This window comes from Polynucleobacter parvulilacunae (assembly GCF_018881715.1).
Lineage (GTDB): Bacteria > Pseudomonadota > Gammaproteobacteria > Burkholderiales > Burkholderiaceae > Polynucleobacter > Polynucleobacter parvulilacunae.
On sequence record NZ_JACVPW010000003.1, the window covers coordinates 1 to 112,166 of the forward strand.

123 protein-coding genes (1 of these 123 running past the window's edge) are annotated in these 112,166 nt (G+C 45.9%); 69 read left to right on the forward strand and 54 right to left on the reverse strand.

Annotation, left to right across the window (positions count from 1 at the left end; translation table 11 throughout):
• Nucleotides 1-123 precede the first annotated feature (123 nt).
• Nucleotides 124-951, reverse strand: a complete 828-nt coding sequence (ppsR, locus tag ICN18_RS07415) for a posphoenolpyruvate synthetase regulatory kinase/phosphorylase PpsR (RefSeq protein ID WP_216189882.1) — start codon at nt 949-951, stop codon at nt 124-126.
• 106 nt (nt 952-1,057) lie between these two features.
• On the opposite strand from ppsR, the gene ppsA reads away from it, so the two are divergent.
• A complete protein-coding gene (ppsA, locus tag ICN18_RS07420; protein ID WP_216189883.1) occupies nt 1,058-3,463 on the forward strand; it encodes a phosphoenolpyruvate synthase in 2,406 nt (801 codons plus the stop codon).
• A gap of 74 nt (nt 3,464-3,537) precedes the next feature.
• On the opposite strand, the gene ICN18_RS07425 is transcribed toward ppsA, so the two are convergent.
• From ICN18_RS07425 to smpB, 5 genes are all read right to left on the reverse strand, one after another.
• Complete coding sequence (locus tag ICN18_RS07425; protein WP_216189884.1) at nt 3,538-4,416, reverse strand: proteasome-type protease; 879 nt, start codon at nt 4,414-4,416, stop codon at nt 3,538-3,540.
• A gap of 55 nt (nt 4,417-4,471) precedes the next feature.
• Nucleotides 4,472-5,269, reverse strand: a complete 798-nt coding sequence (locus ICN18_RS07430) for a transglutaminase family protein (protein WP_216189885.1) — start codon at nt 5,267-5,269, stop codon at nt 4,472-4,474.
• Between the two features lie 17 nt (nt 5,270-5,286).
• A complete protein-coding gene (locus tag ICN18_RS07435; protein ID WP_216189886.1) occupies nt 5,287-6,264 on the reverse strand; it encodes an alpha-E domain-containing protein in 978 nt (325 codons plus the stop codon).
• 26 nt (nt 6,265-6,290) lie between these two features.
• The gene (locus tag ICN18_RS07440) at nt 6,291-7,703 is read right to left on the reverse strand and encodes a circularly permuted type 2 ATP-grasp protein (RefSeq protein ID WP_215384881.1); all 1,413 of its coding nucleotides are present in this window, start codon (nt 7,701-7,703) and stop codon (nt 6,291-6,293) included.
• A gap of 143 nt (nt 7,704-7,846) precedes the next feature.
• The gene (gene smpB, locus ICN18_RS07445; protein ID WP_216189887.1) at nt 7,847-8,299 is read right to left on the reverse strand and encodes an SsrA-binding protein SmpB; all 453 of its coding nucleotides are present in this window, start codon (nt 8,297-8,299) and stop codon (nt 7,847-7,849) included.
• Between the two features lie 25 nt (nt 8,300-8,324).
• On the opposite strand from smpB, the gene ICN18_RS07450 reads away from it, so the two are divergent.
• The 13 genes from ICN18_RS07450 (at nt 8,325) to ICN18_RS07510 (ending at nt 19,696) form a co-directional block, all read left to right on the forward strand.
• Nucleotides 8,325-8,756: a type II toxin-antitoxin system RatA family toxin gene (locus tag ICN18_RS07450; protein ID WP_216189888.1), complete on the forward strand. Its 432-nt coding sequence runs from the start codon at nt 8,325-8,327 to the stop codon at nt 8,754-8,756.
• Nucleotides 8,749-9,099, forward strand: a complete 351-nt coding sequence (locus tag ICN18_RS07455; RefSeq protein ID WP_216189889.1) for an RnfH family protein — start codon at nt 8,749-8,751, stop codon at nt 9,097-9,099. The genes ICN18_RS07450 and ICN18_RS07455 overlap by 8 nt, the downstream gene beginning before the upstream one ends.
• 26 nt (nt 9,100-9,125) lie before the next feature.
• On the forward strand, nt 9,126-10,589 hold the full coding sequence (gene guaB, locus ICN18_RS07460; protein WP_216189890.1) for an IMP dehydrogenase: 1,464 nt from the start codon (nt 9,126-9,128) through the stop codon (nt 10,587-10,589).
• 24 nt (nt 10,590-10,613) lie between these two features.
• Complete coding sequence (gene guaA, locus ICN18_RS07465) at nt 10,614-12,221, forward strand: glutamine-hydrolyzing GMP synthase (protein WP_216189891.1); 1,608 nt, start codon at nt 10,614-10,616, stop codon at nt 12,219-12,221.
• Between the two features lie 30 nt (nt 12,222-12,251).
• Nucleotides 12,252-13,049 carry a ferritin-like domain-containing protein gene (locus ICN18_RS07470; protein ID WP_216189892.1) on the forward strand — a complete coding sequence of 266 codons (798 nt, stop codon included), beginning with the start codon at nt 12,252-12,254 and terminating at the stop codon, nt 13,047-13,049.
• An 8-nt stretch (nt 13,050-13,057) separates the two neighbouring features.
• Nucleotides 13,058-14,959: a B12-binding domain-containing radical SAM protein gene (locus ICN18_RS07475; protein WP_216189893.1), complete on the forward strand. Its 1,902-nt coding sequence runs from the start codon at nt 13,058-13,060 to the stop codon at nt 14,957-14,959.
• Between the two features lie 92 nt (nt 14,960-15,051).
• Nucleotides 15,052-15,753: a hypothetical protein gene (locus ICN18_RS07480; RefSeq protein ID WP_216189894.1), complete on the forward strand. Its 702-nt coding sequence runs from the start codon at nt 15,052-15,054 to the stop codon at nt 15,751-15,753.
• Entirely contained in the window at nt 15,750-16,457 is a 708-nt protein-coding gene (locus tag ICN18_RS07485) for a hypothetical protein (RefSeq protein ID WP_216189895.1), read from the forward strand. Before ICN18_RS07480 ends, ICN18_RS07485 begins: the two co-directional genes overlap by 4 nt.
• A gap of 28 nt (nt 16,458-16,485) precedes the next feature.
• The gene (queE, locus tag ICN18_RS07490) at nt 16,486-17,139 is read left to right on the forward strand and encodes a 7-carboxy-7-deazaguanine synthase (RefSeq protein ID WP_216189896.1); all 654 of its coding nucleotides are present in this window, start codon (nt 16,486-16,488) and stop codon (nt 17,137-17,139) included.
• Between the two features lie 45 nt (nt 17,140-17,184).
• Nucleotides 17,185-17,649, forward strand: a complete 465-nt coding sequence (queD, locus tag ICN18_RS07495; RefSeq protein WP_216189897.1) for a 6-carboxytetrahydropterin synthase QueD — start codon at nt 17,185-17,187, stop codon at nt 17,647-17,649.
• Nucleotides 17,650-18,108 (forward strand): tRNA adenosine(34) deaminase TadA, encoded by a 459-nt coding sequence (gene tadA, locus ICN18_RS07500; RefSeq protein ID WP_216189898.1) that lies wholly within the window; start codon nt 17,650-17,652, stop codon nt 18,106-18,108. It begins immediately after the preceding gene.
• Nucleotides 18,105-19,049, forward strand: coding sequence for an LD-carboxypeptidase (locus tag ICN18_RS07505; protein ID WP_216189899.1), 945 nt, complete (start codon nt 18,105-18,107; stop codon nt 19,047-19,049). Before tadA ends, ICN18_RS07505 begins: the two co-directional genes overlap by 4 nt.
• An 80-nt stretch (nt 19,050-19,129) precedes the next feature.
• Nucleotides 19,130-19,696, forward strand: coding sequence for an SOUL family heme-binding protein (locus ICN18_RS07510; protein ID WP_216189900.1), 567 nt, complete (start codon nt 19,130-19,132; stop codon nt 19,694-19,696).
• 16 nt (nt 19,697-19,712) lie between these two features.
• Here ICN18_RS07510 and ICN18_RS07515 read toward each other — a convergent pair whose 3' ends face one another.
• The 5 genes from ICN18_RS07515 to ICN18_RS07535 are packed head-to-tail and all read right to left on the reverse strand — an operon-like array spanning nt 19,713 to nt 25,271.
• On the reverse strand, nt 19,713-20,600 hold the full coding sequence (locus ICN18_RS07515) for a 23S rRNA (adenine(2030)-N(6))-methyltransferase RlmJ (RefSeq protein ID WP_216189901.1): 888 nt from the start codon (nt 20,598-20,600) through the stop codon (nt 19,713-19,715).
• 7 nt (nt 20,601-20,607) lie between these two features.
• Nucleotides 20,608-21,399 carry a phosphatase PAP2 family protein gene (locus tag ICN18_RS07520; RefSeq protein WP_216189902.1) on the reverse strand — a complete coding sequence of 264 codons (792 nt, stop codon included), beginning with the start codon at nt 21,397-21,399 and terminating at the stop codon, nt 20,608-20,610.
• Between the two features lie 5 nt (nt 21,400-21,404).
• Nucleotides 21,405-22,664 (reverse strand): glycosyltransferase family 9 protein, encoded by a 1,260-nt coding sequence (locus tag ICN18_RS07525; protein ID WP_216189903.1) that lies wholly within the window; start codon nt 22,662-22,664, stop codon nt 21,405-21,407.
• 17 nt (nt 22,665-22,681) lie between these two features.
• Nucleotides 22,682-23,725: a lysylphosphatidylglycerol synthase transmembrane domain-containing protein gene (locus tag ICN18_RS07530; protein ID WP_216189904.1), complete on the reverse strand. Its 1,044-nt coding sequence runs from the start codon at nt 23,723-23,725 to the stop codon at nt 22,682-22,684.
• A gap of 49 nt (nt 23,726-23,774) precedes the next feature.
• Nucleotides 23,775-25,271 carry a glycosyltransferase family 39 protein gene (locus tag ICN18_RS07535; protein WP_216189905.1) on the reverse strand — a complete coding sequence of 499 codons (1,497 nt, stop codon included), beginning with the start codon at nt 25,269-25,271 and terminating at the stop codon, nt 23,775-23,777.
• A 47-nt stretch (nt 25,272-25,318) separates the two neighbouring features.
• Between ICN18_RS07535 and ICN18_RS07540 the strand changes: the two genes are divergently transcribed.
• Nucleotides 25,319-26,116 carry a DUF3047 domain-containing protein gene (locus tag ICN18_RS07540; RefSeq protein ID WP_216189906.1) on the forward strand — a complete coding sequence of 266 codons (798 nt, stop codon included), beginning with the start codon at nt 25,319-25,321 and terminating at the stop codon, nt 26,114-26,116.
• Between the two features lie 26 nt (nt 26,117-26,142).
• Here the strand turns inward: ICN18_RS07540 and ICN18_RS07545 are convergent, their stop codons facing one another.
• A complete protein-coding gene (locus tag ICN18_RS07545; protein WP_216189907.1) occupies nt 26,143-28,413 on the reverse strand; it encodes a heavy metal translocating P-type ATPase in 2,271 nt (756 codons plus the stop codon).
• 51 nt (nt 28,414-28,464) lie between these two features.
• On the opposite strand from ICN18_RS07545, the gene ICN18_RS07550 reads away from it, so the two are divergent.
• The 14 genes from ICN18_RS07550 to ICN18_RS07615 all read left to right on the forward strand — a co-directional run bounded on the left by ICN18_RS07550 (nt 28,465) and on the right by ICN18_RS07615 (nt 41,182).
• Entirely contained in the window at nt 28,465-28,659 is a 195-nt protein-coding gene (locus ICN18_RS07550; RefSeq protein ID WP_216189908.1) for a heavy-metal-associated domain-containing protein, read from the forward strand.
• A gap of 66 nt (nt 28,660-28,725) precedes the next feature.
• Complete coding sequence (locus tag ICN18_RS07555; protein WP_216189909.1) at nt 28,726-29,373, forward strand: DUF47 domain-containing protein; 648 nt, start codon at nt 28,726-28,728, stop codon at nt 29,371-29,373.
• 80 nt (nt 29,374-29,453) lie between these two features.
• A complete protein-coding gene (locus ICN18_RS07560) occupies nt 29,454-30,395 on the forward strand; it encodes an inorganic phosphate transporter (protein ID WP_439650821.1) in 942 nt (313 codons plus the stop codon).
• Nucleotides 30,396-30,534: 139 nt separating this feature from the next.
• Entirely contained in the window at nt 30,535-31,623 is a 1,089-nt protein-coding gene (gene apbC / locus ICN18_RS07565; RefSeq protein ID WP_216189911.1) for an iron-sulfur cluster carrier protein ApbC, read from the forward strand.
• A 14-nt stretch (nt 31,624-31,637) separates the two neighbouring features.
• On the forward strand, nt 31,638-32,171 hold the full coding sequence (locus ICN18_RS07570; protein ID WP_216189912.1) for a DUF3305 domain-containing protein: 534 nt from the start codon (nt 31,638-31,640) through the stop codon (nt 32,169-32,171).
• Nucleotides 32,171-32,728, forward strand: a complete 558-nt coding sequence (locus ICN18_RS07575) for a DUF3306 domain-containing protein (protein ID WP_216189913.1) — start codon at nt 32,171-32,173, stop codon at nt 32,726-32,728. Before ICN18_RS07570 ends, ICN18_RS07575 begins: the two co-directional genes overlap by 1 nt.
• Before the next feature lie 11 nt (nt 32,729-32,739).
• The gene (locus ICN18_RS07580) at nt 32,740-34,830 is read left to right on the forward strand and encodes a 4Fe-4S binding protein (RefSeq protein WP_216189914.1); all 2,091 of its coding nucleotides are present in this window, start codon (nt 32,740-32,742) and stop codon (nt 34,828-34,830) included.
• Nucleotides 34,827-35,477 carry a TorD/DmsD family molecular chaperone gene (locus tag ICN18_RS07585; RefSeq protein WP_216189915.1) on the forward strand — a complete coding sequence of 217 codons (651 nt, stop codon included), beginning with the start codon at nt 34,827-34,829 and terminating at the stop codon, nt 35,475-35,477. Before ICN18_RS07580 ends, ICN18_RS07585 begins: the two co-directional genes overlap by 4 nt.
• A gap of 115 nt (nt 35,478-35,592) precedes the next feature.
• Nucleotides 35,593-35,814 carry a formate dehydrogenase gene (locus ICN18_RS07590; RefSeq protein WP_216189916.1) on the forward strand — a complete coding sequence of 74 codons (222 nt, stop codon included), beginning with the start codon at nt 35,593-35,595 and terminating at the stop codon, nt 35,812-35,814.
• A 60-nt stretch (nt 35,815-35,874) separates the two neighbouring features.
• The gene (locus ICN18_RS07595; RefSeq protein ID WP_216189917.1) at nt 35,875-38,853 is read left to right on the forward strand and encodes a formate dehydrogenase subunit alpha; all 2,979 of its coding nucleotides are present in this window, start codon (nt 35,875-35,877) and stop codon (nt 38,851-38,853) included.
• A 27-nt stretch (nt 38,854-38,880) separates the two neighbouring features.
• A complete protein-coding gene (gene fdh3B / locus ICN18_RS07600; RefSeq protein WP_216189918.1) occupies nt 38,881-39,537 on the forward strand; it encodes a formate dehydrogenase FDH3 subunit beta in 657 nt (218 codons plus the stop codon).
• The gene (locus ICN18_RS07605; protein ID WP_216189919.1) at nt 39,537-39,773 is read left to right on the forward strand and encodes a hypothetical protein; all 237 of its coding nucleotides are present in this window, start codon (nt 39,537-39,539) and stop codon (nt 39,771-39,773) included. The genes fdh3B and ICN18_RS07605 overlap by 1 nt, the downstream gene beginning before the upstream one ends.
• 47 nt (nt 39,774-39,820) lie before the next feature.
• Nucleotides 39,821-40,882 (forward strand): formate dehydrogenase subunit gamma, encoded by a 1,062-nt coding sequence (locus ICN18_RS07610; RefSeq protein WP_216189920.1) that lies wholly within the window; start codon nt 39,821-39,823, stop codon nt 40,880-40,882.
• 3 nt (nt 40,883-40,885) lie between these two features.
• Nucleotides 40,886-41,182 (forward strand): hypothetical protein, encoded by a 297-nt coding sequence (locus tag ICN18_RS07615; RefSeq protein WP_216189921.1) that lies wholly within the window; start codon nt 40,886-40,888, stop codon nt 41,180-41,182.
• Here ICN18_RS07615 and ICN18_RS07620 read toward each other — a convergent pair whose 3' ends face one another.
• Both ICN18_RS07620 and ICN18_RS07625 read right to left on the reverse strand, forming a co-directional pair.
• Entirely contained in the window at nt 41,183-41,899 is a 717-nt protein-coding gene (locus ICN18_RS07620; protein WP_216189922.1) for an ATP-binding cassette domain-containing protein, read from the reverse strand. It abuts the gene before it with no gap.
• Nucleotides 41,892-42,587, reverse strand: coding sequence for an ABC transporter permease (locus ICN18_RS07625; RefSeq protein WP_216189923.1), 696 nt, complete (start codon nt 42,585-42,587; stop codon nt 41,892-41,894). The genes ICN18_RS07620 and ICN18_RS07625 overlap by 8 nt, the downstream gene beginning before the upstream one ends.
• 66 nt (nt 42,588-42,653) lie before the next feature.
• Between ICN18_RS07625 and ICN18_RS07630 the strand changes: the two genes are divergently transcribed.
• The 3 genes from ICN18_RS07630 to cls are packed head-to-tail and all read left to right on the forward strand — an operon-like array spanning nt 42,654 to nt 45,078.
• On the forward strand, nt 42,654-42,854 hold the full coding sequence (locus ICN18_RS07630) for a (2Fe-2S)-binding protein (protein ID WP_216189924.1): 201 nt from the start codon (nt 42,654-42,656) through the stop codon (nt 42,852-42,854).
• Nucleotides 42,854-43,606, forward strand: coding sequence for an endonuclease/exonuclease/phosphatase family protein (locus ICN18_RS07635; RefSeq protein WP_216189925.1), 753 nt, complete (start codon nt 42,854-42,856; stop codon nt 43,604-43,606). The genes ICN18_RS07630 and ICN18_RS07635 overlap by 1 nt, the downstream gene beginning before the upstream one ends.
• Nucleotides 43,603-45,078 (forward strand): cardiolipin synthase, encoded by a 1,476-nt coding sequence (gene cls / locus ICN18_RS07640; protein ID WP_216189926.1) that lies wholly within the window; start codon nt 43,603-43,605, stop codon nt 45,076-45,078. Before ICN18_RS07635 ends, cls begins: the two co-directional genes overlap by 4 nt.
• Here cls and ICN18_RS07645 read toward each other — a convergent pair.
• Nucleotides 45,075-46,259 (reverse strand): CaiB/BaiF CoA transferase family protein, encoded by a 1,185-nt coding sequence (locus ICN18_RS07645; protein ID WP_216189927.1) that lies wholly within the window; start codon nt 46,257-46,259, stop codon nt 45,075-45,077. The two genes, cls and ICN18_RS07645, sit on opposite strands and share 4 nt — an antisense overlap.
• A gap of 12 nt (nt 46,260-46,271) precedes the next feature.
• Nucleotides 46,272-47,441: an acyl-CoA dehydrogenase family protein gene (locus ICN18_RS07650; protein ID WP_216189928.1), complete on the reverse strand. Its 1,170-nt coding sequence runs from the start codon at nt 47,439-47,441 to the stop codon at nt 46,272-46,274.
• Nucleotides 47,442-47,588: 147 nt separating this feature from the next.
• On the opposite strand from ICN18_RS07650, the gene ICN18_RS07655 reads away from it, so the two are divergent.
• The 4 genes from ICN18_RS07655 to ICN18_RS07670 all read left to right on the forward strand — a co-directional run bounded on the left by ICN18_RS07655 (nt 47,589) and on the right by ICN18_RS07670 (nt 50,453).
• Nucleotides 47,589-48,083 carry a YqaA family protein gene (locus ICN18_RS07655; protein ID WP_439650820.1) on the forward strand — a complete coding sequence of 165 codons (495 nt, stop codon included), beginning with the start codon at nt 47,589-47,591 and terminating at the stop codon, nt 48,081-48,083.
• A gap of 254 nt (nt 48,084-48,337) precedes the next feature.
• A complete protein-coding gene (locus tag ICN18_RS07660) occupies nt 48,338-49,114 on the forward strand; it encodes a 3-hydroxybutyrate dehydrogenase (RefSeq protein WP_216189930.1) in 777 nt (258 codons plus the stop codon).
• A 138-nt stretch (nt 49,115-49,252) separates the two neighbouring features.
• Nucleotides 49,253-49,831, forward strand: coding sequence for a superoxide dismutase (gene sodB / locus ICN18_RS07665; RefSeq protein ID WP_216189931.1), 579 nt, complete (start codon nt 49,253-49,255; stop codon nt 49,829-49,831).
• A 28-nt stretch (nt 49,832-49,859) separates the two neighbouring features.
• Nucleotides 49,860-50,453 carry a urate hydroxylase PuuD gene (locus ICN18_RS07670; protein ID WP_216189932.1) on the forward strand — a complete coding sequence of 198 codons (594 nt, stop codon included), beginning with the start codon at nt 49,860-49,862 and terminating at the stop codon, nt 50,451-50,453.
• Nucleotides 50,454-50,530: 77 nt separating this feature from the next.
• On the opposite strand, the gene ICN18_RS07675 is transcribed toward ICN18_RS07670, so the two are convergent.
• The 3 genes from ICN18_RS07675 to ICN18_RS07685 form a co-directional block, all read right to left on the reverse strand.
• Nucleotides 50,531-51,700, reverse strand: a complete 1,170-nt coding sequence (locus ICN18_RS07675; RefSeq protein ID WP_216189933.1) for an NAD(P)/FAD-dependent oxidoreductase — start codon at nt 51,698-51,700, stop codon at nt 50,531-50,533.
• 68 nt (nt 51,701-51,768) lie between these two features.
• Nucleotides 51,769-51,936: a rubredoxin gene (locus ICN18_RS07680; protein WP_216231545.1), complete on the reverse strand. Its 168-nt coding sequence runs from the start codon at nt 51,934-51,936 to the stop codon at nt 51,769-51,771.
• Nucleotides 51,937-51,997: 61 nt separating this feature from the next.
• Complete coding sequence (locus ICN18_RS07685; RefSeq protein WP_216189934.1) at nt 51,998-52,483, reverse strand: rubrerythrin family protein; 486 nt, start codon at nt 52,481-52,483, stop codon at nt 51,998-52,000.
• A gap of 144 nt (nt 52,484-52,627) precedes the next feature.
• On the opposite strand from ICN18_RS07685, the gene ICN18_RS07690 reads away from it, so the two are divergent.
• Together ICN18_RS07690 and ICN18_RS07695 are read left to right on the forward strand one after the other, a co-directional pair.
• Nucleotides 52,628-53,533: a hydrogen peroxide-inducible genes activator gene (locus tag ICN18_RS07690; RefSeq protein ID WP_216189935.1), complete on the forward strand. Its 906-nt coding sequence runs from the start codon at nt 52,628-52,630 to the stop codon at nt 53,531-53,533.
• A gap of 84 nt (nt 53,534-53,617) precedes the next feature.
• On the forward strand, nt 53,618-54,724 hold the full coding sequence (locus ICN18_RS07695; RefSeq protein ID WP_216189936.1) for an alkene reductase: 1,107 nt from the start codon (nt 53,618-53,620) through the stop codon (nt 54,722-54,724).
• A gap of 62 nt (nt 54,725-54,786) precedes the next feature.
• Here ICN18_RS07695 and ICN18_RS07700 read toward each other — a convergent pair whose 3' ends face one another.
• The 5 genes from ICN18_RS07700 to ICN18_RS07720 form a co-directional block, all read right to left on the reverse strand.
• Entirely contained in the window at nt 54,787-54,963 is a 177-nt protein-coding gene (locus tag ICN18_RS07700; protein WP_216189937.1) for a hypothetical protein, read from the reverse strand.
• A gap of 23 nt (nt 54,964-54,986) precedes the next feature.
• On the reverse strand, nt 54,987-55,523 hold the full coding sequence (locus ICN18_RS07705) for a cytochrome b (protein WP_216189938.1): 537 nt from the start codon (nt 55,521-55,523) through the stop codon (nt 54,987-54,989).
• Nucleotides 55,524-55,618: 95 nt separating this feature from the next.
• Nucleotides 55,619-55,810: a hypothetical protein gene (locus tag ICN18_RS07710; protein WP_216189939.1), complete on the reverse strand. Its 192-nt coding sequence runs from the start codon at nt 55,808-55,810 to the stop codon at nt 55,619-55,621.
• Nucleotides 55,811-55,833: 23 nt separating this feature from the next.
• Nucleotides 55,834-56,634 (reverse strand): bestrophin-like domain, encoded by an 801-nt coding sequence (locus ICN18_RS07715; RefSeq protein ID WP_216190036.1) that lies wholly within the window; start codon nt 56,632-56,634, stop codon nt 55,834-55,836.
• Entirely contained in the window at nt 56,635-57,780 is a 1,146-nt protein-coding gene (locus tag ICN18_RS07720) for an alpha-hydroxy acid oxidase (RefSeq protein ID WP_216189940.1), read from the reverse strand. It abuts the gene before it with no gap.
• A 144-nt stretch (nt 57,781-57,924) separates the two neighbouring features.
• On the opposite strand from ICN18_RS07720, the gene ICN18_RS07725 reads away from it, so the two are divergent.
• Together ICN18_RS07725 and ICN18_RS07730 are read left to right on the forward strand one after the other, a co-directional pair.
• Nucleotides 57,925-58,827 carry a DMT family transporter gene (locus ICN18_RS07725; RefSeq protein ID WP_216189941.1) on the forward strand — a complete coding sequence of 301 codons (903 nt, stop codon included), beginning with the start codon at nt 57,925-57,927 and terminating at the stop codon, nt 58,825-58,827.
• Between the two features lie 115 nt (nt 58,828-58,942).
• Complete coding sequence (locus tag ICN18_RS07730) at nt 58,943-60,091, forward strand: aminotransferase class V-fold PLP-dependent enzyme (protein WP_216189942.1); 1,149 nt, start codon at nt 58,943-58,945, stop codon at nt 60,089-60,091.
• A gap of 93 nt (nt 60,092-60,184) precedes the next feature.
• Here ICN18_RS07730 and ICN18_RS07735 read toward each other — a convergent pair whose 3' ends face one another.
• Nucleotides 60,185-60,814: an FABP family protein gene (locus tag ICN18_RS07735; RefSeq protein WP_216189943.1), complete on the reverse strand. Its 630-nt coding sequence runs from the start codon at nt 60,812-60,814 to the stop codon at nt 60,185-60,187.
• 81 nt (nt 60,815-60,895) lie between these two features.
• On the opposite strand from ICN18_RS07735, the gene ICN18_RS07740 reads away from it, so the two are divergent.
• Nucleotides 60,896-61,186 (forward strand): protein tyrosine phosphatase, encoded by a 291-nt coding sequence (locus ICN18_RS07740; protein ID WP_216189944.1) that lies wholly within the window; start codon nt 60,896-60,898, stop codon nt 61,184-61,186.
• Between the two features lie 21 nt (nt 61,187-61,207).
• Here the strand turns inward: ICN18_RS07740 and ICN18_RS07745 are convergent, their stop codons facing one another.
• Both ICN18_RS07745 and ICN18_RS07750 read right to left on the reverse strand, forming a co-directional pair.
• Nucleotides 61,208-62,185 carry a DMT family transporter gene (locus ICN18_RS07745; RefSeq protein WP_216189945.1) on the reverse strand — a complete coding sequence of 326 codons (978 nt, stop codon included), beginning with the start codon at nt 62,183-62,185 and terminating at the stop codon, nt 61,208-61,210.
• A 6-nt stretch (nt 62,186-62,191) separates the two neighbouring features.
• Nucleotides 62,192-63,076, reverse strand: coding sequence for an NAD(P)H-hydrate dehydratase (locus ICN18_RS07750; RefSeq protein WP_216189946.1), 885 nt, complete (start codon nt 63,074-63,076; stop codon nt 62,192-62,194).
• A gap of 64 nt (nt 63,077-63,140) precedes the next feature.
• Here ICN18_RS07750 and ICN18_RS07755 point away from each other — a divergent pair, with 64 nt between their 5' ends.
• Entirely contained in the window at nt 63,141-64,556 is a 1,416-nt protein-coding gene (locus ICN18_RS07755; protein WP_216189947.1) for an MBL fold metallo-hydrolase RNA specificity domain-containing protein, read from the forward strand.
• Nucleotides 64,557-64,568: 12 nt separating this feature from the next.
• On the opposite strand, the gene ICN18_RS07760 is transcribed toward ICN18_RS07755, so the two are convergent.
• Nucleotides 64,569-65,306, reverse strand: coding sequence for an ABC transporter substrate-binding protein (locus ICN18_RS07760; RefSeq protein ID WP_216189948.1), 738 nt, complete (start codon nt 65,304-65,306; stop codon nt 64,569-64,571).
• A 138-nt stretch (nt 65,307-65,444) separates the two neighbouring features.
• A complete protein-coding gene (locus tag ICN18_RS07765) occupies nt 65,445-65,645 on the reverse strand; it encodes a hypothetical protein (RefSeq protein ID WP_216189949.1) in 201 nt (66 codons plus the stop codon).
• Between the two features lie 165 nt (nt 65,646-65,810).
• Here ICN18_RS07765 and ICN18_RS07770 point away from each other — a divergent pair, with 165 nt between their 5' ends.
• From ICN18_RS07770 to ICN18_RS07780, 3 genes are read left to right on the forward strand one after another with little or no spacing between them, the layout of a single operon-like run.
• Nucleotides 65,811-66,668 (forward strand): LOG family protein, encoded by an 858-nt coding sequence (locus ICN18_RS07770; protein WP_216189950.1) that lies wholly within the window; start codon nt 65,811-65,813, stop codon nt 66,666-66,668.
• A gap of 28 nt (nt 66,669-66,696) precedes the next feature.
• Entirely contained in the window at nt 66,697-67,209 is a 513-nt protein-coding gene (locus ICN18_RS07775) for a hypothetical protein (RefSeq protein ID WP_216189951.1), read from the forward strand.
• Between the two features lie 3 nt (nt 67,210-67,212).
• Entirely contained in the window at nt 67,213-68,430 is a 1,218-nt protein-coding gene (locus ICN18_RS07780; protein ID WP_216189952.1) for a BaiN/RdsA family NAD(P)/FAD-dependent oxidoreductase, read from the forward strand.
• Nucleotides 68,431-68,451: 21 nt separating this feature from the next.
• Here ICN18_RS07780 and ICN18_RS07785 read toward each other — a convergent pair whose 3' ends face one another.
• The gene (locus ICN18_RS07785) at nt 68,452-69,213 is read right to left on the reverse strand and encodes a TerC family protein (protein ID WP_216189953.1); all 762 of its coding nucleotides are present in this window, start codon (nt 69,211-69,213) and stop codon (nt 68,452-68,454) included.
• A gap of 75 nt (nt 69,214-69,288) precedes the next feature.
• Between ICN18_RS07785 and ICN18_RS07790 the strand changes: the two genes are divergently transcribed.
• Nucleotides 69,289-70,266, forward strand: coding sequence for a Bug family tripartite tricarboxylate transporter substrate binding protein (locus ICN18_RS07790; RefSeq protein WP_216189954.1), 978 nt, complete (start codon nt 69,289-69,291; stop codon nt 70,264-70,266).
• An 11-nt stretch (nt 70,267-70,277) separates the two neighbouring features.
• Here ICN18_RS07790 and ICN18_RS07795 read toward each other — a convergent pair whose 3' ends face one another.
• Entirely contained in the window at nt 70,278-70,667 is a 390-nt protein-coding gene (locus ICN18_RS07795) for a group II truncated hemoglobin (protein ID WP_216189955.1), read from the reverse strand.
• A 103-nt stretch (nt 70,668-70,770) separates the two neighbouring features.
• Here ICN18_RS07795 and ICN18_RS07800 point away from each other — a divergent pair, with 103 nt between their 5' ends.
• Nucleotides 70,771-71,295 (forward strand): hypothetical protein, encoded by a 525-nt coding sequence (locus tag ICN18_RS07800; protein WP_216189956.1) that lies wholly within the window; start codon nt 70,771-70,773, stop codon nt 71,293-71,295.
• A gap of 51 nt (nt 71,296-71,346) precedes the next feature.
• On the opposite strand, the gene ICN18_RS07805 is transcribed toward ICN18_RS07800, so the two are convergent.
• A complete protein-coding gene (locus ICN18_RS07805; RefSeq protein WP_216190037.1) occupies nt 71,347-71,568 on the reverse strand; it encodes a TIGR02450 family Trp-rich protein in 222 nt (73 codons plus the stop codon).
• A 21-nt stretch (nt 71,569-71,589) separates the two neighbouring features.
• Nucleotides 71,590-71,907 (reverse strand): hypothetical protein, encoded by a 318-nt coding sequence (locus ICN18_RS07810; protein ID WP_216189957.1) that lies wholly within the window; start codon nt 71,905-71,907, stop codon nt 71,590-71,592.
• A gap of 127 nt (nt 71,908-72,034) precedes the next feature.
• Here ICN18_RS07810 and ICN18_RS07815 point away from each other — a divergent pair, with 127 nt between their 5' ends.
• Nucleotides 72,035-73,084, forward strand: coding sequence for a fumarylacetoacetate hydrolase family protein (locus tag ICN18_RS07815; protein ID WP_216189958.1), 1,050 nt, complete (start codon nt 72,035-72,037; stop codon nt 73,082-73,084).
• Between the two features lie 59 nt (nt 73,085-73,143).
• Here the strand turns inward: ICN18_RS07815 and ICN18_RS07820 are convergent, their stop codons facing one another.
• Together ICN18_RS07820 and ICN18_RS07825 are read right to left on the reverse strand one after the other, a co-directional pair.
• A complete protein-coding gene (locus ICN18_RS07820; protein ID WP_216189959.1) occupies nt 73,144-74,733 on the reverse strand; it encodes a rhodanese homology domain-containing protein in 1,590 nt (529 codons plus the stop codon).
• Between the two features lie 22 nt (nt 74,734-74,755).
• Nucleotides 74,756-75,730, reverse strand: coding sequence for a Bug family tripartite tricarboxylate transporter substrate binding protein (locus tag ICN18_RS07825; protein ID WP_216189960.1), 975 nt, complete (start codon nt 75,728-75,730; stop codon nt 74,756-74,758).
• A 160-nt stretch (nt 75,731-75,890) separates the two neighbouring features.
• Here ICN18_RS07825 and ICN18_RS07830 point away from each other — a divergent pair, with 160 nt between their 5' ends.
• Nucleotides 75,891-76,079, forward strand: coding sequence for an Hc1-related histone H1-like protein (locus tag ICN18_RS07830; protein WP_072582937.1), 189 nt, complete (start codon nt 75,891-75,893; stop codon nt 76,077-76,079).
• A 77-nt stretch (nt 76,080-76,156) separates the two neighbouring features.
• On the opposite strand, the gene ICN18_RS07835 is transcribed toward ICN18_RS07830, so the two are convergent.
• On the reverse strand, nt 76,157-76,447 hold the full coding sequence (locus ICN18_RS07835) for a DUF1330 domain-containing protein (RefSeq protein ID WP_216189961.1): 291 nt from the start codon (nt 76,445-76,447) through the stop codon (nt 76,157-76,159).
• Between the two features lie 60 nt (nt 76,448-76,507).
• Here ICN18_RS07835 and ICN18_RS07840 point away from each other — a divergent pair, with 60 nt between their 5' ends.
• Nucleotides 76,508-76,777 carry a cupin domain-containing protein gene (locus tag ICN18_RS07840; protein WP_216189962.1) on the forward strand — a complete coding sequence of 90 codons (270 nt, stop codon included), beginning with the start codon at nt 76,508-76,510 and terminating at the stop codon, nt 76,775-76,777.
• Between the two features lie 25 nt (nt 76,778-76,802).
• Entirely contained in the window at nt 76,803-77,681 is an 879-nt protein-coding gene (gene mmsB / locus ICN18_RS07845) for a 3-hydroxyisobutyrate dehydrogenase (protein WP_216189963.1), read from the forward strand.
• Between the two features lie 14 nt (nt 77,682-77,695).
• Here the strand turns inward: mmsB and selD are convergent, their stop codons facing one another.
• The 7 genes from selD to ICN18_RS07880 all read right to left on the reverse strand — a co-directional run bounded on the left by selD (nt 77,696) and on the right by ICN18_RS07880 (nt 83,447).
• Nucleotides 77,696-78,766 carry a selenide, water dikinase SelD gene (gene selD / locus ICN18_RS07850; RefSeq protein WP_216189964.1) on the reverse strand — a complete coding sequence of 357 codons (1,071 nt, stop codon included), beginning with the start codon at nt 78,764-78,766 and terminating at the stop codon, nt 77,696-77,698.
• A 34-nt stretch (nt 78,767-78,800) separates the two neighbouring features.
• Nucleotides 78,801-79,418, reverse strand: a complete 618-nt coding sequence (locus ICN18_RS07855; RefSeq protein WP_255532156.1) for a TlpA family protein disulfide reductase — start codon at nt 79,416-79,418, stop codon at nt 78,801-78,803.
• A complete protein-coding gene (locus ICN18_RS07860; protein WP_216189966.1) occupies nt 79,369-80,478 on the reverse strand; it encodes a transglutaminase-like domain-containing protein in 1,110 nt (369 codons plus the stop codon). The genes ICN18_RS07855 and ICN18_RS07860 overlap by 50 nt, the downstream gene beginning before the upstream one ends.
• 70 nt (nt 80,479-80,548) lie before the next feature.
• Nucleotides 80,549-81,829 (reverse strand): DEAD/DEAH box helicase, encoded by a 1,281-nt coding sequence (locus tag ICN18_RS07865; protein WP_216189967.1) that lies wholly within the window; start codon nt 81,827-81,829, stop codon nt 80,549-80,551.
• Between the two features lie 143 nt (nt 81,830-81,972).
• Nucleotides 81,973-82,551, reverse strand: coding sequence for a cysteine dioxygenase family protein (locus tag ICN18_RS07870; protein WP_216189968.1), 579 nt, complete (start codon nt 82,549-82,551; stop codon nt 81,973-81,975).
• Nucleotides 82,552-82,571: 20 nt separating this feature from the next.
• A complete protein-coding gene (locus ICN18_RS07875; RefSeq protein WP_216189969.1) occupies nt 82,572-83,003 on the reverse strand; it encodes a YbgC/FadM family acyl-CoA thioesterase in 432 nt (143 codons plus the stop codon).
• A 6-nt stretch (nt 83,004-83,009) separates the two neighbouring features.
• Nucleotides 83,010-83,447 (reverse strand): GNAT family N-acetyltransferase, encoded by a 438-nt coding sequence (locus tag ICN18_RS07880; protein WP_216189970.1) that lies wholly within the window; start codon nt 83,445-83,447, stop codon nt 83,010-83,012.
• Nucleotides 83,448-83,617: 170 nt separating this feature from the next.
• Between ICN18_RS07880 and ICN18_RS07885 the strand changes: the two genes are divergently transcribed.
• A complete protein-coding gene (locus ICN18_RS07885) occupies nt 83,618-84,199 on the forward strand; it encodes a hypothetical protein (RefSeq protein WP_255532157.1) in 582 nt (193 codons plus the stop codon).
• Between the two features lie 85 nt (nt 84,200-84,284).
• Here the strand turns inward: ICN18_RS07885 and ICN18_RS07890 are convergent, their stop codons facing one another.
• Nucleotides 84,285-85,100, reverse strand: a complete 816-nt coding sequence (locus tag ICN18_RS07890; protein ID WP_439650822.1) for an ABC transporter substrate-binding protein — start codon at nt 85,098-85,100, stop codon at nt 84,285-84,287.
• Nucleotides 85,101-85,185: 85 nt separating this feature from the next.
• Here ICN18_RS07890 and ICN18_RS07895 point away from each other — a divergent pair, with 85 nt between their 5' ends.
• On the forward strand, nt 85,186-86,208 hold the full coding sequence (locus ICN18_RS07895) for a substrate-binding domain-containing protein (RefSeq protein ID WP_216189972.1): 1,023 nt from the start codon (nt 85,186-85,188) through the stop codon (nt 86,206-86,208).
• 55 nt (nt 86,209-86,263) lie between these two features.
• On the forward strand, nt 86,264-87,013 hold the full coding sequence (gene modA, locus ICN18_RS07900) for a molybdate ABC transporter substrate-binding protein (RefSeq protein ID WP_255532158.1): 750 nt from the start codon (nt 86,264-86,266) through the stop codon (nt 87,011-87,013).
• Between the two features lie 36 nt (nt 87,014-87,049).
• Here the strand turns inward: modA and ICN18_RS07905 are convergent, their stop codons facing one another.
• The 3 genes from ICN18_RS07905 to ICN18_RS07915 all read right to left on the reverse strand — a co-directional run bounded on the left by ICN18_RS07905 (nt 87,050) and on the right by ICN18_RS07915 (nt 88,850).
• Nucleotides 87,050-87,676 carry an FMN-binding negative transcriptional regulator gene (locus ICN18_RS07905; RefSeq protein ID WP_216189974.1) on the reverse strand — a complete coding sequence of 209 codons (627 nt, stop codon included), beginning with the start codon at nt 87,674-87,676 and terminating at the stop codon, nt 87,050-87,052.
• Between the two features lie 71 nt (nt 87,677-87,747).
• Entirely contained in the window at nt 87,748-88,512 is a 765-nt protein-coding gene (locus ICN18_RS07910) for a hypothetical protein (protein WP_216189975.1), read from the reverse strand.
• Complete coding sequence (locus tag ICN18_RS07915) at nt 88,509-88,850, reverse strand: cupredoxin domain-containing protein (RefSeq protein WP_216189976.1); 342 nt, start codon at nt 88,848-88,850, stop codon at nt 88,509-88,511. Before ICN18_RS07915 ends, ICN18_RS07910 begins: the two co-directional genes overlap by 4 nt.
• A gap of 91 nt (nt 88,851-88,941) precedes the next feature.
• Between ICN18_RS07915 and ICN18_RS07920 the strand changes: the two genes are divergently transcribed.
• The 3 genes from ICN18_RS07920 to ICN18_RS07930 all read left to right on the forward strand — a co-directional run bounded on the left by ICN18_RS07920 (nt 88,942) and on the right by ICN18_RS07930 (nt 92,005).
• Entirely contained in the window at nt 88,942-89,187 is a 246-nt protein-coding gene (locus ICN18_RS07920) for a FeoA family protein (RefSeq protein ID WP_216189977.1), read from the forward strand.
• Nucleotides 89,180-91,093: a ferrous iron transporter B gene (gene feoB / locus ICN18_RS07925; protein WP_216189978.1), complete on the forward strand. Its 1,914-nt coding sequence runs from the start codon at nt 89,180-89,182 to the stop codon at nt 91,091-91,093. The genes ICN18_RS07920 and feoB overlap by 8 nt, the downstream gene beginning before the upstream one ends.
• A gap of 114 nt (nt 91,094-91,207) precedes the next feature.
• Entirely contained in the window at nt 91,208-92,005 is a 798-nt protein-coding gene (locus ICN18_RS07930) for a transporter (protein WP_216189979.1), read from the forward strand.
• A gap of 12 nt (nt 92,006-92,017) precedes the next feature.
• Here ICN18_RS07930 and ICN18_RS07935 read toward each other — a convergent pair whose 3' ends face one another.
• Nucleotides 92,018-93,019, reverse strand: coding sequence for a Bug family tripartite tricarboxylate transporter substrate binding protein (locus ICN18_RS07935; protein WP_216189980.1), 1,002 nt, complete (start codon nt 93,017-93,019; stop codon nt 92,018-92,020).
• A gap of 106 nt (nt 93,020-93,125) precedes the next feature.
• Here ICN18_RS07935 and ICN18_RS07940 point away from each other — a divergent pair, with 106 nt between their 5' ends.
• Genes ICN18_RS07940 through ICN18_RS07950 form a run of 3 tightly spaced genes read left to right on the forward strand, consistent with a single transcriptional unit; the run spans nt 93,126 to nt 95,206 of the window.
• Nucleotides 93,126-93,398: a SemiSWEET transporter gene (locus ICN18_RS07940; RefSeq protein WP_216189981.1), complete on the forward strand. Its 273-nt coding sequence runs from the start codon at nt 93,126-93,128 to the stop codon at nt 93,396-93,398.
• Nucleotides 93,399-93,442: 44 nt separating this feature from the next.
• Nucleotides 93,443-94,135, forward strand: coding sequence for a fumarylacetoacetate hydrolase family protein (locus ICN18_RS07945; RefSeq protein WP_216189982.1), 693 nt, complete (start codon nt 93,443-93,445; stop codon nt 94,133-94,135).
• The gene (locus tag ICN18_RS07950; protein WP_255532159.1) at nt 94,136-95,206 is read left to right on the forward strand and encodes an alpha/beta fold hydrolase; all 1,071 of its coding nucleotides are present in this window, start codon (nt 94,136-94,138) and stop codon (nt 95,204-95,206) included.
• Nucleotides 95,207-95,228: 22 nt separating this feature from the next.
• Here the strand turns inward: ICN18_RS07950 and ICN18_RS07955 are convergent, their stop codons facing one another.
• Nucleotides 95,229-96,008, reverse strand: a complete 780-nt coding sequence (locus ICN18_RS07955; RefSeq protein ID WP_216189983.1) for an enoyl-CoA hydratase/isomerase family protein — start codon at nt 96,006-96,008, stop codon at nt 95,229-95,231.
• Between the two features lie 87 nt (nt 96,009-96,095).
• Here ICN18_RS07955 and ICN18_RS07960 point away from each other — a divergent pair, with 87 nt between their 5' ends.
• From ICN18_RS07960 to ICN18_RS07990, 7 genes are all read left to right on the forward strand, one after another.
• On the forward strand, nt 96,096-96,254 hold the full coding sequence (locus ICN18_RS07960) for a DUF5993 family protein (RefSeq protein ID WP_158009030.1): 159 nt from the start codon (nt 96,096-96,098) through the stop codon (nt 96,252-96,254).
• 6 nt (nt 96,255-96,260) lie between these two features.
• Nucleotides 96,261-96,824, forward strand: a complete 564-nt coding sequence (locus tag ICN18_RS07965; protein ID WP_216189984.1) for a disulfide bond formation protein B — start codon at nt 96,261-96,263, stop codon at nt 96,822-96,824.
• 36 nt (nt 96,825-96,860) lie between these two features.
• Nucleotides 96,861-97,859, forward strand: coding sequence for a Bug family tripartite tricarboxylate transporter substrate binding protein (locus ICN18_RS07970; protein ID WP_216189985.1), 999 nt, complete (start codon nt 96,861-96,863; stop codon nt 97,857-97,859).
• 212 nt (nt 97,860-98,071) lie between these two features.
• Nucleotides 98,072-99,796 carry a COG3014 family protein gene (locus tag ICN18_RS07975; protein WP_255532160.1) on the forward strand — a complete coding sequence of 575 codons (1,725 nt, stop codon included), beginning with the start codon at nt 98,072-98,074 and terminating at the stop codon, nt 99,794-99,796.
• A 10-nt stretch (nt 99,797-99,806) separates the two neighbouring features.
• Nucleotides 99,807-100,172: a YcfL family putative periplasmic lipoprotein gene (locus ICN18_RS07980; RefSeq protein ID WP_216189986.1), complete on the forward strand. Its 366-nt coding sequence runs from the start codon at nt 99,807-99,809 to the stop codon at nt 100,170-100,172.
• A 61-nt stretch (nt 100,173-100,233) separates the two neighbouring features.
• Nucleotides 100,234-100,824, forward strand: coding sequence for a penicillin-binding protein activator LpoB (gene lpoB, locus ICN18_RS07985; protein WP_216189987.1), 591 nt, complete (start codon nt 100,234-100,236; stop codon nt 100,822-100,824).
• Nucleotides 100,825-100,859: 35 nt separating this feature from the next.
• Entirely contained in the window at nt 100,860-101,906 is a 1,047-nt protein-coding gene (locus ICN18_RS07990) for a hypothetical protein (protein ID WP_216189988.1), read from the forward strand.
• Between the two features lie 7 nt (nt 101,907-101,913).
• Here the strand turns inward: ICN18_RS07990 and ICN18_RS07995 are convergent, their stop codons facing one another.
• The 5 genes from ICN18_RS07995 to trxA form a co-directional block, all read right to left on the reverse strand.
• Nucleotides 101,914-103,305, reverse strand: coding sequence for an MATE family efflux transporter (locus ICN18_RS07995; RefSeq protein ID WP_216189989.1), 1,392 nt, complete (start codon nt 103,303-103,305; stop codon nt 101,914-101,916).
• Between the two features lie 3 nt (nt 103,306-103,308).
• A complete protein-coding gene (locus tag ICN18_RS08000; RefSeq protein ID WP_216189990.1) occupies nt 103,309-105,027 on the reverse strand; it encodes an ArnT family glycosyltransferase in 1,719 nt (572 codons plus the stop codon).
• An 89-nt stretch (nt 105,028-105,116) separates the two neighbouring features.
• Nucleotides 105,117-105,464: a type B 50S ribosomal protein L31 gene (locus ICN18_RS08005; protein WP_068948267.1), complete on the reverse strand. Its 348-nt coding sequence runs from the start codon at nt 105,462-105,464 to the stop codon at nt 105,117-105,119.
• A 169-nt stretch (nt 105,465-105,633) separates the two neighbouring features.
• Nucleotides 105,634-106,896 carry a transcription termination factor Rho gene (gene rho, locus ICN18_RS08010; RefSeq protein ID WP_011903147.1) on the reverse strand — a complete coding sequence of 421 codons (1,263 nt, stop codon included), beginning with the start codon at nt 106,894-106,896 and terminating at the stop codon, nt 105,634-105,636.
• A gap of 257 nt (nt 106,897-107,153) precedes the next feature.
• Complete coding sequence (trxA, locus tag ICN18_RS08015) at nt 107,154-107,480, reverse strand: thioredoxin TrxA (RefSeq protein WP_068321063.1); 327 nt, start codon at nt 107,478-107,480, stop codon at nt 107,154-107,156.
• A 110-nt stretch (nt 107,481-107,590) separates the two neighbouring features.
• On the opposite strand from trxA, the gene ICN18_RS08020 reads away from it, so the two are divergent.
• Entirely contained in the window at nt 107,591-110,596 is a 3,006-nt protein-coding gene (locus ICN18_RS08020) for a PD-(D/E)XK nuclease family protein (protein WP_216189991.1), read from the forward strand.
• Nucleotides 110,593-112,166 carry the 5' end (the start) of a UvrD-helicase domain-containing protein gene (locus ICN18_RS10530; RefSeq protein WP_369411879.1) on the forward strand. It continues 1,942 nt past the right edge of the window, so only the first 1,574 of its 3,516 coding nucleotides appear in the window; it begins with the start codon at nt 110,593-110,595; its stop codon lies off the right edge, out of view. The genes ICN18_RS08020 and ICN18_RS10530 overlap by 4 nt, the downstream gene beginning before the upstream one ends.

Below are 112,166 nucleotides of genomic sequence, written 5' to 3' on the forward strand. Positions count from 1 at the left end.
AGCTGTGTAATAGATTCGAGGTCGTTGTTTCATGAGCAACACTCCTTGCGCTTACGCAGTTTGTAGTGTGTTGCATCGACGGGTTGAAATCAAGGTCGAAAGCAGGCATTACGCAATATTTCTTTACCCTAGTATCGTTTTATCTGACTTAATTGCCTGCAGTACGGTGGTAGCAATTTCTTCAATGGACTTACTGGTCGTCAGCACCCATGGGATCGATTGTTTTTTCATCATTGCCGTTGCTTCATTAATTTCATAGCGGCAGTTTTCTAGCTTGGCATAGTTGCTGCCCGGTCTACGTTCATTGCGAATTTCTGAGAGCCGCTCAGCATCAATCATGAGGCCAAAGATCTTTTGACGGTAAGGCACCAAGTCCTTGGGGAGTTGTCCCCGTTCAAAATCTTCCGGAATGAGTGGATAGTTTGCGGCTTTTAATCCATATTGCATTGCAAGATAGAGGCTGGTTGGGGTTTTGCCAACCCGGGAAATGCCAATCAGAATGACGTCAGCCTCGGCCAAGTTCTGGTTGGACTGACCATCATCATGAGCTAATGAATAGTTAATCGCCTCAATCCGGTTCTTGTAAGCCTCGGTATCTGCATTGTGGTGGAGGCGATTCATGGCATGGGTGGATTTCATGCCTAGGGCTGCCTCCAAAGGTGCCACAAAAGTCTGAAACATATCCAAAATTAGGCCATTTGCCTTGCCAACAATCGCATTAAGCTCAGAGTTCACTAAAGTGGTGAAAACGATGGGTTGCACCCCGTATTTAGTAGCCGCCTGATTGACGCTGCTAACGGCATCGTGGGCCTTATCCACGCTATCCACAAAAGGCACCCGAATATGCTTAAAAGTGGCCTCAAATTGGGCCAAAATCGACTGGCTGAAGTTCTCGGCAGTAATGCCGGTACCGTCAGAGACAATAAAAACAATACGGGTTTCGTTAGACATGGATTTGGCTCAAAAGTCAGGGTCAGCACTACAATAGAATCATATTAAAGCATGCCCCATTTAAGGTGGCCGCTACACCAGTTTCCTTATCCTTAGAGAGTATTTTATGTCCAACCAACAGCAACAAAATAGCAATATGGCCGATGCCTACGTTTTGCCTTTTGAACAACTTCGCATGACCGATGTCGAATCAGTCGGCGGTAAGAATGCTTCATTAGGGGAGATGATTTCTCAGTTAGCTTCAACAGGTGTTCGTGTTCCTACCGGTTTTGCTACTACCGCATTGGCATTCCGCGATTTTCTAAAGCACAACAATCTCACCGAGCGCATTCAACAGCGTTTAGAAGGTTTAAATATTGATGATGTGCGTGCATTGGCTCAAGCTGGTGCAGAGATTCGTAATTGGATCGAGACAGCGCCATTCCAACCTAAGCTTGATGAAGAAATTCGTAAAGCATTTGCGGTATTGGATGATTCAGGTAAAGGCTCATTCGCTGTGCGCTCTTCAGCTACTGCAGAAGACTTGCCTGATGCCTCATTTGCAGGTCAGCAAGAAACATTCTTGAACGTCGAAGGTATTGACGATGTTCTTAAGAAGATTCGTGAAGTATTTGCCTCCCTATATAACGACCGCGCTATCTCCTACCGTGTTCACAAAGGCTTTGCCCATGCTGAAGTAGCTCTATCGGCTGGTATTCAGCGCATGGTGCGTTCTGACTTAGGTGCTGCCGGCGTGATGTTTACTCTGGATACTGAGTCTGGATTTGAAGATGTTGTTTTCATTACCTCAAGCTACGGCTTGGGTGAAACTGTTGTGCAGGGCGCAGTTAACCCTGACGAGTTTTATGTATTCAAAACCACCTTAGCCCAAGACAAGAAGGCAATCATTCGCCGCTCTTTAGGGTCCAAGTTAATTCAGATGCAATTTGCTCCTAAAGGTTCCGCTGAAAAAGTACAGACAGTGGATGTAACTCCAGAAAAACGCAATCGCTTTTCTTTGGAAGACGCAGATATCACTGAGTTGGCTAAATATGCAGTGATCATTGAGAAGCACTATGGTCGTCCAATGGATATCGAGTGGGGTAAAGACGGTCAAGATGGCCGCATCTATATTCTCCAGGCGCGCCCTGAGACTGTGAAGAGCCAAGCGGCTGGTCAAGTGGAGATGCGCTATAAGTTGAAGGGCAGCTCTAAGGTATTGGCAAAAGGTCGTGCGATCGGTCAAAAGATTGGTGCAGGTCCAGTCCGTATTATTCGTGACCCAAGCGAGATGGATCGTGTTCAGCCAGGTGACGTGTTGGTTGCTGATATGACTGATCCAAACTGGGAGCCAGTGATGAAGCGTGCCTCAGCGATTGTGACCAATCGTGGTGGGCGTACTTGCCATGCAGCGATTATTGCTCGCGAACTGGGTGTGCCTGCGGTAGTTGGTTGCGGTGATGCCACTGAGCATTTGCAAGACGGCATGATGGTGACAGTTTCTTGTGCCGAAGGTGACGAGGGTCATATCTATGACGGCTTAATCGAAACTGAAGTGACTGAAGTATCTCGCGGTGTATTGCCAGAGATTCCAGTCAAGATCACCATGAATATTGGTAATCCTCAATTGGCATTTGATTTCTGCCAAATCCCAAATGCGGGTGTTGGCTTGGCTCGTCTCGAGTTCATTATCAACAACTACATTGGTGTTCATCCACGTGCTGTATTGGAGTATCCAAACATTGATCCTGATCTCAAGCGTGCTGTAGAGAGCGTTGCTCGTGGCTACGCTAGCCCACGTCAGTTCTATGAAGATAAATTGGTTGAAGGCGTAGCAACGATTGCTGCTGCTTTCTATCCAAAACCGGTGATCGTACGTTTGTCAGACTTTAAATCCAATGAGTACAAGAAGTTGATTGGTGGCTCACGTTACGAGCCGGATGAAGAAAACCCAATGCTAGGCTTCCGTGGTGCATCACGTTATGTTTCAGAGGATTTCGGCGAGGCTTTTGCTCTTGAGTGCGCGGCGATGAAGCGTGTACGTGAAGACATGGGTCTAGATAACGTAGAGATCATGGTTCCATTCGTGCGAACTATCAATCAAGCTAAGCGCGTGATCGACATGATGGAGAAGTTTGGCCTCAAGCGTGGTGTAAATGGCTTACGCCTCATCATGATGTGCGAGATTCCATCAAATGCGATTTTGGCTGATCAGTTCCTCGAATACTTCGATGGCTTCTCTATCGGTTCAAACGATATGACTCAGTTAACGCTTGGTCTGGATCGTGACTCTGGTATGGAATTGTTAGCTATTGACTTTGACGAGCGTGATCCAGCGGTTGAGTTCATGATTGCCCGTTCAATTGATGCTTGCCGTAAGCAAAATAAGTACGTTGGTATTTGCGGCCAAGGTCCTTCTGATCATCCAGACTTTGCCCGTTGGTTGGTTGAGAAAGGCATTACCTCAATCTCATTAAACCCGGATAGCGTAGTAGCTACTTGGGAAATGTTAGGTAAGAACTTAAAAGCCTAATCAACGTCGTAAGAACCAAAGCAAAAGGCCTAGAAGAATCTAGGCCTTTTTGTTTGTTGAGCGTAAAAAACGAATTATTTAGCTTTTGCTTTAGTTTTGGTGCTGGTGCGGTTCATAGGCTTCTTTGCAGGCGCCGCAGCTATTTTTACTTTTGCTTTTGCAGGTTGTCGATTGACGGGAACTGCCCCCATTTTTTTTGCGGGGGTAGAAATATCGCTCGATTTATGGGCGCCGCTCCAGCTGGGTTCCGCTATGGAGTTAAATGCCTCTCGTAGCTTCTCGCCCCACGCTTGATGAATCATCGCAAAATAAGGGTTTGCATCGTCTAAGGTAACTAGCTTAGTGGCTTTCAGAGAATTTTTTTCGTAAACCAACATGTCCAGAGGTAGTCCCACCGAGATATTACTTTTCAGCGTCGAATCCATGGAGATGAGGGCGCACTTAGTTGCCAGATTAAGTGGTGTATTGAAATTAAGCACTCGATCTAAAATCGGTTTACCGTATTTGGATTCTCCGATTTGGAAGTAGCAAGTCTCTGGAGTGGCTTCGATAAAGTTTCCAGCTGAATAAATATTGAATAGGCGCGGAATCTCACCTTTAACTTGACCGCCAAAAATCATATTGCAATTAAAGTCGAGCCCAGCCTTTTCAAGCGCTTCATGATCTCGTTCGTATACCTGTTTGATGGCGCTACCCACAACAACTGCAGCTTCATAGGAGTTTTTAGCGTTCCAGAGATTCTTACTCTTAAAAAGCTGTCCTTGAAGCAGAATTTCTTTCACGGATTGTGTAATTGCGAGATTACCAGCGCTCATGATTGCAAAGAAACGATCCTTTTCTTGGAATAAGGTCATCTTTCGGAATGTGCCGATCTGGTCTACACCCGCATTCGTCCGGGTGTCGGATAAAAATACGAGACCATCTTTTAGGCATAACCCAACGCAATACGTCATACAGGAATCCTCTTAATAATTTCCTAGAATTATCTCTTAAATAGACAAAGGACTGCTATGACAACTGTTGAATAGAAATATTCGCAGTGAGCTCTTCGCCTCCACCGCCAGAGCGGACCCCTTTTACGGGAGCGGCAGAGTAATAATCCCGACCAATAGCAAGGCGAATATGGCGTGAATCTATTAGGCAGGCGTGCGTAATATCTACGCTAGTCCAAATGCCTTTCTCAATGTCACTGCAAAAGTCGATCCAGGCGTGGCTCGCAAGGTTTGGAGACTCTTCTGCGAAGAAATAACCGCTGACATAGCGAGCTGGAATTCCAGTAGCACGGCATAGACTCAACATAATGTGGGCATGGTCTTGGCAAACACCAGATTTCATGGCGAAGGATTGTGCGGCAGTTGTAGCAAAGTTAGTCTGCCCTGGTGTGTAAACAATCAAACCTTGAACAGCCTCAGCGAGTTTGAGTACCTGGTCAACAGAATTTTTCTTTGGCAGGCTGTAAGAGAAGTATTCCAGCATCCCTTCTGTTGACTCAGTTAAATTGGTTTGCTGCAAAAGATAGTAGGGTGAAACCGCCTTGGCATCATCGATAAACTCAAAGGCATCTTGTGTATGAACCTCGCCCTCAGCTTCAATCATCATTGAGGTATAGGGGCTCTCCTGAACGAAAACGCTACAGAGATTTCCAAATGTGTCGACTGAGTTTGAGGCCTTGATTGGAGTGCTAATTTTCCACTTATCTACCTGTTGGCCTGAGACTGTCGGCGGTGTTAACCGAAGCTCTTGAATGGAGTAGCGTACTGGCGCCTCATAGCGATATTCAGTACGGTGGCGAATCTTTAAGTGCATATAGTTTTCGTGATCTCTTAGGCTACAGCCAATGGTATGAGGTAAGCACTACTGAACTCATCAGCCACATGGTTGACGCGCTCTAAGAAGCTTTCAATAAATTCTTCTAGGCCTTGCTCAAATACTTCATCAATATCAGAATAATCCAAGCTTGCCTTTAACTTTCCAAGCAGGCGTTCAATTTCTTTGGATTGCTGATTTTTCACCTCAGAAATTAAAGGAATCAGCTCATTCACGCAACACACTAAGGAGCGTGGCATTTGCTTATTAAATATCAGTAATTGAGCAACTTGTTTTGGAGTTACCTGATCGGAATAGATTTGACGATAGATCTCAAATGCAGAGACGGATCGGAGTAGGGCCGCCCAGTGATAGAAATCAAAGAAATCACCATCAGTACCATCATCAGACTTCTTATTGGGATTTAATACCTTGATCGCTGCCTGATCTTCATATTTGGTTTGCAGAATACGGGCCGTATTATCAGCGCGCTCGAGCAGTGTTCCTACGCTTATAAAGTAAAAGGCTTCGTTCTTGAGCATCGTGCCATAAAGAACACCTCTAAATAGATGGCAGCGGTGCTTTACCCATTCTAAGAGACGACTAGGATCGGCTTGATGTCTTGCTTCTAGAATGCGCTGCAGCTCAAGCCAGGTAGTGTTTTGAGTTTCCCAAACTTCGGAGGTAATCTTGCCACGTATCACGCGGGCATTCTCACGAGCAGCAAACAGGCAGGAAACAATGCTGGATGGATTGCTGGTTTCATAAATCATGAAATCTAAAACGTTTTCACGATTGACTACATCATATTTACTGAGAAAAGCGTCTTCCAGCTTAGAAATCGTCAACAACTTTTTCCAGCTTTGCTCTAAAAACTCAGCAGGCTGTGGAAGTAGCGAAGTTTGATGGTTTACGTCGAGCATACGGGCAGTATTCTCCGCACGCTCTGTATAACGGGCCATCCAATAAAGGCAATCAGCGGTACGACTTAGCATTTTCTCTAGTTCCTCTTACTCTTCTCTCACTCTTCCAGAACCCAGGTATCTTTGGTTCCGCCACCTTGGGAGGAGTTCACTACTAAAGAACCTTCTTTGAGGGCAACCCTGGTTAATCCGCCAGGAACCATCTTGATGGTTTTGCCTGAGAGGACGAATGGTCTTAAATCGATATGTCTTGGCGCAACGCCCGACTCTACAAAGGTAGGGCAGGTGGATAGCGCTAATGTCGGTTGAGCAATGTATTTATCTGGATTGGCAATAAGGTGAGTTCTAAATTCTTCAATCTCTGCTTTGGTGGAGGCGGGGCCAACTAGCATGCCATAGCCACCAGCACCATGTGTTAGTTTTACAACCAACTTATCTAAATTGGCTAATGTGTATGCCAAGTCATCTGTCTTGCGACACTGAAAGGTCGGTACGTTATTGAGAATTGGTTTCTCACCAAGGTAAAACTCAATCATCTCGGGAACATATGGGTAGATCGATTTGTCATCGGCGATCCCGGTACCAATTGCATTTGCTAAAGTCACATTGCCAGCGCGATGCGCGGACAGCAGTCCTGCAACACCAAGTGTTGAGTCTGAGCGAAATGCCAACGGATCCAAGAAGTCATCATCAACACGTCGATAAATTACATCAACCCTCTCAGGTCCTTGGGTAGTGCGCATAAAGACTTGTTCATTCTTTACAAATAAGTCCTTACCTTCAACCAACTCAACGCCCATCTGCTGTGCAAGGTAGCTGTGCTCAAAGTAAGCGGAGTTATACATGCCAGGAGTCAGCACAACCACGTTCGGTTTTTTGACATCATCTGGTTTAACAGACTTGAGGCATTCTAATAACAGATCTGGGTAGTGCTCTACAGGGGCGATGCGATATTTTTGGAAGAGGTCGGGGAAGAGCCGCATCATCATCTTGCGATCTTCAACCATATAAGACACACCAGACGGAACACGTAAGTTATCTTCTAATACGTAGAATTCGCCTTCACCTGCACGTACGATATCAATACCGGCAATTTGTGCATAGATGTCACGTGGCACGCTGACGTTGCGCATCTCAGGGCGGTATTGCGCATTGTTATAAATTTGCTCTGCAGGAACGATGCCCGCTTTAATAATTTCTTCGTCGTGATATACGTCGTAGATGAAGCGATTCAGTGCTTTTACTCGTTGACGCAATCCTGCCTCAAGCTGCTCCCATTCCTTGGCCGTAAAGATGCGAGGCACTTGATCAAAAGGAATAGTTCTTTCTGAACCTAAGTCATCCCCATAGACGGCGAAGGTAATGCCGACTCGTCTAAAGATCAGGTCGGCTTCAGCGCGTTTGAGACCCATGAGGGTGTCACTTTGCTGTTTTAACCAGTTGTGAAAGATTTGGTAGTGGGGACGCGCTTTGCCTGCGGCGTCGAGCATTTCGTCAAAAGGCAATTTCATAGTTATAAAACTAAAGCCTTTATAAAAGCTGGGATAAATAGTTTGAAGCGGCTTGGTGCTCTTATGCACCATAAAAGTGCAAAAATGCTTCAGTACTAGCTCTGAGGGCAGTCTACCCGAGTTTTTTGGGCTTAGGCGGGAAGTTAGGCGTTTAAATCGCCTCTAGCAATACGGCCTTTTTGAACTTCCCACTCCCGCTCTTTAGTCGCTGCCCGCTTGTCATGCTGCTTTTTACCTCTGGCGAGGCCAATCTCGCACTTCACATTGCCTTTGGAGAAATGCAGGTTCAGAGGCACCAGGGTATAACCCTTTTGCTCTACTTTGCCGATGAGTTTTTTAATTTCGATCGCATTCAGAAGTAGTTTGCGAGTACGAGTGCTGTCTGGAACGATATGGGTAGAGGCTGATAGCAGGGGGGTGATATGGCAGCCGATCAAAAATAGCTCCGCCTTGCGAATGACGACATACGCTTCTTTGATGTGCACGCGACCTGCGCGGATGGCCTTCACTTCCCAGCCTTCCAGTACAAGCCCTGCCTCAAAACGTTCCTCGATAAAATAATCAAAGAAGGCTTTTTTGTTATCGACGATACTCATATTTATTTAGCTCTCAAGAACGATTATGGCAGACGTCTACAAGACCGTTTTAATTGGCCAATCAGCCGACCGCATGTATGGCTTAGTGACCGACGTCGCCCGTTATTCTGAGTTCCTGCCTTGGTGTGGCGGGGTAGAAATCTTTGAGCAGACCGAGACTGTCCTGGATGCCAAAATCAATATCAATTTCAAAGGCATTACTCAGTACTTTCATACCCGCAACGTAAATCACCGCCCAGAAACGATTGATATGGTGTTTGTAGATGGCCCGTTTAAGCATTTTTCTGGGCAGTGGAACTTTATCCCTTTGCGAGAGGATGCTTGCAAAGTGGAGTTCAAGCTGCATTGGGAGTTCAAGAGCGCCATTCTGGATAAGATTATTGGCCCAGTCTTCGGGCATATTGCCGGGACCTTTGTGGATTGCTTTGTAAAACGCGCTGAGGACCTCTATGGCTGAGCGCTTGCTCAATCTGTTGCTCTGTGATGCCAGGCAGGGCGAGCCAAATCTAAAGCCATACAAGCTGATTTTGGCGGCAGATGAGTTGCCTACGGTTGGCCTAGCCCTGATTAGGGCTGGATTCGCGACCGGTCCAGACGACCCTATTTTGTCCAGAAAAGGCTGCTTTGGGGTGTTTGGTAAGCGTAAGGACTGGGATAGCCCAATTTATGACGGTGACCGTCTAGAGCTCTACTCTCCGTTGTTAATTGACCCTAAGACGGTTCGGCGCAAAAAGGCCAATCAGAACCAGGATGCCAAATTCCAGGCTGCCGCAGCTAAAAGAAAGGCTAGGAGGCTATAATCGATTTTTGCGACTAGGGGTTTTGCATGCGACTCATTCAAAAAGCACTCACTTTTGACGATGTGCTCCTCGTACCGGCCTATTCATCGGTACTTCCTCGAGATGCCAGCTTGGCAAGTAAGTTAACTCGAGATATTTCACTCAATACACCATTGGTGTCCGCAGCTATGGATACCGTGACCGAAGGTCGCTTGGCAATTGCCATGGCCAGCGAAGGTGGCATTGGTATTGTTCATAAAAACTTAAAGCCTGCTGAGCAAGCGCGTGAAGTGGCTAAAGTAAAACGTTACGAATCTGGTGTTCTGCGTGATCCGATCACCATTAGTCCAGACGTCACTTTGCGTCAAGTCATTCAACTTTCTCGCGAACATGGTTTCTCAGGATTTCCGGTTCTCGTTGGTAAAGAAGTTGTCGGAATTATTACGAACCGCGATTTGCGTTTCGAAGAAGATTTAGATGCACCAGTAAAAACCAAAATGACTTCACGTGAGCGTTTGATTACTGTGAAAGAAGGCTGTTCATTAGAAGAAGCAAAACGTTTAATGAGCCAGCATCGTTTAGAGCGTGTGCTCGTTGTTAATGACAAGTTTGAGCTGCGTGGTCTGATTACTGTTAAAGATATTCTCAAGGCAACTGAGCACCCTAATGCCTGTAAAGATAGTGAAGGCAAGTTGCGTGTGGGCGCGGCGGTTGGCGTAGGTCCTGATAATGACGAACGCATTGAGTTATTGGTGCGTGCTGGTGTTGACGTGATCGTTGTGGATACTGCTCACGGCCATAGTCAAGGCGTATTGGATCGTGTGAAGTGGGTTAAGAAAAACTACCCTCATGTGCAAGTGATCGGCGGCAATATTGCTACTGGTGATGCTGCTAAGGCATTGGCAGACCATGGCGCTGATGGTGTAAAAGTTGGTATTGGCCCAGGTTCAATTTGCACTACTCGTATTGTTGCTGGTGTTGGCGTTCCACAAATCACTGCGATTGTGAATGTAGCTACTGCACTTAAGGGCACAGGCATTCCATTGATCGCTGATGGTGGCGTACGTTACTCTGGTGACGTTGCTAAGGCGTTAGCTGCTGGCGCTAGTTCAGTCATGATGGGCGGTATGTTTGCCGGTACAGAAGAAGCGCCTGGTGAAGTGTTCTTGTATCAAGGACGCTCATACAAGAGTTATCGCGGTATGGGTTCTTTAGGCGCGATGGCAGATGGTTCTGCTGATCGTTATTTCCAAAGCGACATCGTTGCCAATGCTGAGAAGCTTGTACCTGAAGGCATTGAGGGACAGGTGCCTTACAAAGGCAGTGTGTTGGCTATCTTGCATCAGCTTACTGGCGGAATTCGTTCATCCATGGGTTATCTCGGTTGCAAAACCATCGATGAGCTTCATGAAAAAGCCAACTTTGTAGAGATCACATCTGCTGGTGTGCGTGAGTCACACGTACATGATGTGAAGATCACTAAAGAAGCGCCAAACTACCATATTGACTAAGACTTAAATAAGATTGCTTCATTCGTGCACGACAAAATACTGATTCTCGACTTTGGTTCACAAGTAACTCAACTGATTGCTCGGCGTGTACGCGATGGGCGTGTGTATTCAGAGATCCATCCTTATGATTGCGATCCAGAATTCATTCGTAAGTTTATTCAAGAGCAGGGTGGCAAGGGTATTATTCTCTCCGGCGGCCCGAATTCGGTAACTGAAGATGGCAGCCCCCGTGCACCCCAAATTGTTTTTGAGCTTGGCGTTCCCGTTTTAGGAATTTGCTACGGTATGCAAACCATGGCTACCCAATTGGGTGGTGCTGTTGCATCTGCCGAGTCCTTAGGTAAAGCGCGTGAGTTTGGCTACTCCGAAGTGCGCGCTCATGGGCACACCAATTTACTGAAAGGCATTCAAGACTTCTCAACAAGCGAAGGTCATGGCATTCTGAAAGTGTGGATGAGTCACGGCGACTCAGTGACGACATTGCCGCCATTATTTAAGTTGATGGCCTCTACTGAATCTTGCCCTATCGCTGGTATGGCGGACGAAGAGCGTCGTTTCTATGCTTTCCAGTTTCATCCAGAAGTTACTCATACCATTCAAGGTACTGCAATCATTGAGCGCTTTGTGCATGAGATTTGCCAATGCAAGCCTGACTGGGTAATGGGTGATTACATCGCTGAAGCTGTTGAGAACATTCGCAAACAAGTTGGCGATGAAGAAGTTATTTTGGGTTTATCTGGCGGCGTTGATTCTAGTGTTGCCGCAGCCTTAATTCATCGTGCGATTGGCGATCAACTTACTTGTGTGTTTGTTGACCATGGCTTGCTTCGTCTCAATGAAGGCGACATGGTGATGGAGATGTTTGCGCGTAACTTAGGCGTGAAGGTCATCCGTGTGGATGCCAAAGAGAAATTCATGGGCGAGTTGGCTGGCGTTGCAGATCCAGAAGCTAAGCGCAAAATTATCGGCAAAGAATTCGTAGAGATTTTCCAATCTGAGTCTGGAAAAATCAAAAATGCTAAATGGCTAGCGCAAGGAACTATCTATCCTGATGTGATTGAGTCTGCCGGCAAAGGTAAGAAGGGTGCGCATACGATTAAGAGTCACCACAACGTTGGTGGCTTGCCTGAAGATATGCATCTCAAGTTACTTGAGCCCTTACGCGAACTCTTTAAAGATGAAGTGCGTGAGCTTGGTGTTGCATTGGGTTTGCCGCGCGAGATGGTGTATCGCCATCCATTTCCAGGTCCCGGACTTGGTGTTCGTATCCTAGGCGAAGTCAAGGCAGAATTTGCGGACTTATTGCAACGTGCTGATGCTATCTTCATTGAAGAACTGCGTAACACGATTGATGAGGCAAGTCAGAAGTCTTGGTATGACCTCACTAGCCAAGCATTCGCCGTTTTCCTGCCGGTGAAGTCTGTTGGCGTGATGGGTGATGGTAGAACTTACGAGTATGTCGTTGCGCTCAGAGCCGTTCAAACCCAGGACTTTATGACTGCACATTGGGCACATTTACCGCATGAACTTCTGGGTAAGGTTTCCAATCGCATCATCAATGAAGTACGCGGCATCAATCGGGTTGTATACGATATTAGCGGAAAACCGCCAGCAACAATCGAGTGGGAATAAAGGGTAGGCGATTTATGTCTATCAAAATCCATGCTCGAACTACGAGAAGCGTCACTCGCAATCCTGGCAAGTGCTGATGCACAAGCCAAGGTAAATCAATTACTGCATCTGTTCGATGAGTATCAAGATCAAAAAATTAGTCTTGATGTATCTAGCAAGATTGAGGCGCAAGGCCTGACCCTTCCTGGACGCCCAGTAAAGCCAGAGCTAGTACTTCCCAAGCTTGTGCCCAAAAGAAGAATGGATACGCCTGAGGGTAGAGCGGGTTTATTGCATTCACTTGCGCATATTGAGTTCAATGCGATGAATCTTGCTTTGGATGCTATCTGGCGCTTTTCGGATATGCCCAAGGAATACTACGAAGATTGGCTCAAGGTAGCAAAAGAAGAGGCTTACCACTTCAGTTTGGTAAACGAGCATCTGCATTCACTTGGATTTTCTTACGGGGATTTTCCTGCGCACAATAGCTTGTGGGAAATGGTCGAGCGAACCACGGATTCAGTGATTGCCAGAATGGCGCTAGTGCCCCGAACAATGGAAGCAAGAGGTTTAGATGCTGTTCCAGCGATTCGCGATCGCTTTAAACAAATTAAAGAGGCTAGGGCGGTTGAGATTTTGGAAATCATCCTTAATGATGAAATCGGCCATGTGCTCATTGGTAATCGTTGGTTTAATTTCTTGTGCTCTAAAGATGGTCTCTCTCCAATTGCTGCCTATCGAGAGTTAGCAGCCAAATATCGAGCACCCATTCTTAAGGGTCCTTTCAATATGGAGGCTCGTAAGCAGGCGGGCTTTACCGCTGAAGAGTTAAGTCTTCTTGAGGCATAGTCATTAGCATGAAAGTATTAAGCCTTATCCCGCCAATGACGCAGCTCAATACGCCGTATCCTTCTACAGCTTATCTCACGGGATTTTTGAGATCGCGTGGCATTGATGCCGTGCAAGAAGATTTGGCCTTGGGTTTGGTTCTCAGTTTTTTTACTCTAGATGGCTTAAGTGAGATTTATGAACAAGCACTTAGCGTTGCTGAAGAAGAGCGCAGTGCTAGTGTCAACTTTTTCCTAGATTACTTTGAGTCTTATCAATCTACCATCTCACCAGTCATTTCATTTTTACAGGGGCGTGATAGCACTCTCAGTCATCGGATTAATACCCGTGATTTTTTACCAGAGGGCCCACGCTTTGCCTCCCTCGATGCCTTTGACGATGATGAGAATGCTGGAGATTCATTAGCCTGGGCCTTTGGCGCCCTAGGTTCGCAAGATCGAGCGCGTCACTTAGCCACTCTTTATCTCAATGATTTGTCTGATGTATTGCGTGACGCCGTAGATGCGCGCTTTGAGTTTGTGCGTTATGCAGAATCATTAGCAAGTAGTCAGCCTACTTTCACACCTTTGGCTGATGCCTTGCAGGCAGATCCAACCCTGATGGATTTACATTTACAAACATTAACTAGTAACGCAATCAATCTTCATCAGCCTGGTTTAGTGCTTTTATCGGTGCCTTTCCCTGGTGCAATGTATGCGGCCTTGCGCATAGCCCAAGAGATTAAACAGACTCATTCAGAGATCAAGATTGCCCTGGGTGGAGGTTATGTCAATACAGAACTCCGAGAGTTATCTGATGCTCGTATTTTTGAGTATGTAGATTTCATTACCCTTGATTCTGGCGAAAGGCCTTTACTTGCCTTGCTGGAGCATCTCGCGGGCAAGCGATCAGCCGATCGATTGGTGCGTACCTTTATTCGCAATACTGGTGGTCAAGTCCAATATATGAATTGGCAAGAGCCTGATATTCCTTTTGAGGAGGTCGGTACGGCAACATGGGAAGGTTTGCCGCTTGATTCTTATCTCTCACTCCTGGATATGCTGAACCCTATGCATCGTTTGTGGAGTGATGGTCGTTGGAATAAGTTGACCGTTGCACATGGCTGCTATTGGAAAAAATGTAGTTTCTGTGATGTGTCGCTGGACTATATATCTCGCTATGAAACTTCTTCTGCAAGTTTGCTGGTAGACCGCATAGAGCAAATTATTGCTGAGACCGGGCAGACGGGTTTTCATTTTGTGGATGAAGCTGCACCACCGAAGGCTTTAAAAGCCTTGGCAGAAGAGTTGATTCGTCGAAATGTAATCATTTCTTGGTGGGGAAATATTCGCTTTGAAAAAACCTTCACCCCTGAATTGGCTGAACTCTTAGCAAAAAGCGGTTGTATTGCCATGTCTGGCGGCCTTGAAGTGGCTTCCGATCGCTTACTCAAACTTATGAAAAAGGGCGTATCGGTTGAGCAGGTAGCACAGGTAACTAAGGGATTCTCAAATGCCGGCATTTTGGTTCATGCCTACCTGATGTATGGATTCCCAACGCAGACTGTGCAAGAAACGGTGGATGCCTTGGAGTACGTCAGGCAGCTTTTCGAGCATGGCTGCATCCAAAGTGGATTCTTTCATCGCTTCACCTGTACTGTTCATTCGCCAGTAGGCCTCAATCCACAAGAGTATGGAATTGAATTAATCCCGTTACCAGAAACTACTTTTGCAAAGAATGATATTTTATTTATTGATCCCACTGGAGTTGATCATGATGTACTTGGTCAGGGGTTAAAAAAGGCTATCTATAACTATATGCATGGCCTAGGGTTTGACATCAAGATCCATTCTTGGTTTGATGGTCTGGGTTTATCAATCCCTAAGTCAACAATCCCTAAAAATTTCATAGAGAATGCTTTATATCGCTAGCTCGCTGGTATAAATCAGACTTACAATGATTTTTACAAAGCACTAAAAAATCACAACAATCGCAACGATCGTAACAATCGCAGGAGAAAGATATGAATTTATCGCGCCGTACTTTCATTACATCAGCCGCTTTGGTTCCGGTTGCTTGCGGAGTTCCCCTCTCTTATGAACGCGGTACACCAGTTGCTCAGCCTAATCCTCTGCCGACTGTTCGGGCTCCGCAAGTTGGGCAGGAGTGGACCTATGTGAAGCGCGATGTATTTAATGGCAAGATCCAGGGGATAATTACAGAGCGAGTTGCTAGCGTTGCCTCCACTATTGTGATTGAGCGTACAGATCAAGACGGCGGTCAATTGCCGAGCGAGATACAGGGCCCTTGGGGTATTGTGCAGCTTGATACTTCATGGCCGCGCTTAATAAGTTTTAAGCCGCCTATCCCCTTGTGGCCCCAGGAATTAAGCTCAACCTGGAGCAAGCAGTTAAATACTAAATATAGCTTGGGTGAATATTCCGGCAATTCTTTGAGCTGGCAGGAATATATGGGGGCGCATGGTTGGGAGCAAATAACTGTCCCCGCTGGAACTTTCTTAACATTGCGCTATCAAAATCTCATTAACTATGAGAGTGAAGATGACAATAAGGTGAACTGCATTCGCAAAGAGACTATTTGGTTTGCGCCAAGCATAGGTCGCTGGGTTGCTCGAGAGTCTTCTGGCTCTTACAGAATTCAGGGTCAAATTGGCGCAGAAATTCTAGAGGCTAGCTATCAATGGCAACTTACCGCATATAAATGAGAGCTCTGCAAAAAACCTTTCTTTTGTTGCTGCCATTATTTTTGGCGGCATGTATTTCGTCTCAACCTTACCCCAAGGGGATTGTTGAGCCTCAGCCACAGTCCACGCCTGTTGTGCGCCCACCAAAAGTTGGGCAAGAATGGGTCTATCAAGTTCGGAATGTGTTCAATCAAGAAGTGGTCGATGTTATTACTGAGAGAGTGGTTTCGGTTGGCGATCAAATTCGAATTTCTAGATCTGGGGTCAAGGCTGGACAGTTGCCTGATGAAATTCAGTCTCCATGGGGGTATGTCATTCAGGACCCGCATTGGTCACCACCACAAAAGTTTGCCCCCGCGGTTCCGTTGTGGCCGGAGAAGTTAAATGCCAGTTGGAGCGGTTTTTATACCTCTAGATATCAAGTCTTAGGTTATCCAGATGGCACCTATTATTGGGGTATCAATATGAATGCCTCTCAGTGGGAGCGAATATCCGTTCCTGCAGGGCAGTTTTTAACGCTCAGATATCACAACGAAATTCCCTACTTTCAGAGCCAAGATGTCTTCAGGCTATCCAATTACCGGGATGAGGAGCTTTGGTTTTCTCCTGAAATCGGACGCTGGGTTGTGCGCAGGTCATTTGGCCGGTATTTGCTTGGTGGCATGAAGTGGAACGGTGCACTTTGGGAGGATTACCTGGAGTGGGAGCTAATCTCCTGGAAATAGGCAATGCGCTTAAAATAGGCGCATTGCTATGTATACCGTAAAAGAACTATTTCCCACCCTTCAAGGTGAAGGTGCCCACGCTGGTAGAGCGGCAGTTTTTTGTCGTTTTGCTGGATGCAATCTTTGGAGTGGACGTGAAGAGGATCGCGCTACAGCCATTTGCCAGTTTTGCGATACCGATTTTGTGGGTAGCGATGGCATGGGTGGCGGAAAATTTGAAACTGCGAGTTCACTTGCTGATGCAATTGAGTCTGCGTGGCGCAGTACATCAGCCGGCCCACAACAACGTTATGTAGTCTTTACTGGCGGAGAGCCTCTCTTGCAATTGGATGAAGAATTGATTGCAGCACTTCATCAAAAAGGTTTTGAAGTAGCAATTGAAACGAATGGCACGATAAAAGTTCCCAAAGGGATTGATTGGGTTTGTGTGAGTCCTAAAGCGGGTTCTGAACTCATTGTTCTCCAGGCGGATGAGTTAAAGCTCGTGATTCCGCAAAATGACCATCAGCAGCTAGAAAAGTTGATGGCTCGTTTTGAAGGCATGGATTATCGCAATCGCTTCTTGCAGCCTATGGATGGACCAAGCCTTAAAAACAATACTGAGCTGGCGGTAAGCTTGTGTCAAAAGCGTCCCCTATGGAGATTGAGCATTCAATCCCATAAACTAATTGGGATTCGATAAATCTGATAAGCGTTAGATAAGCACAAACATATTATTAAGTAACTTATGACAAATAAACAGCCTGCTATCTCCATCACCCGTCGTCTTGAATTTGATTCAGGGCATCGCATTCCCAATCATGATGGTCAGTGTCGTCATCTGCATGGACATCGTTACGCTATTGAGGTCACTTTGACTGGTGAGGTTGCGGATCATCCTGGTAAAGCGGATGACGGCATGGTGCTCGATTTTGGTGATATCAAACGCTTAACCAATCAACACGTAGTTGAGCTTTGGGATCACGCTTTTCTGGTGGCTAAAGAAGATGAAGGATTGGTTGCATTCCTGGGTAGCTTGCCTAACCATAAGACCGTGATCATGGAGCATGTGCCCACTGTAGAAAACTTGGCAAACGCTGCATTTGCAATATTGCAACCCGTGTTTAGCAAGGCTTTTGATGGCCAGCTAGAGTTGTCTGCCATTCGCCTCTATGAGACGCCCAATTGCTGGGCTGATGTTCATCCTGTCTAAATGACGCAAGTAGAGCTTGATCAGCAATATATGCGCATGGCCATTGAGCAAGCGCAGTTGGCAGCGCAATCTGGTGAGGTTCCAGTAGGCGCAGTGCTGGTGCGAGATGGTCAAGTTATTTCGAAGGCATTTAATAAGCCAATAGCCAATCACGATCCCAGCGCCCATGCCGAGATGTTGGCTTTACGAGAGGCTGCTCTTGCTGAGGAAAACTATCGCATCCCTGGAACTACTTTGTATGTCACTCTTGAGCCCTGTGCTATGTGCTCCGGTGCCATGCTGCATGCCAGGGTTAGCCGAGTGGTTTATGGTGCACCAGATCCCAAGACAGGTGCCGCTGGCAGTGTGATGGATCTGTTTTCTTCTAAGCAGATTAATCACCAAACTAGCGTTGAAGGTGGCATCATGGGCGAAGAGTGTGGTCAGCTGTTGCGTGATTTTTTTAAAGGACGACGTTGAAATCCATTCACCTCGTTGCTCCATCAGGGGCCAGTTTAGATAATAAAAGTCCTCTAGCCGGTATCGACTGGTTAGGGCGACAGTCCATTGTTGTTCAAAATACGGATTGCGTTCATCGGGCCTATGAGCGCTTTGCAGGTAGTGATGAAGATCGTCTTGCTGAGTTAAATAATATTTCTGCGTTGAATCCTCAAACCATCGTCATGGCGATGCGCGGGGGTTATGGTCTTCATCGCCTACTTTCTGGAATTCAGTGGGATGCAATTGCAAAGACCATTCAAAATGGTTTGCAGGTATGTGGCCATAGCGACTTCACCGTCTTTCAGTTGGGTTTATTAGCCAAGACCGGTGCAATTACCTTGGCAGGGCCAATGCTCAATTACGACTTTGGCCGCTTGGGTGATGATGGCGCTCCAGTAACCCCAGATGCATTTATGTGGCAGCATTTCCAGGCTGCAGTGCAAGACCGAAAGCTGGATTGCCAGGTATCAACACCGCAATCCTTCTTTGGCAAGGGGGTTGAACAGTCGCTCACAGGTTTAATGTGGGGTGGCAATTTAACTGTTCTGGCTGGTCTTGTTGGTACGCCATATCTTCCAAGTGTCAAACAAACGCAAGGCGGTATTCTATTTTTAGAGGATGTAAATGAGCATCCTTATCGCATTGAAAGAATGTTGATGCAGCTTTTGGATGCCGGAATTTTGTCAAGTCAAGACGCAATACTGCTCGGTGGATTCTCTGCTTACCGTCTTTACGATAACGATAAAGGTTATTCACTCGAGCGCGCTATTGAAGCAATACGTAAACGTTTGCCGCAAGAAGTTCCAATCTTGACAGGTCTACCATTTGGTCATCAGGCTAATAAGCTGACTTTACCAGTAGGTGCGCAAGCCACATTAAATTTTGATTCAAACGGATTTGAAATTAAAGCGCAGTGGTAATGTTTATCAGCAATCCTTTGAGATGTTCTTTTTGGAAGGGCGTTTTCATTGCACTTGCGCTCACATTTATGGGAGCAGTAATGGCAACTGAAGAGCCAAAATATTCTGTTGTCGAAAAGGAGCCGCCTTTCGAAATCCGATCCTATGCGCCAATGATTGTGGCAGAGGTCCAGGTCGATGGTGATTTGGATGCGGCATCAGGCCAGGGCTTTCGCTTGATTGCTGCCTACATATTTGGTCAGAATCAAGTAAATGAAAAAATAGCAATGACCGCCCCAGTTAATGTTGAGGAGAAGACCTCTCAGAGTGCAAAGATTGCAATGACTGCACCAGTGGGAATCGAGTCGAAGGCAGGCAAGTGGGCAGTGTCATTCGTGATGCCTGCTGAATACACAATGGAATCAATACCCAAGCCAATGAATTCGCAGGTGCAACTGCGGCAAATTCCAGCAGTTAAAAAAGCCGTCATCAGTTTTACGGGCTTCTATAACGAGCAAAAAGTGGCCGAGAAAACGCTAGAGCTTGAGCAGTGGATAAAGGCTCGCAACCTACAGCCTTCGGGAGTTCCCAACTTTGCCCGCTACAACCCGCCATGGACGCTACCTTTCATGCGGCGTAATGAAGTCATGATTAATCTGCGTGATTAATTAGCTAGCTACTTCATTAATTCTTTGCTTCGAAGCTCTTTAGTAAAAATTGACCGCCACCATTAATTCCTAAGGCCTTAGTCAGGGTTGGTAAAGCTTCCGCCAATTGTTTTTCTAGAGTCCACGGTGGATTAATGATGAACATCCCGCTAGATTGCAGGCGGCGCTCACCCGGCGCATTCTCAACACGCAATTCTGTATGAAGCCAAGAGCGTTTATGGATAGCCGCAATCTTTTTTAGGCGATCTGGCAGGGCTGCTGACTCTCTTCTTGAGAGTACGGGATACCAAATGGCATAGCAGCCCGTGGCAAAGCGTTGCAGCGCTTCTTCCATGGCCATTTCCAGGTAACGATAGTCTTGTTTATCTTCGTATGAAGGGTCAATCAACACTAGACCACGTCGGCTTGGCGGAGGAAGCAAGCCTTTTAGTCTGGCAAAACTATCTTCGGCATAAATATCAATCTGCTTAGACTGCTTAAGCTCACTAATATTGTGACGAAGAATATCTATCTCTTTTGGGTGAAGCTCGAATAACTTAAGGCGGTCTTGTGATCGCAGTAGTTGAGCCAAAATAAAAGGGGAGCCGGGATAGATGGTGAGCTGGCCTTCAATATTCTCGGCATCAATATATTTCAGATACTGCCGAATGCTTTCCGGAATAGGGATATTTGCATGCTCGCAAGTTTCCACATATTGCTTCAGGCGAAAAATGCCGCTATCCGCTTCTTTGCTTACGGTAGAGAAACCATCCTGTAGGCTGTAAATACCAGCACCAGCATGTGTGTCAATCATCGTGAGTGCGCCAGGCTTCTCTTGCAGATACTCCACCAAATGAATTAGGGTGAGGTGCTTGAGAATGTCTGCATGACTTCCCGCATGAAATGCATGTCGATAGCTAAACATCTTGAATTTACTTTGCTTTGCTAGGCGCTTGAGTAAACTGCGCTCTTGCGTAGAAGACGAGAGTGAGGGCCACTATTGCAATGGAGAGATATTGCAATGGGAGGTTTAACTCTAAATCCATGATTTGAGTGAGGTGGGCATACATTGCTATAACCCCACCAAGAGCAATCAGATGAGACCAGATTTTTCTGGGACCCAATTGATTTTCAGGAAATTGATTGGCTAGTAAAGCCCCAAACATTCCGCACCAAATACCTACGCCTGCACCCCCCAAAACATCGGTGAGCCAATGGGCACCGACTGCGCTGCGAGAAAGACCTACTAATCCTGCAAGAATAAATACAAGCAGCATTGGCTTGCGCTTCTCCTTATCGGAGGAGAAATATAAAGCGCTTGCAACTGCAAAAGCAGTGATAGTGTGGCCTGATGGAAAGGACTTATGAAGAAGGGGTTCGCCTAGGCGATAAAAAGTGCCATCACTCAATACGCTGGCGGGTCTTGGTAGATTGAACAGTGGCTTTAACGTACTGCTCGCGATTGCGGCAATGGCACCTGAGAATATTCCCGCTGTTAATAAACGAGGTGCCAACAGCAGTAATGGAAAGGAAATTGCAAATATTCCCCAGCCATTACCTAAGAATGTAAGGCCAGCCCAAAACATATCTGGTAGAGCCTGCGTGATTCTATTAAGGAATAAAAAACTACTCCTTTGAAACTCACCAAAGTAAATAGCGCCAGCAAGTGCAAGTGGTATTAGTGGAATAAACCAAGCAAAGATAGGGATTGCTTTTTTATTCATGCAGCTTAACGAGCCTTTTCCTTATCGGCATCTTGTAACTGCTTAATTACTTTATCTAACACCTGCTGGACAGTGATTGCTTGCATGCACACGTTGTCATGGCAAGGGGTTTTGCGGTGATTGGCAGCGCTCACGCAAGGTGAGCAAGCTAGGTTTGCAGTGATGGCGATGGAATTGCCAACTGAACCATACAGCGCTGGAGTTTCTGGTCCAAAGAGCACTACTGTTCTCAATGGTGTTACCGCTGAAAAATGACCAGGACCAGAATCGTTGGTTACCATGACATCTGACAGGGTGTAGAGAGGTGGCAGCTCAGCAAAGCTGACTTGCCCGGCAAAGTTCAGCGCATTTTTAATGTTGGCCATTGATCGCACTTTATCTACATAGACAAATTCAGCAGGAGAGCCGGTAATGAGTATGAGATCGTGTGGATATTGTTGATGCACTGCTTGAATTAATTCAGAAAAACGCTGCTGCGCCCAACGTCGTTGCGGCAATAAGTCACTCGCATTTGGGTTAATGAGTATGAGGCGATTTCTACCGGGGGTATAGCTGATGTTGGCTTCTTTCGCTAACTTTTCAATGCGCCCACGTACTTTTTCTAGGGTGCTTGGATCGATGATGGCTTGCTCTAGGCGAACTTCAGAATCTGTAATCTCAATTTTGCTAAAAGGAACTTCTATCTTCTGCGCAAAAGCCGCATGAATTAAGGATAGAAAATTCTTAGTAATGTGAATGTGTGGGTTGTAATGGACCTTGCGAGTGAGCATAAAGCCGCGCCATAAACCTTCGCCGTGGAAGATGTGATAACCCACGCGACGACGTGCACCACACATGCCGGTAAGGAGAGCAGTAAAGCGGGAGAACAACTCCAAATCAATTACGGTATCAATACGGTGCTTGCGAGCAAGAATCAAAAAGCGCAAGGTATCTTTAATTAACCCACCTAGACTCGATGAGTCAATCGTGAAAATATTTTCTGGCTTAACGGTATTGAGCAATGTCAGACTGGCGCGATTACTTTTGAAGATTAAGAAAAATAACTCGGCTCCACGTGCTTTTGCGTTGCGCATTGCTGGGTCAACCAAAATAGCACTACCCATTTCGGAGAGTTCAATAAAGAGTAATTTCTTTGGTGTGGAATTATCGCGACCAAAAATATTTTTGATGCCATCGACTGCTGCTATCAATGGGCTAACAATTGCACAAAGTGGTACACCGACCCAATGATCAATGGCGCGCATAGTGTTGACGCTAATAGTCATATTTTTGCTCTACAGAATTATTTACGTTTTAATAAAAAATAGGCGCCGGGCAAAACTGATAAAACAGTAATTGCTCCGTAACTAATGGAAGCTAGAACAGTTAATGAGGGACTTACACCCCATAAGGCAAGAACCGACGATAGAGTTGCTTCACGCAAACCCCATCCTGAAATGCTAATTGGTAACATGAGCAGCAAGCTTAATGCAGGTAGGCCAATCATTAAGCCTTCAATTGGGGCATCCACTCCGTAAGCTTTAAGGCAAAACAGTAAGGTCAAAATCGTCAAGAAGTGAATGCCAATTGCCAGACATGCTTGAGCAATATTATTTGGCCATGCAAATGCAAGCCGGATGCCTGGCATGGCGTTGTTCATGTTGAATCGATCTAGGAGTTTTTGTAGTAGCTGTTTGCTAGGTCCCCAAGCTAAGACTAGAGCAATCGCAACGCCGGCCAACAACATTACCACCATGACTGCATAGCCTAGATCTTGACCCCAAGCCGCTAATGTGGCCCCACCCAATATCAAACCAATTCCACCAAGTAGATTGTTACCAGCTAAGCCCAAGAGTCGATCAACCAACACCATTGAAAAACTCAAACGCAATTTGGGGGTGGCATGCTCAAGATCTACTGAGTGATGGAGCTCCTCATTCAACTCTTTTGTTTCGGATAAATTGCCAGTGCTTGTTAAATGAGTGGCAGTAATCGCGCGATAGCTGTCGCCACCTAATGTGCTTGGCAGACCTTGATTAATGAGGCCGCCTGCAAAGTAGAGGCCGATGTAGGAGCGAATGCGACGTGGGAATCCCACAGCTTGCATAAATAATCCCCAGCGATATCCACCGCAAATAAATGCGCACATCATGCTGGCTAGGGCAGCCAAAAACCAGAGCGGCTGCATCTGAATATGGGTATCAAATAGTGAATGCCAGTCAATTCCACTCGTTGCTTTCCAGAGCAGAGCAACGGAGAGCAGAACGCGAATGGTCGGCCAAGCTCGCTTGAGAATGGATTTCCACCCCGATTGGGTTTTAGGAGTGGGCTTGGCTTGTGAACTCATAAGCGTAAGGATAATGCTTTGGGCGCCTAAGGTCTTGAATTTGGGGGAATTACTCCGAAAGGCCAGGGCCTCGCCAATTAGTGCAAAGGCTAAAGTCAAATTTAGACAAAACTCGGCCAAATCGCTCAATTTCTAGGCTGTCTAACGCCTCGCATGCCTCAAAGCCCGATTTAGTACCTACTGGCATGGGGTGTGGCATGCCAGACCAGTTAATGAGTAGAGCATTTGCGCCTACAGGCACATCCCCAAACCAAAAATCAAATTGATCTTGTCTCTGATCTAAAACAAACACTGGGGTTGGTGATGCGTACCAGGCAGCACGACTACCTAAAGTCCAGTTTTGAACAGCAATGCCACTTGCATTGGTGGCTTTTGCTAGCTCTGCTGCTTTTTGACCTGCTGTTTTCCAGCCATACAAATCCGCAATAGGATTTGATTTGATGGAAGCCGAGCTGATGCCGCCAGACAGAACATATCCAAAGCCGATGCAACATAAGACGATTTGAGTAATTAATAAAATACGGATCCAATGGCGATGCTGTGTTGCCCAAGCTTTCGCTAAACCAATTCCGGCAAACGGTGCAAGGCAGAACCATGCGGGTGCAGTCCAGTGAGGAAGTCCGCCGCCTCCAGAGAGGCTCACAAAAATTACAAAGGGAATTAAAAAGAATCCGAAGAGCGCAAGCAATGAAAGTTTTGTTGCATGCATGCACTCTTTCAAGAAGACAAAAGATCCTAAGATAAATAGTGGGCCAAAGACCAGTATTTGAATGCCAATATAGGCACCTAGCCTACGCCACAGCCATTCCCCACCGCCGCCATGGGCCAGTTGGTATTTAAATGAAATCCAATCGTTAGCCCAATTCCAATATAGAACGGGGGTAATGAACAGCAAAGCGACAAGCGCAGCCAACCAAAAACCTACGGTATTAATCCATGACTTTCTTGGTGTGCTCAAAAATACAAACAGCAATGCAAGCGCAGTAAAGGCAGCAGTGTATTTGCTCAAGCCTGCCAGACCTAGCAAGATGGCGGTGATGATCCAATCGCTCATGCTGAAGCGATCTTTGCTTAGCCAACGCAATGCCATAAGCATCAGCCCAAGACTCAGAGGTGCAAGCAGTGTATCTGGCAATAAACCAATTGCGAGAATATGTAACATGGGTGCGGCGATAACAATCAACACCGCCATCAATCCACATAAATTAGCCGAAGGTAATGCGCTAGTGAGGTAGCCCGCATTACGTCCGCGAATAAAGTGATGGACTTTAACCGTTACTTGATAGACCAAATAAGCAGAAATAATCCACAGCAGTTCTGGAATTAAACGAATAATGCCTTCGGAGGAGGTGAGAGCCACTAAGGGCCACTGAATCCAGCCAACTAAAGGAGGGTGGTCAAAATAGCTCCAGGCCAAATGTTGGGCATACAGCGCATAGTGAGCTTCATCAACTGAAAACTCTATTGAAAAACCTAGGGCCAGATGAATCACTGCAGCAATCAATATGCAGATTGCAGCCCAGCTAGAAGGTGATTGTTGACGCATTAAAGGATTTTAGACTCACAAAGATCATTCTTTGGGACAATTGGGGGATGTTTAAGCATGCCTTCCTACTATTCATCACCAGCACGGCACTATTTTTGACTGGATGTGCTGGCTTAGGCGGCGATTCTGTGCAAAACGAGGCTGGGCAGGCATTTAATGCAGATCAATTGCCGGCCCAAGAGGAGTTGCCTAAATTCTCGGCTGAAACTGCGCGTGAGGGCATGCCTAATGGCTGGAATTTCTATCGTATTGCACCCTTTAAAAAGAACACGGTATACCGCCTCGAAAATTATCAGGGCAAAACGGTTCTTAGTGCCAACTCCAAAACATCTGCCTCTGGTTTGGCTGTCAAATTACGCCCACGTCAGGCAAATAATTTATTGCTGCAGTGGGAGTGGAGGGCAACCAACCCTATTGTGAATGCCGACAATGCTGATGGCTATGCTGATGATGCGCCGCTACGTATCTTAGTCGCATTTGATGGAAATAAATCAAAGCTACCTTTAAAAGACAAAATGACCTTTGAGATGGCTAATCTGATTAGCGGGCAAGAGATGCCTTACGCCACTTTAATGTATATCTGGTCTGGTAAGTCGCCAGTAGAGACCATCATCACAAATGCTCATACCTCTCGCGTCAAAATGATTGTGGTGGATTCTGGTTGGGATAATTTAGGTCAATGGCATAAGCATCAACGCGATTTAGCGGCTGACTATAGGCGCGCCTATGGCGAAGCGCCGGGAGAGGTTGTTGGTATCGCTCTACTGACTGATACTGATAACACTAAATCAGAAACACGCGCCTACTACGGTGATATTGAGTTGATTTGCAAGAATCAAAAGTAAAGCAAAAATAAAGCAAAGACTGTTAATTAGTAACGAGTGGGGCGCCATCTCTTTAGTAATAACGCATTACTAAGGACGCAGAAGCTCGATAGCGCCATGGCACTGCCTGCTAGCATAGGCGAAAGATAGCCAAGTGCGGCAAGGGGGATGCCAGTAGCATTAAAGATAAAGGCCCAAAATAAATTTTGCTGAATCTTTTTCCAGGTTCGCTTAGAAATATCTACTGCATTCGCTACTAAAGTGGGATCACCTCTCATGAGGGTAATGCCAGCAGCCTGCATCGCTACATCAGTACCCGTGGACATTGCCATGCCGACATCTGCAGTTGCCAAAGCAGGTGCATCGTTCACACCATCACCCACCATAGCGACGTATTGACGATCTCCATCTTTCAGTTGAAGCTTGTGAATGATGTCAGCCTTATCGCTTGGCATCACTTGCGCAAACACTTCTTCAATGCCAATCGTTTTTGCGACGCGATTTGCAGCGGCAATATTGTCACCAGAAAGCATGACTGCACGTATATGCAGTTGGTGTAAGGAAGTAATGGCCTCTTTGACATTCTCCTTAAGCTCATCTCCAAAAGCGATGATGGCTATGGGTGAGGCGGTCGATTCATTATTCATCAAGACAGAAACCGTTTGACCAGCCTCAAAACATGCCTGCGCCTTTTCTAAAACTGCAGATTGATGTGGGTTGTGCTCTAAGGATGCAATGCTTTGCAGGGTAAGACTTTGGCCCATCCAATTACCTGCAGTAGGTTTACCGCTTATACCAACGCCGGGTATGGCTTTGCTTGCAGTTGGAGTGATGGGGTTTAGCCCCTGTTGCTTGGCTGCATCTAATAGTGCTTTTGCCAGCGGATGTTCACTTCCCAGCTGTAATCCTGCGGCAGATTCCAGAATGTCATCCTTGGTAAATGCAGTTACAAATGGAATGATCTCTAATAACCTCGGTTTGCCAATCGTTAGCGTGCCAGTTTTATCAAAAGCTACGACATTTAAGCGGTGTGCTAATTCTAGAACCTGTGGATCCTTAATCAGAATTCCAAAGCGTGCTGCTACACCTGTACCTGCCATGATGGCTGCAGGTGTGGCAAGACCTAAAGCGCACGGACATGCAATCACAAGAACGGAGACCGCTCGCAAAATGGCAATAGATGCTGAATCTAAATAAAACCAGTTTGCCAATCCAGTAATGAGCGCAATCACAATCACGCTGGGTACAAAAATGGCGCTGACTCGATCTACCAATTTCTGTATAGGCGCCTTTTGCGTTTGTGCATCCTCTACTAGAGAAATGATTTTAGAGAGAACGCTCTCGACGCCCACTGCTTGAGCCTCTACGACTAACAGGCTTTCTCCATTGAGAGAGCCGCCGATCACTCTTTCGCCAACGTGCTTTTTAATGGGATTGCTTTCTCCTGTGAGAAGTGATTCATCAACATGACTATTGCCAAGCAAAATAATTCCATCTACTGGGATTCGTTCACCAGGCAAGACTAAGATGCGATCTTTTGTAAATACTTGATCTAGAGGAAGATAGCGAAATTGGTTTAGAGGCAAGCCCTCGGAGATGGCAATATTTTGTCCGATGACTTTGGCATGTTCTGGCCAAAGTTTTTGCAGTGCTCGTATTGCTTCACTCGTTTGTTGTTTTGCTCGCGCCTCTAGCCATTTACCAAGCATGACCATACAAATAATGACTGCCGATCCTTCGAAATATAGTTCGTGAATTGCATGGGGCGATACAAACATTTGATACACGCTTAATCCATATGCTGCGCTCGTACCAAGCGCTACCAATAAATCCATATTGCCAACACCCGACATCAGGGACTTGAAGCCCGCTTTATAAAAGCGCCAGCCCAAGAAGAATTGCACTGGCGTTGCAAGCAATAACTGCCACTTCGGCGACAAAGACCAGTGAATGCCAAAAGGCATGAGAAGCATGGGTAAAAAGAGTGGGGCGGATAGGGCAAAGCCCAGCATGACCCGGCCCAGACCATCAGTCCCCCAGAACAATTTAGAGGGGGCTAATTCTGGAGCACCATGGGGCGCGCTAATTTTGGCGGAATAGCCTGTTTTTTGCACCAAAGCGAGGATTTCATCGATTTTGACCCCAGAATCCGGTTTTAGGCGAATTTTGGCCTGTTCTGTGGCCAGATTCACGCTAGCAGCCTCAACCCCCGGAATCTTGTCTAAGGCCTTCTCAACCCTGCCAACACAGGAAGCGCAAGTCATGCCGCCGATATCTAGAGTAAAAAGCTCTGGATTAGTGTCTTTTTGGGGGCTCATATAGAAGATAATCTACTCCATGCAAGCCATATTCACATCTAAAAGGCCTATATGTTGAGTTTAAAAGTGTCTGGTATGACCTGTGGAGGCTGCATTAATGCTGTTACTAGAGCGGTCCAAGCTCAGGATCCGCAAGCAAAAGTACAGGCCGATTTGGCGAGTCAAACCGTCAATCTTGAAACCACCTTATCTAAGGCTGAAGCAAGCCAGCTTATAACAGATGCTGGCTTTCCAGTTGCTCAATAGCAATTGTTTAGAATGTTGGCAAACCTAACAAAACCCGTAGTTTTTGTTCCTAAAGGATCGTGATTTATGTTCTTCAGTAAGCTAATGCCTCACGATGGTAATTTCTTCGAGCTATTTAACGAGCACGCTAGCAATATCGTCTCTGCCTCCGAATCTTTCTTAAAGTTCGTCGAGCACTACAGTGATGAAGCCTTGCGTGCTAAATATACCCAAGACGTCGATAAAGCAGAGCATGCCTGTGATGATGTTGTGAAAGAAGTCCATCGTCGTTTACACAAGACTTTCATTACGCCTATCGATCGCGATCAAATCTTTTCACTCATCAATACGATGGATGACGTTGCTGACTTATTGCAAAACGGTACAGAGGCAATGCATTTGTATGATGTAAAGCAAATGACACCAGAAATGGTGCAAATGGCTGAGCTTTGCAATCAGTGCTGCATCAGCATGAAGAATGCCGTTGCTACATTAAAAGATATCTCTGATCCAGAGGTGGCTAAGGCGGCTTTAAAAACTTGTGATGAGATTGACCATCTGGAGTCTGGGGCTGACCGCCTCTTGTCTACCGCTATTACTAGATTATTCCGTGAAGATATTGAGGTACGTGAGCTGATTAAATGCCAACGCATTTATGAGTTGCTCGAGGAAGTTACCGATAAATGTGAAGACGTTGCCAATTTAGTTGAAGGCATCGTTCTTGAAAACTCTTAAGGCGAATTAAGTTGCCAGCGACAGAAGTAGCCTTTTGGGTTGTAGCGCTTTTAGTGGCGCTTGCTCTTGCATTCGATTTCATGAATGGTTTTCATGATGCTGCGAACTCTATTGCAACCGTAGTTTCTACTGGTGTTTTGAAGCCACAGCAAGCAGTTGTATTTGCAGCCTTCTTTAATTTCCTAGCAATTTTTATTTTTCATCTTAGCGTTGCTGCCACGGTAGGCAAGGGAATTGTTCATCCTGCTGCAGTTGATTTGCATGTGATCTTTGGCGCTTTGGTGGGCGCGATTATCTGGAACGTGATTACTTGGTATTACGGCATTCCCTCAAGTTCTTCCCATGCCTTGATCGGCGGCTTAGTTGGCGCTGCATTACCTAAGGCCGGTGTTGATGGTTTGGTTTGGTCCGGAATTATTAAAACCGTTTCCTTTATTTTTATTTCGCCGTTAGTGGGTTTCTTGCTCGGCTCACTCATGATGCTATTAGTGGCTTGGGTTTGCAGAAATGCCAACTTAGCTAAGACCGATCGCTGGTTCCGTCGCCTGCAATTGGTTTCTGCTAGCGCCTACAGCTTGGGTCATGGCGGTAACGATGCGCAGAAGACAATCGGCATTATTTGGCTTTTACTCATCATTACTGGCTACGCCGAAGCGGGTGCTAGCATGCCGCCTACTTGGACTATTATTTGTTGCTATATCGCCATTGCGATGGGGACCATGTTTGGTGGATGGCGTATTGTTAGAACTATGGGGCAGAAGCTGACCAAGCTCAAACCTGTAGGTGGTTTCTGTGCAGAAACTGGCGGAGCAATTACTTTGTTTGCCGCAACAGCCTTAGGTGTTCCTGTTTCTACTACCCACACAATTACTGGGGCTATTGTGGGTGTGGGCTCTACTCAAAGGGCAAGCGCAGTTCGTTGGGGTGTTGCTGGAAACATCGTTTGGGCCTGGATCTTCACTATCCCAGCCACTGCTTTGATGTCTATGGTGGTTTACTACCTGAGCCTGCTGATTTTCTAAAGCTTCGAGAGAAGGTGACTAAGGTTAACTAAGGGCACTTTCAGCAAATATCCGCCGCTACGAGTAAGCTAGCGCTAATTAAGAAAAATACCAAAAACCTAGAAGTGCATTCTAGGTTTATTCATATTAGGAGAAGGTAGTGTCGGTTACATCAGAGTCAGTGCAGGCAGCACTAAAAAACTTAGTCGATCCCAATACGAAGATCGATTTTGTTACTGCAAAGAATATTAAAAATATCCGCGTAGAAAATGGTGATATTTCATTAGATATCGTTTTGGGCTATCCCGCTAAAAGCCGGTTTGATTCAATTCGTAAATCAGTGATCAATGCATTGCGTGAGTTGCCAGGGGTAAAAAATGTCAACGTCAATATCTCGAGCCAGATTGTTGCCCATGCAGTGCAACGTGGCGTGAAGTTATTGCCAGGCGTAAAAAATATCATTGCAGTTGCCAGCGGCAAAGGCGGAGTAGGAAAATCCACAACAGCTGTGAACTTGGCTTTGGCACTTGCCGCTGAGGGGGCGCGGGTTGGTATCTTGGATGCCGATATTTATGGCCCAAGCCAGCCAATGATGTTGGGTATTACTGGTAGACCAGACTCTATTGAAGAAAATACGATTGAGCCAATGGAAGCTTATGACTTGCAAGCAAGTTCGATTGGTTTCTTAATTGATGATGATACGCCGATGGTGTGGCGTGGTCCGATGGTGACTTCAGCATTAGAGCAGTTACTTCGCCAAACCCGTTGGCGTGACTTGGACTATTTGGTTGTGGACATGCCGCCTGGTACAGGTGATATTCAGCTGACATTAGCCCAGAAGGTTCCTGTGACAGGATCGGTCATTGTTACCACTCCACAGGACATTGCTTTGTTAGATGCGCGTAAGGGTTTGAAGATGTTTGAGAAGGTGGGTGTACCCATCATCGGCATTATTGAAAACATGAGTACTTACGTTTGTACAAAATGCGGGCACGAAGAGCATGTTTTTGGTTCTGGTGGCGGTGAAAAAATGTGTAAAGAGTATGGGGTGGATTTCTTGGGTTCATTGCCGCTCAACCTTTCGATTCGCGAGCAGGCAGATGCAGGGCGTCCAACTGTAGTAGCTGATCCGGACGGCACCATTAGCGCAATTTATAAAGGCATTGCTAGACAGGTCGCTATTCGTGTTGCTACTCTATCCAAGGATATGAGCAGTAAATTTCCGAACATTGTGGTTCAAAACACCTGAGGCTCTGACCATTTATGCGCTTTGCAGTATTAATGCGTAAGCAAAATATTGATAACCCATGGGTCTCTTACCGCTGGGCGCCTCAGGAAGTGTTGCCTGATTTTGGGCAATTCAATAGCAATCAAAGCAATTCCATCTCGGGTCAATTTCTGGGGCGCGATGCCGATGGAGAATCTTGGCTATTTACCGGCTTCGAGCTTGACCTCTTTCCAGATGAGGCTGAGGGCTACTATCTCAATGTTTCAGCTACAGCTCCGAGTTGGTTTGTGATGTGGCGCCTAGAAGAAGATATCGAGCGCTATATCGATGAGCAATCTATTTCCTTGGCAAAAGCCGAATCATCATTTGCAGTTCCTCATCGCATTTGCGTCAGCTATAACGAAGCAGCGCGCTTACTGGATGGTGGCGAGTCTGTTGATACTATTCCGATGAGTGAGCAGCATGCAGCGTGGTTGCAAGAATATGTCAACGACAACTACCGTCCAGAGCCAAAAAAACGCCATAAGCCAGCATCATTTAAGGGTGCTGATCGCCCTATGGAGGATTGATGGCTGATGGATTTCTAGGCCGTTGGTCTAAACGTAAAGCAGGAATAGATAGCAAAGAAGATGCCTCGCTAGTGAAAAAAGTGGAGGCGCCTAAGGAGGCTCCTTCAACTCTTCCTAATGAGAAGGCTTCAGAAGAAGCTCCACCACCAGCAACCCTAGAAGATGTGGCTAAGATTGATCGCTTTGATCCAGACTTCTCCGCCTTTATGAAGCCTGATGTGGATCCCACCGTTCAGCAGGCCGCTCTCAAGAAAATGTTTACCGATCCGCACTTCAACATCATGGATGGATTGGATATTTATATTGACGACTATAGCAAGCCAGACCCGCTTCCGCCTGGCATGCTCGAGCGAATGGTTCAGAGCGATATGCTCAAGCTTTTCCAAAAGTCGACCGAAGAGGGCTCTCGGGAAGATGGCACATTGGCAGCTCAAGAACAAACTGATTTAACATCCACACGGCATGTGGGTGAAATTTCTAAACCAGCCCCATTAGATGAAGTGCCGAATGAAGCGCTCGATAAAGACGCTATTCAGCAAGAACATAAGAAAACCTAAGAAGATAGCGCATGAGTCAAAAATTAGTCTGCAATTGCAACAGCACCATGCCTTTAGATGCAAAATCGTTGGGCGTGCCGGTGCACACTTCTTTATGTAGACAGGAAGTCGGTTCTTTTTTAAAGGCGTTAGATGGCTCCGATTCTTTAGTGGTGGCATGCACTCAAGAGGGTGCGCTGTTTAGTGAGTTGGCTGATCAAGCCGAAAAGCCTCTAGTTGCACCACTACGTTTTGTAAATATTCGTGAGGTTGCTGGCTGGACTCAAGAAGCTAAAACATCTGGACCTAAAATTACTGCTTTGTTGGCGTTAGCGGATTTGCCAGAAGCTGAGCCTGTCCCCGTGGTTAATTATGAAAGCCAAGGTAGGTTGCTGATTGTGGGCGCAGGCTCCCAAGCTATTCCTTGGGCTGAAAAACTCAGTCCCTCTTTAGATGTTTCTGTTTTATGTACTGAGCCTGGTGATTTGCCGCTCACTCGCAGTTATCCAATCTTTACTGGCGTACTTACTAAGCTGGACGGTTACCTAGGTAATTTTTCAGTTGATTGGGATTTGCAAAATCCGATTGACCCCGAGATGTGTACGCGCTGTGGAGCCTGCGTTGAGGTCTGTCCAGAAGGTGCTATTGATCTTTCCTTTCAGATTGATTTGAGCAAGTGCAAATCTCATCGTGATTGCGTTACTGCTTGTGCCGGTATTGGCGCAATTTCTTTTGATCGCAAAGAGCGTGCGCGTAATTCAGAATTCGATCTTATTTTGGATTTACGAGTAGATCCAAAAATGCGTATGAGTCAAACCCCACAGGGTTACTTTGCTCCTGGCAAAGACCCCTTAGAGCAAGCGCTGGTAGTGAATCAATTGTCAGAGATGGTGGGCGAGTTTGAGAAGCCAAAATATTTTGCTTACAACGAAAAGATTTGCGCGCACGGTCGCAATGGCAAAGTAGGTTGCAGTGCTTGTATTGACGTTTGCTCAACAGGAGCAATTGGCTCAATCTTTAAAAATGGCCAAGGCTCTGTAGAGGTAAATCCAAATCTTTGCATGGGATGTGGTGCCTGTGCTACCACTTGCCCATCGGGCGCAATACGCTACAACTACCCAAGTGTTGCGCATCAAGGCAAGGAATTGAAAACGGTAGCAAGTGTATTTACCGCAGAAGCCAAAAAGATTAATCAAGCCATGGCTCCAAGCTTGCTTTTGCATACCTTGAAAGCGGGTACGCAAATGATTGACGGTTTAGGTAGATCTGCCCATGTTATGCCAAAGCAGTTTGAAGGCCTGCCTGCTTTTGTCTTTCCTTACGGCATTGAGCATATTGCTTCTACCGGCTTAGATTTATGGCTTGGCGCGCTTACTTATGGTTTTGCCGAGGTGATCTTATTGCTCAGCGGTGATGAAGATCCTGCGTATCGTTCAGCGCTTGCAGAACAAGCAGATTTAGCGAACAGCATTCTCAAGGCTTATGGCTTTGATGAGCGTATTCATTTGATCTTAACCAATTCAATTAATGACATTGCGACTGTATCCAAAGCAATGGCGGCATTGCGTCAGCGTGGATCACTTGGTGCTATCTGCACGCCTGCAAGCATTGGCCTATCTAATCAGAAGCGCGAAACACTAGAGGCAGCCTTAGAGCATTTGCAAAAGCAAGCTAAAACTCCATTGCCAGAAGCAGGTGTTGCACTTCCAAAATCATCGCTGCTGGGTGGTCTAACCATTAATAAGGATGCTTGCACCTTGTGTATGTCTTGTGTCAGCGGCTGTCCTGAAGGCGCACTTTTAGATAACCCTGATGAGCCTATTCTTTCCTTCATTGAAAAGCAGTGTGTTCAGTGTGGCATTTGTGTGCAGACTTGTCCTGAGAAAGCCTTAACACTTGCACCACGTTTGCAAACCGTTGAGCAACGCAAGCAAAAGACTGTCCTAAATGAAACCCAAGCCTTCCATTGCATTAGCTGTGGCAAGCCTTTTGGAACCCTCAAGATGGTTGATCTCATGCTGACTAAGTTAGGCGCACACAGTGCATTCACTGGCGCAGCAATGGATCGCCTCAAGATGTGTGGTGATTGTCGAGTAGTGGATATGGTGAAAAAAGAAACATGAGCGAAATTTCGAAAGACGTAGCAAAACAGAATGTATCTGCCGAAGTAGGTGATGTCGGTTTGCCAGAGGATTTGGCTAGAGCCGATTTGTATGGCTTGATTGCTCGTTTTTTTCAGATGCCCCCAGACCAAGAGTTGCTAGATCAAATTGCTGCAACAGCAGATCAGCAGGACGCTGCTGATGAGGCGCCCTTGGCAAAAGTCTGGATGGACGTGGTTGAGGTTGCTAAAAACAATCCTGCCAAGGCTTGGCATGATGAGTTTGATTTGAATTTCATTAGCGTCGGTAAGCCTAACGTTGTTCTCAATGGCTCCTTTTATATGGCGGGCCACTTAAACGAGAAACCTTTGATCAATATTCGTAAGGCTTTGGCTGAATTTGGGCTTGAGGCTGCCGAAGAGGTAACAGAAACCGAGGACCACATTTCTGCCTTGAGCGAGGTGATGCGTTATCTCATCGCCGGTGATGATGTTGAGATCTCAAACCTTACAAATCAAAGGGTTTTTTTCAATGAGCACATTCGCCCTTGGTATGACGAATTGTGCGATGCAATAGAAGGCATACCTGAGATGCATCTCTATCATCCCGTAGCCGCCCTCACAAGGGAATTCCTGGCGATTGAAGGTCAAGGTTTTGACATGATTTAATGCTGCATCGCAATATAACTATTGCCCTAATTGTTTGTTGTTACACCAATATGTCAAAAGTGCGAAATCCTATTACACTTGATCAAAATCAAGAACAACCACATAGGAGCATGCCATGAGCACTAAATCCAAAGTTGCTTTAAGCGAAGCAAATACACAGTCGCGCCGTAAGTTCTTTATTGGTGCAGGCGCTGCAGTTGGTGCTGTGGCTGTTGCCAGTCAAACGCCAGTTGGCAAAGCGGTTATCCAAGAAATCAGTAGCACCAAAACAGTGAAAGATGTCGGTCAAACGATGTCTGCACATATGCGCAAGTATTACGAAACTACTTTGATTTAAAGATCTTTGTTTGCTTTAACCGTTCTTAAATAAATAAAAAAACTTTCTCAGGGACAACATATGAGTCTGACTCGTAAATCCAATACCCCACAAAGCAGTCGTTCAACTACTCGCCTCATTGGCAGTTTGTCACGTGGCTTAAAAGCCGCTGTGCCAACGATGGATCGCCGCTCATTCCTCAAGCGCTCAGGCGTAGGAGTGGGTGCCGGTATCGCTGCTAGCCAATTAAGCTTTGTACAAAAAGCAACTGCAGAGCCAAGCAAAGCAATGCTAGATGGCAAGGGCAAGATTGAGGTCAAGAGATCTATTTGTACCCACTGTTCAGTTGGTTGCGCAGTCGATGCCACAGTTGAGAATGGTGTTTGGGTTCGTCAAGACCCAGTGTTCGATTCCCCAATTAATATGGGCGCCCATTGCGCTAAAGGCGCAGCCTTGCGTGAGCATGGACACGGTGATTATCGTTTGCGTTACCCAATGAAATTAGTTGATGGAAAGTACCAGCGTATTTCTTGGGATCAGGCATTAACTGAAATTACTGCGCAGATGAAGACTATTCGTGAGAAATATTCTCCGGACGCAATGTTCTTTATTGGATCATCCAAACACAATAATGAGCAGTCTTATTTATTGCGCAAGTGGGTTTCATTCTTTGGCACAAACAATACAGACCATCAAGCGCGTATTTGTCACTCCACAACAGTTGCTGGTGTTGCAAACACCTGGGGCTATGGTGCGATGACCAATAGCTACAACGACATGATGAATGCTAAGGCTGCTTTATACATCGGCTCAAATGCTGCTGAAGCGCATCCAGTTTCCATGTTGATGCTCTTGCACGCAAAAGAAAATGGTTGCAAAGTGGTTGTAGTTGATCCTCGCTACACCCGAACTGCTGCTAAGTCTGATCAGTACATCCGCATTCGCTCTGGTAGTGATATTCCTTTCTTGTACGGCATGCTTTATCACATCTTTAAAAACGGCTGGGAAGATAAGAAGTACATCAACGACCGTGTTTATGGCATGGAAGAGATCCGCAAAGAGGTGATGGAGAAGTGGAATCCTGCAGCGGTTGAAGAGGCTTGCGGTGTTCCTGAAGCGCAGGTTTATCAAGCTGCTAAAACCATGGCCATGAATCGTCCTAGTACGGTTGTTTGGTGTATGGGACAAACTCAGCACACCATTGGTAACGCAATGGTACGTGCCTCATGTATTTTGCAGTTGGCATTAGGTAACGTAGGTAAGTCTGGCGGCGGTACAAATATTTTCCGCGGACACGATAACGTTCAAGGCGCAACTGACGTAGGTCCTAACCCAGATTCATTGCCTGGCTACTATGGCTTGGCTGCAGGTTCATGGAAGCACTTTTCAACAGTTTGGGGTGTTGACTACGAATGGATCAAAGGTCGTTATGCACCTGACATGATGGAGAAGTCAGGCACTACGGTTTCTCGTTGGGTTGATGCTGTTCTTGAAAAGAACGACATGATCGATCAGCAGACTAACGTTAAAGGTTTGTTCTTCTGGGGTCATGCGCCTAACTCACAAACTCGCGGCCTCGACATGAAGCGCGCGATGGATAAGTTGGATTTGTTGGTGGTTGTAGATCCATATCCAAGTGCTACTGCTGCGATGGCTGCAATGCCAGCTGCAGAAGGTCAGGCAGTTAATAAGAACCGTAATGTATATTTGTTGCCAGCCACTACTCAGTTTGAGACATGTGGTTCAGCAACAGCCTCAAACCGCTCATTGCAGTGGCGCGAGAAAGTAATCGACCCATTGTTTGAGTCTGTTCCTGACCACGTGATTATGCAAGCTTTTGCTGATCGCCTAGGTTTTGGTGAAGAGTTGTCCAAGAACTTCAAGATGCTCAGCTCTAAGTATGCTGGCAAGCAATGGAAAGAGCCGCAAATTGAAGATATCTTGCGTGAGATTAATCGCTCATGCTGGACTATTGGTTACACCGGTCAAACTCCTGAGCGCCTCAAAGCACACATGAGAATGGTTGCTACATTTGATCCTAAGACCTTAAAGTCACGCGGCGGTGTTGATCCAGTTACTGGTTACGACACAACAGGGGACTACTATGGTTTGCCTTGGCCTTGCTACGGCACAGCGGCAATCAAGCATCCTGGTTCACCAAACCTCTATGACACTAGTAAGAGTGTGATGGAAGGTGGCGGTAACTTCCGTGCTAACTTTGGGGTTGAGCGTGATGGTGTGAGCTTGCTTGCTGCTGACGGATCACACTCAAAGGGCGCTGCAATTACTACTGGCTACCCAGAATTCGATCACGTGTTTGTGAAGAAATTAGGCTGGTGGGATCAGTTAACCGAAGATGAGAAAAAGCTTGCTGAAGGTAAGAACTGGAAGACAGACTTGTCCGGCGGTATTCAGCGCGTGGTAATGAAGAACGGTTGTCATCCATTTGGTAACGCCAAAGCGCGCGCGGTTGTTTGGAACTTCCCGGATGCAATTCCAATTCACCGTGAAGCGCTCTACAGTACAAACGAGAAGATGATGCGTAAGTACCCAACAGCTGCTGATAAGAAGAATTTCTGGCGCTTGCCGACTCTCTATAAGACTGTTCAAGATCAAAACTTGAATCAGAAGTTATATGAGAAGTTTCCAATCATTCTGACCTCTGGTCGTTTGGTTGAGTACGAGGGTGGTGGAGACGAGACACGTTCTAATCCGTGGTTGGCAGAACTCCAACAAGAAAACTTTGTGGAGATCAATCCTAAGGCTGCAGCGGATCGCGGCATTAAGAACTGGGATTATGTTTGGGTCAAGTCGCCCACAGGTGCTCAGATCAAAGTGCGTGCATTAGTTACCGAGCGTGTAGACCAAGGGACTGCATTCGTGCCATTCCACTTTGCTGGTTGGTGGCAGGGTGAGAATATTCGCAAGTACTACCCAGAAGGTGCGGCTCCTGTAGTTCAGGGTGAGGCGGTTAACACTGCAACTACTTATGGTTATGACATGGTGACGATGATGCAAGAAACGAAAACCACGATGTGTCAAATCGAGAAATTTGCCTAAGTCAAAAAATAAAGTCAGGAGAACACAATGGCAAGAATGAAATTTATTTGCGACACAGAGCGATGCATTGAGTGCAACGGTTGTGTCACAGCCTGTAAAAATGATAATGAAGTACCTTGGGGTGTTAATCGCCGCCGTGTTGTAACGGTAAACGATGGCATCATCGGTCAAGAAAAGTCAGTTTCAGTGGCATGCATGCACTGTAGTGACGCACCTTGTATGGCGGTATGTCCAGTAGATTGTTTTTACCGTACAGACGAGGGCGTTGTTCTGCACGATAAAGATATCTGTATCGGTTGCGGCTACTGCTCTTTTGCCTGCCCATTCGGCGCACCACAGTTCTTAAGCAAGGGTGCCTTCGGTTCCCGCAGCAAAATGGATAAGTGCACATTCTGTAGCGGCGGCCCAGAAGAAAACGGTAGCGTTGCTGAGTTTGAAAAGTATGGACGCAATCGTTTGGCAGAAGGTAAGTTGCCACTCTGTGCAGAGATGTGTTCTACCAAGGCATTGATTGGTGGTGATAGCGACATTATTACTGGCATCTTCAATAACCGCGTTGCAACACGCGAGAAGAATGGTAAGTACCCAGGATCTAAAGCTTTTGGTTGGACTACTGCGTACGGTGGACCTGACGCACCAGCGCCGACACCAACACCTGCTGCAAAAATTCCAGGAGCTAAATAATGAAAGTCACTTTCAAAACTCTCGGCTTATGTTTTGCAGCAGCAATATTGTTGGCAGCTTGCTCTGAGCCTCCTGAAATAGCTGCGAAAGCTGCTAAGCGTCCTGACGTCGCTCCTTATATGGGCGCTAACAACGGGTTCGTGACAAAGAACTGGACCCCTGGAAATCAGGCTAGTTGGACTGAGTCAATTGACAAGCGCACTCAGAATCAAAACGAATACAGTCGCGTTAAGTGATCAACTAAACAACAATAAATAAAACGAAAACGTTTAAGGACATGTGTATGAAACGATCATTTTCTAAAGTTCTACGCACTTTGGTGCTGACTGCTGGTTTGTCGCTGACTATGGTAAGTGGCATCAGTTTTGCAGAGCGCGCGCCGATGGCACCTTTGCCATCTCCAAGCGGAGTGGATGTTCCACCTTTGTCAGTACCAGCAAATCCAAACGCACTGGCTAATGGAACACAGGCTCAAGCGCAGCCAGCAAATCCATCCATCTTCACTGCACCCAATAGTGACCCCCAGAACTATGTCAGCATTCCTGATAAGCAAGCAGGTGTTTTGATCCAGCGTGCTGGTCAAGAATGGCGTGTAATTCGTAACGGCATCATTACGGTTTACGGTGGCTGGTTATTGGCGATTGCCTTCTTTGGCATTATTGCGATGTACACCATTAAAGGCTCAATCAAGCTGCATGAGCCATTGTCAGGTATTAAGGTTAAGCGTTTTAGCGCATTTGACCGCGTTACCCACTGGGTGATGGCATTTAGTTTCTTGGCCCTTGCACTTACAGGTCTATTAATTCTGTACGGTAAATACTTTGCGATGCCTTTAATGGGGGGTGCTGCTTACGGCTCTTTCTTGATGGTTTGTAAAAATATTCATAATTTCACTGGCCCATTATTTACTCTGAGTATCGTGATTTTCTTCTTGCTCTTTGTGGGTAAAAATATTCCCGGAAAAGGCGATCTCAATTGGTTGTTAACTTTCGGTGGAATGTTTAGCGGCAAGCATGTGCCTGCTGGATTCTTCAATATGGGTGAGAAGTTTTGGTTCTGGTTCGGTATGACCTTCTTGGGCCTGGTAATTTCTGCCTCAGGATTTGTGCTCGATATGATCGTGCCGTTTATGCAGATAGAGTACCTGCGTGGCACTATGCAAATCGCCAACATCATTCACAGCAGCGCTGCGATCTTGATGTCTACAATGGCAATGGGGCACATCTATATCGGTACCATTGGCATGCAAGGCTCAATCGACGGCATGAAGACTGGCTATGTTGATGCTACTTGGGCCAAAGAGCACCATGAGCTCTGGTATGACGAACTCAATAAAAAGGGATAAGCCATGAAAAAGATCATAGCTTTTATATTCTGCGCATTTGCTGCTTCCTCAGTATTTGCTACATTGCTGCCGTTAACTCCTGAGCAGGCCGAAGCTGCAGCTTTGGCTAAGGCAAAAACTGCTTATGGCGATAAGGTTGGCGCATATCAACTTTGCCAAGCTCAAAACCGGGTTGCTGATCGTTTTAAAGTTTCTGGAACCCCAGCGCCTGCTGCATGTGCAGTGCCACCACCATTCACTCCGCCAGTTGCTGCTGCAGCTCCAGCTCCAGCAGCTCCTGCAGCACCTGCAGCCAAGTAATTAGTCGTTTAGCAACTCTTGCTGTAAGTAGCGTTTAGCTGCTGACGTTTGAGGATTGCTGAAGAAGGGGCCTATGGGTCCCTTTTCTTTTATCTCGCCCTGGTCGATAAAGATGATGTGCTCAGCAAGTCTTTGAACTTGAGCTAGCTGATGCGATGAAAAAATAACATCAGCACCTTGTTGGTCAAATTGACGGATTAAATCTTCTACTTGTTCGGTAGTGTTAGGGTCTAAATTGGCGGTGGGCTCATCCAGTAATACCAAATTAGGCTTTTGAAGAATGGCTCTACCAAGGCAAAGCTTTTGTCTTTCGCCAGCGGATAACTTGTGGGCCGGGCTATTAGCTAATGTACTTAAGCCAACTTGCTCAATTACTTTTTCTATGTCCTCATTAGTTATAGCTGTATCGGCATCACGAATCATCCCTAGATTGGTTGCCGTCGATGCCTTGATCATGGGCGTGTGATGCAAGACTAATGCAGTCTTTGTTTTGAAGGAGTAACTCACTGCTCCACTATCGGGTGTAATGAGTCCGTCCAATAGTTTTAGGAAGGTCGTTTTACCAGCCCCATTGGGTCCAATGCAAGCGGTGATTCTGTCTGTTGGAATGACGGCATGCGGAATATTAAGAATGATTCTGCCATTACTCTTGACGATAATGTCCTTGAGTTCAATAAACTTTTCAAAGCCCTCTGCAGTTGCGACCTTATTAACCATAACGGCGCTCTGCAATTTGACGAACTGCAAAAGTAAATAGATTAGCTAGCAAAACAATGCCAAGCAAAACTATCCCTAATGCCAGGGCCAATGGAAGATCACCTTTGCTGGTCTCTAGGGCAATGGCAGTTGTCATCGTTCTGGTGGAGTGATCAATATTGCCGCCAACGATCATGACTGCTCCAACCTCAGAAATAGCTCTAGCTAAGCCAGCAAGGACGGCAATCGTTAATGAGAAGCGGCAATCCCATATCAGCCACTTAAAACGGGAGAGTGGTGGCAATCTGAGGCTTAAAAAGGAGTCGCGATGAATCTTCCAGGAGTCCTCCAGGATTTGGCGGCTCAGGGCCGCGATTAAGGGGGTTGTCAGCAGAGTTTGGGCAACAATCATGCCCTTAGCTGTGAATAGCCAGCCCCACATGCCAAGAGGGCCTGTACGAGATAGCATGAGGTAAACCAAGACGCCAACAATGACGGTTGGCACTCCCATCAAGGTATTGAGGGTCACAATAATTGTTTTTTTGCCTGTAAAGCGCTCTGTGGCCAAAAGGGCACCAATGGGGAGTCCTAGGAGCGTTCCAATGAGAAGAGCAGTCAGGCTAACCTGCAATGAAACCAAGACAATCCCCAAAACTCCTCCATCTAGGTGGGCAAGCAAGGAAAGGGCGTCTTGAAAAGCTTTTAACATGCGCTTGATTCTATCAAGGCAATGGCAAAATGGCTGTAATGAGATTGATTACCCTATTTTCGACCTATGGCTGAAGTAGTTTGCCTCTGTAATGAGGTCCTCGACGTAGATTTGCGTGAGTATTTGGATGCTCACCCGATAGACTCAATTGATGAGTTGCGCGAGCAAGCCTCAATATGTAATAAGTGTATGCAGTGTCAGGATTTGGTTGAAGGTGAAATCTACTTGGCGCGAGTTCGGCGTCAAAGTGCATCAGGGCAGTTTTAATGGTGTCCAATAAAACAAACCGTTTCACGGTATTGAGCATGAATGTCCATAAAGGTTTATCGCCTTTACATCGACACTCCACGATTTATCAGTTGCGCCAACAAATGCGCAGTCAACATCCAGACCTCCTTTTCTTGCAAGAGTTGCAGCAAGAGCATCGAGGGAGGATTCGGCGTTTCAGTCAATGGCCTCTGACGGAATTGACGCGCTTTCTCTCTGAAGACTTTTGGCGTGACTGGCATTATGGAAAGAATGTCGAATATCGCGATGGTCATCATGGCAATGCCATCCTCTCCAAACATCTCCAGCAAAAGGGAAATAACTACGACATATCAGCATATCGTTTTGAGAGTCGCGGGCTATTGCATAGCGTTACAAAACTGGATGGCATGGATACGCCCATTCATTGTTTTTGTGTCCATTTGGCGCTCTTCGAGCGAGGCAGAGAGCGCCAGCTAGAGGCAATCATTGGACATATCGAGGATTTAACTCAAAACGGGCCCACGATTGTGGCGGGAGACTTTAACGATTGGCGCAATCGCGTGAGTGCTCCTATGAAGGCTGCTGGATTTGATGAAGTGTTCGAGGTTCTTACTGGGTCACCTGCTAAAACTTTTCCGAGTGTGAAACCACTCCTCCCTATGGACCGCATCTACGTCCGCGGACTCAAAATTCATTCTGCACAAATTTTGCATGAATGGCTTAAGCTATCAGATCATCTAGGCATTACTGCCGAATTGGAACTTGTATGAATATTTTGTCGTTTATTTTTGGATCTCTTTTTGGTTTATCGTTGATATGGGTTCCGATTACACATGTGCTCATTGTATTTTTGTTTGGGATTCACTTAATCTCAGCAAGAAGACCAGTTGGCGTAGCTTTCGCATGGTTTTTAATTGTGATCTTGTTGCCTGTCGTCGGTATCGCCTTGTATATTCTGATTGGTGAGCGTCCAGTAGGACGAAAGCTTACTCGCAAGATTATTCGCATGAATCGTGAGTACGAAAAAATTACAGAGATAATGCGTCAAGAGTATGTGGCCGATAGGCAAAAGTTACCAGTCGAAGGTAGGGCTCTCAGTCTTTTAGCTGAATCTAAAAATGGCTCACCAGTAGTTGCTGGTAACAAGATCGAGTTACACACGAATTCACTCAAAATTCTGCAAAACTTTATCGATGAGATCAATCAAGCTAAAAAGAGCTTGCATCTAGAGTTCTATATCTGGGCCTTGGGCGGCGATGCCGATCGAGTCTGCGATGCTTTAATTGCAGCCTCTAAGAGGGGTGTCGCTTGCCAGGTTTTACTGGATTCTTTAGGTAGCAAGAATTGGTTTAAATCTTCATGGCCAGCGCGTTTTCGTGCTGCCGGTATTAAGGTAACCGAAGCCTTGCCGATTCAGATTGGCCGCTTTCAGTTCCGCCGTGCCGATTTACGTCTGCACCGCAAAATCTTTGTAATTGATGGTGCGACAGTCTGGACTGGCAGCATGAATTTGGTGGATCCGCGGACCTTTAAACAAGATTCTGGTGTGGGCGAATGGGTTGATGCCATGGTTCGCATCGAGGGGCCGGTGGCCGCGCAATTCGAATTGACCTTTGCTTTTGACTGGAGTGTTGATGACCCTAGTATTACCAATTTCAAAGATCGTGAGCCGCCTGCGTCGCCTCATGAGGGCGGTGCTTTAGCCCAAGAATTCTCTTCTGGTCCGGTTTATCGTGATGATATTTTGTATCAGGTCCTGCTTTCCGCCATCATGGATGCACGCGAAGAGTTGACAATTACCACGCCTTACTTTGGTCCTGATGATGGCTTGATTCAGGCTTTAATGGCCGCTGCTGCAAGGGGAGTAAAGGTTACCTTGATCGTTCCAAAGCTAAATGACTCAACGCTAGTTGCATGGAGTAGCAAGAGCTTCTATGAGGATTTAATGAATGCAGGTGTGGTGATAGCGGAGTTTCATGGCGGCCTTCTGCATACAAAGAGTTTATTGATTGATAAGCGGATTGCGATCTTTGGGTCAGTCAATTTTGATCAGCGGAGTTTGCGACTCAATTTTGAAATCAGCTTAATTGTTTACAACGTCGATTTTTGCGCCAAGCTAGAAAAGTTAATTGAATCTTATTTGGCGCAATCTGATTATGTCAATCCTAAGGTTTGGGCAAAACGACCAGCATGGCGTCGCTATCTTGAGAACGCAGCGCACCTTACTTCGCCACTACTTTAAATCGCTCCACTAGCGCGCATACTGGCAATATCAGACTCTGCCATGCCTAATTCTTTAAGAATGGCATCAGTATGTTCCCCAACCGCCGGAATGGGGTCCATGCGATAGTCGTAACTATCGTTAAGGCCAGGGGGCAATAGGGCGGCAATAGCGCCATTGGGAGTATCAACTTCAGTCCAGCGATTCCGCGCTTTTAGCTGCTCATGCTTCCAAAGACCTTCCATATCGTTGAGATGGGCATTTGCAATTTGTGCTTTTTCAAGTCTAGCTATGAGTTGCTCGGAAGTCAGTTTGCTAAAGCAGGTATCGATAATCTCTAATAGCTCAGAGCGTTTTTCATTGCGCTTGAAATTACGATCAAAGCGCTCATCTTTTGCTAGGGCTGGATTCTCTAATACAGTCTCGCAGAATTGCACCCATTCACGTTCATTTTGAAGTCCCAGCATTACGGTCTTACCATCGCCTGCTTTGAAGGGGCCATAAGGGTAAATGGTTGCATGAGATGCGCCATTTCTTGGGGGTGGCTCTGCACCCTTGTAGGCGTAATACATTGGAAAGTTCATCCATTCGCCCAGAGATTCGAGCATCGAGATATCGATCACTGAGCCTTTGCCTGTTTTACCTCTTTGCAATAGGGCCGCCAAGATATTGGTATAGGCATACATACCTGCTGCAATATCGGCAATTGAATTGCCTGCTTTGCTGGGGGTTTCGGGGGTTCCGGTAATCGACAAAAATCCCGCTTCGCTTTGGATTAATAGGTCATAGGCTTTTTTATCGCGGTAGGGGCCGTTATTGCCGTAACCCGAGATGTCGCACAGAATGAGTTTTGGATTTTCTTTTTGCAAGACTTCTGCAGTCAAGCCCATGCGAGCTGCAGCACCTGGTGCAAGGTTTTGTACCAAGACATCAGCGGTCTTTAATAAAGTCTTGAGAGTGGCAATCGCTGCTGGCTGTTTGAGATCTAAAGTCAAACTTTCTTTGGAGCGATTTACCCAAACGAAGTGAGAGCAGAGCCCATCCACCTGCGTGTCATATCCTCTAGCAAAGTCACCACCACCGGGACGCTCCACCTTGATGACTCTGGCACCTAAATCTGCCAGTTGCCGTGTGCAAAAAGGCGCTGCAATCGCATGCTCTAGTGAGACTACGGTAATCCCATCTAATGGGCGAATGCTCATATTAAGATTTCTTTAGAAGGATCTTGGGAGGCCAAGAACATGTTCGGCAATATAGGAGTAAATCAAATTTGTGGAAATTGGTGCCACTTGGTAGAGGCGAGTTTCTCTAAACTTACGTTCGACATCATATTCATTAGCAAAGCCAAAGCCACCATGAGTCTGAAGGCAGACGTTGGCTGCTTCCCATGAGGCTTTAGCGGCTAAGTATTTGGCCATATTGGCTTCTGGGCCACAGGGCTGATGGTTATCAAATAACTCACAAGCTTTAAAGCGCATGAGGTTAGCTGCTTCAGTTTCGATATAGCTATCAGCAATTGGAAATTGAATTCCTTGATTTTTTCCAATAGGGCGATCAAATACGACACGGTCATTGGCATAGCGACGGGCACGATCAATAAACCAATAAGCATCGCCAATACATTCAGCAGCGATGAGAACTCGTTCAGCATTGAGGCCATCCAAGATGTATTTAAATCCTTGACCTTCAGTGCCGATCAGGTTCTCGGCGGGAATCTCAAGATTATCAAAGAACACTTCGTTCGTTTCATGATTCACCATATTAGCAATTGGCCTTACTTCCATACCGTTACCAATAGCGTCTGCAAGATTGACGATAAAAATCGACATACCTTCTGACTTGCGTTGCACCTCGCTGAGCGGAGTGGTGCGTGCTAGCAAAATCATCAAGTCAGAGTGCTGAATTCTGGAGATCCACACCTTTTGACCGTTGACTACATACTTATCACCTTTTTTAACTGCAGTGGTTTTGAGTTTGGTTGTATCGGTTCCAGTAGTGGGTTCGGTAACAGCCATGCTTTGCAAGCGTAGTTCACCAGTAGCAATTTTTGGAAGATAGAGTTTCTTCTGGATGTCTGAGCCATGGCGCAATAAAGTGCCCATGTTGTACATCTGACCATGGCATGAGCCTGAGTTACCACCAGAAAAATTAATCTCCTCCATGATCACTGAGGCTTCAGCAAGACCTAGACCAGAGCCACCATATTCTTCTGGAATTAATGCGGCCAACCACCCAGCCTTTGTCATAGCGTCTACAAAAGCCTCTGGATAGCCGCGCTCATGATCAATCTTTTGCCAGTAGGCAGAATCAAATGATCCGCAGAGGTCGCGTAAGGCCTCGCGCATTTCTTGATATTGGTCTGGCTTAGGAATAGGGTGATTCATGAGAGTCTCAATTTATAGGTTTTATGGTTAATTTGCAGGTCTAGGCATTAGTTTAAGCAAGATTTGAAATTCATGGTGATTGGTAAAAACAGGGCAAAATAGACTGATGAAATCCAAAAAAACAAGAGCAAATACCTGATGGAGCATATGTTTGATCATTTTTTTGGATGGTTTGGAATGCCCTCGGTTGGTTTGCCTGCGGTATTCCTCAGTTCATTTATTTCGGCGACGTTAATACCGGCTGGTTCCGAACCTATCCTCTTTGGTTATATCACTCTAAACCCACACTTATTTTGGGCGGCAATCACGGTCGCTACTGTTGGAAACACCCTAGGAGGTATGGTTGACTGGTGGTTGGGTGTCATAGCGCGAAATAGTTTTAAAGCAATGGATGAGCCTCGCAATAGTCGTTTGAAGCGTTGGCTTGAAGATTGGGGCCCTAAGCTATTACTACTATCTTGGTTGCCTGGATTGGGTGATCCCCTTTGCCTGGCAGCGGGTTGGCTCAAACTTCCTTGGCAACCTTGCCTGATTTATATGTTCATCGGCAAGTTATTGCGCTTCATTACATTAACTTGGCTTTTAACTCTAGTTCCAGATAGTTTTTGGCATCAACTAGGGCATTGGTTACATCTTATTTAAACCGCGCAATATTTCTGCTGTATCCCACCTTGATTCAAGATATAAGTACGAGCAGAAATCTTCAGTGCTTGCTATCAGTTTTGTTCAGCCAAAAACACGTATGACGTCTTGGCGTCATTAAATCTGAGTTTTATTGGGTTTAGCCCACCATAGGGCATCCGCCTCCGAGGTGGGCCACTTCTTCCTGTAACATCCAGTTTTCAGGGGCAATTTTGCATGACAAGCCCTCTAGTTAACTTGATACGGTAAAAGATATGTCCACATTAAAAGGTAAAACTGCGCTAGTAACCGGCTCTACCAGCGGTATTGGTTTGGGAATGGCTATTGCATTGGCAAAGCAGGGCGTCAATATTATGGTCAATGGTTTTGGTGAGAAAGATGAAGCCATCACCAAAATTAAAGCCTGTGGAGTAGAAGTTGATTATCACAGTGCAGACATGAGCAAGCCGGCTGAAATTGAAGATCTCATCAAGCAAACAGAAAAACGCTTTGGCTCTCTGGATATATTAATCAACAATGCTGGCATTCAATACACCGCAAACATTGAAGAGTTTCCAACCGATAAATGGGACGCCATCATTGCTATTAATTTGAGTTCAGCATTCCATACAACGCATCACGCATTGCCTGGTATGAAAAAGCGTAACTGGGGACGTATTATTAATATCGCCTCAGTACATGGCTTGGTTGCGTCTACCCAGAAAGCCGCCTACGTTGCTGCTAAGCATGGCATCGTCGGACTTACTAAAGTGACTGCGCTTGAAAATGCACGCACAGGGATTACTTGCAACGCAATTTGCCCAGGTTGGGTGTTAACCCCGCTAGTTCAAAAACAAGTGGATGCTCGTGCGGAGCGTGAAGGCATCTCCAATGAAGCTGCTAAAACAGCATTGGTTTCTGAAAAGCAGCCATCAGGTGAATTTGTCAGCCCAGAACAGTTGGCAGCCTTGGCTGTATTTCTTTGTGGGCCAGATGCTTCTGAAGTTCGCGGCGTCGCTTGGAATATGGATGGCGGTTGGACGGCTCAATAAATCGTAGTGGGCACCATTAAACTCATGCCGGCAAGGACCTTTGCCGGCATTTTCCTTGGCTCAAACAAAAACCCCAGAATAGTCTATAGTTATCGAAAATTAAGCGAACTTTGCTTGATGTAATTAAAAGGAATACACATGGAACATACCTTACCTCAGCTGCCTTATGCGCTTGATGCATTGGCCCCATATATCTCTAAAGAGACCTTGGAGTATCACTATGGCAAGCACCATCAGACTTATGTTACTAATTTGAATAATTTAATCAAAGGTACTGAGTTTGAAAATGCCTCACTTGAGGATATCGTTAAAAAATCTGCAGGTGGTGTTTTTAATAATGCTGCACAGGTTTGGAACCATACTTTTTATTGGTTTGGAATGAAGCCAAATGGCGGTGGCGTACCTACCGGTCCTTTGGCCGATGCTATTAACGCTAAGTGGGGTTCATTTGATAAGTTCAAAGAAGAATTTACAAAGTGTGCCGTAGGAACCTTTGGTTCAGGCTGGGCTTGGTTGGTAAAAAAGGCGGATGGTAGTCTCGATCTAGTTTCTACTAGTAATGCTGCAACTCCACTTACTACTGATGCTAAAGCGCTGTTGACATGCGACGTATGGGAGCATGCTTACTATATTGATACTCGCAATGCACGTCCAAAATACTTGGAAAACTTTTGGAATTTGGTTAACTGGGATTTTGCCAGTCAAAATTTTGCTTAATTCAATTGTTAATGCTTAGGAAAACTATATGACTTCAATCTTGACCTCTTTAGGGCGTACCATATTTGCGGGTTTTGTCCTCCTCGCTCTCATCATCTTGGCTTTAGGTGGTAACTTTAGTTCTGCTGAACTCCCATTCATTTTCCGCTGGTTGCACGTGATGTTCGGTGTAATGTGGATTGGTTTGCTCTGGTACTTCAACTTTGTGCAAATTCCTTCCATGCCAAAGATTCCTGATGAGCAAAAGCCTGCAATTGGTAAAGTAATTGCTCCAACAGCTTTGTTCTGGTTCCGTTATGCAGCGTTGTTTACTGTTGTGACTGGTTTGATTGTTGCCGGATTAAATGGTTACTTGCATCAGGCTTTCACATTGCAGGCTCCGTTCCGCGCAATTGGTTTAGGCATGTGGATTGCTTTGGTAATGGCTTTCAACGTTTGGTTCATCATTTGGCCAAATCAAAAGCGCGCTCTTGGTATCGTTGCTGTTGAAGCTGACGTAAAAGCAAAATCTGCTCGCGTTGCAATGTTGACATCCCGTTTGAACACATTGTTATCTGTACCAATGTTGTTCTTGATGGTTGCTCAATCACACAACACTACATGGTTTGTGATCGTTTCTTAATCACTACTAGCTTTATGCTAAAAAGGCCCGCAATGCGGGCCTTTTTATTTGCTCAATTGAATCGTGCCTAAGAGAATTTAAGCCAAAATAGCTGGCAGCTCCTTGGTGAGGGCGCCGCGTTGTGCGGTAGCTGTTCCCATGAGTACAAAGCCCAGCAACTTTCCGTCTGCTGACTCAAAGCGAGCTTCTAGGCCGCCCTCGATGGGGGTTGTGGTCCATGTGCCTTCAGTGCCTTTGGCTGGTGGGGAAACAATGGTAGCTAAGGCAGGAGTTTTCACCATCACCGGCATGGCTGGGTAGGTAAGCGCAGTTGTTTGTCCGATTAAGGTTGGCGCCAATGCTCTTGCTGCTTGCATGATGGGCATTACATAAGGCAAGACCAAGCCATCAACTTCGGCGCAATCACCGATTGCAAAGATATTCTTAATGTTGGTTTCGAGTTCGCGGTTTACCTGAATCCCAATACCGGTATTAATACCAGTAGCTTTTGCTAATTCCAGTCTTGGCTTTAGACCAACAGCAGATAAAAATACGTCACAAGAAATAGTGCTGGAATTTGCCAAGGTAACTTGCAGGGATTCTCCCTGACGATCAATCGCTTGTACGGTTGTGGCGAGATGCCAGTTCACACCTGCAGCACTTAATTTAGATTGCAGTTCAAGTGCTGCTGCTTCAGGCAAAAGGCGACCAAGAGCCTGTGGGGCAAGGTCAATCACATCAACGGCATAGCCACCCAATACAAGGTCGTTAGCAAATTCACATCCAATAAGACCTGCACCTAGGATTGCAACTCTCTTTTTCCCAATAATGGCTGAGCGGAAACGTGCATAGTCGTCAAGATCATTGACGGTGATGACTTCATTAGCAGCGTTACCCTGAAGTGGCAAACGAATCTGATCTGCACCCAAAGCCATAACTAATTTGTCATAAGACACTGGGCCTTTGCTGGTTTGGATAACTTGAGACTTAGAGTCAATCGAGTTCACTTCACATTCACCGAGGATGGTCATCTCGAGTTGAGTTGCCATGCCATCAGCTGGAGTGGAGATTAATTGTGCCGCCTCTTTCTTGCTAGCAAGAGCAGTGGAGAGCATTGGTTTGGAGTAAAAATAACCAGGTTCTTTTGTGACTAAAGTAATTGGAACTGTTTTATCCAGCTTGCGGATTTCACGCACGACTGTATAGCCAGCCAATCCGCTGCCAATAATGACAATTGCGGATTGGGATTGAGGGTTAGTGTGATCCAAAGCTGGGCTCTCCAAAATGGCGAAAGGGTAAAAGAAGTAAAAGTGTTAAAAAAGGGTGACTTGTAGCTTTAGCTTATCTGAACCATTTCAAAGTCGGCTTTTGCGACACCACAGTCGGGACATTCCCAGTCTTCCGGTACATCCGCCCAGAGCGTTCCAGCAGGAATGCCATCTTCCGGAATACCCTTTGCTTCATCATAAATATAGCCACATACGATGCATTGATAAGATTTCATATTAATTCCTTAAATAGTTCATTGATTTTAAATTTAATTTCTAATTCTTTCTGGAGCGCACTTATTGAGCAGCAAAAACCTTGGCTTTTTCCAAAGCCTGCTTGTAATGGTTGGCATGACGCTCTTCCACTTTTGCTAAGGCGGCGAAGCGTTTCGCTGCTTTAGTCAATACAGCCTTAAATTGCTCGGCATGCTCTTTGGACTCTGCAATTTGCTCATCAATTTCCTGCACGGCAGTATCATTACCTTCTGCTTCAGCTGTTTTACGAAACGATGGGTACATCTCGGTGTACTCATAAGTCTCACCTTCAATAGCAATCTCTAATGCGCGTGCAGGAGTAATGGTGCCAGCAGGGTAGAGCAAATCTAAGTGGCCAAAAGCGTGCATCACTTCTTGATCGGCAGTCGCTTCGAAAATCTTTGCGGTTTCTTCGTCGCCAGCAGCGCGCGCTAATTTTGCAAAGTAACGATACTTAATGTGGGCCATGGATTCACCAGCAAAAGCGGATTCCAAGTTATGAATAGTTTTGATTTCTGGACGGGACATTTTGATTCCTTTATTTAGTCTTACAGTTTGTTGAGTCCTCTTTACTGCATTCTCAACCATGTACCCAGTGTGCGCCTTATTTATTTATCAGTCCAATGAATCATTATGATAGTATTTATCTAATTATTCGATAATGGAGTCGTAATGGCCTATTTACCGTCCTTAAGGCAGCTGGGGTATTTCGTAGCTTTGGCTAAAGAGCTCAATTTCACGCGAGCGGCGCAAGCCTGTTTCGTTGGGCAGTCCACCCTGAGTGCGGGTCTAAAAGAGCTGGAGGATGCCCTAGGCATTCATTTGGTAGAGCGTGATCGTCAGAATGTATCCATTACTCCGATTGGATTGGAGGTGCTTGAGCGCGCAAAGTTGATCTTAGCGGCATCTCAAGATTTGGTGGAGTATGCAGGCGCAACTGGTAAGCCTATGACTGCCACGATACGTTTAGGTGTTATTCCAACCATTGCACCATTTTTATTGCCAACAGTGTTGCCAGAAATTCGTAGACGTTTTCCGGAGTTGAAAGTGACTCTACGAGAAGACCTCACTGCAAATTTGCTGTCTAGATTAGCCGAGCACAAATTAGATTTTGCATTGATTGCGCTGCCATATGACGTGGATGGTCTTCTGGTTCAAGAATTATTTGACGATCATTTTTGGTTGGTTGCTAAAGAGGGTGATCCTGCATTGAAGGGTAAAGAGGTAACCTTGCCGGCCAAGATGGCGGAACGACTTTTGTTGTTAGAGGAGGGGCACTGCTTAAGGGAGCATAGTTTGCAGGCCTGTAAGCGCGCCGATATTCGTAAGGCGGAAGGCTTGGAGGCAACTAGTTTGTTGACCTTATTGCAAATGGTCGAGTCCGGTCTCGGGATTGCCTTGCTTCCGGGCATGGCAGTGAAAAGTAGTCTATTAAATAACTCTGAATTGGTTGCAAAGGAGTTGGCTGCGCCAGCCCCTAAAAGAGTAATCGCCTTGGTTGCGCGCCCATCCACTGCGCACACACAAGAATTCAATGCACTGGCTGATTGCATACGCGAGCAATTTGGTGCAACTTAATCTCGTTTAATTAGTGACCAGCAAAATTTAGCAATCCTTGTTAAAGTCATCCACCTTATTAATAACTTACATCAAAGGCAGCAAATGTCAGGCAAAGAAATTATGTTCACTCCGGTAAGCCTTGGGTCCATCCAATTAAAAAATCGTTTGGTAATGGCGCCGCTCACTAGAATGCGTGCGGTTGAGGGTGATATACCGAATCCATTGGCAAAGACCTATTACGCGCAACGTGCGAGTGCTGGATTGATTATTACTGAGGCTACGCAAATTTCTCCTTTAGGTAAAGGTTACCCAGCCACTCCTGGTATTTATTCTCCTGAGCAAACTGCGGCCTGGAAAGAGATTGTGCAAGCAGTTCATGCCAAAGGTGGTTCGATTGTTGCGCAGTTATGGCACGTCGGCCGTATTTCACACTCCTCTTTACATCCAGAGCAGGGTGCACCAGAGGCACCTTCAGCGATTGCCGCGGCAGGCCAAACCTATGGTGCAGATTGGAAACTGCATGACTACGAAACGCCAACAGCAATGACAACAGCAGATATTGCTCGTTTACTTAAAGAGTTTGAGGCGGCCGCTCAAAATGCCAAGGCTGCTGGTTTTGACGGTATTGAGATTCACTCAGCGAATGGCTACCTATTAGATCAGTTCTTGCAAGATAAAACCAATCAACGTACTGATGAATATGGTGGCTCAATTGAGAATCGTCTTCGTTTACTAGGCCAAGTCATTGAGGCAGTTAGCAGAGTGTTTCCAAGCGATAAAGTTGGCGTGCGTCTTTCACCTTATGGCACCTTTAACGATATGGGTGATAGCGATCCAGTAGCATTGTTTACTGCTGCAATTGCGAAGCTCAATGGCTATAACTTAGCTTATGTTCATATGATTGAGCCTCGCTCAACGAGCGCTGGTGGTGGCGATCAAGTGTTGGAAGATGCTCCAATTACCTCGGAGATGTTCCGTTCTGCGTATCAAGGCAAATTCATTACTGCTGGTGGCTATGACCAGGTCATGGGCGAGAAGGTCTTGGAGGAAGGTTTAGCGGATGCGGTGGCCTATGGCCGAATCTATATTGCAAATCCAGATTTGGCAGAAAGATTTCAGCAGGGTGCCGCTCTTAATCCGTATAACCGTGCTACGTTCTATGGCGGCCAGGAAGTGGGTTATACAGACTACCCAACTCTTGCAGATTAAATTGGGAGCAGATTAAATATTTGGTAGTGATTGATAAAACCCGCTTCTTAACTAGGCGGGTTTTATTTTTTGTCTTCGGGATCTTTTAATAGATCGTATTGGTTGGCTACAAGCAATAAAGCAAGAGATGCGCAGCCCATAGCAAAAAATTGCCACTGGTGCAGCATGGCAGTTCCCACCACAGTCATCAAGACTGTCCAGCCTATTGCCATTTTGGCTTTTTTAGATAATGGCTTCATGTAGTTATGGCTCCAACTTCAGTTTAAACATTCGCTTTATTTAGCATACGACGCAGTGTATCGTCTTTTATAACGTAATGTTGCCACAGGCCTGCCAAGGCATGAATACCAATTAAAAAATAGAGTGAGTTTCCTAGAAACTCATGAATGCCCTCAACCATTTTTTTCATCTCTAGATTAGGAGTGAGTAGCTGAGGCCATACCAAGCCAAAGAAGTGGATTTCTTTTCCGCCATACTGAAAGTAGAGGATGCCAAAGATTGGGGATATCAAGAGTAGGGTATACAGCAGCCAATGCATTGCCTTGGCTAGGGAAACAAATAGCGGTTTTGGATTTGTTGGTTGTGGGACGCCATAAATGAAGCGAATCATCAGACGAAGGGCCATGGCTATAAATATGAGCTGTCCAATGACGCCATGAATGGATTTGCATAGCTCTCGCGGCTCACTTCCTTTGGGAAATTGCCCTTTAAGTTCTATAACTACAAAGGCAGCCACCACGAGGAGCGCAACAAGCCAATGGAAGAAGATGGATGCTGGATGATATTTAGTTTTCGACATATTGACTAAGTATTAATGAGACTCATCATAAATGATAATGAATCTCATTAACATTAGTAATACTAGGGCTAATCCCCTAAAAAAAGGGGTTTAGCTCAGTTGTTGAGTCTTGCTTTGGCGCTAAGTTCGCTTGCTAAGCCGCGCTTATCGATTTGAGAGAGTCTGAGGGCTTCCACCTCAAAATCGAGTTGTCCAGGATGAAATTCTTCATCATTCTGGAGGTGGATGACATAGGTCCAGACTAGCTCGCGACCACGATTTTTAAAGACATCAACTAAACGTTTCATCTGGGCCGCCTTTACGGTGAAGCTTATTTATTGCCGTTGGATGGACTGCTTGCGCTCACCTGTTGAGTTAAGTTATTTTTTAATGCAACCAAGTTTCTGGCTTCAATGCGAATGACTCCACCTCTTGGGCTATCAATATCAGCGATCAAGAAGAAGGAGACTGAAATGACAAAAGGAAAGATCATGAACAAGGCGATGTTCTTCTCGAAATTACGAGCGCCAAATCCGACTAGAAGATTGGCGCAAATAGCGATTGCAGCCATCAGCGCCCATGCGGTAAGGGGAATGCGGTTCCACCAGGCAGCCTGAACATAGCCCTGAGAATTTAAGACGTCATTCATGCCCGAGGCGACTAGTGCCATAGCGGGAGTGGATTGCGTTTTAACGGATGGAAGAATTTCATTCCAAAGTGCATTCTGGAGTTGATCTGTTTTACTGCGAATTTCTTGGATCTTTTCTGGAGTCTGTTTGGAGTAAAACAAAATACGTTGATCTATATACTGCATAAGCAATTCTTTGGTTGCTGCTGAAGCTTTTGGAGGCAGTAGATCGGCCCTTAAGAATTCAGTGCCAATGGCATTTGCTTCACCTTCCTCAAATATCTCGCGTTGATCATGGCGATTAATCGCCATGGAGAAGGTAAAGCCAATGATTAAGGCTAATAAGGTCAGGGTTGCAGTCTGAATGATGCCAAGGTCTTGAGAAGTCTCCGTATCTTTAGTGCGGTAACGACTGAGTACGGCATGACCAAACCAAACAGCAGCAGCAAATGCTAGGAATGAAATCCCAAATACAGCAAGAGGGTGGTTTAAGAGGTGGAAAATTTAAAAGGTTCCTGGATACAGAATATCTTTAGTCACGTTCTGAATATCACGATGACCTGTAAATGCCATGGTGATATCCAATTCATTATGAATAAGCTCTAAACACTTGGTAACACCAGCTTCACCCATAGCGCCTAAGCCATACAAGAATGGGCGGCCAATCATTGTGCCGCGCGCGCCTAATGCCCAAGCCTTGAGAACGTCTTGACCGGAACGAATACCACCATCCATCCATACTTCAATATCTTTGCCAACAGCATTCACAATACCGGGTAAAGCCTGAATACTAGAAATTGCTCCGTCTAGTTGACGGCCGCCGTGATTGGAAACAATTAATGCATCCGCACCAGAGTTAGCTGCTAAGCGTGCATCGCCTTCATCTAGGATTCCTTTGATGATGAGTTTGCCGCCCCAGAGTTTTTTAATCCACTCCACATCAGCCCAGCTCAGGCCTGGATCAAACTGCTCTGCAGTCCAGGAGGACAGTGAAGACATATTGCCAACACCGGTCGCGTGACCAACAATATTGCGGAAAGTCCTGCGTGGTGTCATTGCCATACCCAAGCACCAGCGTGGCTTGGTTGCCATATTGATCATATTGGCAATGGTGAGCTTAGGTGGGGCAGAGAGACCGTTCTTTAAGTCCTTGTGGCGTTGACCTAAGATTTGTAAATCCAAAGTCAAAACTAGTGCAGAACATTTGGCTGCCTTAGCGCGCTCTATCAGGCGCTCAATAAAGCCACGGTCTTTCATGACATAGAGTTGAAACCAAAATGGCTTGGTAGTGCGCTCGGCCACATCTTCGATTGAGCAAATGCTCATAGTGGATAAGCAAAATGGCACACCAAATTTCTCGGCAGCTTTAGCGGCCAAAATTTCACCATCGGCATGTTGCATTCCGGTAAGGCCGGTTGGAGCAAGCGCAACTGGCATAGTAACTTCTTGCCCAACCATAGTTGTCTTGGTCGTACGGTTCGTCATATCGACTGCGACACGCTGACGTAACTTAATCTTTTGAAAATCGGATTCATTGGCGCGGTAGGTTGATTCTGTCCATGATCCAGAGTCAGCGTAGTCGTAGAACATCTTAGGAGTGCGTTTTTGATGGAGGACCCGTAAGTCTTCTATATTGGTAATGATTGCCACAATGTTTCCTTTGATTGATGCTTTTTTCTAAGCAATTGCTTAATTTAAGCTCTATCTTAGCAATACCGGGGGATTTGTTTCTACAATGCTAGGGTATCCCTTGCTTGGGGACCTCAAATAACTACTTCCTCAATAAGCTTCTGAATGCACCAGCTAAATTTCGCCACTATTTTCTATCTGATCACGGCCACGGCTTTGTGGGCGGGTAATGCAATAGCTGGGCGTGTTTTGGTGGGAAGTGTCTCTCCCATTACCCTAAGTGCAGTCCGCTGGGGTTTGGCTGCTTTGCTTTTGTTTCCACTGGGATGGCGTGTTTTTATACCGGGAAGTGCCTTATGGCAAAACAAGAAACGTTTCTTGCTCCTCGGTCTATTCGGGGTGGGTAGCTATAACGTACTGTTATATCTTGCGCTGCAAACATCCACAGCAATTAATGTCACCTTAATTGGTGCCAGTATGCCGATCTGGATGCTATTCATTGGCGCAGTGTTTTATCAAGTAAAGCCAAGCATCTTGCAAATGATTGGCGCGGTAGTGAGTTTGCTTGGCGTTGGAATTGTTCTTACGCGCGGCGACCTCGCAGCCTTGCTGTCTATGCAAATGGTGGTTGGCGATCTTTTGATTATGTTGGCCACTATTTTGTGGGCCTTTTATAGCTGGATGTTAAGTCGCCCAGGCGAGAGTACAGAGCGCCAGTGGCCATGGGCAGAGTTTTTAATGGCGCAAGTAACGGTCGGTCTATTGTGGACGGGTTTTTTTGATGGTTTTGAGATTGCTGCCGGTCATGCATTCATCGAACTCAACTGGTGGACTGCATCGTTAATTCTTTTTGTCGCCATTGGCCCCTCCTTGATTGCTTATCGTTGCTGGGGTCTTGGCGTGAATGGAGCAGGACCTACGGTTGCTGCCTTTTTTGCCAATTTCATACCCTTGTTTACTGCGCTGTTGTCTGCAGCAATACTGGGGGAACCACCCCAGCTTTTCCATGGCTTGGCCTTTGCGCTCATTGTGGCCGGGATCGCTATTTCCTCAAAAGTAAGTAGGTAGATTTGGGAATAGGGCAAAAAATGCCCTTTAAAGCAGGATTTTGGCCTCTGGCACCCACAAAAGCCTTAAATCGGTATCATTTAGGGCTAATCACAGAAATCCCTAGGAAATTACTATGCCAGGCTTACTTCCCAACGTTGATCCAGACGGTTTATTAGAGTTCTCAGTGGTCTATACCGACCGTTCTTTAAATCATATGTCTGAAGAGTTCAAGCGCGTAATGGTCGATATCTCCAGCGTTTTGAAAGATGCTTACAACGCTAGCTCAGCCGTAATTGTTCCGGGTAGCGGCACTTTTGGTATGGAGGCAGTTGCTCGTCAATTTGCCAACAATAAAAAATGCTTGGTTTTGCGTAATGGTTGGTTTAGTTATCGCTGGACCCAAATTTTTGATTTGGATGGCTCTTTTAAAGATATTTCTATTTTAAAAGGTCGCCAAGTAGACAACTCTCCTCAAGGTGCTTTTGAACCTGCACCGCTTGAAGAGGTGGTTGCATTTATTAAGAAGGAAAAGCCTGCGGTTGTTTTTGCGCCGCACGTTGAAACCTCAGCGGGCATCATTCTTCCTGATGATTACATCAAGGCAGTTGGTGAAGCAGTGCGTTCCGTTGACGGTATTTTTGTGTTGGACTGCATTGCCTCTGGTGCAATGTGGGTTGATATGAAAGCATGTAATGTTGATGTGTTGATTTCAGCACCGCAAAAAGGGTGGAGTAGTTCACCTTGTTGTGCCTTAATTGCATTGGGCGAGAGAGGTCGAGAGCGTATTGATTCCACTCAAAGTACTAGCTTCTCGATGGATTTGAAAAAATGGTTGCAGATTATGGAGGCTTACGAAAAAGGTGGCCACGTGTATCACACCACTATGCCTACTGATGCTCTAAAGATCTTGCGCAATGTAATGAAAGAAACCCAGTCCCTTGGTTTCGCAGCGTTGAAAGCGAAGCAAATTGAATTGGGTACTAAGGTCCGCGATCTTTTGGTATCTAAAGGCTACCCTTCAGTGGCCGTTAAAGGCTATCAATCTCCAGGCGTGATCGTGAGCTTTACTAAAGATCCCGAGATTCAATCTGGTAAGAAGTTCATTGCTCTGGGCTTGCAAACTGCTGCTGGTGTGCCACTGCAGTGTGATGAGCGTCCAGATTTCCGCACCTTCCGTCTTGGCTTATTTGGCCTAGAAAAATTAACGAATGTCGATCGTACTGTAGGGCATCTTGCTGCCGCTCTAGAAAAAATTACTGAGGCCGAGGCGCAGCCGGCTTAATCAATCTAAGTAATTCAGCAGCAAAGAATAAAGGCCATCTTCTGATGGCCTTTATTGCTTTTGCAAATATGAAATCCAATTCTATTAAGTAGGCTATCTCGCTAATGGATTAGGGGTGGCTTCACCTATTTTATGGAGCGTGTTGTTATCTACATGATGAAACAACTCGGCCTGATCTTTGATCTTCATAACTGTATCTTGCTCGTATGACCAGGTCCCATCGGTATTAATTGAAACCTGTATACGGAACTCCACTGTTCTGAAGGCGTAATCTAAAAAAGGGTTCGATGAAATTCCTGCATGACGATCATCCTCTTTGGCGTACAGCTCAAATTGTTTTGCATCTGCAGCAGCATTACCGCTTGCCATCGTGATCATTCCTCGAGGAATCGTAAGTGTATGAATGAGGTTGCCGTTCGCTGGTTCCCACAACCAATATCCGACCTGATCGTGATAGGTCTTGACTTGATCTGGTTTGGTGATGTGAGTGTGATACCGGAGGCCATAAAATAGTTGCGGGCCATTGGTTTGCGGATCAATTGGTTGCAGTTCAATTCGCTCAACATAGGCTTGTTTCTTAGGGCCTTCGGCCTTCGGCTTGACATCTAAGCCACGGATGCCTTCCCAGATTCCGGCCATACCAGTCAGTGGCCCAAGCTGTTCCAGTGTATTTACTGAATAGCCCTGAGGTTCGGTAAAGATGTCGCTGGGGAAATTACTCATCACTAACCTTGTAAAAATGAAGCATTTATCTCAAATTTTTGAGTATTATTAAATTATCCACAAACTTTCTTGGAGAATTACATGATTTCTCGTATCGCACGCTTGAGCCTAGCCTCCCTTATTTCTACAGCTATCGGAATTGCCCCGATCTCTGTAATGGCTGCCGATCCAGCACCTGCGCCAGTACCAGCTGCTGCTCCTGCCGCTGCTCCAGTTGCTGCACCAGCTGCCGCTCCAGCTGCCGCTCCAGCAGAGAAGTCTGCTGAGAAGAAAGCGAAGAAAAAAGCAAAGAAAGAAAAGAAAGCTGAGAAAAAAGCGAAAAAGAAATCTAAAAAGAAATCTAAAGCCGCTGCTGACGCTGCCGTTCAGTAAAACACAGCAAAATAATTCCTCTCAGTTGAGGGGTTCCGCACTATCGAAGTCATCAGATCTTTTGGGGTCTGGTGACTTTTTTAATGGGGCATCATTTCGGACCAGCAACCACATTGCTGCCATTACTAAAGTCATTCCACTAATTTGTGTCCATGTAATGGGTTCGGCCAAAATGAGGTATCCCATAAAGATTGTGGAGACGGGGCCTAGTATCCCAGCTTGAGCTACCAATGGTGAGCCAATGCGATTAATAGCAATCATGATGAGTAGCATTGGAATGACGGTGCACAGGCTGGCATTGAGTAAGCTGAACCAATAGATCTGTGGCAACTGCTCAAAAATAGCTAGCGGATTGTGAATAGTCGACTGGGTAATACTTAAGATGGCCGATGCTGAGCTGGCATATACAACCAGGCGTACGCTACCAATGCGCTTGACCATTTCGCCGGCACCAATCATATAAGCCGCATAAGAACAGGCGCTACCAAATACCAGGGCCATGCCAAACCAGGCGCTGATACCTGTAGAGCTAGCGTCTTGAATAAAGACGATAAAGACCCCAATGTAGCCAACAACTAGTGCATACCACTGCAAGCGGGAGACGGGTTTCTTTAAAACAAAATAGGAGATTAATAAAACAATCGTTGGGGTGAGGTAGAGAACTATTCTTTCTAAGCCAACTGAGATGTATTGAAGCCCCAAGAAATCAATATAGCTTGATAAGAAGTAGCCTAAAAATCCGAGGAAAAATAATTTACCGCGATCAAGCCAGCTAATTGGACTCATTGGCTTACGACGCGATTCCCACCAGAAGATTCCCCAAAATAAGGGGAGCGCCATTAACATGCGTAAGGCTAAAAGGGTTTCTGCATTCGCGCCGTACTCAAAAGCGAGCTTAACCAGAATCGCTTTTCCTGAAAAAAGCACGGAGCCAACCCCGGCCATCAAAATGCCATAGAGGTAACGTCGGTGATGGTGTGCTGCGCTTACTGAATGCATCACTATTTATAACAGTTTATTCAGTAGAGATCGCATCTCTAAAATAGTTTCGGAGGGGGTAAGGCCAATGGGGCCAACACCTTTGGCAACTAGGCTGTCTGCCGCAGTGGCGTGAAGCTCAACTGCAACCCCGGTGGCTTGCCATAAATCTAGGTGATGATGAAGTCCCTGGGCGGAAATGGCAGCAATGGTTCCGGTTAGAACGTCTCCCATGCCGCCAGTCCCCATTCCTGGATTGCCGGCTAAGCATTTAACTGGAGAATATATTGGTGAAGCAATCAGCGTATGTTGCCCCTTGAGGACAACAATTGATTGTGTTAATTCGACTAATTGTTGGATTGCTGCTCCACGATCAGATTGAACATTTTCTGAGACGCTCTTTAAAAGTTTGGCAGCCTCACCAGGGTGCGGGGTAATTACTGTGAGCCCTGGATAGTTTCTATTTCGTTTCTTCAGGCATGCTAATAACTCGTCAGACTCGCTAATGAGATTGATAGCATCCGCATCAATTACCAATGGAATGATTGTAGAGGTCAGCGCTTCATGAAGATATTGAGATGCTAATTCTGATTTGCCAAGACCAGGTCCGATAGCGATGACATCCGGATGAGTTGCCTTTAAGACCTCTTGGAAATTTGCAGAAGCAAGGCGAATCATAAGCTCAGGCTGATTATCATCCGCATGTGCTGAGGCGGGATCAAGCATCTCTAGGATTGTCCAGCCTGCACCTAAATGCAAGCAAGCATTGCCTGCCAAAAGCAGGGCGCCAGCCATTCCAGGTGCGCCACCAATCAAAACAACTTTGCCGGCATCGCCTTTATGTTCTGCAGGCTCACGCTTTAGTTGCTTTACTAAGCCAAGTGTATTGAGGATGGGGGGTTGGTGGTTCATGCAACTAGTATCGCTCTGATTAAAGTGGTGTTGAGCAAATTATAGGAAAGAGTATGCTGGACGTATGAAGATCCAATTTCTTGGTGCGGCGGGTGAGGTAACGGGCTCCCGCCATTTGATTCAGGCCATGCTTTCTGGAGGGCTAAGGCATTTCATGGTTGACTATGGGATGTTTCAGGGCGGACGCGAGGCAAGTAATAAAAATCTTGAGCCCTTGCCATTTTCAGCAAAAGATCTCGATTTTGTTGTGCTCACTCATGCGCACATTGATCATAGTGGTTTGCTACCTCGCCTCTGCGCTCAGGGGTTTACAGGTCCTATTTACTGCACAACAGCCACCTATGAATTATTGAAAATTCTTTTACTCGATAGCGCCCATTTACAGCGCGCAGACGTGGAGAGAGCGGAGAGGAAGATAAAGGCAGGTAAGTGGCGAGGGGAAGTGCCTGTTGCTCTCTATTCCAGGGAAGATGTAGAAATGACCTTAACCCAGTTTGAGCCTTTGGAATATATGCAGTCTGTAGAGCTGGCGCCAGGAGTGCAGTTGGAGTTTCATAATGCCGGGCACATTCTAGGGTCTGCCATTGCTGTTATCGATATCACAGAAGATGGGGCAGAAAAAAAACGTTGCGTATTTTCAGGGGACATTGGCATGAAGGGTAAGGTTTTGATGCCTGACCCCGATTTGATTAAAGAGGCTGATGTAGTTATTGTCGAGTCTACTTATGGTGATCGCCTTCACCGCAGCTTACAAGATACAGAAGATGAGTTGGTTGAGGTAATTAGTTCAACGATGACTGCACATGGCAATGTGGTGATGCCAGCATTTGCGGTAGGGCGTACGCAAGAGATACTGTTTCTCTTGATTGATTTGGTGAGGAGAGGGCGCCTGCCCCATTTAAGCATTTGGGTAGATTCACCAATGGCTACTGCAGCTACGCATCTCACGCAGCACTTCTTCTCGCAATTGGATGGTCAGTCCCAGGCCACTTTTGATTGGTATAAAAATAATCCGGATGCAGTAGATCTTCGATTTATTGCCGATGTTGAGGAATCTAAAGCGCTGAATAAAATTAAAGGTGGCGCAATCATTGTTTCGGCCAGCGGTATGTGTGATGCGGGTCGTATTGTGCATCATCTAGCTAGCAATTTGCCGCGAGCACAAAATGCTATTGTGATCACAGGCTTTCAGGCCTACGGCAGTCTTGGAAGACGTTTGGTGGACGGGGTGCAGAAGGTTCGATTGTTTGGTGAGGAGGTTCCTGTAAAGGCCTCAATACATACGATCGGAGGCTTGTCAGCTCATGCTGATCAGGCTGGCTTGTTAGATTGGCTGAGAGGATTTGAGCGGCCTCCAAGCACCGTATTTGTAGTGCACGGTGAACCGGAATCATCTTCTGTTTTAGCTGCATGCATTCGGGATGAATTGCATTGGGGTAATGTCATCATCCCTGAGCGCTTACATACGTATCAGTGCTAAATCAAAGTTGATTTAATCAGCCACTTTGGCGCCCTGAATATCGTGGCGCTTCATAGCATCAGCCACAAACCCCGATTGTTTTAGTTCGCCAATGATGCCGCTAAGGTAGGCAGTAGTGTTTTCACACTGCGCTCTAGACTTTGGAATACCAATCGCTTGATTAATCACCATAAATCGTCCGGGCAACATGCGCAATCCTTCATAGCGCTTAGCGTCACTTTCTAACTGCTGTTTAACGCCCGCTGCAATATTGCCTTTGCCAGACATAAAGTCATCAACCACTGCTTGTGAACTAGCGGCACGAAGAAGGCCGGCATTCTTAATCTCACGAGTCAGATAAAGGTCATAAGCACTCCCTTTACCAACCACGATTTCGTTACCAGCAACATCTACCTGCTGATTAGTCTTCAGTGGGGATGCGGACTTGACCATATAGGCACCTTCAATCTGAATATAGGCTGGTGTATAGCTAATATCAGCGCCACGAACTGGGTCGATTGCCACAAATACTAAGTCGATATCCCCGGTCTTCACGGCATCGACTGTCGCACCTGCAGTTTTGAAGGGGGTGAGTTGTACTGGTAAAGCAACTCTTCTGCCAATCTCATTAGCAATATCAATTGTTACGCCATATAAGCGCTTTGTTGCTTGGTCTTCATTAGCAAGAATGGGGTTTCCTAAATTGATACCAACACGCAGAGTTCCAGTTGGCGCAAAAGAGGAGAGAATGGAAGAATCAAGTGTTTTCATGGTGGTAGATGATTGGCTAATAGCGAATTGGGAGAAAAACAAAATCGCTAGATAAACAACCGAGGGAAATATTGGCTTCACAAAATATTGAGATAAAAAAACCGCGGCGTACCGCGGTTCTATATGCAAAAGAAGAAGTTACTTCTTAGCGTCAGCCGCAGGAGATGCTGCTGGGGCTGCTGGAGCAGCAGGAGCATCTTTTTTAGCCTCTTCCATATGAGCAGCTTCTGCACCATGCTTTTCGCCACCCATATCAACGTTGCCGTCGCCTTTGAGGAGTAAATAGGCTGTGGCACCAACTAAGACTAGTACCATGATGATGATTGAACGGTTGCTCATTGCTTTTCCTTCGATTTAGTTGAAATTACGCCAATATTAACTCGGGAAGAGCGCTCGGTAAATCCCAAAAAGCCCTAGTACCCCATATCTTTGATGGAACTAGGTATTAACACTAATTTGGGGTACGAGTTAAGATGACCCCATATACATCAAGAGGGTTGCAATATGAGTCCAAAGCTACCTATTCATAACTCACAGACGATTACCGAATTTTTAAATCTTCATCACGATCAAGTATCCGAAGAGGATTCAGCAGAGTCTTATAAGTTTGCTTTTGATGACGAAGCGTTTTTAGCTCGCAGAGAAACCATGGGCATTCGCTTTGAATTGGAGTTGCTCAAGCCTGAGGTGTTACTCAAAGAGCACGGTATTGAACATACGATTACGGTATTTGGCTCTACTCGCTTTATAAGTCATGCACAGGCATTAGAGCTGGAGCGAAATGCAAAGACTCCGGAGGAAGCGGCTGCGGCTAAGAAAGCAGTCCTGCACAGTCAGTATTACGAGTCCGCTCGAGAGTTTGGTGCTTTGGTGGCCAATTACAACGCTACGCAGAAACAAAACTCGAATAAGCTACATATCTGCACAGGTGGCGGGCCTGGAATTATGGAGGCTGCAAACCGTGGCGCATTTGAAGCGGGCGATAAAACGATTGGTTTTAATATTAGTCTTCCTAGAGAGCAGCATCCTAACCAGTACATTACACAGGGACTCAGTTTCCGTTTTCATTACTTTGCTCTGCGTAAGATGCATTTTATGTTGCGTGCCAGAGCAATTGTGGCTTATCCAGGGGGCTTTGGATCCTTTGATGAGTTGTTCGAAGTTCTAACCTTGATCCAGACCAAAAAAGTTGTACCAATTCCGGTGATATTGGTCGGAAAAGATTATTGGAGTGAGATGGTTAACTTCAAGCAGATGGTCCATTTTGGTGTGATTGATCAAGAGGATATGAATAGCATTCACTTTTCAGAGACAGCCCTAGATGCTTGGCAGGTGATTGCCAATTGGTACCAGCTGGGCTAAATATAAGAGCCCCTGTAAAATCATTGCCATGAATCCAGTGCAAACAAGCCTCACTACGTCTCTCGATCTCCCGGGCTATCTTTTGGGTGGCGCCATGCTATTGGTGGTCATGGTTTTTCATGGTGTACTGTTATTGCAGATCGCTAAACGCTATGAAGTCAAAACGTTTTTATATTTGGCCGAAAAAAAATACTCAGCAGTCGCAATCTGTTTTTACACTAGCGTCTTTTGCTTGTTCTTAACCCATATCGCTGAAATTTTCATTTGGGGTATTGCTTTATATGCATTCAAATTACTACCTACTTTAGGTCAAAGTATTCTATTTAGCGGCAGCACCTATACTGCGATGGGATTTATGGAAGATATTCTTCCGGATGGCTGGAAGATGCTTGCAGTCATCATTGCATTTTCAGGAATGTTTTCTTTTGCCTGGACTGCGTCAGTCATGATCTCCATGACCAAGAACTTTCGCCAAGCTTATACCAAGCTTCACATGAGAAAACTCAATATCTCATCTGACATTATTGATCGTTTTGAATAACACATGAGTAAAACTTGGGATGCCATCATCGTCGGTGGCGGTGCAGCTGGTCTATTCTGTGCAGGGGTTGCCAGTCAACTTGGTAAAAAAGTACTTGTGCTTGACCACGCAGAAGTGCTGGGTGAAAAGATTCGTATTAGTGGCGGCGGTCGATGCAACTTCACTAACTTACATAGCAGCCCAGCGAATTTCCTATCCCTCAATCAGCATTTCGTAAAAAGTGCGCTAGCGCGATATCCTTCAATGGAGTTCATCAAGCTGGTGACCGCATATGGCATTAATTACCACGAAAAGCACCAGGGCCAATTGTTCTGTGATGATTCTGCGAAGCAAATTATTGATATGTTGTTTTCTGAATGCGCTAAAGGCAAAGCAACCATACGCAATCCCGTTTCCGTTCAGTCCATTGCGCAAGATGGCGAGCAATGGACTGTACAGACTGATGCAGGTATTGAAAAGTCAAAAGCGGTAGTGATGGCTACTGGTGGTTTACCGGTCCCTGCGATAGGAGCAACAGCGTATTCACTAGATATTGCAAAACAGTTTGGTTTGAATGTAGTAGACCCAAGACCTGCTTTAGTACCTCTCTCGTTCACTGCGGACAATTTTGGGGATCTCAGTGAGTTGGCTGGCCTGAGTGTCCCAGTCAGAATTTCCTCGGGCTCTAAAGGCCATCGTTATGGCGCTTGTAGGTTTAATGAGGATCTATTGCTGACACATAAAGGTCTATCTGGCCCCGCAGTTCTTCAAGCAAGTAGCTATTGGGAGGAGGGCGAACCGATTCATATTGATTGGCTTGGTGCTGTAGAGCGTCCCGGCGGATTTAACTGTGATGAGCTCTTTAATAATGAAGAGAATCGCTTAAAACTGACCGAAACCATTTTGGCCTCAGTAATGCCGCAGCGTTTAGCCAAAGCATTTTCAGATCAAAGAGGTTTGACTGGTCGCAAATGGGCTGAAGTTTCCAAAAGGGATCGACAGGCTCTAAAAGAATTAATCACCAACTGGTCAGTAAAGCCAGCGGGTACCCTGGGATGGAAAAAGGCCGAGGTAATGTTGGGTGGGGTAGATACGAAGGATCTTGATGGACAAAGCATGATGTCACGAAAACACCCAGGACTTTTCTTTATTGGCGAATGCGTTGACGTTACTGGCCACCTTGGCGGACACAACTTTCAGTGGGCATGGGCAAGCGGATTTGCTTGTGCACAATCTTTATAAATCGCACATTAAAACACCGCCTTACTTAGCCCCCTTTTTCTTTTCTCTTGAGCGAATATTTAAAAGCTCAACCGACAGTGAAAACGCCATCGCGACGTAGACATATCCCTTAGGAATGTGAACCCCCATTCCCTCTGCAATCAGTACTACACCTACAACTGTCAGAAACGATAAGGCTAGTACCTTGATAGAGGGGTGGCGGTGCACAAAGTCTCCAATAGGCTTTGCTGCGATGAGCATAATGAGTACAGAAGCCAGCACGGCTGCAATCATGATGCTGATCTGATCAACCATGCCTACCGCTGTGATAACGCTATCTAATGAAAAAATAATGTCTAGTAAACCGATTTGCAAAACGGAGCCAATAAACAATGTCATCATGGACTTGCTGCCGGCCTTACTACTAGCATCGCCATGCTCTTCCCCGTGTTCACCAACCTCAACCTCTATATAAATTTCTTTTGAGGCTTTCCAGATTAAGAAGAAGCCGCCGAGGAGTAGGATTAAATCTCTGCCGCTGATGGATTTCTCGGCAATACTAAAGAAGGGTTCAGTTAGACCCATTACCCAAGATAAGCTAAGCAATAAAAGAATGCGGGTGACTAAAGCGAAGATCAGGCCGAAGCGTCGAACCTTCTCCCGAATCTCTAAAGGAAGCCTATTAGCAATAACGCTAATAAAAATGATGTTGTCGATGCCTAAGATAATTTCTAGGGCAGAGAGTGTTAGAAAGGCGATCCATGCATTTGGGTCGCTGATAAGTTGCAATACGCTTTCGATCATTTTTTACTTTGCTGTCGTGGCCTTAAGGTAAAGTGTATCTAAGTAAATTCAAAACTGCGTTCAATACTGCGTTCTATGTATAAGCCCACACAAATAATCAGGATATTGCTACTCAGCGCAGTAGCACTTTTAGCGATTAACCCTGCAATTGCGACCTATCCTGATAAGCCCATCAAGATCATTATTGGCTTTCCTGCGGGGGGACCCTTGGATGCGCATATTCGTCTTTTGGTGGATAAGTTGCAGACTTCTCTAGGTCAAACGGTAGTCGTGGATTACAAAGCGGGTGCGGGAGGTGCGGTTGGGGCTCAGTTTGTTGCTCAATCTGCGGCGGATGGATACACGGTTTTATTGGCGAATACCGGGACGATGGTGATTAATCCAGCCATTTATACCAAGTCGCCTTACGACACCTTAAAAGATTTCCAGCCGGTTGCTAGAACTGCGCAGCAACCACTTGCCTTGATCGTCAACAAAGATGTACAGGCAAACACGCTTAAAGAGTTTGTCGCTTATGCCAAAGCAAATCCTGGAAAGTTGAACTACGGCTCAGCCGGCAATGGCGGGATTTCTCATTTGGTTCCTGAGATGCTTAAGAGTGAGACGGGAATATTTATGGTGCACATTCCCTTTAAAGGAAGCGCGCCAGCATTTACGGATTTGATTGCAGGCCATGTTCAGTTCATGGCAGAGTCCGTACCGCAAGCCGCCAACTATGCCAAGCAGGGAAAGGTTAAAGCGCTGGCTGTTACTAGTGCCAAACGTAATCCAGCCTTACCTAATGTACCTACCGTGATTGAAACCGGCGTTGCCAACTTGGATGTTGTTGGTTTTTATGGAATCTTAGCTCCCAAAGGAACGCCGCCTGAAGCGGTAAATAAGTTAAGCCAGGCATTCAAAGAAACACTGGAGTCCCCTGAAGTGCAGAAAAAAATGATAGATCAGGGCGCCGATCCTGCTTACTTAAATGCTGATCAATTTACAAAGTTCCTTGCTGCAGAAATGCCGCGTTGGGCAAAGGCTGTGAAACAGGCTGGCGCCAAGCTCGACTAATCTAATCCAAATTAGTTGGGTTGATTTCTCATCCAGTCAGCAGTATTAAAGAAAGACTCTTCTAGCTGTTTGGCAACATTTCCATCAATGCCACATTCTTCCATCGCCTTATACATACAAGCTAACCACTGATTGCGCTCTTGCAAGCCTATCTTAAAAGGTAGGTGGCGTGCCCTGAGCATCGGGTGGCCGTACTTAGATGAGTAGATATCGGGGCCACCCATCCATCCTGTGAGGAAGAATTTAAGCTTTTCACGAGAGGTCGAAAGATCTTGGGGGTGCATCGCGCGCAAATCACTAAAAATTGGCTCTAGGGCCATTAAATCGTAAAAACGGTCCACCAATTCATCGATTTTGTCGATTCCACCAATAGCGTCATAAATGGATTGTCTTTCAGTCATGCCCTTATTTTAATACTTCAATGTAGGGGAATTGGCAGCCGGCCTAATTCGGTATAGAGTTAGTAATCAATATCTTATTAACCCTTGTTAACAGGAGCGAAAAATGGACGCAAAAGATCTGCAAAAGTGGCAGCAAGAGAAGGCTAAAGAGTTGTTTGATTACTCGCACAAATTATTGGATGCTGCAAAAGAATTGAGTGAGCACCACATCGCTGAGATGGAGTGGGGCATGAAGAATGCCCTGGATAGCGCTAAGTCTGCAGCGAAAAATGATTTGGCAAAATTAAAAGGCTTGCAAGAAGAGGCGGCAAAAGAAGCTGCCAAGCGTGCATCCGTCTATCAGAAGAAAGTGAAGTCGGTTTTAAAAGATATTGGCGAGAGTGCTGCAGATGAGACTGAGAAGCACTTGGAAAAAGTGCGCAGTTCTTTGGTGACTTGGCTGGAGGATGCTGAGAACAAGTTGCCATCTCATGCTGATAAGCTCTCTAAGGTAGTCAATGAAATGTCTTCGACAGGGCAGAAAATGTTTAAAGAAGGTCGCCGTATCGTAAATCAGGTTGCTGAGACAGCGGAAAAGAATATTGACGACTTAGTTAAAAAGTCAGGCGTTAAAAAGAAATCTGATTGATATTCATTTTCGTAGCAACACTGAAAACCGCCCCAGCAATGAGGCGGTTTTTTATTTCCAGCCTTGCAACCATAGATCACTATTGGTGAGGTCACGCCAAGCAATTTGGATAGTTTTCTTAGAGTAGACTGCCTCAATTTCCACAAACTCAATCTTTTCGTTGGGAGGTTCAGGAAGAATTACCTTGCTGACCAGGAAATGCTTTTGTTTGGCGATAGGTTTTACCGCCGTCCACTTTGTCAGGAGTAATTTCTTAGGGCTTAATCGATTCATCGGTAGATGCTTATTCAAATCTTATAGTGCGGTACATTGAAACTCCTGCCCACTGCTTTGGAGAAGCCCTGAGGAGGGAGTAAATGTGACGCTAGATTGGGCAGTTTGAGCTGGGCACTTTAGGTCGAAATAGCTTTGATTGCCTAGGCTGCCACAGTAATCTAGCTTATCACTCCTCAATTCCATTTGCGCCTTGCGGAGCACCATAGGAATCTTGGTCTCGGTTGGGGAGATGCATGTCCAACTGGTATAGGTTTCTCGTTCGCAGGCGCAAAGACCAAGCAAAATAGAAACAAAGGTAAAGAAGCGGATGGAGGTAGGGCTGGTAAAGGTACGCATCACTTAAGAATAGCGATTTTTTCAATATTCTGCCCAAGACCAGGGTTTGGTATTAATATTTACAGCAGATCGTCTAAAGAACGTATCAGCATTAATAAAACATTAATAAAAAATTTAAGGAGACGCTGTGGATACTAATCGAAGAGATGCGCTTAAGTTGGGTGCAACTGCTGCTATGAGTAGCATGTTTATTTCAAATGCAATTGCTGGTCCAGATGGTCAGCAGCCTATCGTGGTGGAGCCATTAACTGGTAAAGCAGGTCTAAGAGTTGCAAACTATTTGCCTAAAATGGGCGCCACCTCAAGATTGGGTTTAGTTACCAATGATGGCATGGTAGTGGACATTCCTACAGAAGCCGCTCGTCAAAAAGTACAGCTCTCGTTTGATCCGACTTCTATGATTTCATTGGCCGCTTCTGGTAATAAAGGTTTATCAGAGTTAGCAACATTATTTAAGGGTCGTGGAAACAATCTAGCGAACGTTAATAATGTAATTTTGTTATCGCCTATTCCTAAGCCGCAAAGCAATATTTATTGTGTAGGCTGGAATTACTTGGACCACTTTGAAGAGGGCCTCAAGCATCGTGCTGATACTGCAGTAAAGGAGTATCCAAAGGTTCCTGTGTTCTTTACCAAAGGCACGCAAACCATGAATGGCCCGTTCGATAATATTCCTTACGATAGCAGCTACTCGACCATGATTGACTGGGAAGCAGAGCTAGCAGTTGTTATTGGCAAAAAGGGTAAAAATATTTCTGAAGAAAATGCCATGGACTATGTCTTTGGTTACTCGGCTTATAACGACACTACTGCTCGCGATGTTCAGCAAAAGCGTCACTCTGGTCAATGGTTTAAGGGTAAGAGCTTGGATGGTCATGGGCCGATGGGTCCTTGGGTGGTAACTGCAGGCGGTGTTAATTTGGATGACACACGCATCATCTGCCGTGTAAATGGCGTTGAGAAACAAAACGCCAGCTACAAGCAGATGTACTTTAAGATTCCAGTCATTATTTCTGAGCTCTCACGCAGTCTCACTTTATTGCCTGGCGACATCATTGCAACTGGCACCCCATCTGGTGTTGGCGCAGGAAGAACACCTCAAGAGTTTATGAAGCCGGGTGATGTTATGGAAACAAACATCACCGGTATCGGCATCATCCGCAACAAGATCGCCTAACTGACTAAGTAATTTACTCAGCAGGCTTTTAGAACAACAGCAAGGACGACGGAAATAACTTAGATAACCCAGAAGTGGTGGGTTCCGTCCTTGCCCAGTTGTTCTACCAAACCAAATTCCCAGTCTAAGTAGGCCTGCATCGCTGCAGGATCTACGCTAGTGCCTTCATAAGGGCGCTTATAGCGATCCAGAGGAGGAGAGGCTAAATGGCTCGGACCTTTCTCCAGCTCTAAGCCTGTTTTTATCCAAGCGGTATTTCCGCCCTCTAAAACGAGCACCTCAGCATCAGTGAGTGTTTGTAGTTCTTGAGCGGCAAAGAGACTCAGTTCGCTTGGGGAGCTAGTGACAACATAACGATCTACCTGAGGAATGTTTTTCATTGCCTCTGCAAGCTGAGAGCGCAAGGCATACCAACTACCAGGTATATGCCCTTTAACGTAATTCGCATGGGTGCTGAAATCGATAGCAATCGTATTGCTATCGCTCTTAAGCCAATTGGAAACTGTCGCCGCATCCACACTCTCAGTCGTTGGGAGAGCGGGTAGGGGCGTCTTCCATGCGCCTTTCTCAATCAGGTCTGATGGACTCACGCCATCGAGTACATAAACATCCCATGCCATCTGCGCTAACCAAGAGGCTGGCATATTTGCGCGCACCCCACCACCGCTAGGGTCTACTAAAACTATGCGGGCACCACGAACTGGAGCAACCATCTCTGTTTCTTGCACCAACTGACCGCCGGGTACGGATCTAAATCCAGGGAGATGTCCTGCCTCGTATTCTTCCGGAGTGCGAGTATCAAAGAAATAGGTAGTCCTATCGACTTGACCTTTCCAAGTCTGAACATCGTTTGAGCTAGCGCGTTTGACGCCCGCTCTATCGGCAACACTACGGGCACGATCTGCGGCATTGTTCTTGGTAGTTTCGCTGACTTCTTGAAACTTTCTGCTTTGACCTTTATCTAACTCTTGTCCCGCAAGAGTCCAGCCAATCGTTCCGTTACGCAGTGCATTTACTTCATTCGGAATACCGGCGTTAATTAATGATTGAGTGCCGATAATGCTGCGAGTTCTACCAGCGCAGTTCACAATCACTTTGGTCTTTGGATTCGGTGCTAATTCAGGAAGGCGAAGTACGAGTTCTGCCCCTGGAACGCTAATTCCCGTTGGAATACTCATCGTGTTGTATTCATCAAAGCGTCTAACGTCTACGACAACAACATCTTCCTTGTTATCGATGAGTTGCTTAACTTCTTGAGCTGACAAAGAGGGGGTGTGACGCTTTGATTCAACAAACTCGCCAAAAGACTTGCTCGGAACATTGACGTCCTTAAATACTTCGCCACCTGCTGCCTTCCAAGCCTTTACGCCGCCTTCAAATATGGAAACATCGGCATAACCTAAATCAATCAAACGTTGCGCCGCCAATTCAGCGAATCCCTCGCCATCATCCAGGGTGACGATGGGCACATTCTTCTTTGGCATCTTTGCATATGCATCGACCTCAATTCTAGAAAGCGGAAGATTGGCAGCAAAAAGAGGGTGCTCTTGTGCATGCGGGTCTTCTTCACGTACATCTAAAAATGCAATTTCTTCTTTATTGAGAAGTTTATTGCGTACAAAGAAGTGGTTCTTGGTCTGAATGGTCATACTGTCTCTTAATTATTTTTACTTAGTCTAACTTGGCGCCAGACTTCTTAACTACTTCACCCCAGCGTGTAATTTCTTGGTTGATGTAAGCAGTAAGTTCAGGGCGAGTCATCTTAGGCACGGTCGCACCCATAGCCGCCCAACGCTCTTTGATCTCAGGTGAGGCAAGTGCAGTTTGTACTTCAGCACTCATTTTGTCGACGATATCTTTAGGCGTGCCTTTGATAGCCCACATGGCATACCAACTGCTTACAATGAAATTGGTAATTCCTAATTCTTGGGCAGTCGGCACATTCGGAAATGCGTCAACTCTTTTAGAGGTCGCCACTGCAACTGCAATCAGTTGACCATTCTTAATAAATGGTGCTGCGCCTGCCAAGGTATCAAACATCATGTCGACCTGCCCAGCTACGAGATCTTGTAACGCTGGCCCCGTTCCGCGATAGGGAATATGCGTAATGAATAACTTATTTTGCATCTTGAAGAGCTCTCCCGTTAAATGCTGTGATGTGCCATTACCTGTGGATGCATAGTTATATTTCCCTGGATTTTTACGAATCTCCTCCATGATGGATTTCAGATCATTCTTAGGGAACTTATTTGGATTGACGACAATGACGTGGGGAACGCTGCCAATAATGGCGATAGGCTCAAAATCTTTGGTGATGTCATAGGAAAGGTTGGTGTACATACTTGGCGCAATTGAATGATGCACCGCACCAAGAAGCCAGGTGTATCCATCAGGCGCCATTTTTGCTGCAACTGCAGCACCCAGAGTTCCACCTGCACCACCACGGTTATCTACCACGATAGAGTCATTGAGCTGGGTCGAAAGCTGCTTGGCTAGAGGGCGCCCAAAAGCGTCTACAGCGCCGCCAGGAGGGAAGGGGTTGATGAAGGTGATCGGCTTGCTGGAAGAGGGCCAGGAGCTAGATTGGGCATTGGCTGTTAGCCCGATAAGGGAGCTAAGCAGTAGTAGAAGGATATTTCTGATCATTTTGGGCAACTCCCAGCAATTTTTAATTGATCCGACTATTTTGGCTGAACCAAGCAATATAAGAGTTATCCCTGATTTAGGGGGCGATTTTCTATGGTTTTTATGGGGATATACTGACTTGGCTGTCAGTATGAATATTCATTTGTTAATAGGAGACAAGATGTCACAACACGATACATTGTTAGCTGCTTTTGAAGCTTACAAAGCTGAAAACGAAAAATTTATTGAAAAAGGTATTAAGGCATCTGCTGCACGCGCACGTAAGGCCTTGCAAGAAATCGCTGGAGCATGCAAAGAGCGTCGCAAAGAAATTACTGCCGCTAAAGAAGCAATGGAAGCTAAGAAGTAATTCTCACTCCAGACCAATAAAAAAGCCTAGCTTCTATAAGCTAGGCTTTTTTATTGGGTAATGCAGATCTAGCCTAGCTAGATTGCAACGCTGAATAAAGTGAGCTTCATCGCTTTGCTGCGAATAGGTACTAATGATTGGTACTCAGGGCTATTGGCCCATGTATGAACATCTTGCGCATTTGGGAACTCAAGCTCTACAAAAGCGCTAAAGGGTGCGCAGCCCAGTTCATTCCAGAATAGTTCGGCAACTGGCCCTCGGTTTTTAATGGAGCCCTGATAAAGCTCAACGGTTTGGCTGACCTGCGAGCGATATTGCTCAAAAGCATTTTGATCCGTTAATTCCATTAACCCAATGACTTTGACCATCACCGCTCCTTATGGGGATTGCTAAATACTAAGAGTGTATATCCACGCTATAGTTGAGGGATGAAGACTGAGCAATTTTTGAACTTGCTTCGACAGGGCGGATTTCCTGAGCCAGTAGAGGTTCAGCAACTCCCTAATGCTAGCCTTGGTGTTCACGAGCATCCCTTTGAGGTAATGGCTCTAGTAATTGAAGGCAGTATTGAAATTATGATTGATAGCCTAAGCAAAACATACCAGGCCGGTGATATTTTTCAGTTGAGCTTGAAGCAGCCCCATTCAGAATCATACGGAGCTGAGGGCGTCAAATACCTTGCCTCCAGAAGGCAATAAAAACTATTTAGACATTAGGATCAATATGAAAATCGGATTTATTGGTTTAGGTAATATGGGCCTTCCAATGGCCCTCAATTTATTAAAAGCAGGGTATCAAGTTACTGGTTTTGATTTAGCAAAGAGCCAGCTGGATATATTTGCTGCAGCGGGTGGGGCTATTGCGGATAATGCAAATGCAACAGCAAAAGATGCTGATGTATTAATCACAATGTTGCCCGCCTCACGACATGTAGAGTCTTTATATCTTGGCGATGCTGGATTATTGGCAAATGCGAGTTCTAAAACGCTGCTGATTGATTGTTCAACGATTTCACCCAAGGTAGCGCAAGCGGTTGCTGCTGCCGCCAAAGCGAAGGGCTTTGCCATGATTGATGCCCCGGTTTCTGGTGGTACGGCAGGCGCACAAGCGGGCACATTAACCTTTATGGTTGGCGGTGATGCAGGTGCGGTTGAATGCGCACGCCCATTATTAGAGAAGATGGGTAAGAATATCTTTCATGCGGGCGCCAATGGAGCGGGCCAGACCGTTAAGGTCTGTAACAACATGATGTTAGGTATTCAGATGCTGGGTACCAGTGAGGCACTGCGCCTAGGTATTGCTAATGGCCTAGATCCCAAAGTGCTCTCAGACATCATGTCTAAGAGTTCGGGGCGCAATTGGGCTTTAGAGTTGTACAACCCTTGTCCAGGTGTCATGGAAAATGTACCGTCTTCAAAAGGCTATACCGGCGGTTTTGGTGTAGATCTCATGCTTAAAGACTTGGGCTTGGCAGTTGAGAATGCAGAGAATCTAGATGCTAGTATTCCGCTGGGGAAATTGGCGCAAGAACTTTATGAGACTCACAGCAAAGCGGGTAATGGTCAGCTAGATTTCTCGAGCGTATTTAATCTTAAGAAATAAAAACCAATAAAAGCCTAGGAAACAACTAAAGGCTTTTCTTGGCGCTTGCTCATTTGTCCAATGACGCGTGCGCCTAAGAATTGGTGTCGATTAAATATATCCAGCACCTCTTTAACGCTATCTGGGCTGCAAGAGACCAGAAGGCCGCCACTAGTTTGTGGATCAGTTAGTAAGGCACGTTGCGCAGGCGTGAAGTCTGCTGGAATGCCAACCTCATCGCCATAGCTCAGCCAGTTGCGGTCTGATGCGCCTGTGATGATTCCATCATCAGCTAGTGTTTGTACGTTTGAGAGTAGAGGCACTTGGCTCCAGTCAATGTGCGCTGTGCAGTTTGAGCCTCGAGCCAACTCTAAAGTATGGCCAGCTAGACCAAAGCCAGTGACATCAGTTAACGCATGCACGCCAGCTAGCTTAGCTAGATCAGGGCCTGCAGAATTGAGTTTGGTAGTGTTGGAGATCATCTCGCGATACCCATCTGGACCTAAGAGATCTTTTTTGAGGGCAGCAGATAAGACACCAACGCCCAATGGCTTTCCGAGGATGAGTACATCACCAGGTTTGGCGCTCGCATTGCTCTTCACGCGCTTCGGATCAACAATCCCAATCGCTACTAAGCCATAAATAGGCTCAACAGAGTCAATCGTATGTCCGCCAGCAATCGGAATGCCGGCGCTACGACAAGCTTCGCTGCCACCCTCTAAGATGCGGGCAATAGTTTGGTTGGATAAAACTTTGATTGGCATACCAACTAAAGCAAGCGCAAACAAAGGCGTGCCGCCCATCGCATAAATATCGCTAATGGCATTGGTCGCAGCAATTTTTCCAAAGTCAAATGGATCATCCACAATTGGCATGAAAAAATCTGTTGTCGCTACGATGGCCTGCGACTCGTTAATTTGATAAACAGCGGCATCATCTGATGTTTCAATGCCAATCAGTAACTCTTTTGGAAAAGGGAGTTGCGGAACATTCTTCAGGATCTCAGAGAGAACGCCTGGAGCGATCTTGCAGCCACAGCCTCCACCATGGGAGAGGGAGGTGAGGCGTGGTTCGGTAGGAGTGTTTGCTGTGTTCACTTTATTCATATCACGAGGGTATCAGATGCGGGGTGATGCCTGTTTATTGGCGTAGCAGGGCATCAATTTTGCCTTTAACTTCATTACTATCGATATTCTCGATGGCGCCTATCCATACCCCTTCAATCTTTCCGCTTTTGCTGACAAGGAAGGTGGTGGGTAAGCCGCGCGCTTTCCAGGACTTATAGACGGTGCTATTGCGATCGAGCAATATTTCAACACTGTTTTCTGAAAAGCCATTTCCTTTAAGAAACTGCGTGATGCGTGGTTTCATTTCAGCAAGGTTCACTGCCAACACTACTAGGCCTTTAGAGCCATAGTTTTGCTGTAACTGGGCAAGCTCTTCAAATTCTTCACGGCAAGGTTCACACCAACTTGCCCAAAAGTTCACTACAACAACCTTGCCTTTGAGGTTCCCTATATCAACCTGTTTGCCTAATAGATTGTTTAGTTGTAGCGGTGGAGCTATTTGAGGCAATCCCAACTGAGCAGGCAGACGCCACTCAGCCTCAGCAGAAAAACTAGTAAGCGCAAGCAAAGAAAAAACCAGCGTAAGAATAAATTCTCGCGCTGGCTTAGATATCAACAACATCATGTTTATCACTGATGCATTAGCCAATACGTCTGCTGGTAATTTTGTATTTGAAATTATCTGGGTCAAGAGAGTCAAAGCGACCTTCAGTATTTTCAGCCTGTGGATACATTAAGAATGGAATCTCACCTTTACTGCCAAGCTTGGAGCCAGGCAATGCAATGTCGTGATCATAGTTGTATGCCATCCAGTTCATTTCCCAATTACCAAAGAGGTAATCACGAATAGCGATCACTTTTGGATCAGTAACAGCTAAGCCACCAGTCTCTTCAAGAATGACTTTACGAACGTCTGCTGGATCTACCGGTACCCAACCGAAGCCTGAGGCATAGAACTCGGCACGGCAGTGTTGTGCCTTAGTGATATCGCCACCTTTACCTAAGCTCTTATAGCCACGTGCGGAATCCGCAATACGAATACCGTATACATCACGCGCAGGTAATCCAGCTGAACGTGCAAGCGCTACAAAGACTGCATTGATATCGGCACATTTGCCGCCCAGGTTATTAGTCTCCAACATCAACTTCACATCGCCTTGTCCGCAACCGCGGGTTTTAGGATTCCGATGGGTGTTGTCCACTACCCAGTTATAAATAGCCTTGGCTTTATCTATATCGCTCGCATTGGCTGGAAGTTTGGCAAGCGCCTCTTGTGCTTTTGCTTTTACGATGCCATCAGTTGGCAGGTATTTAGTAGGGCGCGTCCAAAAACGTTGCTCTTCTTTTGATAGTTTTAAAGTTGGATTTGGTGTGGCAAGCTCAAGATTGCGATTGCGTGTGCTAACCAAGATTGAAACTTTCACAGAATGGTTGGTAGCAGCAGAATCCCATTTTGTCCAAACCATGCGCGCTTGTTTGTTTGGCGTTTCATACATCTGGTTAACGGCTTTGGGATCGCTTGCTTCAGAGCGGATGGCAATGGTGCGGAAATAATCCGTGTCTAAAACTAGTGGCAATGGAACCCAGCTCTGTGCAATGCCTTTTGGCGACTCTAGATTGACTTCGGTCACGATCTCATAAGTAGTCCACTCAAGTGAAGATTGTGCAAATGCTGAAGAAATAGGGCCAAGTGATGGAAGCGCTAAAGCGCCAACGATTGTTTTAATGGCCGAGCGGCGGGAGGTAGTCATATTGATGAGATTTTTTCAAAAGGTTAAACAAATTATTTCTTAAATATATAAGGGTATTTTAGCGAATCGCTTAGCGGTTAAAGCTTTTTTTGGGCGGGCTGCTGCGCTTTGCTGGAGCTTTCTTGGCTGGGGCGCTACCCGCACCAGCAGGTCTTGGTTTTCTAGATTGCTGGTGCTGCTGGCTGCGCAGCTGGATCGGTTGTGCGACCGCATTAGGATCGGGCTCAAATCCGGCGATTACTTCCTGCGGCAATTTTTGCTTAATGAGTTTTTCAATATCTCTGAGCATCTGGTGTTCATCTACGCATACTAAGGACACAGCTACACCATTGGATCCAGCGCGACCTGTACGTCCAATGCGATGCACGTAGTCTTCGGAGACATTCGGAAGATCGTAATTCACTACATGGGGAAGTTGGTCGATATCAATACCGCGCGCAGCAATATCGGTAGCAACCAATGCAGTTAATTTGCCAGCCTTGAAGTCGGCCAATGCTTTAGTGCGAGCAGATTGACTCTTGTTGCCATGGATGGCCATGCTGGTAATGCCGTCCTTCTCCAGTTGGGTTACTAACTTATTGGCGCCATGTTTAGTGCGAGTAAAGACCAGCACTTGCTTCCAGTCATTACTCTTAATGAGATGAGCTAAGAGTGGATGTTTCTTGGTTCTATCTACTGGGTGTATCAATTGCGCAATCGCCTCATTGGCGCTATTACTGCGAGCCACTTCAATTAACTCTGGTGCATTTAATAGGCCATCGGCCAATGCTTTGATCTCAGTAGAAAAGGTTGCAGAGAATAGAAGGTTCTGACGTTTCTTAGGAAGTGCGGCCAAGATTTTCTTAATATCACGCAAGAAGCCCATATCGAGCATGCGATCTGCTTCATCCAGAACCAAAATTTCTATGTCATTGAGCGAGACGCAATTTTGTGACATCAAATCCAATAGGCGACCTGGCGTAGCAACCAAAATATCTAATCCACCAGCAATGGCTTTAATTTGTGGGTTAGCGCCAACACCACCAAAGATCACGGTGGACTTTAAGCCTGTGTACTTGCCATAGGTCTCAACAGATTCTTGAACTTGAGCCGCCAGCTCTCGTGTTGGCGTGAGGATCAAGACGCGCAGTAGGCGTTTGCCTGAACTTGCTTTGGTAGAACTTAAGCGCTGCAGAATTGGTAGGGTAAAGCCAGCGGTTTTGCCTGTACCAGTTTGTGCTGCCGCTAAAAGATCGCCACCTTTGAGAACGGCTGGAATCGACTTTGCTTGAATCGGGGTGGGGCTGGTGTAGCCCTCTTCTGCAATAGCGCGAAGAATGGGTTCTGATAAACCAAGATCTGTAAATAACATAGGAGCCAATAATGTATTGACCCGTATTCAACGTACTTAAAAATCGACTATCCCGGTCAATGGGGTGAGCTGCCACGCTAGAGCGTTTGCAGTAAGAGGCTCTATTTTAAGTCATCAACCCCAATGACTGAAGAATTAGCGGATTAAGCTGGATTCCAGAGGTTTGGTACAGCGGTATTGGCATAACCGGAGACAAACGATTTTTCTGCTCCAGTGACGGGATCAAATACCGAGCGATGAATGCGGCCAATATTGCCACCATAGACATGAATGCTGATCGAAGTCTGATCGTTCAAGCTATTTTCGACCACGTGAATGTCATGCGTATCTGGCGAGACAGTGTCGACCTGCCCAGGCGAGTTAATACATGCATCTCCAGCTTTGAAGCTCCCATCTGCCTGGCGATAGTAGGGTGTACCTGTTTCTTTGCCTCGCAACTGACCGATCATTCCCCAAACTGTGTGGTTGTGTAAAGGCGTTTTTTGTCCTGGACCCCAAACAAAGCTCACAATAGAAAATCGATCTAATGGATCTGCGTACAAGAGGTACTGCTGGTAATACTGTGGATGGGGCTTGGTAAATGCTTCTGGCAACCAATCATCGACTGTAATGAGTTTCTCCAGCATCTTTTTGCCGTCAGTAAAAACAATTTCTTCGCTTGGTTGTTTCTCAAGCAGGACGCTGAGTTCTTTAACAAAGGTCAATAATTTACCGTCAGACATTTTTTTCTCCGTTGCAGACATTACTCATCCTGGAATACACAATCAGGCCATGCCTTGGGTTTGAGCGTGTTGGTATCAACGCAAACGATATGAAGTACAGCGCTCGCAATCACTTGGAATTCTTCGCTATCAGGCAGCTTTCTTTGTGCAGTCTGTTTAACAGTCACCTGAGTGCGACCGCGATGCTCAATCACTTGGTCTATGTAAAGCAGGTCATCTAGACGTCCTGGTTTATAGAAGTTCATTGTGAGTTCGCGTAACGGCATCACCATGGTAAATTCATTCGCAAGCTTAGTGGGGCTCAGGCCGCGTTGAGCAAGCCACTCTGCACGACTGCGTTCAAAGATCTCCAGATAGCGTCCGTGATAAACAAAACCCGCTGCATCAGTATCGGAATAGCAAACGCGATGCGTGTAGATAAAAGTCGGATTATTTGAGTGGATAGTGGTCATTGCTTGTTAAGTCAAATTGGGTAATAGGAGAATCATATTACGATGGGGAATGCCTGCCTCATCATAGATATCCCCTTGTGCCTGAAAGCCCAGTTTTTCATAAAAAGGGATGGCGGTCAGCTGGGCGTGCAGGGTGATCGTTTTTGCTCCTTGAGAGATAGCTAGCTCAACTAGTTTTTCTAGGATTTGCTTTCCTATGCCCATGCCCCTAAATTGAGCCAGGACAGCCATACGCCCAATTTGAGTTTGACCATCACCTAAATTCACCAGCCTTCCCGTGCCAACACATAGAGCATCCTGGTAGGCTAGGGCATGGGCAGCAGGTAGGTCAAATTCGTCTAATTCAAGCTCAGCTGGAACCTTTTGCTCATCAATGAAGACTGTTTGGCGCACCCCAAAGGCATCTGTCTTGGCCTCTTTCCAGGTTTTAATTAGTATTTCCAAGGTGACGGGATCTCAAATTGCAGTCAATGACCCCAATTTACCAAAGAAGGGGGTTGTTTAGCCTGTGCATATAGTTCGATAACGCACAAAAAGTACCTATTTCCATGGTTACAATGAATTGTGGCTCTGTATTGAGCCCATCTAAACCTTTTACTCAATTAGGAGTTATCTTGAAGAAATCTTTATTGGCTGGTCTATTTGCTGCAGTAGGCGTTACATTTGCAAGCTCTGTATTTGCACAATTGCCTGCAAAAATGTTGCCTTTGGCGGCTGACGTTGTGGTTTTAAGTGCAACTGTTGATTCAGTAGATGCTAAAAAGCGCATCGTTGTATTGAAAGATGCCAATGGTAATTTGGCGCAAATGAATGTTGCGAAATCAATTAATGATTTGGATAAAGTTAAAAAGGGTGATGTGTTCTTGGTTGAGCATGCACAAGCAGTTGCAATTGGTTTAACTGCTGTTGGTAAAGATCAAAAGCCAGGCGTCTCTGGTGTTCGTTCAGTTGTGATCGCTGGCAAAGGTTCTGCCAAGCCATTTGAAGAAACTACAGAGACTGTTTATGCAACTGTAAAGATTTCAACAATTGATCAAAAGACACGTATCGTGACTTTCACATTGCCAAGCGGTGAGAAGCAAAAAGCTAAAGTAGATCCATCCGTTCTTGGTCTTGAGAAGTTCAAAGCTGGTGATGACGTCATGATTGAGTTTGTTGACGACACAGCAATTGGCTTTGTGACACCTAAGAAATAAGCATCAAATAGTACTAACTCGCTGGGTAGTCCACCAGCAATAAAAAAGCCCGCCTCTGCGGGCTTTTTCTTTATGGCATGAGGTTTTATTTCTTAGCATTTGGAAAGAAGAGTTGCTCACCATCAATTTTGTAGCTGGCAATGACATCCTGACCATTCTTGGAAATAAGCCAATCAATAAATTCTTGACCTTGTGCTTTTTTCACATAGGGGAATTTCGCTGGATTGACTAACATCACGCCGTACTGATTAAAGAGTTTTGGATCGCCTTGTACTAAGATGACAAGATCACCACGATTCTTGAAGCTAAGCCAGGTGCCACGGTCAGCCAAGATGTAGCCATTCATTGCTGATGCTGTGTTCAGGGCGGGACCCATGCCCGAGCCTGTTTCTTTATACCAAGCTTGGCTAGCGGAAGGGTTGATACCGGCGCCTTTCCAGTAACGAAGCTCAGCAGCATGTGTGCCACTTTTATCTGCACGAGATACAAAAGGCGCTTGAGCTGCAGAAATCTTTTGGAACGCTGCTTGAATATCTTTTCCGCCACCTACTTTTGCAGGATCTGATTTAGGTCCAATGAGAACGAAGTCGTTGTACATCACTTCGTAGCGTTTGGTCGAATAACCTTCCTCAACGAATTTTTCTTCAGCAGGCTTGTCATGAACAAAGACGACATCCGCGTCTCCACGACGACCAATGTCCAGCGCTTGTCCAGTTCCTACGGCAACCACTTTTACCTCAATGCCAGCCTTCATCTTGAAAATAGGCAGCATGTAATTAAATAGGCCAGATTGCTCGGTAGAGGTAGTGGAGGACACCACAATACTTTTTTCTTGGGCGTAGGCCTGAAGTGATCCAATAGATAAGGCTGCTAGGGTCGTCAGGAATAGTTTGCGAATCATTTTTTTCATGGCTGCACTCTAGGTAGTTGATTAAATGTCTATCATCGCATACATTAATACTTATTGAATATGCAAAAAATTACATATGCAGATTGAAGTTAGACCAACCCTCATCGTGAAGACCAAAGCCGAAGGAAGAAGCTCGGTAGACCTCATTTGGCTTGCTCAGATGCTCCAGGACATTGGCAGTGGCAGCTCCTTGGTTGTTGCCAGCAAAAAATCGGGCACGTCATATAGGGGTGCCTGGGGTAAATTAAATCAAGTTGAAGATGAATTAGGTATTCCGCTGATTGTTCGGACAAAAGGGCATGGATCTAAGCTGACTGAATTTGGTAGATTTCTAATTCAGTTCATTGAGGATATGCAAGCCGGCTATCTTAAGCACGACGCACAGTACCATGACCTACTGGTAAAAGAAATTAAGAAAATACAAAAGTCGGAAAGTGTACGTTGGAAATTTTTCTCTAGTAGCGATTCAATCATTCAAAAGGCTACAGGAGAAATCACAGGCATTGAACTCAAAATTGCTGGGTCAGGCGAATCTCTTGAGAGGCTGCTTAATAACGAAGCACATATTGCCGGATACCATGTATCCGATCCAAAGAGCTCAAAGGCAATCTACCAGCGCTTATCAAAAAACAATATCGAGATATATCCAGTAATGAAGCGTACCCAAGGATTAATCGTCAAAAAGGGAAACCCACTGCATATTCGTTCGGTTGAGGATTTGGTGGGTAAAAAGATTCGTTTCATTAACCGACAGATTGGCTCCGGAACCCGATTGCTATTAGATAACTTGCTTATGGAGGAAGGGATCGATCCGATGGAGGTCAACGGCTACCTGTATGAAGAATTTACCCATTCAGCCGTGGCTAACGCCATACTTGCTGGTAAGGCTGATGTCGGTTTGGGGGTGAAGAATGTTGCCTTAGAAAATGGTTTGGGTTTTGTGCCCCTAAAAGATGAAATATTCTTTATCGCGATGCATAAAGAAATGGTGGCCCAATCAGCCTCCTCTAAATTGATACGCAAGATCAGAAGTTCTTCTGGAGAGACGCCAGGATATAAAGCGGTTAGCCTTAATAGACAAATACAGGAATGGCTATAGTTTTGTGGAGTCTTTTTACTATCGCCGAATCCACTGGAATGGATTACATATGATCATGCGACTCCTTTTCTTACTGGCAACACTTTGCTTCTTTAATGCTAATGCATTTGCGCAGGTATCGACTGTCGCAGTTGCTGCAAATATGAAAGATGCATTTACAGAGATTGCTGCTGCTTATAGAACTCCGGGCAAGCCAGAAATGAGGGTGATTTATGGTTCCTCCGGTAATTTCACCACGCAAATTCTGAATGGCGCTCCATTTAATTTGTTTATTGCGGCTGACGAACATTTTCCGCTCGAGTTGTATAAAAATGGCAAGACAGTGGATGAGGGGGCTGTGTATGCCATTGGTAAATTAGCCATCATTACTAAAACATCTTCCGGCATTCAGTTGCTGGATAGCAAAGCAGATATGGCAAAGGCGATTACCAAAGCCAATAAGGTTGCGATTGCTAAGCCTGAGCTTGCGCCCTACGGTAGGGCAGCGGTTCAGTATTTAAAAGCAGAGGGTCTTTGGGATCTCGCAAAAGATAAGCTGGTTTATGCCGACAATGTTGGTGCCGCAACAACTTACGTGGTGAGTGGTGCGGCTGATATTGGATTTACAGCCTTTTCGCTAGCTAAGTCACCTGAGCTTGCAAGGCAAACAAGCTTCTTATTGGTTGATCCCAAGCTCTATGAACCCATTAAGCAGCGCATGGTGCTTATCAAGGGCGCACCTCAAGAGGTGGCTGAGTTATATCGATTTATGCAAGGCTCTCAAGCAAAATCCATCCTGCAAAAATACGGTTACACCACCCCTTAGTTCCCTTCTTTAGTTCATCACTTAGTTATTTCCTAATTACTTAGGTGCTCTCATGTATTGAAGCATTTCTTGTAGAGCCTCCTTGGGCGACTTGCGTAGCTGCTCAACAACTGCCTCATAGTCCTCTGTGGGACGGTTCTGACTAAGCTTAAATTTTCCAAGCAAACTCGTGATATCAATCTCAATGCCGATGATGGCTTTGAGCATGGTCTGCACATACTCCTCAGGGGCATCATCTAGCTTCCATGTTGACTGATAGCTGGGCTCATGAATATTAGTCATTTTCGAGACATGACTTCTAAGCCATTGCGGATCCTCAATTAACTTGATAGTGCCTTGAGCGTGCACTGCGGCATAGTTCCATGTTGGAACTACTTTTCCGCTCTCTTGTTTCGATGGATACCAAGAGGGGGTTACGTAAGCATTGGGTCCATTAAATATTGCAGTAACGGATGCATTATTACTACTCGCAACTTTGGTGAGTGGATTCATCTTGGCAACATGGCCATAGAGCTTAGTTTTATCCTCACTCAACATCAGTGGGAGGTGGTTAACTTCAAGATGGCCATCTAAATTACCCGCGATGATGGCAAGAGGGTACTCGGAAATCAGTTGAGCCAGTACTGCGGAATCTTCAACGAGAAAATGTTTTGGTAGGTACATAGGAGGCTAAGTAGAATGATGGGAAAAGGATTGTATTTAATAAGAACATAGCAGAGATTGAAACCTTTTTCTTAAAACTCGTACTCTACCTGCATTCTGATGGTATTTTTTGGCGATGCGGTGGTGGTTCCCCATAGGTAGGCCACGTTGTATTTCAAGGCTTCCTTACGGCCTAGTTTAGTTTTTCCGAAAATGGCCGGCCCCGCACTAGATTGTTGTTGTTCATTGGTATTCCAGTTATTAACCTGTCCTAGCCATGAGTAGATCTGGGCTCCAAGTTCTAGCTCTGGTTGAAGGCGATACTTCACCTGACCCTGGTAACCGAAATAAGTGCCCTGATTTTCAGTGCCCGTGTAATGTCCTTGCATCAAGATGTTGAGATTGGCAACCCACTTTTTCCATTCGCTTTGAAATAAGAAACCATATTTTGCTTCGTACCCTTCATTACGATTTTGAGGTCGCTCTAACTCAAGCAAGAAGCCGATATCGACGGGGTATTTACCCGTTTCAGTTAACTGAAATTTATTCTCCCACTCCACAGCATCAAATTGGGAGTTAGTGCCATCCCAGGTGACTTTTCCATAAATTTCCGTAAACCACCATGAGTTCACGCCATAACCAAATCCAATGGAAGCACCTGATTGTCTATTGTCTTCACCGCTTCTGGGGGTCTGGGTTCCAAACTTCGTATCTATCTCTCTTTCACCTTCTTCCACTCTTGGGGTGTAGATGTAATCTGCTGGCCCACTTAGGTATTCTCCAGCATGAACCAATGCACTACCGGAGAGAAGGGTAAAGCAACACAAGCCTTGCATTAAACGATTTCTCATCATCATTTAACTCTCACTACACCTTGAGCGGTTTCAGGGCTAAATTCCCCTTCAAATTTATAGATTCCAGGGCTCAGAGGGCCGATGTAAAAAGAGGCCTTGCTTTTGGCGTTGATTAATACCTCTCTGTTGAGGTCGTAGCTTTCAAATTCTTCTGGAGTGTCATCGAGGTTTTCAATCGTGAGCTTTACTTTGGTATCGGCCGAGATATCGATTTCTGAGGGTGAAAAGCGCCCATTTTTAATTGAAATTTGGATTTCGTTGCTTGCTGCAATCGCGATATTTGTCAAATTTAACAACAAGAAAATACTGATAAGTGTCTGTTTTAAATAGTTATTTTTCATAAGGGAGCGTATATATAAATGAGAACCATTCTCAAGTATAAGGTATATAATGAGAATCGTTCCTATTTATTGATAAAAGTGACAATCCTCCATGCATTTGGACCAGGTTGATTTGCAAGTTCTTTACCGAGTGAGCGCGGTTAATGCGCCTAAGGGTGCCCCTCAAATTAAGGGGCAGCTGGAAGATATTGGGTTTTTACCCGGTGAACAAGTAGCTGTTTTGCGCAAAGGTTTACTTGGTAAAGGGCCATATATGGTTCGCGTAGGGGCCTCAACATTCGCATTGCGCCAATCAGAGGCGCGCATGATTGCAGTTGAAGCCGCATCCCATGTCTGAATCCAAAGTCCATTTTTTCTCGAGTGAGCCGATCGTTGCCTTATTGGGCAATCCCAATTGCGGCAAAACGGCTTTATTCAATTTATTAACTGGTAGTCGACAAAAGGTTGCCAACTATTCTGGCGTCACTGTTGAGCGCAAAGAGGGGCGGCTTTCCCTAGAGTCGGGAAAAAATATTCGCATTCTCGATTTGCCAGGTGCATACAGCCTTTACCCAAGATCTTTGGATGAAAAAGTTACTTGCAATGTTTTGCTTGGTAGAGCGGAAGGCGAGAAGCGCCCCGATTTAGTGATTTGCGTATTAAGTGCCATGAACTTGCGTCGCAACTTGCGCTTAGTGCTTGCGGCAAAGCGCTTAGGTCTGCCTTGTATCGTAGTGCTCAATATGCTCGATATTGCCAAGCGACAGGGCTTACAGATTGATACTGCTGCGCTATCTAATGAATTAGGTTTGCCAGTGCTCACCAGTATTGGCATTCAATCTGATGGCGCTGATGAAATTAAACAGTTTTTGTCGAGCCTGGACTGGCGCAATCTCAATGGCTTGCGTACCGGAACAGGCGATGCCACTCTCGAGAACGTGGCTTCACATATTGCGCACACAGAGACCGACAATATTCAGGTTCAAAGAATTCTGCAAAATCTCAAGTTGGATCAAATCATTCCGGATCAATTGAGCGATCGCTTGGATGCCGTATTGCTGCACCCAGTTTTTGGCCCCATTATTTTGGTGGCTTTACTCTTTTGTATTTTCCAAGCAGTGTTCAGTTGGGCTACTGTTCCAATGGACTTGATTAAAACGGCCGTTGAATATCTAGGCGCACAGATTGCCGACATACTGCCGAATGGTTGGTTGCGCAGTTTAGTGATCAATGGAATTTTGGCGGGCTTAGGTGGTGTGGTGATTTTCTTGCCGCAAATCCTCATCTTGTTTTTCTTTATTTTGTTGCTTGAAGAATCTGGCTACCTTCCAAGAGCTGCTTACTTGCTCGATAGGGTAATGGGATCGGTTGGCTTATCGGGTAGATCCTTCATTCCACTCCTCTCCAGCTTTGCATGTGCCATTCCCGGAATTATGGCGACTAGAAGCATCTCTAATGCACGAGATCGCATGGTGACCATTCTGATTGCGCCGATGATGACTTGTTCCGCACGTCTACCAGTCTATGCCTTATTAATCTCTGCATTTATTCCAGAGCAAAAGCTCTGGGCAGGAATTGATTTGCAGGGATTGGTGCTCTTCTTGCTGTATCTGGCGGGAATATTGGGCGCGATGGCGGTGGCCTGGATTCTGAAGCGCTTTACCAGTGAGCAATTTAAGATGAATGCGCTCATGATGGAATTGCCGAGTTATCACCTGCCGCGCTTAGGTAATTTGGCTATCAGTCTCTGGCAGCGCGCTGAAATCTTTTTACGTCGTGTTGGCGGAATCATCTTGCTCATGACGATTGGTTTGTGGGTCTTGTCTAGCTTTCCATTTCCGCCTGAAGGTGCAACGGGATCACCTATTCAATACAGCTTTGCCGGCATGATAGGGCAGGCCTTAGCCCATGTGTTCTCACCAATAGGCTTTAATTGGCAAATCAGTATTGCCTTGGTTCCTGGTATGGCTGCTCGAGAAGTGGTTGTGAGTTCATTGGCAACAGTCTATGCCCTGTCTAGCTCAAGCGTAGATGCTACGGAAGCATTGATACCTCTGATCTCTAGCGGTTGGTCTTTGGCTACTGCACTTTCTTTATTGGCCTGGTTTGTATTTGCCCCCCAGTGCTTATCAACCATTGCCGCAGTAAAGCGCGAGACGGGTGGCTGGAAGATTCCGATCATCATGCTGAGCTACTTATTTAGCTTGGCCTATATCGCCTCCTTTATTGCGTACAGACTCGCTATCTTTTTGGGACTAGGCTAAAAATTCTTATGAAGCCGTTGTCCAATCGGGCTGATTTCAATGAGGATATCTTTTGGTTACGTTAACAATTCCTAGGAATGCCTTAATCCTCAATCATTGTTAAACTCACCAATTATGCGAATACCAGCTCGCCTCTTCAAGACAGCGCTTATCCAGGGGCTGCTGTTAAGCGCATTAATTCTCTCGCCATCAGTCAGCATGGCGGTTCTGCAGGATGAAATTCAGGTCTACGATGATGAAATTAATGCCAAGGGCGAGGCAAGTCTAGAGGTGCATTTAAACAGTACTCCCCGAGGCATTCAAAATCCCTCCTATCCAGGGGAGGTGATGAACAACAATGGTGTGCGGGTTACTCCAGAGTTTGCTTATGGCTTGGGTCACGATTTAGAGGCTGGTTTATATATCTCTTATGTGAACTATGACAATAAGTTTCAATATGCAGCAACGAAAGTTCGCATGAAATGGTTACCAATTCGCGAAGATAAAGGCGACTCTTTCTTTGCGGGCGCCAATCTAGAATTATCCAACGTGCAACCGCAGTTTGATGAGTCTAGATATAACGGTGAAATGCGTTTTATTGTTGGTAAGCATTTTGATGAGTGGCTCCTCTCATTTAATCCGATTGTAGATATGCCTCTCTCGCAACCCTACGTACATCAGTCACCTTATTTTTCCACGGCAACACGCTTGTCTAGGGAGGTGACTCCTGAGTTAGCGCTGGGAGTGGAGTACTACTCCAACCTGAATCAACTTGGTCAGCCCATCAACTATCAAAATACCCAGCAATTGGGTTTCTTGATGATGTACTACGAAGGCAAACCACTTTCTTTTCAGGCTGGGGTAGGCAAGGGCTTTTCTAACAGCACTGATTCATTGACGCTGAAAGCGATTTTTTCCATACCACTTAATTAATACATATCAAACCTAATCTGGTTTGATATTGGCATCTTTTACCACTTTGCTCCACATAGTCATTTCCCGTGTAATGCGCTTGCCGGAATCTGCAGGCGAAAGATAGTTCACATACACGCCTGCTGCCAACATACGATCTTGCACTTCAGGGCGCTGCAAGATAACTTTGATATCGGCACTCAGTTTGTCGATGATCGGCTTAGGTGTTCCCGCTGGAGCCAAAATACCAAACATACTTACAACATCAAAGTTAGGTAGGCCTGTGGCTTCGGTAATAGTTGGCACATCCGGTAATTGACTAATGCGTTTAGCGGTTGTCACGGCTAGCGGTCTTAACTGACCCGCTTGAATAAATTGTAGAGCTGCTGGAACTGTTTCTGACATAGTAAGCACTTGACCGCCTACTAGATCAGTCATAGCGGGGCCACTACCTTTGTAAGGCACATGCAACAGGTCCAAGCCTAGTTGATAACGAAACATTTCCATTGCAAGACGTTGTGGCGCGCCAGCTCCAGATGATGCGAAAGTGAGCTTGCCTGGGTTCGCTTTTGCGTAGGCAATGAACTCTTTCATATTCTTTACGGGGACTGAAGGATTCACTACAAATACCAGGGGTACCACTCCCACCACGTCAACTGGTGTGAAATCCTTCTCCAGGTTGTATTTGATCCTGTCTTTATCGAGATTCGCGTTAATGGAATGCGATGTTAGGGCGCCCATCAGCAGTGTGTAGCCATCGGCAGGGGATTTAGCAACCATATCTGCGCCAATATTGCCGCTATCACCTGCGCGATTATCTGGAACGACTTGTTGGTTAAGTGACTTAGATAACTCTTGAGCCATAATGCGCCCAATCACATCGGTGGCGCCCCCTGGTGGGTATGGAATGACCAGTCTAATAGGCTTGTCAGGATAGTTTTTAATTACGGCGCTATTGGTTTGCGCATACGGGGTTGTGCTCAGCAAGCTGCCGCAAAGAATAAGGCCGAGGCCCTTAATTATTTGTTGTCTCATTTTGTATTTTTAATAGTAGGTTGAACGCCGATTTTCTATTATCTACAGTATAAAAATTCATGCGCTGCGTCAATGATTTGTATATTTCCCTAACTACAATGGGCAAATGACTCTTGAGCCCCACCAAATTGAGATTATTGGTTATTGCGCTGCATTCATGACCACGATTGCCTTCTTGCCCCAGGCAATTCAGTCCTGGCGTACCCGGGATCTTTCGGGGATTTCTTTGGGCATGTATTCCTTATTTACGGCGGGGGTGGGCTTATGGCTGGTTTATGGCCTCATTATCGAAAAGTGGCCCCTGATTCTGGCGAATGCCATGACCTTTGCCTTGGCGCTCAGCATCCTTTTATTGAAATTACGTCATACTTCTAAATAGTAGAAATAGAACACGTTTCCATCAAAATTCTTAGAAAGGTTTTTATGTCTTCAGCATTTGTGATTGCTCCACCAGCAGTGATTTCTTTACCTGTAACCGGCGACAGCCGTCGCTTTGCTGTCAATCGCATTTACTGCGTGGGACGTAACTATGCTGATCATGCACGTGAGATGGGTCATGATCCAGATCGTGAGCCACCATTCTTCTTTATGAAGCCCGCTAATTCGATCGTGACGGATGGCAAGGATATGGCCTACCCTAACTTATCAAGTGATGTTCATCACGAAATTGAAATGGTGGTTGCGATTGGTAAGGGAGGGGCAAATATTGCTGCAGATAAAGCCCTAGATCATGTCTATGGTTATGGTGTCGGTTTAGATATGACCAGACGCGATCTTCAAGGCGAAGCCAAAAAGATGGGACGCCCTTGGGATACTGGCAAAGCATTTGATCAGTCTGCTCCTTGCGGTGAGATTACCCCAGCAAGTCAGTGCGGTCATCCTGCTAAGGGCGCTGTTAAGCTTTTGGTAAATGGCGAAGTGCGTCAAGAGGGTGATCTCAATCAACTCATTTGGAATGTTCCAGATACGATTGCTTACCTCTCCACTTTATTTACTTTAGAGCCGGGCGACTTGATTTTCTCTGGCACACCAGCAGGAGTTGGTCCAGTGAAAAAAGGTGATGTTCTTGAGGGAAGTGTTGCTGGCTTACCGAATTTAAAAACAAAGATTATCTAAATGCAAAAGAGAGTTGGTGTGATGAACTGTTTTCTCAAGAAAATTTCGTTATCGTGTGTAGTGCTAGCATTACCCGCTCTCTTAATTTCTTGTGCTAGCCCTGAGAAAGCATCCTCAACTCAGTCAGCGAGCCTGTATGCAGATGCTGCACCATTGGATTTACGTATAAGCAAGTGGCCATACCCATATCCCTTAAAAGAATTTAAGACTTCCTTACAAGGTCAGCCCGCTAGCATGATGTATATGGATGTGGCTGCGTTGGGTAGGGCAAAAGGGGTGGTGGTGCTATTTCATGGCAAGAATTTTTCTAGCGATTACTGGGCGCCAACCATTGCAGGGCTCTCTAAAGCTGGCTATCGAGTAATTGCGCCCGACCAGATTGGTTTTGGCAAGTCCTCTAAGCCAGATGTTGATTACCATTTCGATGATTTGGCCGCTAATACCCAGGCTTTATTAAAGTCACTCAATATTCAGCGAGTTTCGGTGATTGCGAATTCTATGGGTGGCATGGTGGGTATTCGTTTTGCACGTTTATATCCCCAGACTGTGCAAAAGCTAGTGCTCGAGAATCCATTGGGCCTTGAGGATTACAGCAAAGATATCCCCCCGCAGAAGAATGAAGATTTACTTAAGCTTGAGATGGCGCAAACAGAAACGAGCTATCGCCGTTTTTTGCAGAGTTATTTTCCTAACTGGCAGCCTAGTTATGAAAAGTTTGTAGAGGTCTATGTGCGAGTTCAAAAAGGCCCAGACTATCCGGCATATGCAAAGACATCAGTTCTAACGTATCAAATGATTGCTGAAAAACCAGTAGTGAATGATTTACCGCAACTAAAGATGCCTGTTTTATTGGTGATCGGTCAAAAAGACCGCACAGTATTTGGCCGCCGCTTTGCGCCACCAGAAGCAGTGAAGTCTTTGGGTAACTTTCCCGAGTTAGGTAAGAAGGCGCAAGCAGCTATCCCGAATGCAAAACTAGTGCCTATTGAAAACGTAGGCCATGTACCTCATGTTGAGGTGCCTGATCAGTTTGTGAAAACCGTGGTGGAGTTTTTGAACTCTAAGTCTTAGGGCTGGAGCTGGAAGGATAGCTTTACTTGCCAACCCACTTGGGTGGACGACCTTCCAGGAAGGCGTTCACACCCTCCTTAAAGTCTTTGCTGTTATAGGTTTCTCGCATGAGATCCGTGCAGTCTGGAAGATTGCTTTGTAGTAAGCGCGCTAGTGTCAGCTTGCTAGCCTTTTGAGTGATTGGCGCAAGAGCCGCTAGCTTTTCTGCAAGCGCATTTACGGATGACTGAAGTTCTACGGCTTCTGCAGTTTGATACAGGTACCCCGACTCTAATAATTCTGGAGCCTTAATGAGCTCCGCAGTCAGAAGCATTCTTTTAACTGTCGGGACCCCGAGGTGTGCTGCAATCCAAGAAAGATTGCTGGGTGATAAGCAATTTCCCAAGGTCTTTGCTACCGGTATGCCAAAGCGCGCATCTGGAGTGGAGATGCGAAAGTCGCATGCAGTTGCCATCAGTAAGCCACTGCCAACAGCCAAACCTTCAATCATGGCTATTGTTGGCATAGGTAATTGTTGCAGCGAGGCAAAGATGTGATCAACCGCAACTTCATAAGCCTCATCTTTTTGTAGATCAACAAACTGTTGAATATCACTTCCAGAGACAAATGCTTTATCTCCAGCACCTTTGAAGATCACCACTCGAATAGCGCGATTTTGAGCTAGTGAGTCGCAAATCCTTTTGAGTTCTTCATACATTGGCCACGTTAGTGCATTACGTGCACTTGGGTTGTTAAAAGTAACCCGAGCAATCTTTCCGTCGAGATCTAAATTGATGCAGGGTGGGGTAGGGCTTGCGGGCATAGACACATTCTAAACAAAAGACCTTTCTCTAAGCTCTGTAATTACAGAATTACCCCTATAAATAGTGTCCTGCGCTAGAATTCCCTTATGTATATGTTTCTACCTTTTCTGACGGCTTTTATCGGACTTGTTCTGGTCTGGTTTGAGAAGCGTCTTGCAGGTTTGACAGTTTTGGCGATTACCGTTGCCATTCTTCTAGTTTGGTTCCGTTTTCATGCAACCGACCATCTCAACATCAGTCTGTAATTGCTTGTGAGTAAACATTCTCTACCTTCCTTAGCTGCGCTTGGTAATCAGCTTGCATTGCTAGCGGTTGTCGGCATGCTGTCTTATGCATTTGTAGATCAACTCTACTTTGGTGAGCTGCCTTGTCCTTTGTGCTTAATGCAGCGCGTTGGATTTGTAATTATTGGCTTTGCTTTGGTTCTCAATATTCGTTGTGGCGCTCATTCATCTCACTATGGATGGGGCATCATTGGCGGCTTAGTGGGGATGATGGTTTCTCTTCGTCAAGTCTTCTTGCATATTCTGCCGGGCGACCAAGGATTTGGAAAAACATTTTTAGAGTTGCATTTTTATACTTGGGCTTACGTTGGTTACACCGGCTTGTTAATGGGTCTGGCAATTCTCTTGATGCTGCCCAATCGTGAGGTTCGCTCACGCTCTTGGTTTGCAAATGCCCTGGTGATTGCTTTTATTCTTCTGGTATTGGGTAATCTCATTTCTACATTGTTGGAATGCGGTATCGGCCCCTGTGCCGATGATCCAGTGAAGTATGAGGGCTGGCTCTGGTTGCGTTCTCGCTTCGGCTTTTAAGCTAGACCATTTGGTCTAGCTCTCAATAGATTGAGTATGCAATTCTCCAAAGTTCTGAAGAACTTTCTTCTGGTATCTGTATTGTGGGCTATTTGCTTTGCTGTTCATGCGCAAAGCGCACCCCAGAAGAATGCGGCTTGGCCAAAGCAGCCCATCCGCATCATTGTTACCTTTACCCCTGGAGGTGCTCCTGATATCTTGGCGCGCGTGTTGGCAGAAAACTGGCAACAGAGTTTAGGCGTCCCAGTCCTAGTTGAAAATCGTCCTGGTTATGGCGGCAATATTGGGGCTGACCTGGTTGCCAAAAGCGAACCCGATGGCTACACCTTGCTGATTGGTACGGTAGGCATTCATGCGATCAATGGCGCTCTTTATGAAAAGATGTCTTTTGATCCTGTGAAGGATTTCACGCCCATTAGTTTTTTAGCAAGCACACCAAATGTATTAATCGTCAATAAGAGGTTGGGGGTTAATAATTTGCGTGAGCTCATAGAGTTGGCAAAAGCAAAGCCTAATCAACTAACCTTTGGCTCATCGGGTGTTGGCACCTCTTTGCACATGTCAGGCGAATTATTTAAAGAGATGGCTGGAGTGCAAATTCGTCATATTCCCTACAAAGGGCGTGCTCAATCTTTGCCTGATTTACTCAGCGGTCGCATCACGATGCTGTTTGATAATCTTTCGTCTTCTTTGGCTTTGATTAAAGCTGGAGAGGTCCAGGCTTTGGGGGTCACAACGCTCAAGCGCTCACATGCTGCCCCAGAGATTCCGACTTTGGCTGAGCAGGGTCTGACAGGGTTTGAGGCGGTATCTTGGTTTTCCTTAATGGCACCAGCATACTTGCCATCCGATATTCAAAAGCGCTTAAATCAAATGGTTCGCCATACCTTGAGTAATCCAGAGGTAAAGACCCGTCTTTTAGCTGGGGGCTTAGATCCCGCTCCAGGCAGTCCGAAAGACTTATCTAGGTTAATTGTTTCTGAAGCCAGTAAATGGGGTAGGGTAGTACAGCAATCGGGTGCAAAATTAGAGTAATTACAGTAATTAGAGCGTTTTCTTGTCAGCCCCGGCCTATTTTCAAGCGTTAAAGGTATGAGAACTATTTGCTTGAAATTACTATTTATCCCTTATTCCGTTCCCAAGCCCTCAAGTTGCCTAAATTTTCATCATTAAACTTTTCTAAATTCAGCGCAACTTTAGTTGTTTGTTTATTGGTTGGCTGCGCAACCCAGACTCAGCAATTGAAGATGAATGAGTCTCAGGAGCAGTTTAAGAATGGCGATCTACAGAACACAGCAGCTGCTATTCAGGGTGCATTCAAAGATAAAAATACTCTGTACTACATGGAGTTGGGTGAAGTTCAAAGATTGCAAGGCTCTACCCAGATTCCGAATAGCACCCAAAACTTACTAGCCGCAGATCAATTAGTGAGTCGCTGGGAGGTAACTACTAGCGATAAACTCCGGCGCTCTTTTTCAGGGGCAAGCTCATATGTATTGTCTGAAGGATTTAGCAGTGAGTATGATCCCAAGCCCTATGAAGTGAGTTTATTAAGTCAGACTCTAGCTTTAAATCATCTCTCACAGGGGCGATGGAATGATGCCATGGTGGAGGCCAAAAAAATGGCCCAGCGTGAGAGGGTAATTGAAGAGCTCATTCAAAGCCAAGTTGTTGCGGTAACCAAGGTAGAGCGTGAGCAACAAAATAATCCCAATACTCAGGGCGCCACTAGTCGCGTTGAGAGCATCAGCGGATACCCAATTAATTTATTGGATGATGAGGAAACGCGTAGCCTTAAGAACTCTTATCAAAACCCTGGGGCGTACTACCTATCAGGATTTATCCATGAGTCACAAGGAGAAGCTAGTCTAGCAGCCCCAGGATATCGTTTGGCAATTGAGCTAAGACCTCAGGTGAATTTTTTTAAAACCAGTATCGCCAAGCTTGATTCCAATATTGCCAATCAGAGTAAAAAATCCTTTGCCGATACCTTGATCATTATTGATACCGGGTATATGCCAAAAATTATCCCTTATCAAATTAGCCAGTCTTTCTCGATTGGCGGCAATTCAAAGCTGGTCACTTTAACTTTTCCGGTAATTGAAAAATCCACTGAGCGTTATAGGCCCACCTTCATCCAGCTTGGCGATAAAGCGGCTAATCCAGAATTGGTAGCCAACATCGATGCGATGGCTCGTAAGAACTTGCGCGATGAGATGCCCGCTTATGTTCTCAGGGCTTCATCAAGAGCCCTAGTGTCGCTGGCCGCTCAATACGCGGCAGATCGCGCTGCGCAACAAGCGGCTAACAGAAAGAACCAGAACAACCAAAACAATGGAACCGCCGCTCTCATTGGCGCTATTGCAGGAATGATCACTGGATATGGCCTGCAAGCAATTAACGTGACTGATGTCCGTCATTGGTCGACCTTGCCCGCACAAACTTATATGGCCAGAATGGGTTTACCAATTGGCCCCACTGTTCTTAAGTACGCCTTGCCTTCTGGAGTAATCGCTTCCCAAACTGTTAACTTGGTGGGTGGCTATAACGTGGTCTATATCCGTATGTTCAGAAACCGAGCAACGGTGCTAACTTCAAATGACCCAGCCGCACTACCACCCAAAGCCAGCGCTGTCATGGCTCCTGCAGCTGCAACCCCGGTTATTCCAAACCCAGCGCTTACTCAGTCCTCAAACGTGTTGCCTGCCGCTATGGAGCCCAAGCCAGCAGAAGGTGCTTTTGCGGGCTTTAAGAAGTTATGGGGCGGTTTTCAGGATCCGCAGCCTGAGGAGATTGCCCCGGCAGCGCCAGCTCCTGCGCCAATGACAGTGCCGACAACCCCAACACTTTCCACCCCGATTTCTAACCCTAGTCCCGCCACCAATAGCAGTCCCGCTAGCGGTAATATAGAAGGGGCTAAGCCTTACGAGCCACCCAATCTGTTGAATAGTTTTCAGCAGCTTTTTAATTAGGAAAACCCAGATGAAAAAATACCTTTCAATCCTGATCGCTGCACTTGCCGCTTTTACTTTGGTGGCCTGCAGCTCAACACCGTCAATGAAGGATATGACGGTACGTATGGGTGATACCGATAGCATTCAAATTACGGACATGCGAAGCTTAGTGCGCAATGGCGTGCTGACTGCGCAAGTGACGATTCAAAATGACAGTAAATCAAACCTAGTGTCTTATCGATTCAAATGGATTGGTAAAAACGGCATGACTGTAACGGATGAAGAAGCATGGAAGCCTGTAACAGTAGGGAAGGGGCAGTCGACCGTTATCATGGGTATAGCCCCAACACCAGATGCTACTGATTTTAAATTTGAGTTAAATCAATACAAATAAAAATACAAGAAACAACTCATAACATTCCAAGAAAAATTCAAGTAACCATTCAATATTAAAAATGATCATGAACACTAAAACTATCCGCTTATCCGCCATTGCATTTTCAGTAGCTACCCTTGCAGCCTGCTCTGGCCCTCAGGTTCGTTATGGCGATGCAAAAGCTGTTGAAACAGTGAATGCTAATTACGGCTCTACTGATCTGCAGATGATTGCTGAGGCAATGACCAGATCACTATTGCAATCAAAGGCAATTTCCGGAAGTAAGGATGCGCCGATTGTGACTTTGGCAGATGTTAAGAACAAGACTTCTGAATATATCGATACGCGCGTGATTACCGACAAGATCCGCACACAACTGATGAAGAGTGGTCAAGTGCGATTTGCGGTAAGTGTTTCTGAAATGCAAAATCAAACTGAAGAGCTGAAGCGTCAGAACCAGTCAGGTTTGTATAAGAATAGTACGATTGCTAAGACTGGCAATATGCAGGGTGCCCAATACCGCATTGAAGGATCCATTGCGTCTATCGTGAAGAACACTAAAGACGTTAAAGATGTTTACTACGTCTTTAACTTAAATCTTATTAATAACGAATCTGGTTTGCTTGAGTGGGCTGATGAAAAAGAGATTCGTAAGACTGCTACGCGCTAATACGCTACTTCACACCATAAAGAATTGAGTAACACATGAAAAAAACATTTTTAGCTTGCACAAGTCTGAGCCTAGTTTTCTTGGCTGGCTGCGCCACCAAGCCGCCTGCACCCGTGGCGGAGTCAGCAATTGTGGGGCAAGTGCCTGCGGATCCTCCGAAGAACTCAGCGATTACTGCTGAGGCGCTGAAGGCAGATTCCAAATCAATTGCAGTAACTGACATCTACTTCAAAAAAGAAGGCAAAAACTTGACCTTCATTGAAGAAACCAGAACGGTTACTAATAACAGCATCTCTTCTACGATTGTGCCTAAGGCAATTGAGGTGGATGCCGATAAGGCTAATTCCTCGGTGATTACTGGCGGTGCAAACTCATCGGCTTATCCAGTAAAGTTCACCAATTTAGCTGACCCTAAATCAACCGCTCCAGGCACTGCTATTCCACCTATGCCTGTAGCTGATGCAGGGGCACCAAGCAATAGCTCAACTGCTGCTGATACGCAAAGCATGAAGAAATCAGGCTATCAAAGCAATAATGAGTATGGTGAGTTGCGCTATCTAGCGAATCCGATTCGTGGCTTACTCATTAAGTCTGGCTATAAAGTAGTGCAGGCCAAATCTACTCCTGCTGTACCCAATCAGGGCGATGAGTACTTTGATATCGTTAAGCGTATTCAGGCTGGCGATTTTGGTGATGCCGACTATGTTTTGTATGGCGTCTTAGCTGAAGTTTCTAGTACTGATAATGTTTCCGATATTCCCGGAACAAAATCTACCTCGCAGCAAGTAACGCTTGAGGTAACGGTGGACTTTAATATCGTCGAGACCAAAACGACTCAAATCGTTGCCTCATTTGTGGCATCGGGTGAAGGCAAGGATGTTCAAATTGATGGCCGAGATACTGGTCACAAGCCAAGTACAGCTAAGCTAATGAAGTTAGCCTCTTTGGATCTGGCGGAAGATGTCCGAAAACACTTGGCTGATCAAAACTTTATTACTAACAGCCCTGGTTCAGCAGGGCAGGTCCGTAATCTCAAAAGACACTTAGATGATGACGCTTCTACTTTGAAAGTTTATAAGTAGGGGCGAATCAAACCTCTACCGGTGGATGCGTTTTCTCATAGCGCTCCGCTGTTCTTCTAAAGAGGTAGAGCAAGAGGCATGCAGCTAAACCTAGGCTCAGGCTATTTCCAGCCCAGAAGCCATTAGCACCTTGCAAGAATGATGGCGTATTACCCAAGACATTAAAGCCCATCAGATACCCGCCACCAAGGCCTACACCCCAGAGTGAGCCGGCATAAATCAACATAGGCCAAAATGCAATCCGATAAGCCCGCAGAATAAATGCTGCAGTGATTTGTAGGGCATCAAACACTTGGTAAAAGGCAATAAACAAAAAGAGGGGAATGGAAAATGCCTTCACTTCTGCTGGTGGATCATATAGGTCCAGTAGCTGGATTCTAAAGATCCAAACAGCAATGCCGATGCTAATGCAAAGGGTGGTCGTAAAAAAGACTGAAGACCAACCTATTTCTTCCGCACGATCGGGTTTGTTGGCGCCAATCGATTGGGATACCAACGTCATTGTGGCAATCGAAAGCGATAAGGGAACCATGTAAATCACGGTGCCCATATTGGCCACAATTTGGTGTCCCGCTAATGCGGTAGTTCCAAGGCGCGCAATAAACAAAGACATAAAAGTGAATGAGGTCACTTCGATCAAGTAACTAAAGCCAATGGGTGCGCCAAGCTTAAGCAAAGTCCAGATGCGATGCCAGTCAGGCATGCTAAAGCGGGCAAAGATCTTAAATGGCCTGTAAAAGCGATCAAATAAGACAAATCCTAAAGTCATTAGTAGCCATGACCAATTAATAATGACGGTAGCAACAGCACAGCCTGGACCGCCCATGCCCTCGATGCCTAAGCCACCATAAATAAAGAGCAGGTTTAAAGGAAGCTTCAGTGCCAGGCCGATGATTTGTACCACCGTAATTACTGTAGGGCGTGACACCGCGTTGTGAAGCGCCATGAGAACGCGCATACCCATGCTGGCTGGTAAGCCAATAGCTAAGATATTGAGATATAACTTCGCTTTACCTTCAATGGCCTCATTCATTTGCGAGATAGCGAGCAAATGATCCGCATTGAGCAAAATAAAACAGCCAAGCACAGTAAGGCCTAAAGCGAGCCAAGTGGCCTGGCGAACTTCTTCGCCGATTTCTGAAAAGCGTTTAGCACCAAACAATTGGCCAGCTATTGGTGCAAGAGCAGAGATAACTCCTGTTAGGCCAACGTAAATGCTAATGAAGATGGCTGAGGCCATTGCCAGTGCAGCGAGATCTTCCGCAGAATAACGCGCAGTCATGGCGGTATCTAAGACGCCAAATGTGATCACTGCAAGCTGCCCAATTAACAAAGGACTAGCTAGCTTCAGTAGGGAAGGAACATCCTCACGGAGGCGCGATAACTTAAAGTGCAGCACGATTTATTCTGGTATTACTTCGTAAAGACGTAGACGCTCATCGCGGTCAGCTGCGCGACGGTCTTCCCAGAGCAGGGTGAGCTTTTTATTATTTAATTGTGCGTATGCTTTTGCTTCAGATTGGCTGTGTGTCAGCATCCATGGGCAATTAGGATCATCGCGTAAGTTAAGTTTAGAGAAGTATTCAAAAGAGGCAAGTTGTGCAAAACCGAGATTGCTGGTATCGATACAGCCACCACCCGATGGGATCACTTGAACTAAACGTGCTGAAACATAGCGATAGGTCTTGGCATAGTTAATTGTTGGCAACCATAAGGTCATCAGTAGCACCCACATTAAAGTGGTGCCCGATGCGGAGATAATGAGGCAACGCCAAATTTCTTTCGGTGCTCGCGAGGTTCTCCAGCGGACTACCGATAACCACACACCAGTAATCGCAAGCGCCACGACAAAAGCCAGCACATTAAATTGACTCTCAAAACCAGGAAGTAGGCGCGCAATATTGGCTGCCGTTGTCTCTGGGTAGCCGGTGACTTTTGCTAGCCAGATAATCCAAATAGCGAGAGCGATGAGCGTAAAGCTAAACATCGCAAACCAATCGATAAAACTAATGACGCTACGCTTTAGAACGGGCAGGCTAAAAGCGGCAATGATCGAAAGGCTCGGAATCAAAATCATTAAATCATGTTCATTGGCTTCTAGGCGGAATAGGACATAAATTAAGCTGCCGATAAATAAGCTTAGTGGAATAGCAAGATGCGGTGCTCGCCAGGCACCAGATTCTTTAACTCGACCCCAGTGTGCGAGCGAAACAATGGCCAGCGGCCAAACAGGCCATGCGTAAGCCCAGAAGTTCACGCTCAAGAAACCGAGTGATTCAATTGATGGAGTAGCGCGCATTTCTGGCATATTGCGCCAACCTTCTTCGGCAATGTGACGCCATTGCGGCGGTAGGTCAGACAAATACCAGACCAAAGGCCAAATCGCAAAACCAATCAACCCCAAAACAGTGCTTGTCAGTGTCCAGCGAAAGCGTAGCTTTGCATTACTAGCAATTACGGCAATGATCGTGGAAGTAACAATGATTAAGCTGAGCGTGAGATTGGAGGATAGCGCTACGATAGCGATGCCAAGGCCAGTCCATAAGCCGCCTTGCCAGGGCTTATCGAGACCGCGAACTGTTCCGTACAACACAATACTGATGCCCATTAACTGCGCCATCATTGGGGTAGTTTCATGAGCGCGTTGAGCTAAGCCTACGCAAGCTAAGAAGATGAGTAACGCACCATCAGCCAAAGTCATGCCATAACTCTTCATATCAGGCTGACCACCAACGGCTAGTGCCATCGGTTGTACTTCACGACGACGACCTAATAAATAAGTGGCGTACCAAATAGCTAGAGCAGCGGAGAAGAAACAAATAGCAGCATACAAACGAGCGGCATTGGCGGCGCCAATAAAGGGGCCAAACCATTTAATCAATGTGGCGCCCATCCAATATGGCAAAGGTGTGCCAAGTGAGATATCGCGGCCCGCTAGGTGTGGAACGATCCAGTCAATTGAGTCGCCACGAAAGAGAGTCCACATGCCACCAAAGCCAATCGCATCTTCGTTCTTCCAGGGATCCCGGAAGAAGAGTCCGGCAAAACCATAAACCAATGTCAGCGCAAAAATAATAATGCGCGGAATTGATTTAGTGGCAGCGGCGGTAAGTTTGACCATGGGTGAGGTTGAAAATAAAAAAGGCAGCAAACGCTGCCTTGATTATCTCGCAGAGCAGGTATTTAACATACCCCGCGAATAGAAGTGGTTTAAGCCTTCTTCTTAGCTGGCTTTTCAGCAGCTTTAGCTTCTGCAGCAGCAGCTTTTTTCTCAGCTGTTTTAGCAGCGCCATCACCGGAAGCTTTAGCAACAGCTTTAGTTCCGAATTTCTGACGGAATTTCTCAACACGACCAGCGGTATCCATAATTTTCTGGGTACCAGTGTAGAAAGGGTGTGATTCAGATGAAGTCTCGATCTTGGCCAATGGATATTCATTGCCATCTTCCCACTTGATTGTCTCTTTAGTAGACATAGTGGAGCGAGTCTTGAAGCTGAAGTTATTGGAAACGTCTACAAAGACGATTTCGCGATATTCGGGGTGAATGCCAGGTTTCATGTTGAGTCCTATGAGCGGGTAGCCGTTTTAGTCAAATTGACTTAAATACTTTCCCAGGTTTTAAAAGCAAGTTAATGGTGCAGCAAAGGCGAAATTATGCCATGAAATCAAGGACAAAGCTCGCTTTAGGAGTCTAAAAAGGGCCAAAACAGCCCCCTAGACCCTTAAATTAGCCTCCGCGACGCATTAAGTCGAAGAATTCACCATTGTTTTTGGTTGATTTGAGCTTATCTACGATGAAGTTCATCGCCTCGATATCGTCCATATCTGCCAGCAATTTACGCAATACCCAGATCTTCTGGAGGTTCTCAGCTTTAACCAAGAGCTCCTCACGGCGGGTACCAGACTTATTGAGGTTAATAGATGGGTAAACACGACGCTCAGCCAAGCGACGCTCAAGGTGAACTTCCATATTGCCGGTGCCTTTGAATTCCTCATAGATGAGGTCATCCATACGGCTACCCGTTTCAATCAGGGCAGTAGCGATGATGGTCAATGAACCGCCTTCTTCAATATTACGTGCAGCACCGAAGAAACGCTTTGGACGTTGCAATGCGTTTGCATCCACACCACCAGAGAGTACTTTGCCTGATGAAGGAACAACTGTGTTGTATGCACGAGCAAGACGAGTAATCGAGTCAAGCAAGATGATGACATCTTTACCCATCTCCACTAAACGCTTAGCTTTTTCAATCACCATCTCGGCAACTTGTACGTGACGTACTGCTGGCTCATCAAAAGTAGAGGCAACCACTTCGCCGCGAACGGAGCGTTGCATTTCAGTAACTTCTTCAGGGCGCTCGTCAACGAGCAATACGATCAAAATCGCTTCAGGATTATTGGCTGCAATTGCGTGAGCAATGTGCTGCATCATCACGGTCTTACCAGACTTTGGTGACGCCACGATCAAGCCACGTTGGCCGTAACCAATAGGGGAGATCATGTCGATGATGCGGCCAGTCAAGTTCTCTTCGGCCTTGATATCACGCTCTAAGCTGATAACGCGGTTTGGGTGCAAAGGCGTTAAATTCTCGAACATGATGCGGTTCTTGAGGGCTTCTGGAGCCAAACCGTTGATCTTGTCTACCTTTACCAATGCAAAGTAACGCTCGCCATCTTTAGGTGTACGAACTTCACCCTCAACGCTGTCGCCAGTATGTAAATTAAAGCGACGGATCTGCGCAGGGGAGATGTAAATGTCATCAGGAGAAGCCATGTATGAGGCTTCAGGAGAGCGCAAGAAACCAAAGCCATCAGGCAATACTTCCAAGGTACCGTCACCGAAAACAGTTTCACCAGCCTTCGCACGTTTTTTCAGAATGGCAAACATCAATTCTTGTTTGCGCATCCGTTGAGTGTTTTCAATCTCCAGGCTAGCTGCCATTTCAAGCAGAGCGGATACGTGGAGGACTTTGAGTTCAGTTAATTGCATGTGGTTCTCGGGTGTTGATAAAGATAAAAATAAATAAGGGAAATTTGTTTTAGGGTATTGCCGCGCTGATCAAGATCACGCAGATGTGGAAAAACAGAATTTTTGGAATTTGCTAAAAGAAGGGGGAGATAAATTGCTGAAAATCGGAGCACTGATTAGTGCGTTTGAGTAATACTACACTAAAAAACGGGTCTGGCAACTGCGGGAAATCGATAAAAACCACAGGCTCAGCTGGTGAACCTGTGGTCTGAGACTATTTACAGATGACTATCAATAAACGCAGTCAACTGGGATTTGGCCAAAGCGCCTACTTTTTGAGCAGCCACGGTGCCATTTTTGAAGAGGATCAAGGTAGGAATGCCGCGAATATTGAACTGGGCAGGAACACCTTGGTTCTCATCTACGTTCATTTTTGCGATCTGTAGCTTGTCGCCATACTCGCCAGCGAGCTCTTCCAGAATCGGACCAATCATTTTGCAAGGACCGCACCACTCAGCCCAGAAGTCGAGCAGAACAGGTTTATCGGACTTGAGGACGTCTTGTTCGAAAGAGGCGTCAGTTACATATTTAATGCCGGCACTCATGAAAATTCCTTATTTAGACTTATTTAGCGAGTTATTTAATTATGTCGTTACAACGCTTATATTAGCAATAAGCGGAACGTTCTGCTCAAAACAGATAAATTACTCTATTAATGTCTCAGCCTTTCCCTGCCATTTCTGATCAAAAGCAGCCACAAGCATGGGCAATCACGCCCAATAGCCAAGCGCTTGCCCAATTGGCAAAAGGAATTTGGGATTGTGCAGTGCAAACCAATCAACGCCCCTTGGTGGTGCTCAGTACTGCTGGTCCACTGATTGGGGTAAGGGCAGCTTTAGAGCAAAACCGACCAAAAGACCTGCCAAGCAGCATCGCCTTTCTACCCCAAGTAATTAGTTTTACGGATTGGCTAGAAGCGGCGCCAGGCGCATGGAAGTTTCCCAAGAAACAAAGTGATCTTGAGAGATGGCTGTCAGTCTTTGTAAATTTACGCAAACATAAAACATTGCAAGCGTGGTTTAAGGCAGAGAGTGAAGCAGGGGCCTGGGGATTAGCGCAAGCGGTGATTGACGCATGTGACGCACTATCTGAGGCAGTTGTTCCGCAACTACAAGATGAACTGAACACTCTCTTAAATACGCATGCATTGGACACTGAAACTTGGCTTAAAAAAGTAGAGCTTGTTTTAGATCAAGCGATAGCTAAAGCATATGTAGGGCTCTCGCGTAATGTTGTAGATGAAGAGTCTGCGGTGCTTCTCACTTTCTGGCGTTATCTAACCAGCGTTGGCGATCCAGTTATTCGAAAGCATTTAGCAATGGCTGCGCATATGCAGGCAGCAATGGTTAATGCAGAAAATCAACATAACAATGTGCGCCCATTTATTTGGGTGCAGACCGCAGATCCAAAGCCAATTGATCAAGAGTTAATCAATCGATACCTGAATGATTACGCGCAGTTCGCGCCAGTAGTCGGTGTAGACAGTGACTGGAATTCAGTAGCCCTGTGGTCTGAGGCTCTTTGTGGACTTGATGAAGGCGGCAATATCGCATCTGCAAACCCTGCAGAAGAATCTCAAGTGAATAGCAATATTCAGGCAAATAGAAATGATGATTGGCGCTTGTTAGCGGCAAGACGCTTTGAAGAATTAGCATGGGCTGCAACAAAATCGATTGAATCGCATCTTATTGCCGGCAAGAAAAATATTGCCTTAGTTGCACAAGATCGTTTGGCAGCCCGAAGGGCGCGAGCACTGTTAAGTCGCTTAGGTAATGCTTTACGTATACGTGATGAAACGGGTTGGAAGTTATCCACCACCAGAGCGGCAGCTGCCTTCGATAGCTGGCTTGAAGTGATACGTGCTCCCAAAGAGGGGCCTAGTGCAAGCGCACTGCTAGAGTTTTTGCAAAATCCTTATTTTGATCTAGCACATAGCCTGAATAAATCTCCCGAGGCATGTATTGGTCTGCTTGCTCAGCTGGAAGATATTTTGATTGCCAGTCAAGCGAAGTCAGGATGGGAAACTTTCCTCATGGCAATAGAGCGAGCCAATAAACATGCGGCTTCTAATGGCGGCTCTCCTAATGAGCATTTAATCGATCTCATTAAGTTTGTGAGACGCCTGCACGCAGCTTGGCAGCAATTGTCAGTAGATTGTTCTAGCGCTTACGATCTTTTGCAAAAAAACCTGCTAGAGACAGGCATGGCCGGCAGACTAGATCAGGACGCTGCTGGCAAGCAGCTTCTAGACATGCTTAATGGCTTTAATCTGAATGGCGGCATTTATAGCAATTTGAAGATGAGATTGCCCGAATGGCTGAGTCTTTTAAAGACGGTGATGGAAGAGGCGACCTATGAAGAGGCTGGTACAGAAGCGCAAGCTACTTTAAGCATTTTGCCGCTGAGCTCAACACGCTTGCGTCAATTTGACGCGGTAGTATTGGTGGGGTGCGATGAACAGCAGCTGCCGGCATTTGCTGAGCCGCCATTATTTTTCTCGGATACGCTAAATCGCTATCTCAAGTCCTCCACAATTGCTGCTCAATTTGTACAGCAGGCGAGAGATCTCTCTCAATTACTAGTCTCTTGTAAGCAGGTGGATCTTCTCTGGCAGAGTAAAAGTAAAAGTGGTGAGCCTCTGCGTCCATCCGCTTGGATTCAACGGCTGCAGACCCAATTAAAAACCTGGAAAGCGATTGAGGTTAAGCCAGGGATATATGAGGGTAGGTCACAACCGATTCAGATGTCTGTGAGTGTGCCGGATACCGATCTGGCGATCCCGGTAACGGTTTCACCCAGTGCCTATAAGGCTTTGCGCGATTGTCCTTATCGCTATTACGTCGGTAGCTTATTAGGCTTACGTAAAGCGAAAGAATTTGAGGAGGGGTTTGATGCCTCTTTAGCAGGTCAAACCTTGCATGCTTTACTTAAGACTTTTTTTCAAGCATTGAAAACGGAAGACGAAAAATTGCACTCACCAATTCATGATGGTGCCCAAGCGCGCCGTCAATGGATGATTGATCATTTAATGAAATATTCAGAGAAAGAATTTGAGCGTCTGATTGCTGGTGATGCAAGGGTATTAGGAACGCTAAGAGATTGGCAAAAACAAATCCCAAGTTTTGTTGATTGGCAGATTCAGAGAGAGGGCGAAGGCTGGCGTTATCACGATGCTGAGCTGACAGTTGGCTTTACATTGAGTTTGACTGATCCAGCGGGTGTGCAAAGAGATGTTCGTATTGCAGGGCGTGCCGATCGATTTGATATTCATCAATCTGATAGCTCTGCAGCGGCTGTTATTGACTATAAAAATCAAAAGATGAAAAAGATTGTCGATCGTGCCGAGAATATCTTGGATGATCCACAGTTATTAATCTATGCGCGTGCTGCCAATGAAAATGCCATCGCAGCCCATATTCCAGGTCGTACAGTAGGTGAGGCACAGTGGGTAAGCCTCAAGGCCGAGTTGGATAAAGGCGAGGATAAAAGCATTCGGTCACATGCAGTAGAAAATATGCCCGAGCTGATGATTCAGTTTTCTGAGCAAATCACTCAAGACTTAAATAGCTTATGGGCGCGTAAGCCCATGCAAGCATTTGCGCCCGATAGCGTCTGCCAATACTGTGAAGCTAGGGGCATTTGTAGGAAGGGGATGTGGTGAGCGAAGAGTTCAATTATTCCTTAGCCTGCAATCCAGAGAGATCGGTGATTGTTTCTGCTTGTGCTGGTAGTGGCAAAACTTGGCTATTAGTAGCTCGCATGATCCGGTTATTGCTAGCTGGTGCGGCGCCGCAGGAGATCTTGGCGCTCACCTTTACTCGTAAAGCGGCACAAGAGATGCGTGATCGTCTCTATGGTTTATTGGAAGAGTTTTCTGTTGCGGATGACGCAACACTAACGCATGAATTACAAATCAGGGGTCTAACAAAAGCAGAAGCCATTCAACTGTTATCCCATGCTAGAGCCCTGTACATGAAGGTCTTGTCTAGTCCTCAGGCGCTTGTTATTGATACCTTCCACGGTTGGTTTGGGCGCCTACTTGGCGCAGCCCCAGTATCAGCAGAGGTGCAGCCTGGCTTCAATCTACGCGAAGATGCTAAACGCCTGCAAGAAGAGTGCATGGAAGATTGGTGGGGCAATCTTCCAGAAGATTTAAAAAAGCACTATGACGTATTGCTGGCAGAGTTTGGTGCGAGTGAAACCCAAAAGTTTTTGATGGGTAATTACAGTCTCTTTAAGCAAAGAGGTGCATGGACTTTCTTTAAAGATGCATGCATTACTAAGAACATAAAACCAGTCGATTTCTTAAGCAAAGTCTTGCCGTACATTAGCAAGAAAAATCCACTTGAAGCATTTTGGCAGCGCCCCGGCACCAAGAAGGATCTAGAAGCGCTCTATAAATGCTTTAGTAACGGTACGCCAACACAAATTGGTAAAGCAGAGTATCTCAAGCAAGTAATTGAGCATCATGATGCTAACGGCTCCGTAATGGATATCGCAAATGAGTTTCAAACTTACTTTTTGACTCAGGCCCGTACTTCATTGGCGGATATTGCCAAAACTTCTGCCCCCATGCTCAAGTACCTAGATAAAACGGGCGGAGATCCGGTAGAGATTACGGCGATTCGTAATGCTTGGGTAGAGGCCTATGAAGCTTTCTTTGTCTGGCAAAGTGAGCATCTAGTTCATGAGCTCAATCTTGCTTGGTTTGCCATGAGTGAAGCAATGCTCGTTCATATGGAAAAAGCCAAAGAGGCTATGCGTGTGCGCGACTTCGATGACTTGGAGATTGGCGTGAGTCAATTAATGACTAGCTCCGCCAATGCATCCTATCTGCAAGCCCGCTTGGATGCAAAGTACAAACATATTTTGATTGATGAGTTTCAGGATACCAATCCATTGCAGTGGCAAATCTTGCGCTCATGGTTAGATGGCTATGGTGAAGATGGTTCAATGCCAAGCGTCTTCATTGTCGGTGATCCCAAGCAATCTATTTATCGCTTCCGGCGCGCTGATCCACGGTTATTTGATAGCGCTAGAGATTTTCTGGTGAGCAAGTTAAATGCAGCCGCTTTATCTCAAAATACTACTCGCAGAAATGCACCTGCTATTAATGATGCGGTTAATCAGGTATTTTTAGCGGGCGCTTTACCGGAGAGTTATCAATACGCTAAACAAGCTACAGCTTGGAAGCCTTTGCAGGATCGCTTACCAGAAGAGATTTATGCAGC

Bases quoted from the DNA above. Each gene is read 5' to 3' on its own strand.
- ppsR (WP_216189882.1), bottom strand. From the start codon at position 951: ATGTCTAACGAAACCCGTATTGTTTTTATTGTCTCTGACGGTACCGGC.
- ppsA (WP_216189883.1), top strand. From the start codon at position 1,058: ATGTCCAACCAACAGCAACAAAATAGCAATATGGCCGATGCCTACGTT.
- ICN18_RS07425 (WP_216189884.1), bottom strand. From the start codon at position 4,416: ATGACGTATTGCGTTGGGTTATGCCTAAAAGATGGTCTCGTATTTTTA.
- ICN18_RS07430 (WP_216189885.1), bottom strand. From the start codon at position 5,269: ATGCACTTAAAGATTCGCCACCGTACTGAATATCGCTATGAGGCGCCA.
- ICN18_RS07435 (WP_216189886.1), bottom strand. From the start codon at position 6,264: ATGCTAAGTCGTACCGCTGATTGCCTTTATTGGATGGCCCGTTATACA.
- ICN18_RS07440 (WP_215384881.1), bottom strand. From the start codon at position 7,703: ATGAAATTGCCTTTTGACGAAATGCTCGACGCCGCAGGCAAAGCGCGT.
- smpB (WP_216189887.1), bottom strand. From the start codon at position 8,299: ATGAGTATCGTCGATAACAAAAAAGCCTTCTTTGATTATTTTATCGAG.
- ICN18_RS07450 (WP_216189888.1), top strand. From the start codon at position 8,325: ATGGCAGACGTCTACAAGACCGTTTTAATTGGCCAATCAGCCGACCGC.
- ICN18_RS07455 (WP_216189889.1), top strand. From the start codon at position 8,749: ATGGCTGAGCGCTTGCTCAATCTGTTGCTCTGTGATGCCAGGCAGGGC.
- guaB (WP_216189890.1), top strand. From the start codon at position 9,126: ATGCGACTCATTCAAAAAGCACTCACTTTTGACGATGTGCTCCTCGTA.
- ICN18_RS07470 (WP_216189892.1), top strand. From the start codon at position 12,252: ATGCTCGAACTACGAGAAGCGTCACTCGCAATCCTGGCAAGTGCTGAT.
- ICN18_RS07475 (WP_216189893.1), top strand. From the start codon at position 13,058: ATGAAAGTATTAAGCCTTATCCCGCCAATGACGCAGCTCAATACGCCG.
- ICN18_RS07480 (WP_216189894.1), top strand. From the start codon at position 15,052: ATGAATTTATCGCGCCGTACTTTCATTACATCAGCCGCTTTGGTTCCG.
- ICN18_RS07485 (WP_216189895.1), top strand. From the start codon at position 15,750: ATGAGAGCTCTGCAAAAAACCTTTCTTTTGTTGCTGCCATTATTTTTG.
- queE (WP_216189896.1), top strand. From the start codon at position 16,486: ATGTATACCGTAAAAGAACTATTTCCCACCCTTCAAGGTGAAGGTGCC.
- queD (WP_216189897.1), top strand. From the start codon at position 17,185: ATGACAAATAAACAGCCTGCTATCTCCATCACCCGTCGTCTTGAATTT.
- tadA (WP_216189898.1), top strand. From the start codon at position 17,650: ATGACGCAAGTAGAGCTTGATCAGCAATATATGCGCATGGCCATTGAG.
- ICN18_RS07510 (WP_216189900.1), top strand. From the start codon at position 19,130: ATGGCAACTGAAGAGCCAAAATATTCTGTTGTCGAAAAGGAGCCGCCT.
- ICN18_RS07515 (WP_216189901.1), bottom strand. From the start codon at position 20,600: ATGTTTAGCTATCGACATGCATTTCATGCGGGAAGTCATGCAGACATT.
- ICN18_RS07520 (WP_216189902.1), bottom strand. From the start codon at position 21,399: ATGAATAAAAAAGCAATCCCTATCTTTGCTTGGTTTATTCCACTAATA.
- ICN18_RS07525 (WP_216189903.1), bottom strand. From the start codon at position 22,664: ATGACTATTAGCGTCAACACTATGCGCGCCATTGATCATTGGGTCGGT.
- ICN18_RS07530 (WP_216189904.1), bottom strand. From the start codon at position 23,725: ATGAGTTCACAAGCCAAGCCCACTCCTAAAACCCAATCGGGGTGGAAA.
- ICN18_RS07535 (WP_216189905.1), bottom strand. From the start codon at position 25,271: ATGCGTCAACAATCACCTTCTAGCTGGGCTGCAATCTGCATATTGATT.
- ICN18_RS07540 (WP_216189906.1), top strand. From the start codon at position 25,319: ATGTTTAAGCATGCCTTCCTACTATTCATCACCAGCACGGCACTATTT.
- ICN18_RS07545 (WP_216189907.1), bottom strand. From the start codon at position 28,413: ATGAGCCCCCAAAAAGACACTAATCCAGAGCTTTTTACTCTAGATATC.
- ICN18_RS07550 (WP_216189908.1), top strand. From the start codon at position 28,465: ATGTTGAGTTTAAAAGTGTCTGGTATGACCTGTGGAGGCTGCATTAAT.
- ICN18_RS07555 (WP_216189909.1), top strand. From the start codon at position 28,726: ATGTTCTTCAGTAAGCTAATGCCTCACGATGGTAATTTCTTCGAGCTA.
- ICN18_RS07560 (WP_439650821.1), top strand. From the start codon at position 29,454: ATGAATGGTTTTCATGATGCTGCGAACTCTATTGCAACCGTAGTTTCT.
- ICN18_RS07570 (WP_216189912.1), top strand. From the start codon at position 31,638: ATGCGCTTTGCAGTATTAATGCGTAAGCAAAATATTGATAACCCATGG.
- ICN18_RS07575 (WP_216189913.1), top strand. From the start codon at position 32,171: ATGGCTGATGGATTTCTAGGCCGTTGGTCTAAACGTAAAGCAGGAATA.
- ICN18_RS07580 (WP_216189914.1), top strand. From the start codon at position 32,740: ATGAGTCAAAAATTAGTCTGCAATTGCAACAGCACCATGCCTTTAGAT.
- ICN18_RS07585 (WP_216189915.1), top strand. From the start codon at position 34,827: ATGAGCGAAATTTCGAAAGACGTAGCAAAACAGAATGTATCTGCCGAA.
- ICN18_RS07590 (WP_216189916.1), top strand. From the start codon at position 35,593: ATGAGCACTAAATCCAAAGTTGCTTTAAGCGAAGCAAATACACAGTCG.
- ICN18_RS07595 (WP_216189917.1), top strand. From the start codon at position 35,875: ATGAGTCTGACTCGTAAATCCAATACCCCACAAAGCAGTCGTTCAACT.
- fdh3B (WP_216189918.1), top strand. From the start codon at position 38,881: ATGGCAAGAATGAAATTTATTTGCGACACAGAGCGATGCATTGAGTGC.
- ICN18_RS07605 (WP_216189919.1), top strand. From the start codon at position 39,537: ATGAAAGTCACTTTCAAAACTCTCGGCTTATGTTTTGCAGCAGCAATA.
- ICN18_RS07610 (WP_216189920.1), top strand. From the start codon at position 39,821: ATGAAACGATCATTTTCTAAAGTTCTACGCACTTTGGTGCTGACTGCT.
- ICN18_RS07615 (WP_216189921.1), top strand. From the start codon at position 40,886: ATGAAAAAGATCATAGCTTTTATATTCTGCGCATTTGCTGCTTCCTCA.
- ICN18_RS07620 (WP_216189922.1), bottom strand. From the start codon at position 41,899: ATGGTTAATAAGGTCGCAACTGCAGAGGGCTTTGAAAAGTTTATTGAA.
- ICN18_RS07625 (WP_216189923.1), bottom strand. From the start codon at position 42,587: ATGTTAAAAGCTTTTCAAGACGCCCTTTCCTTGCTTGCCCACCTAGAT.
- ICN18_RS07630 (WP_216189924.1), top strand. From the start codon at position 42,654: ATGGCTGAAGTAGTTTGCCTCTGTAATGAGGTCCTCGACGTAGATTTG.
- ICN18_RS07635 (WP_216189925.1), top strand. From the start codon at position 42,854: ATGGTGTCCAATAAAACAAACCGTTTCACGGTATTGAGCATGAATGTC.
- cls (WP_216189926.1), top strand. From the start codon at position 43,603: ATGAATATTTTGTCGTTTATTTTTGGATCTCTTTTTGGTTTATCGTTG.
- ICN18_RS07645 (WP_216189927.1), bottom strand. From the start codon at position 46,259: ATGAGCATTCGCCCATTAGATGGGATTACCGTAGTCTCACTAGAGCAT.
- ICN18_RS07650 (WP_216189928.1), bottom strand. From the start codon at position 47,441: ATGAATCACCCTATTCCTAAGCCAGACCAATATCAAGAAATGCGCGAG.
- ICN18_RS07655 (WP_439650820.1), top strand. From the start codon at position 47,589: ATGTTTGATCATTTTTTTGGATGGTTTGGAATGCCCTCGGTTGGTTTG.
- ICN18_RS07660 (WP_216189930.1), top strand. From the start codon at position 48,338: ATGTCCACATTAAAAGGTAAAACTGCGCTAGTAACCGGCTCTACCAGC.
- sodB (WP_216189931.1), top strand. From the start codon at position 49,253: ATGGAACATACCTTACCTCAGCTGCCTTATGCGCTTGATGCATTGGCC.
- ICN18_RS07670 (WP_216189932.1), top strand. From the start codon at position 49,860: ATGACTTCAATCTTGACCTCTTTAGGGCGTACCATATTTGCGGGTTTT.
- ICN18_RS07680 (WP_216231545.1), bottom strand. From the start codon at position 51,936: ATGAAATCTTATCAATGCATCGTATGTGGCTATATTTATGATGAAGCA.
- ICN18_RS07685 (WP_216189934.1), bottom strand. From the start codon at position 52,483: ATGTCCCGTCCAGAAATCAAAACTATTCATAACTTGGAATCCGCTTTT.
- ICN18_RS07690 (WP_216189935.1), top strand. From the start codon at position 52,628: ATGGCCTATTTACCGTCCTTAAGGCAGCTGGGGTATTTCGTAGCTTTG.
- ICN18_RS07695 (WP_216189936.1), top strand. From the start codon at position 53,618: ATGTCAGGCAAAGAAATTATGTTCACTCCGGTAAGCCTTGGGTCCATC.
- ICN18_RS07700 (WP_216189937.1), bottom strand. From the start codon at position 54,963: ATGAAGCCATTATCTAAAAAAGCCAAAATGGCAATAGGCTGGACAGTC.
- ICN18_RS07705 (WP_216189938.1), bottom strand. From the start codon at position 55,523: ATGTCGAAAACTAAATATCATCCAGCATCCATCTTCTTCCATTGGCTT.
- ICN18_RS07710 (WP_216189939.1), bottom strand. From the start codon at position 55,810: ATGAAACGTTTAGTTGATGTCTTTAAAAATCGTGGTCGCGAGCTAGTC.
- ICN18_RS07725 (WP_216189941.1), top strand. From the start codon at position 57,925: ATGCACCAGCTAAATTTCGCCACTATTTTCTATCTGATCACGGCCACG.
- ICN18_RS07730 (WP_216189942.1), top strand. From the start codon at position 58,943: ATGCCAGGCTTACTTCCCAACGTTGATCCAGACGGTTTATTAGAGTTC.
- ICN18_RS07735 (WP_216189943.1), bottom strand. From the start codon at position 60,814: ATGAGTAATTTCCCCAGCGACATCTTTACCGAACCTCAGGGCTATTCA.
- ICN18_RS07740 (WP_216189944.1), top strand. From the start codon at position 60,896: ATGATTTCTCGTATCGCACGCTTGAGCCTAGCCTCCCTTATTTCTACA.
- ICN18_RS07745 (WP_216189945.1), bottom strand. From the start codon at position 62,185: ATGCATTCAGTAAGCGCAGCACACCATCACCGACGTTACCTCTATGGC.
- ICN18_RS07750 (WP_216189946.1), bottom strand. From the start codon at position 63,076: ATGAACCACCAACCCCCCATCCTCAATACACTTGGCTTAGTAAAGCAA.
- ICN18_RS07755 (WP_216189947.1), top strand. From the start codon at position 63,141: ATGAAGATCCAATTTCTTGGTGCGGCGGGTGAGGTAACGGGCTCCCGC.
- ICN18_RS07760 (WP_216189948.1), bottom strand. From the start codon at position 65,306: ATGAAAACACTTGATTCTTCCATTCTCTCCTCTTTTGCGCCAACTGGA.
- ICN18_RS07765 (WP_216189949.1), bottom strand. From the start codon at position 65,645: ATGAGCAACCGTTCAATCATCATCATGGTACTAGTCTTAGTTGGTGCC.
- ICN18_RS07770 (WP_216189950.1), top strand. From the start codon at position 65,811: ATGAGTCCAAAGCTACCTATTCATAACTCACAGACGATTACCGAATTT.
- ICN18_RS07775 (WP_216189951.1), top strand. From the start codon at position 66,697: ATGAATCCAGTGCAAACAAGCCTCACTACGTCTCTCGATCTCCCGGGC.
- ICN18_RS07780 (WP_216189952.1), top strand. From the start codon at position 67,213: ATGAGTAAAACTTGGGATGCCATCATCGTCGGTGGCGGTGCAGCTGGT.
- ICN18_RS07785 (WP_216189953.1), bottom strand. From the start codon at position 69,213: ATGATCGAAAGCGTATTGCAACTTATCAGCGACCCAAATGCATGGATC.
- ICN18_RS07790 (WP_216189954.1), top strand. From the start codon at position 69,289: ATGTATAAGCCCACACAAATAATCAGGATATTGCTACTCAGCGCAGTA.
- ICN18_RS07795 (WP_216189955.1), bottom strand. From the start codon at position 70,667: ATGACTGAAAGACAATCCATTTATGACGCTATTGGTGGAATCGACAAA.
- ICN18_RS07800 (WP_216189956.1), top strand. From the start codon at position 70,771: ATGGACGCAAAAGATCTGCAAAAGTGGCAGCAAGAGAAGGCTAAAGAG.
- ICN18_RS07805 (WP_216190037.1), bottom strand. From the start codon at position 71,568: ATGAATCGATTAAGCCCTAAGAAATTACTCCTGACAAAGTGGACGGCG.
- ICN18_RS07810 (WP_216189957.1), bottom strand. From the start codon at position 71,907: ATGCGTACCTTTACCAGCCCTACCTCCATCCGCTTCTTTACCTTTGTT.
- ICN18_RS07820 (WP_216189959.1), bottom strand. From the start codon at position 74,733: ATGACCATTCAGACCAAGAACCACTTCTTTGTACGCAATAAACTTCTC.
- ICN18_RS07825 (WP_216189960.1), bottom strand. From the start codon at position 75,730: ATGATCAGAAATATCCTTCTACTACTGCTTAGCTCCCTTATCGGGCTA.
- ICN18_RS07830 (WP_072582937.1), top strand. From the start codon at position 75,891: ATGTCACAACACGATACATTGTTAGCTGCTTTTGAAGCTTACAAAGCT.
- ICN18_RS07835 (WP_216189961.1), bottom strand. From the start codon at position 76,447: ATGGTCAAAGTCATTGGGTTAATGGAATTAACGGATCAAAATGCTTTT.
- ICN18_RS07840 (WP_216189962.1), top strand. From the start codon at position 76,508: ATGAAGACTGAGCAATTTTTGAACTTGCTTCGACAGGGCGGATTTCCT.
- mmsB (WP_216189963.1), top strand. From the start codon at position 76,803: ATGAAAATCGGATTTATTGGTTTAGGTAATATGGGCCTTCCAATGGCC.
- selD (WP_216189964.1), bottom strand. From the start codon at position 78,766: ATGAATAAAGTGAACACAGCAAACACTCCTACCGAACCACGCCTCACC.
- ICN18_RS07860 (WP_216189966.1), bottom strand. From the start codon at position 80,478: ATGACTACCTCCCGCCGCTCGGCCATTAAAACAATCGTTGGCGCTTTA.
- ICN18_RS07865 (WP_216189967.1), bottom strand. From the start codon at position 81,829: ATGTTATTTACAGATCTTGGTTTATCAGAACCCATTCTTCGCGCTATT.
- ICN18_RS07870 (WP_216189968.1), bottom strand. From the start codon at position 82,551: ATGTCTGACGGTAAATTATTGACCTTTGTTAAAGAACTCAGCGTCCTG.
- ICN18_RS07875 (WP_216189969.1), bottom strand. From the start codon at position 83,003: ATGACCACTATCCACTCAAATAATCCGACTTTTATCTACACGCATCGC.
- ICN18_RS07890 (WP_439650822.1), bottom strand. From the start codon at position 85,100: ATGATTCGCAAACTATTCCTGACGACCCTAGCAGCCTTATCTATTGGA.
- ICN18_RS07895 (WP_216189972.1), top strand. From the start codon at position 85,186: ATGCAGATTGAAGTTAGACCAACCCTCATCGTGAAGACCAAAGCCGAA.
- modA (WP_255532158.1), top strand. From the start codon at position 86,264: ATGCGACTCCTTTTCTTACTGGCAACACTTTGCTTCTTTAATGCTAAT.
- ICN18_RS07905 (WP_216189974.1), bottom strand. From the start codon at position 87,676: ATGTACCTACCAAAACATTTTCTCGTTGAAGATTCCGCAGTACTGGCT.
- ICN18_RS07910 (WP_216189975.1), bottom strand. From the start codon at position 88,512: ATGATGATGAGAAATCGTTTAATGCAAGGCTTGTGTTGCTTTACCCTT.
- ICN18_RS07915 (WP_216189976.1), bottom strand. From the start codon at position 88,850: ATGAAAAATAACTATTTAAAACAGACACTTATCAGTATTTTCTTGTTG.
- ICN18_RS07920 (WP_216189977.1), top strand. From the start codon at position 88,942: ATGCATTTGGACCAGGTTGATTTGCAAGTTCTTTACCGAGTGAGCGCG.
- feoB (WP_216189978.1), top strand. From the start codon at position 89,180: ATGTCTGAATCCAAAGTCCATTTTTTCTCGAGTGAGCCGATCGTTGCC.
- ICN18_RS07930 (WP_216189979.1), top strand. From the start codon at position 91,208: ATGCGAATACCAGCTCGCCTCTTCAAGACAGCGCTTATCCAGGGGCTG.
- ICN18_RS07935 (WP_216189980.1), bottom strand. From the start codon at position 93,019: ATGAGACAACAAATAATTAAGGGCCTCGGCCTTATTCTTTGCGGCAGC.
- ICN18_RS07940 (WP_216189981.1), top strand. From the start codon at position 93,126: ATGACTCTTGAGCCCCACCAAATTGAGATTATTGGTTATTGCGCTGCA.
- ICN18_RS07945 (WP_216189982.1), top strand. From the start codon at position 93,443: ATGTCTTCAGCATTTGTGATTGCTCCACCAGCAGTGATTTCTTTACCT.
- ICN18_RS07950 (WP_255532159.1), top strand. From the start codon at position 94,136: ATGCAAAAGAGAGTTGGTGTGATGAACTGTTTTCTCAAGAAAATTTCG.
- ICN18_RS07955 (WP_216189983.1), bottom strand. From the start codon at position 96,008: ATGCCCGCAAGCCCTACCCCACCCTGCATCAATTTAGATCTCGACGGA.
- ICN18_RS07960 (WP_158009030.1), top strand. From the start codon at position 96,096: ATGTATATGTTTCTACCTTTTCTGACGGCTTTTATCGGACTTGTTCTG.
- ICN18_RS07970 (WP_216189985.1), top strand. From the start codon at position 96,861: ATGCAATTCTCCAAAGTTCTGAAGAACTTTCTTCTGGTATCTGTATTG.
- ICN18_RS07975 (WP_255532160.1), top strand. From the start codon at position 98,072: ATGAATGAGTCTCAGGAGCAGTTTAAGAATGGCGATCTACAGAACACA.
- ICN18_RS07980 (WP_216189986.1), top strand. From the start codon at position 99,807: ATGAAAAAATACCTTTCAATCCTGATCGCTGCACTTGCCGCTTTTACT.
- lpoB (WP_216189987.1), top strand. From the start codon at position 100,234: ATGATCATGAACACTAAAACTATCCGCTTATCCGCCATTGCATTTTCA.
- ICN18_RS07990 (WP_216189988.1), top strand. From the start codon at position 100,860: ATGAAAAAAACATTTTTAGCTTGCACAAGTCTGAGCCTAGTTTTCTTG.
- ICN18_RS08000 (WP_216189990.1), bottom strand. From the start codon at position 105,027: ATGGTCAAACTTACCGCCGCTGCCACTAAATCAATTCCGCGCATTATT.
- ICN18_RS08005 (WP_068948267.1), bottom strand. From the start codon at position 105,464: ATGAAACCTGGCATTCACCCCGAATATCGCGAAATCGTCTTTGTAGAC.
- rho (WP_011903147.1), bottom strand. From the start codon at position 106,896: ATGCAATTAACTGAACTCAAAGTCCTCCACGTATCCGCTCTGCTTGAA.
- trxA (WP_068321063.1), bottom strand. From the start codon at position 107,480: ATGAGTGCCGGCATTAAATATGTAACTGACGCCTCTTTCGAACAAGAC.
- ICN18_RS08020 (WP_216189991.1), top strand. From the start codon at position 107,591: ATGTCTCAGCCTTTCCCTGCCATTTCTGATCAAAAGCAGCCACAAGCA.